This window comes from Catenuloplanes japonicus (assembly GCF_000717135.1).
Lineage (GTDB): Bacteria > Actinomycetota > Actinomycetes > Mycobacteriales > Micromonosporaceae > Catenuloplanes > Catenuloplanes japonicus.
The window spans coordinates 57,672-173,014 of record NZ_JNXY01000015.1 but is presented as its reverse complement, the minus strand read 5'-3'; the positions used below and the strand labels follow the sequence as shown (position 1 = coordinate 173,014).

Annotated in this window: 95 protein-coding genes, 3 pseudogenes and 1 riboswitch (2 of these 99 cut by a window edge); of the genes and pseudogenes, 58 read left to right on the top strand and 40 right to left on the bottom strand. The window is 71.7% G+C overall.

Annotated features, from left to right (window positions below; translation table 11 throughout):
* Nucleotides 1-1,766 carry the 3' portion of an Hsp70 family protein gene (locus tag OP04_RS49915; protein ID WP_051798534.1) on the top strand. 937 nt of this gene lie to the left of the window's left edge, so 1,766 of the gene's 2,703 nt are visible here — the last part of the coding sequence; its start codon lies off the left edge, out of view; its stop codon occupies nt 1,764-1,766.
* On the opposite strand, the gene OP04_RS21440 is transcribed toward OP04_RS49915, so the two are convergent.
* The 3 genes from OP04_RS21440 to OP04_RS21430 all read right to left on the bottom strand — a co-directional run bounded on the left by OP04_RS21440 (nt 1,767) and on the right by OP04_RS21430 (nt 5,843).
* Entirely contained in the window at nt 1,767-2,717 is a 951-nt protein-coding gene (locus OP04_RS21440; protein WP_033341538.1) for a sugar kinase, read from the bottom strand. It lies immediately after the preceding gene.
* Complete coding sequence (locus tag OP04_RS21435; protein WP_033341537.1) at nt 2,710-3,345, bottom strand: bifunctional 4-hydroxy-2-oxoglutarate aldolase/2-dehydro-3-deoxy-phosphogluconate aldolase; 636 nt, start codon at nt 3,343-3,345, stop codon at nt 2,710-2,712. The genes OP04_RS21440 and OP04_RS21435 overlap by 8 nt, the downstream gene beginning before the upstream one ends.
* 251 nt (nt 3,346-3,596) lie before the next feature.
* Entirely contained in the window at nt 3,597-5,843 is a 2,247-nt protein-coding gene (locus OP04_RS21430; RefSeq protein WP_085066649.1) for a beta-galactosidase, read from the bottom strand.
* 120 nt (nt 5,844-5,963) lie between these two features.
* Here OP04_RS21430 and OP04_RS49910 point away from each other — a divergent pair, with 120 nt between their 5' ends.
* Complete coding sequence (locus OP04_RS49910) at nt 5,964-8,126, top strand: ATP-binding protein (RefSeq protein WP_232323689.1); 2,163 nt, start codon at nt 5,964-5,966, stop codon at nt 8,124-8,126.
* Nucleotides 8,123-9,295 (top strand): HDOD domain-containing protein, encoded by a 1,173-nt coding sequence (locus OP04_RS21420; RefSeq protein ID WP_051798530.1) that lies wholly within the window; start codon nt 8,123-8,125, stop codon nt 9,293-9,295. Before OP04_RS49910 ends, OP04_RS21420 begins: the two co-directional genes overlap by 4 nt.
* Here the strand turns inward: OP04_RS21420 and OP04_RS21415 are convergent.
* On the bottom strand, nt 9,264-10,448 hold the full coding sequence (locus tag OP04_RS21415) for an HD domain-containing phosphohydrolase (RefSeq protein WP_051798527.1): 1,185 nt from the start codon (nt 10,446-10,448) through the stop codon (nt 9,264-9,266). The genes OP04_RS21420 and OP04_RS21415 overlap by 32 nt on opposite strands.
* Before the next feature lie 129 nt (nt 10,449-10,577).
* The gene (locus OP04_RS21410; RefSeq protein ID WP_051798525.1) at nt 10,578-11,780 is read right to left on the bottom strand and encodes an MFS transporter; all 1,203 of its coding nucleotides are present in this window, start codon (nt 11,778-11,780) and stop codon (nt 10,578-10,580) included.
* A 55-nt stretch (nt 11,781-11,835) separates the two neighbouring features.
* On the opposite strand from OP04_RS21410, the gene OP04_RS21405 reads away from it, so the two are divergent.
* The 3 genes from OP04_RS21405 to OP04_RS21395 all read left to right on the top strand — a co-directional run bounded on the left by OP04_RS21405 (nt 11,836) and on the right by OP04_RS21395 (nt 14,801).
* Entirely contained in the window at nt 11,836-12,798 is a 963-nt protein-coding gene (locus tag OP04_RS21405) for a helix-turn-helix domain-containing protein (RefSeq protein ID WP_033341536.1), read from the top strand.
* A gap of 69 nt (nt 12,799-12,867) precedes the next feature.
* Complete coding sequence (locus tag OP04_RS21400; RefSeq protein ID WP_033341535.1) at nt 12,868-13,722, top strand: aldo/keto reductase; 855 nt, start codon at nt 12,868-12,870, stop codon at nt 13,720-13,722.
* Nucleotides 13,723-13,889: 167 nt separating this feature from the next.
* Nucleotides 13,890-14,801 carry an AraC family transcriptional regulator gene (locus tag OP04_RS21395; RefSeq protein ID WP_033341534.1) on the top strand — a complete coding sequence of 304 codons (912 nt, stop codon included), beginning with the start codon at nt 13,890-13,892 and terminating at the stop codon, nt 14,799-14,801.
* On the opposite strand, the gene OP04_RS21390 is transcribed toward OP04_RS21395, so the two are convergent.
* Both OP04_RS21390 and OP04_RS21385 read right to left on the bottom strand, forming a co-directional pair.
* Nucleotides 14,798-15,763 carry a phosphotriesterase family protein gene (locus tag OP04_RS21390; protein WP_033341533.1) on the bottom strand — a complete coding sequence of 322 codons (966 nt, stop codon included), beginning with the start codon at nt 15,761-15,763 and terminating at the stop codon, nt 14,798-14,800. The two genes, OP04_RS21395 and OP04_RS21390, sit on opposite strands and share 4 nt — an antisense overlap.
* Nucleotides 15,764-15,835: 72 nt before the next feature.
* Nucleotides 15,836-17,218: an FAD-dependent monooxygenase gene (locus OP04_RS21385; protein ID WP_033341532.1), complete on the bottom strand. Its 1,383-nt coding sequence runs from the start codon at nt 17,216-17,218 to the stop codon at nt 15,836-15,838.
* A 57-nt stretch (nt 17,219-17,275) separates the two neighbouring features.
* Here OP04_RS21385 and OP04_RS21380 point away from each other — a divergent pair, with 57 nt between their 5' ends.
* Nucleotides 17,276-17,893: a TetR/AcrR family transcriptional regulator gene (locus OP04_RS21380; protein ID WP_033341531.1), complete on the top strand. Its 618-nt coding sequence runs from the start codon at nt 17,276-17,278 to the stop codon at nt 17,891-17,893.
* Nucleotides 17,894-18,041: 148 nt separating this feature from the next.
* On the opposite strand, the gene OP04_RS21375 is transcribed toward OP04_RS21380, so the two are convergent.
* Nucleotides 18,042-19,781: a sensor histidine kinase gene (locus OP04_RS21375; RefSeq protein ID WP_051798523.1), complete on the bottom strand. Its 1,740-nt coding sequence runs from the start codon at nt 19,779-19,781 to the stop codon at nt 18,042-18,044.
* Nucleotides 19,781-20,467 (bottom strand): response regulator transcription factor, encoded by a 687-nt coding sequence (locus tag OP04_RS21370; protein ID WP_198153922.1) that lies wholly within the window; start codon nt 20,465-20,467, stop codon nt 19,781-19,783. The genes OP04_RS21375 and OP04_RS21370 overlap by 1 nt, the downstream gene beginning before the upstream one ends.
* Nucleotides 20,468-20,935: 468 nt before the next feature.
* On the opposite strand from OP04_RS21370, the gene OP04_RS49905 reads away from it, so the two are divergent.
* From OP04_RS49905 to OP04_RS21355, 3 genes are read left to right on the top strand one after another with little or no spacing between them, the layout of a single operon-like run.
* Entirely contained in the window at nt 20,936-21,580 is a 645-nt protein-coding gene (locus OP04_RS49905; protein ID WP_051798521.1) for a TetR/AcrR family transcriptional regulator, read from the top strand.
* Complete coding sequence (locus OP04_RS49900) at nt 21,577-22,365, top strand: class I SAM-dependent methyltransferase (RefSeq protein WP_051798497.1); 789 nt, start codon at nt 21,577-21,579, stop codon at nt 22,363-22,365. Before OP04_RS49905 ends, OP04_RS49900 begins: the two co-directional genes overlap by 4 nt.
* Nucleotides 22,366-22,411: 46 nt before the next feature.
* Nucleotides 22,412-22,942 (top strand): GNAT family N-acetyltransferase, encoded by a 531-nt coding sequence (locus OP04_RS21355; protein WP_033341648.1) that lies wholly within the window; start codon nt 22,412-22,414, stop codon nt 22,940-22,942.
* A gap of 3 nt (nt 22,943-22,945) precedes the next feature.
* On the opposite strand, the gene OP04_RS21350 is transcribed toward OP04_RS21355, so the two are convergent.
* Nucleotides 22,946-24,082 (bottom strand): saccharopine dehydrogenase family protein, encoded by a 1,137-nt coding sequence (locus tag OP04_RS21350; protein ID WP_033341529.1) that lies wholly within the window; start codon nt 24,080-24,082, stop codon nt 22,946-22,948.
* A gap of 77 nt (nt 24,083-24,159) precedes the next feature.
* On the opposite strand from OP04_RS21350, the gene OP04_RS21345 reads away from it, so the two are divergent.
* Nucleotides 24,160-24,771, top strand: a complete 612-nt coding sequence (locus tag OP04_RS21345) for a TetR/AcrR family transcriptional regulator (RefSeq protein ID WP_033341528.1) — start codon at nt 24,160-24,162, stop codon at nt 24,769-24,771.
* On the opposite strand, the gene OP04_RS21340 is transcribed toward OP04_RS21345, so the two are convergent.
* Nucleotides 24,761-25,303, bottom strand: a complete 543-nt coding sequence (locus tag OP04_RS21340) for a TetR/AcrR family transcriptional regulator (protein WP_033341527.1) — start codon at nt 25,301-25,303, stop codon at nt 24,761-24,763. The genes OP04_RS21345 and OP04_RS21340 overlap by 11 nt on opposite strands.
* Before the next feature lie 88 nt (nt 25,304-25,391).
* Between OP04_RS21340 and OP04_RS21335 the strand changes: the two genes are divergently transcribed.
* The 9 genes and pseudogenes from OP04_RS21335 to OP04_RS21300 all read left to right on the top strand — a co-directional run bounded on the left by OP04_RS21335 (nt 25,392) and on the right by OP04_RS21300 (nt 30,633).
* Complete coding sequence (locus OP04_RS21335) at nt 25,392-26,225, top strand: oxidoreductase (RefSeq protein ID WP_033341526.1); 834 nt, start codon at nt 25,392-25,394, stop codon at nt 26,223-26,225.
* Nucleotides 26,226-26,236: 11 nt separating this feature from the next.
* A complete protein-coding gene (locus tag OP04_RS21330; RefSeq protein WP_033341525.1) occupies nt 26,237-26,914 on the top strand; it encodes an SDR family NAD(P)-dependent oxidoreductase in 678 nt (225 codons plus the stop codon).
* 147 nt (nt 26,915-27,061) lie between these two features.
* Nucleotides 27,062-27,364 (top strand): hypothetical protein, encoded by a 303-nt coding sequence (locus tag OP04_RS21325; RefSeq protein WP_198153921.1) that lies wholly within the window; start codon nt 27,062-27,064, stop codon nt 27,362-27,364.
* Nucleotides 27,361-27,552 (top strand): annotated as a pseudogene (locus OP04_RS56830) (TniQ family protein); the annotation flags it as partial. The gene OP04_RS21325 and the pseudogene OP04_RS56830, both read left to right, overlap by 4 nt.
* A 59-nt stretch (nt 27,553-27,611) precedes the next feature.
* Nucleotides 27,612-28,130, top strand: coding sequence for a hypothetical protein (locus tag OP04_RS55760; RefSeq protein ID WP_033341523.1), 519 nt, complete (start codon nt 27,612-27,614; stop codon nt 28,128-28,130).
* 474 nt (nt 28,131-28,604) lie between these two features.
* Nucleotides 28,605-29,072 carry a nuclear transport factor 2 family protein gene (locus OP04_RS21315; RefSeq protein WP_033341522.1) on the top strand — a complete coding sequence of 156 codons (468 nt, stop codon included), beginning with the start codon at nt 28,605-28,607 and terminating at the stop codon, nt 29,070-29,072.
* Between the two features lie 75 nt (nt 29,073-29,147).
* Nucleotides 29,148-29,723, top strand: coding sequence for a TetR/AcrR family transcriptional regulator (locus tag OP04_RS21310; RefSeq protein ID WP_033341521.1), 576 nt, complete (start codon nt 29,148-29,150; stop codon nt 29,721-29,723).
* A 121-nt stretch (nt 29,724-29,844) separates the two neighbouring features.
* Nucleotides 29,845-30,306: pseudogene (locus tag OP04_RS21305) on the top strand (5'-methylthioadenosine/S-adenosylhomocysteine nucleosidase family protein); the annotation flags it as partial.
* Nucleotides 30,307-30,390: 84 nt separating this feature from the next.
* Nucleotides 30,391-30,633, top strand: coding sequence for a nucleoside triphosphate pyrophosphohydrolase (locus OP04_RS21300; RefSeq protein WP_051798493.1), 243 nt, complete (start codon nt 30,391-30,393; stop codon nt 30,631-30,633).
* A 142-nt stretch (nt 30,634-30,775) separates the two neighbouring features.
* Here the strand turns inward: OP04_RS21300 and OP04_RS21295 are convergent, their stop codons facing one another.
* On the bottom strand, nt 30,776-31,642 hold the full coding sequence (locus OP04_RS21295) for a helix-turn-helix transcriptional regulator (protein ID WP_033341520.1): 867 nt from the start codon (nt 31,640-31,642) through the stop codon (nt 30,776-30,778).
* An 87-nt stretch (nt 31,643-31,729) separates the two neighbouring features.
* Between OP04_RS21295 and OP04_RS21290 the strand changes: the two genes are divergently transcribed.
* Both OP04_RS21290 and OP04_RS21285 read left to right on the top strand, forming a co-directional pair.
* Complete coding sequence (locus tag OP04_RS21290) at nt 31,730-32,221, top strand: SRPBCC family protein (protein ID WP_033341519.1); 492 nt, start codon at nt 31,730-31,732, stop codon at nt 32,219-32,221.
* Nucleotides 32,222-32,228: 7 nt separating this feature from the next.
* Nucleotides 32,229-32,882 carry an NAD(P)-dependent oxidoreductase gene (locus tag OP04_RS21285; protein WP_033341518.1) on the top strand — a complete coding sequence of 218 codons (654 nt, stop codon included), beginning with the start codon at nt 32,229-32,231 and terminating at the stop codon, nt 32,880-32,882.
* Nucleotides 32,883-32,912: 30 nt separating this feature from the next.
* On the opposite strand, the gene OP04_RS21280 is transcribed toward OP04_RS21285, so the two are convergent.
* Nucleotides 32,913-34,937, bottom strand: coding sequence for an NACHT domain-containing protein (locus OP04_RS21280; RefSeq protein WP_033341517.1), 2,025 nt, complete (start codon nt 34,935-34,937; stop codon nt 32,913-32,915).
* A 141-nt stretch (nt 34,938-35,078) separates the two neighbouring features.
* On the opposite strand from OP04_RS21280, the gene OP04_RS21275 reads away from it, so the two are divergent.
* Entirely contained in the window at nt 35,079-37,928 is a 2,850-nt protein-coding gene (locus OP04_RS21275) for a CHAT domain-containing tetratricopeptide repeat protein (RefSeq protein ID WP_033341516.1), read from the top strand.
* Here the strand turns inward: OP04_RS21275 and OP04_RS21270 are convergent.
* The 3 genes from OP04_RS21270 to OP04_RS21260 form a co-directional block, all read right to left on the bottom strand.
* Nucleotides 37,909-39,318 carry a hypothetical protein gene (locus OP04_RS21270; RefSeq protein ID WP_033341515.1) on the bottom strand — a complete coding sequence of 470 codons (1,410 nt, stop codon included), beginning with the start codon at nt 39,316-39,318 and terminating at the stop codon, nt 37,909-37,911. The genes OP04_RS21275 and OP04_RS21270 overlap by 20 nt on opposite strands.
* 469 nt (nt 39,319-39,787) lie before the next feature.
* Complete coding sequence (locus OP04_RS21265; RefSeq protein WP_033341514.1) at nt 39,788-40,576, bottom strand: bestrophin-like domain; 789 nt, start codon at nt 40,574-40,576, stop codon at nt 39,788-39,790.
* Between the two features lie 99 nt (nt 40,577-40,675).
* Nucleotides 40,676-41,287: a hypothetical protein gene (locus OP04_RS21260; protein WP_198153920.1), complete on the bottom strand. Its 612-nt coding sequence runs from the start codon at nt 41,285-41,287 to the stop codon at nt 40,676-40,678.
* On the opposite strand from OP04_RS21260, the gene OP04_RS21255 reads away from it, so the two are divergent.
* Complete coding sequence (locus tag OP04_RS21255; protein WP_033341513.1) at nt 41,286-42,281, top strand: hypothetical protein; 996 nt, start codon at nt 41,286-41,288, stop codon at nt 42,279-42,281. The two genes, OP04_RS21260 and OP04_RS21255, sit on opposite strands and share 2 nt — an antisense overlap.
* On the opposite strand, the gene OP04_RS21250 is transcribed toward OP04_RS21255, so the two are convergent.
* Entirely contained in the window at nt 42,256-47,088 is a 4,833-nt protein-coding gene (locus tag OP04_RS21250; protein ID WP_033341512.1) for a hypothetical protein, read from the bottom strand. The two genes, OP04_RS21255 and OP04_RS21250, sit on opposite strands and share 26 nt — an antisense overlap.
* A 659-nt stretch (nt 47,089-47,747) precedes the next feature.
* Between OP04_RS21250 and OP04_RS21245 the strand changes: the two genes are divergently transcribed.
* The 11 genes from OP04_RS21245 to OP04_RS49885 all read left to right on the top strand — a co-directional run bounded on the left by OP04_RS21245 (nt 47,748) and on the right by OP04_RS49885 (nt 65,702).
* Entirely contained in the window at nt 47,748-48,749 is a 1,002-nt protein-coding gene (locus OP04_RS21245) for an isocitrate/isopropylmalate family dehydrogenase (protein ID WP_033341511.1), read from the top strand.
* Nucleotides 48,746-49,414 carry a hypothetical protein gene (locus tag OP04_RS21240; protein ID WP_033341510.1) on the top strand — a complete coding sequence of 223 codons (669 nt, stop codon included), beginning with the start codon at nt 48,746-48,748 and terminating at the stop codon, nt 49,412-49,414. The genes OP04_RS21245 and OP04_RS21240 overlap by 4 nt, the downstream gene beginning before the upstream one ends.
* A complete protein-coding gene (locus OP04_RS21235; protein ID WP_033341509.1) occupies nt 49,414-50,409 on the top strand; it encodes a hypothetical protein in 996 nt (331 codons plus the stop codon). Before OP04_RS21240 ends, OP04_RS21235 begins: the two co-directional genes overlap by 1 nt.
* A gap of 8 nt (nt 50,410-50,417) precedes the next feature.
* Nucleotides 50,418-51,365: an isocitrate lyase/phosphoenolpyruvate mutase family protein gene (locus OP04_RS21230; RefSeq protein ID WP_085066642.1), complete on the top strand. Its 948-nt coding sequence runs from the start codon at nt 50,418-50,420 to the stop codon at nt 51,363-51,365.
* A complete protein-coding gene (locus OP04_RS21225) occupies nt 51,362-52,501 on the top strand; it encodes a homocitrate synthase/isopropylmalate synthase family protein (protein WP_033341508.1) in 1,140 nt (379 codons plus the stop codon). The genes OP04_RS21230 and OP04_RS21225 overlap by 4 nt, the downstream gene beginning before the upstream one ends.
* Nucleotides 52,498-55,122, top strand: a complete 2,625-nt coding sequence (gene acnA / locus OP04_RS21220) for an aconitate hydratase (protein WP_085066641.1) — start codon at nt 52,498-52,500, stop codon at nt 55,120-55,122. The genes OP04_RS21225 and acnA overlap by 4 nt, the downstream gene beginning before the upstream one ends.
* Nucleotides 55,119-57,539, top strand: a complete 2,421-nt coding sequence (locus OP04_RS49895; RefSeq protein WP_051798486.1) for a hypothetical protein — start codon at nt 55,119-55,121, stop codon at nt 57,537-57,539. The genes acnA and OP04_RS49895 overlap by 4 nt, the downstream gene beginning before the upstream one ends.
* 154 nt (nt 57,540-57,693) lie before the next feature.
* Nucleotides 57,694-58,578, top strand: coding sequence for a phytanoyl-CoA dioxygenase family protein (locus OP04_RS21210; protein WP_033341507.1), 885 nt, complete (start codon nt 57,694-57,696; stop codon nt 58,576-58,578).
* Nucleotides 58,575-59,684 (top strand): hypothetical protein, encoded by a 1,110-nt coding sequence (locus OP04_RS21205; RefSeq protein ID WP_157240131.1) that lies wholly within the window; start codon nt 58,575-58,577, stop codon nt 59,682-59,684. Before OP04_RS21210 ends, OP04_RS21205 begins: the two co-directional genes overlap by 4 nt.
* A 131-nt stretch (nt 59,685-59,815) precedes the next feature.
* Nucleotides 59,816-62,572, top strand: coding sequence for an inositol monophosphatase family protein (locus tag OP04_RS49890; RefSeq protein WP_051798484.1), 2,757 nt, complete (start codon nt 59,816-59,818; stop codon nt 62,570-62,572).
* Nucleotides 62,573-62,717: 145 nt separating this feature from the next.
* Nucleotides 62,718-65,702 carry a DUF4132 domain-containing protein gene (locus OP04_RS49885; RefSeq protein WP_051798482.1) on the top strand — a complete coding sequence of 995 codons (2,985 nt, stop codon included), beginning with the start codon at nt 62,718-62,720 and terminating at the stop codon, nt 65,700-65,702.
* Between the two features lie 154 nt (nt 65,703-65,856).
* Here OP04_RS49885 and OP04_RS21190 read toward each other — a convergent pair whose 3' ends face one another.
* The 6 genes from OP04_RS21190 to OP04_RS21165 all read right to left on the bottom strand — a co-directional run bounded on the left by OP04_RS21190 (nt 65,857) and on the right by OP04_RS21165 (nt 74,796).
* Nucleotides 65,857-67,275, bottom strand: a complete 1,419-nt coding sequence (locus OP04_RS21190) for an ATPase domain-containing protein (RefSeq protein WP_157240126.1) — start codon at nt 67,273-67,275, stop codon at nt 65,857-65,859.
* A gap of 10 nt (nt 67,276-67,285) precedes the next feature.
* Nucleotides 67,286-69,631, bottom strand: a complete 2,346-nt coding sequence (locus tag OP04_RS21185; RefSeq protein ID WP_198153918.1) for a SpoIIE family protein phosphatase — start codon at nt 69,629-69,631, stop codon at nt 67,286-67,288.
* A 230-nt stretch (nt 69,632-69,861) separates the two neighbouring features.
* Complete coding sequence (locus OP04_RS21180) at nt 69,862-70,911, bottom strand: FecCD family ABC transporter permease (RefSeq protein WP_033341504.1); 1,050 nt, start codon at nt 70,909-70,911, stop codon at nt 69,862-69,864.
* Nucleotides 70,908-71,939 (bottom strand): FecCD family ABC transporter permease, encoded by a 1,032-nt coding sequence (locus OP04_RS21175; protein WP_232323678.1) that lies wholly within the window; start codon nt 71,937-71,939, stop codon nt 70,908-70,910. Before OP04_RS21175 ends, OP04_RS21180 begins: the two co-directional genes overlap by 4 nt.
* Nucleotides 71,936-72,922 (bottom strand): ABC transporter substrate-binding protein, encoded by a 987-nt coding sequence (locus tag OP04_RS21170; RefSeq protein ID WP_033341503.1) that lies wholly within the window; start codon nt 72,920-72,922, stop codon nt 71,936-71,938. Before OP04_RS21170 ends, OP04_RS21175 begins: the two co-directional genes overlap by 4 nt.
* 23 nt (nt 72,923-72,945) lie before the next feature.
* A complete protein-coding gene (locus OP04_RS21165) occupies nt 72,946-74,796 on the bottom strand; it encodes a siderophore-interacting protein (protein WP_033341502.1) in 1,851 nt (616 codons plus the stop codon).
* Nucleotides 74,797-74,899: 103 nt separating this feature from the next.
* On the opposite strand from OP04_RS21165, the gene OP04_RS21160 reads away from it, so the two are divergent.
* From OP04_RS21160 to OP04_RS21145, 3 genes are all read left to right on the top strand, one after another.
* The gene (locus OP04_RS21160) at nt 74,900-76,423 is read left to right on the top strand and encodes an AraC family transcriptional regulator (RefSeq protein ID WP_198153917.1); all 1,524 of its coding nucleotides are present in this window, start codon (nt 74,900-74,902) and stop codon (nt 76,421-76,423) included.
* Between the two features lie 696 nt (nt 76,424-77,119).
* On the top strand, nt 77,120-78,076 hold the full coding sequence (locus OP04_RS21150; protein WP_157240124.1) for a hypothetical protein: 957 nt from the start codon (nt 77,120-77,122) through the stop codon (nt 78,074-78,076).
* 86 nt (nt 78,077-78,162) lie between these two features.
* Nucleotides 78,163-78,915 (top strand): hypothetical protein, encoded by a 753-nt coding sequence (locus tag OP04_RS21145; RefSeq protein WP_033341498.1) that lies wholly within the window; start codon nt 78,163-78,165, stop codon nt 78,913-78,915.
* Between the two features lie 284 nt (nt 78,916-79,199).
* On the opposite strand, the gene OP04_RS21140 is transcribed toward OP04_RS21145, so the two are convergent.
* Together OP04_RS21140 and OP04_RS21135 are read right to left on the bottom strand one after the other, a co-directional pair.
* Nucleotides 79,200-80,156 carry a GlxA family transcriptional regulator gene (locus tag OP04_RS21140; RefSeq protein ID WP_033341497.1) on the bottom strand — a complete coding sequence of 319 codons (957 nt, stop codon included), beginning with the start codon at nt 80,154-80,156 and terminating at the stop codon, nt 79,200-79,202.
* A gap of 35 nt (nt 80,157-80,191) precedes the next feature.
* Complete coding sequence (locus OP04_RS21135; protein WP_033341496.1) at nt 80,192-80,830, bottom strand: HD domain-containing protein; 639 nt, start codon at nt 80,828-80,830, stop codon at nt 80,192-80,194.
* Between the two features lie 491 nt (nt 80,831-81,321).
* On the opposite strand from OP04_RS21135, the gene OP04_RS21130 reads away from it, so the two are divergent.
* Nucleotides 81,322-81,861 carry an AAA family ATPase gene (locus OP04_RS21130; RefSeq protein ID WP_051798480.1) on the top strand — a complete coding sequence of 180 codons (540 nt, stop codon included), beginning with the start codon at nt 81,322-81,324 and terminating at the stop codon, nt 81,859-81,861.
* 629 nt (nt 81,862-82,490) lie between these two features.
* Complete coding sequence (locus tag OP04_RS21125) at nt 82,491-83,891, top strand: MFS transporter (protein WP_232323677.1); 1,401 nt, start codon at nt 82,491-82,493, stop codon at nt 83,889-83,891.
* A 78-nt stretch (nt 83,892-83,969) separates the two neighbouring features.
* Here OP04_RS21125 and OP04_RS49880 read toward each other — a convergent pair whose 3' ends face one another.
* Nucleotides 83,970-84,611: a TetR/AcrR family transcriptional regulator gene (locus OP04_RS49880; RefSeq protein WP_051798478.1), complete on the bottom strand. Its 642-nt coding sequence runs from the start codon at nt 84,609-84,611 to the stop codon at nt 83,970-83,972.
* Between the two features lie 214 nt (nt 84,612-84,825).
* Here OP04_RS49880 and OP04_RS21115 point away from each other — a divergent pair, with 214 nt between their 5' ends.
* Entirely contained in the window at nt 84,826-85,335 is a 510-nt protein-coding gene (locus OP04_RS21115; protein WP_157240122.1) for a siderophore-interacting protein, read from the top strand.
* A gap of 108 nt (nt 85,336-85,443) precedes the next feature.
* Here the strand turns inward: OP04_RS21115 and OP04_RS21110 are convergent, their stop codons facing one another.
* From OP04_RS21110 to OP04_RS21105, 3 genes and pseudogenes are all read right to left on the bottom strand, one after another.
* Nucleotides 85,444-86,067 (bottom strand): flavodoxin family protein, encoded by a 624-nt coding sequence (locus OP04_RS21110; RefSeq protein WP_033341493.1) that lies wholly within the window; start codon nt 86,065-86,067, stop codon nt 85,444-85,446.
* On the bottom strand, nt 86,064-86,237 hold the full coding sequence (locus OP04_RS53515; protein ID WP_157240120.1) for a hypothetical protein: 174 nt from the start codon (nt 86,235-86,237) through the stop codon (nt 86,064-86,066). The genes OP04_RS21110 and OP04_RS53515 overlap by 4 nt, the downstream gene beginning before the upstream one ends.
* Nucleotides 86,238-86,383: 146 nt before the next feature.
* Nucleotides 86,384-86,942 (bottom strand): annotated as a pseudogene (locus OP04_RS21105) (ATP-binding cassette domain-containing protein).
* Nucleotides 86,943-87,293: 351 nt separating this feature from the next.
* Between OP04_RS21105 and OP04_RS21095 the strand changes: the two are divergent.
* Nucleotides 87,294-87,920: a superoxide dismutase gene (locus OP04_RS21095; RefSeq protein WP_033341490.1), complete on the top strand. Its 627-nt coding sequence runs from the start codon at nt 87,294-87,296 to the stop codon at nt 87,918-87,920.
* Complete coding sequence (locus tag OP04_RS21090; protein WP_033341489.1) at nt 87,917-88,174, top strand: hypothetical protein; 258 nt, start codon at nt 87,917-87,919, stop codon at nt 88,172-88,174. Before OP04_RS21095 ends, OP04_RS21090 begins: the two co-directional genes overlap by 4 nt.
* 23 nt (nt 88,175-88,197) lie before the next feature.
* Here the strand turns inward: OP04_RS21090 and def are convergent, their stop codons facing one another.
* The 4 genes from def to alaS all read right to left on the bottom strand — a co-directional run bounded on the left by def (nt 88,198) and on the right by alaS (nt 92,163).
* Entirely contained in the window at nt 88,198-88,728 is a 531-nt protein-coding gene (gene def / locus OP04_RS21085; protein WP_269746692.1) for a peptide deformylase, read from the bottom strand.
* 66 nt (nt 88,729-88,794) lie between these two features.
* Entirely contained in the window at nt 88,795-89,211 is a 417-nt protein-coding gene (locus tag OP04_RS21080) for a Fur family transcriptional regulator (protein ID WP_051798471.1), read from the bottom strand.
* 23 nt (nt 89,212-89,234) lie between these two features.
* A complete protein-coding gene (locus OP04_RS21075; protein WP_232323676.1) occupies nt 89,235-89,516 on the bottom strand; it encodes a superoxide dismutase in 282 nt (93 codons plus the stop codon).
* Between the two features lie 4 nt (nt 89,517-89,520).
* Nucleotides 89,521-92,163: an alanine--tRNA ligase gene (alaS, locus tag OP04_RS21070; RefSeq protein ID WP_033341486.1), complete on the bottom strand. Its 2,643-nt coding sequence runs from the start codon at nt 92,161-92,163 to the stop codon at nt 89,521-89,523.
* 83 nt (nt 92,164-92,246) lie between these two features.
* Between alaS and OP04_RS21065 the strand changes: the two genes are divergently transcribed.
* Nucleotides 92,247-92,999: a class I SAM-dependent methyltransferase gene (locus tag OP04_RS21065; RefSeq protein WP_033341485.1), complete on the top strand. Its 753-nt coding sequence runs from the start codon at nt 92,247-92,249 to the stop codon at nt 92,997-92,999.
* A gap of 114 nt (nt 93,000-93,113) precedes the next feature.
* Here OP04_RS21065 and OP04_RS21060 read toward each other — a convergent pair whose 3' ends face one another.
* From OP04_RS21060 to OP04_RS21045, 4 genes are read right to left on the bottom strand one after another with little or no spacing between them, the layout of a single operon-like run.
* Nucleotides 93,114-94,616 carry an ABC transporter ATP-binding protein gene (locus OP04_RS21060; protein WP_033341484.1) on the bottom strand — a complete coding sequence of 501 codons (1,503 nt, stop codon included), beginning with the start codon at nt 94,614-94,616 and terminating at the stop codon, nt 93,114-93,116.
* Entirely contained in the window at nt 94,613-95,404 is a 792-nt protein-coding gene (locus tag OP04_RS21055) for an ABC transporter permease (protein WP_033341483.1), read from the bottom strand. Before OP04_RS21055 ends, OP04_RS21060 begins: the two co-directional genes overlap by 4 nt.
* Entirely contained in the window at nt 95,401-96,345 is a 945-nt protein-coding gene (locus OP04_RS21050) for an ABC transporter permease (RefSeq protein WP_033341482.1), read from the bottom strand. Before OP04_RS21050 ends, OP04_RS21055 begins: the two co-directional genes overlap by 4 nt.
* A 1-nt stretch (nt 96,346) precedes the next feature.
* On the bottom strand, nt 96,347-97,891 hold the full coding sequence (locus OP04_RS21045; protein WP_063746653.1) for an ABC transporter substrate-binding protein: 1,545 nt from the start codon (nt 97,889-97,891) through the stop codon (nt 96,347-96,349).
* Between the two features lie 140 nt (nt 97,892-98,031).
* On the opposite strand from OP04_RS21045, the gene OP04_RS21040 reads away from it, so the two are divergent.
* From OP04_RS21040 to OP04_RS21020, 5 genes are all read left to right on the top strand, one after another.
* Complete coding sequence (locus tag OP04_RS21040) at nt 98,032-99,297, top strand: MFS transporter (protein WP_232323675.1); 1,266 nt, start codon at nt 98,032-98,034, stop codon at nt 99,295-99,297.
* Nucleotides 99,298-99,469: 172 nt separating this feature from the next.
* Nucleotides 99,470-99,652, top strand: a riboswitch (cobalamin riboswitch).
* Nucleotides 99,653-99,698: 46 nt separating this feature from the next.
* Entirely contained in the window at nt 99,699-100,475 is a 777-nt protein-coding gene (locus OP04_RS21035) for a (2Fe-2S)-binding protein (protein ID WP_157240118.1), read from the top strand.
* Nucleotides 100,472-101,503, top strand: coding sequence for a FecCD family ABC transporter permease (locus OP04_RS21030; RefSeq protein WP_033341479.1), 1,032 nt, complete (start codon nt 100,472-100,474; stop codon nt 101,501-101,503). Before OP04_RS21035 ends, OP04_RS21030 begins: the two co-directional genes overlap by 4 nt.
* Nucleotides 101,500-102,330 carry an ABC transporter ATP-binding protein gene (locus tag OP04_RS21025; protein WP_033341478.1) on the top strand — a complete coding sequence of 277 codons (831 nt, stop codon included), beginning with the start codon at nt 101,500-101,502 and terminating at the stop codon, nt 102,328-102,330. The genes OP04_RS21030 and OP04_RS21025 overlap by 4 nt, the downstream gene beginning before the upstream one ends.
* The gene (locus tag OP04_RS21020) at nt 102,327-103,400 is read left to right on the top strand and encodes an ABC transporter substrate-binding protein (protein WP_033341477.1); all 1,074 of its coding nucleotides are present in this window, start codon (nt 102,327-102,329) and stop codon (nt 103,398-103,400) included. The genes OP04_RS21025 and OP04_RS21020 overlap by 4 nt, the downstream gene beginning before the upstream one ends.
* Nucleotides 103,401-103,430: 30 nt before the next feature.
* On the opposite strand, the gene OP04_RS21015 is transcribed toward OP04_RS21020, so the two are convergent.
* From OP04_RS21015 to OP04_RS21010, 3 genes are all read right to left on the bottom strand, one after another.
* Nucleotides 103,431-103,781 carry a hypothetical protein gene (locus OP04_RS21015; RefSeq protein WP_033341476.1) on the bottom strand — a complete coding sequence of 117 codons (351 nt, stop codon included), beginning with the start codon at nt 103,779-103,781 and terminating at the stop codon, nt 103,431-103,433.
* Between the two features lie 64 nt (nt 103,782-103,845).
* A complete protein-coding gene (locus OP04_RS56825) occupies nt 103,846-103,950 on the bottom strand; it encodes an aromatic-ring hydroxylase C-terminal domain-containing protein (RefSeq protein ID WP_408606773.1) in 105 nt (34 codons plus the stop codon).
* A gap of 331 nt (nt 103,951-104,281) precedes the next feature.
* The gene (locus OP04_RS21010; RefSeq protein ID WP_033341475.1) at nt 104,282-104,839 is read right to left on the bottom strand and encodes a GNAT family N-acetyltransferase; all 558 of its coding nucleotides are present in this window, start codon (nt 104,837-104,839) and stop codon (nt 104,282-104,284) included.
* Nucleotides 104,840-104,912: 73 nt separating this feature from the next.
* Between OP04_RS21010 and OP04_RS21005 the strand changes: the two genes are divergently transcribed.
* The 9 genes from OP04_RS21005 to OP04_RS20965 form a co-directional block, all read left to right on the top strand.
* Nucleotides 104,913-106,499: an ABC transporter substrate-binding protein gene (locus OP04_RS21005; RefSeq protein ID WP_033341474.1), complete on the top strand. Its 1,587-nt coding sequence runs from the start codon at nt 104,913-104,915 to the stop codon at nt 106,497-106,499.
* The gene (locus OP04_RS21000) at nt 106,469-107,464 is read left to right on the top strand and encodes an ABC transporter permease (RefSeq protein WP_232323674.1); all 996 of its coding nucleotides are present in this window, start codon (nt 106,469-106,471) and stop codon (nt 107,462-107,464) included. The genes OP04_RS21005 and OP04_RS21000 overlap by 31 nt, the downstream gene beginning before the upstream one ends.
* The gene (locus OP04_RS20995) at nt 107,457-108,302 is read left to right on the top strand and encodes an ABC transporter permease (protein WP_033341473.1); all 846 of its coding nucleotides are present in this window, start codon (nt 107,457-107,459) and stop codon (nt 108,300-108,302) included. Before OP04_RS21000 ends, OP04_RS20995 begins: the two co-directional genes overlap by 8 nt.
* Nucleotides 108,299-109,210: an ABC transporter ATP-binding protein gene (locus tag OP04_RS20990; protein ID WP_033341472.1), complete on the top strand. Its 912-nt coding sequence runs from the start codon at nt 108,299-108,301 to the stop codon at nt 109,208-109,210. The genes OP04_RS20995 and OP04_RS20990 overlap by 4 nt, the downstream gene beginning before the upstream one ends.
* Nucleotides 109,207-109,851 carry an ABC transporter ATP-binding protein gene (locus OP04_RS20985; RefSeq protein ID WP_033341471.1) on the top strand — a complete coding sequence of 215 codons (645 nt, stop codon included), beginning with the start codon at nt 109,207-109,209 and terminating at the stop codon, nt 109,849-109,851. The genes OP04_RS20990 and OP04_RS20985 overlap by 4 nt, the downstream gene beginning before the upstream one ends.
* Nucleotides 109,852-110,227: 376 nt before the next feature.
* The gene (locus OP04_RS20980) at nt 110,228-111,694 is read left to right on the top strand and encodes an argininosuccinate lyase (RefSeq protein ID WP_085066636.1); all 1,467 of its coding nucleotides are present in this window, start codon (nt 110,228-110,230) and stop codon (nt 111,692-111,694) included.
* 37 nt (nt 111,695-111,731) lie between these two features.
* Nucleotides 111,732-112,649, top strand: a complete 918-nt coding sequence (locus OP04_RS20975; RefSeq protein ID WP_051798462.1) for a GHMP family kinase ATP-binding protein — start codon at nt 111,732-111,734, stop codon at nt 112,647-112,649.
* Nucleotides 112,646-114,955 carry a pyridoxal-phosphate dependent enzyme gene (locus tag OP04_RS20970; protein WP_033341470.1) on the top strand — a complete coding sequence of 770 codons (2,310 nt, stop codon included), beginning with the start codon at nt 112,646-112,648 and terminating at the stop codon, nt 114,953-114,955. The genes OP04_RS20975 and OP04_RS20970 overlap by 4 nt, the downstream gene beginning before the upstream one ends.
* Nucleotides 114,952-115,343: the beginning of an AMP-binding protein gene (locus OP04_RS20965; RefSeq protein ID WP_085066635.1), read on the top strand. Its footprint extends 2,956 nt past the window's final position; 392 of the gene's 3,348 nt are visible here — the first part of the coding sequence; the start codon lies at nt 114,952-114,954; its stop codon lies beyond the right edge, outside the window. The genes OP04_RS20970 and OP04_RS20965 overlap by 4 nt, the downstream gene beginning before the upstream one ends.

Below are 115,343 nucleotides of genomic sequence, written 5' to 3'. Positions count from 1 at the left end.
TCCTGGTCGGCGGGTCCAGCCGGGTGCCGCTGGTGGCGACGCTGCTGCACCGGGCGCTCGGCGTGCCGCCGACGACGCTGGAACAGCCGGAGACGGTCGTCGCGACGGGCGCGCTGGACACCCCGGCGGGGCAGGCGCTTCCGGAGGGCCGGCCGCTCACCGATCCCGGTGCTCCGACGGCCGCGACACCGCAGGCCGCCACCCCGCCCGCCCCAGCACCGCAGGCCGCCGCCCCGGCAGCGCAGACCGCTGCCCCGCCCATCCCGGCACCGCAGACCGGCGCCTCACCCACGGCAGCGCCGCGGCCTGGCACCCCGCCCTCCGCAGCGCCGTGGACCGCTGCCCCGCTCTCCGCGGCGCCCCTGCCTGCCGAGCAGGCCTCCGACGCGGCCACCGCGAATGCAGCTGGGCCGGCCCGATCCTCCGCGGCCGGGAGCCAGACCGGACCTCTGCCGACTCCCCCACCACCAGACAGGCCGACGCTCCCGGGCCCGGAGACCGCGTCCACCGCGGTCCCTCCGCCGCCGGTGGCCGAGATCGACGTACCCCGGCAGGCACCTGGAACGACAGGCGAGGAGACGCCCGCCGACGGACGGAGACGGACGATCAGCCGCCGCGGTCTGCTCGGCATCGGCGCCGGTGTGATCGCCGCTGCCGCCGCCGGGACCGCCGGCTACATCGCGCTGGGTGACCGCAAGCAGGAGGATCCGGGAGCGGAAGGGTCGCGGGCGAGCTTCACGAAGGCCTGGTCGGCGTCCACGATCGGGCATCCCGTGGAGACCGTCCTGGTCACGGACGGGGTCGTGATCGTCGCCGGGAAGGCGTCCAGCGGCACCTGGAAACTGCACGCCCTGGACCCCTCCGACGGTACGGTCCGCTGGTCGCAGAGCTACACCGCGATGATCACGGAGCTGTGCGCCGCCCAGGGCCTGCTCGCCTTCGTCTGCTTCGACGACAAGTCCACCGACGAGCAGTACCTGCTGCACGTCGCGAGCCTGACCGACGGCGTCGACACGTGGAGCAACCCGTACCCCGGCACCCACCGGATGGTGATCGTCGAGGACACCCTGGTGATCAACAACCAGGAGGACGCGGCCGCGAACACCTGGGCGCTGAGCGGTCTCAACCTGCGCAACGGCACGAAGAACTGGACGCTGACCACGTCGGCCAGCGAGCTGGCGAGCCTGGACCGGCTGCTCATGCACGGCGTCAACGACTCGATCACCCGCCGCAACGCCCAGACCTCGGAGGAGATCTGGTCCTTCCCGGCGCCGGACGGTGAGACGCTCGGCGGCATGCTGGCCATGGACGACTTCGTGATCGTGGCCGGTGCGACCGCGGACGCCGCCTGGGGAACCCGCGGCCGCAACCTCTATGCCGTGGCCGGCACCGACGGCGCGGCACGCTGGACCTACACCGCGCCCGGCGACATGAACCTGGCCGATGCGGTCCTGGCCGGCGGCGTCATCGCGGTCGGCGTGGAGAAGGGCCCGCTGGTCGGCGTGGACGCGGCCACCGGCGCCGTGCGCTGGCAGCGCACCCCGGAGGAGTTCCCGCCGCTCCAGGACGGCGGCTGGCCGTGGATGGCCGGCTACCTCGGCCACCTCTTCGTCTTCGGCACCGACCGCGTCTACGCGCTGGACGGCGCCACCGGCGCGACGCTCACCGAGACCTCGGTGCCGGGCCGCAAGGGGTACGCCGTCGTCGACGGCACGGTCTACGTCGGCGATGAGCAGGGCCTGACGGCTTACTCGTTCAACCCGTGATCACCGGCGGACGTCACCACCGGAGAGCGCGGCCAGGTCGGCACGCGAGGCGAGCCCCTCCCAATCCCCCGTGGTCGAGACCGCGATCGCGCCGCACCCGGCCGCGCGGGCCAGGCGGTCGGGCGGCGGGAGGCCGTCCAGCAGGCCGGACAGGTAGCCGGCCACGAACGCGTCGCCCGCGCCGACCGGGTCCACCTGGGTGACGGGCACGGCTGGGGCGCGCCAGAAGCCGTCCGCGGTCACCGTGGCCGCGCCGTCCGCACCGAGCTTGATCACCGCCTCGGCCGGGCTGAGGGCACGCAGCGCGGCCCCCAGCTCCCCGGGTTCGTGCGCGCTCGGCGCGCCGAGTGCGAGGGCGGCTTCCTCCGCGCCGGCGAAGACCACGTCCGCCTGCGCCGCCAGCGCGCGCAGCACCGGGGCGGCGCGGCCGGGCGGCCAGAGCCGGGAGCGGTAGTTGACGTCGAGGCTGACCGTCACGCCGGCTGCGCGCGCCCGCCGGACCGCCTCGTGCACGGCCGAGGCCGCGCTGTCGCTCAGCGCGGGCGTGATGCCGGTGACGTGCAGGATCCGCGCGGATTCGATCAGGCCGTCCGGCAGGTGGGCGGCGTCGAGGCGACTGCCCGCCAGGCCGTCGCGGTAGTAGTCGACCACCACCCGGTCGGCCGTGCGGCGGTGCCGCAGCAGCAGGCCGGTGGGGTGGTCCGGGTCGCGGGTGGCCGCGCGGACGTCCACGCCGGCGCCGCGCAGCGCGTCCAGGATCAGGTCGCCGGCCGCGTCCGTGCCGACCCGGCCCAGCCAGGTGGCGGTGTGGCCGAGGCGGGTCACGCCGATCGCCACGGTCGACTCCGCACCGGCGAAGGACAGCTCGGCCGGGGTGCCCGGGAGCGGGCGGCCCGGCGCGGAGGCCCGGACGACGAGCATCGCCTCGCCCAGCGTGACCAGGTCAGGCATCTGCGAACTCCGTCAGCCGGTCGGTCAGTTCCCGTGCCCGCCGGGCGAGCGCGGCCAGGTCGCCACCGTCGTCGGCGGCGTCGCCGATCAGCGGGCCGCCGAGCGCGACCGCGCGTGCCCCGGCCCGCAGGTAGTCCGCGGCTGCCTCGACGGTCACACCGCCGGTCGGGACCAGCGGGATGTCCGGCAGCGGCGCCCGGACCGCGCGAATGTAGGCGGGCCCGCCGGCGGTGTCCGCGGGGAAGACCTTGACCAGCGTCGCGCCGCCGAGGTGGGCGGTGAGGATCTCGGTCGGGGTCAGCGCGCCGCAGGCGACCGGCACGCCGTGGCGCCTGGCCTCGTCCAGCACACCGGGCAGTACCGCGGGCGTGATCAGGAACGTCGCGCCGGCCTCCACCGCGCGGGCCGCCCCGGCCGCGTCGAGCACGGTCCCGGCGCCGACCGCGATCAGTCCGGGCGGCACCGCGGCGATCGCCGCCTCCGCGCCGGGCGTGGTCAGCGTGACCTCGACCGCGGTGATCCCGTTCGCCGCCAGCGTCTCGACCACCGCGGCCACCCGATCCGACGCGCGGGCCCGGATGATCGCGATCGCCGGGTTCCGCCGCAACGCCGTCTCCAGCGTGGTCATCGCCCGTCTCCCGACCGGGCCGGCGCACAGGCGCGGCCGGGCCCGGCGGCCCGGCCGCGGCGCGGTGCCGTCATCGCGGGCCTCCCCGCGCGGCCCGTGGCCGGTCCGGCGACCGAAACCGAACGTTCCGCCTGCGGCGCCACCTCGTCATCACACGCTCCTTGCGCGACTCGCGACTCGCGACCCGCGGATGAGCCTGTCCGGCGGGCGGGCATTGATCATCGCAGCGGCGGGGTCGCGGCGCCATGCGGTCACCGCGGGTCGCCCAGCACGGTCCGCGGCCGGCGGACGAACTCGATCGCGCGCACCTCCAGCGCGGTGCCGGTCCGGACCTGCGGCGAGACGTAGATCGGCGCCTCGGGATCCCGGGGCAGGATGCGTAGTTCGAGGCCGTGCGTGACCGCCTCCTTGTGGTGGCGGCGCAGCGGGATCTCCCAGACCCGGCCGTGCCAGAACTGGTCCGCGATCAGCCGGCCGTCGAGGTGGGCGCGGGCCACGTCGCCGGTCCAGTCGATGCGCAGCAGCACCTCCGTGCCCGGGTCCGCGAACAGTTCCTCCGGCACCGTGACGTGCACGATCCGGGCCGTGGAGAAGTCGGCCGGGGCGGACGCCCGCCCGGTGGCCGCGTCCAGCACGGTGTCGCGGGCCGGGCCGGCGGGCTGCAGCAGCGTCGTCTCGGCCGGGAGCGGTGTGAGGTCGCCGGTGGAGAACTCGTGCACGCTGAACACGCCTTCGGTCCGGTGGCCGTCGACCGGCGGATACACGAACACCGGCGCGGGCGGGCCGTAGACGATCGCCGTGCCCTCGTCCAGCACGACCGGGGCGGCGCTGATCACCAGGCGGTCCGCGCCCCAGAGCGTGCCGCGCGTGGCGTGCAGGGCGGCGGCGTGATCGAGCACCAGGATCGCGGCCGCGCTGCCGTCCGGGGCCGTGATCCGGCGCAGCCCGCCGAGGCCGGGCACCAGATCGTCGATGAGAACCCCATCAACCACGAGCTCCAGCGGTACGCCCGGGGTCTCGCTCAGCACGGCCGTGGGCACACCCTCGACGACCAGGTCGCACAGTGGCTGGGCGGTCGCGGTCACGATCCGCGCCGCGCCGATGGGCTGATTGAGCGGCCAGACGAAGTAGGCGCCGGACGGGATGGTGACCGGAGTTCGTGGCACGGCCAGATCGGCTGCTCCCAGCCGTACCGTGAAAAGTTTTTGATCGTGATCTGGCAGTGTCTCCACCGGCTGGTGGTTGTTGACGAAGAGGTAGCCGCTGTCACCGTCCGCCCGGACGGCCCAGCGCAGCGTGGTCCGATCCGCCGTGTCGCGAGGGGCGTCGGAAGGCAGGTGCAGGGTCATCGGGGCCAGGCGGTGGCCGTGGTCGGCGAGCCAGAGGTGCTGCTGGCGCAGCGCGAACCAGGAGGGGCGGAACTGTCCGCCGTCGCCGAGCGGTGCCTGGAAGTCGTAGTTGACCACCGGGCAGTCGTTCGGATAGCCGGTCGCGTGGGATTCCTGCAGCGTGGAGCGGGTGCCGATCTTCTGCGAGCCGCCGTGGTACATGTAGAAGCCCTGCAGCGAGGAACCGCAGCCGATCTTGACCAGCGACAGTGCGGCGAGGTCGTCCGCCTCCACGATCGGCCGGCGGTGGTAGGAGGTATACATGCCGCCGCCCAGCTCGCAGGTCGCCCAGGGGTAGCGGGTCAGATGGGACTCGTCGGTGGCCGCGACGGCGTCGGTGCGCAGGTCCGCGCCGATCGAGTCGTCGTCGCGGCCGGGGCCGAAGAAGTAGTGCGCGCGGCTCTGCTGCGGCCAGCCGTCGTGCGCGGTGTCCCAGGCCGCCTCGGAGTAACCGCCGAAGACCGGCAGCAGCTCGTCCGCGGGCAGCTGCGCGTGACCCCAGCCGGTCGCGGTCCACAGTGGCGCGTCCAGTCCGAGCTCCCGGATCAGGTGCTTGAGCGTGAGCAGGTGGCCGGGCTGGTCGTAAAGCTCGTTCTCCACCTGGATGGCGACGATCGGGTCCAGACCGCGCAGCCGGTTGACGACCTCGGTCAGGTACGGCCGGATCAGCGCGAGGTAGGCCGGGTCGTCGGTGCGGTGCCGGACCGGCGCGGCCACCACCCAGTCCGGGAAACCGCCGTGGCGGGACTCGCCGTGCACCCACGGCCCGAGCCGCGCCACCACCTCCAGCCCGGCCTCGCCGCACGCCCGCACGAACGCCCGCACGTCCCGGTCGCCGGTGAAGTCGAAGCGGCCGCGCTCCTCCTCGTGCACGTTCCAGAACAGGTAGGTGGCGACCATCGTGATGCCGCCCGCCCTGATCTTGCGCAGCTCCTCCGCCCACTCGGCCGCCGGGTAGCGGCTGAAGTGGAACTCGCCCATCACCGGGATGAACGGCCGGCCGTCCCGGGTCAGGTAACGCGAGGTGACCTCGATCGTCGACGGGTCACCGAGGCGCAGGTGCCCGGTCTGCGGTGCGCCGATGTCGGCCGGAACCTCGATGAACGGCAAGGCGCACTCCAGACGTGACGTGGTAGCTCATTTTAGTTCGGGGCTGACCGCGGAAGGCGGTGCTCTCAGTTCTCGCCGCTGCCTGCCGATGCGGGTGTCTGGGGAGTGGAGGCGGCGGTGATGATCTACCAGAGGTTGCCGGTGCAGCGCTGGGTGCGTGCGACCGACACGATGCTCGGTCAGATCCGTACCCTCTTCCTGGGCTTCCTGCTGCTGTGGCCGTTGATCGGGCTGTGGGGGGTCGTCCCGCACCGCGACGCGCGCCCGATCGTGGTGGCGGCGGTGGCGATCGTCGTCCTGCTCGCGTGGTCGTACGCCGGGTATCGCCGGCAGCGGTTCCCGGCCTGGAGCTGGGTTCCCGAGGGGCTGTGCGTGCTGCTGGTGGCGGCCGCCTCGGACTTCGGCGGCACCATCGGGCTGTGCTTCATGTGGGTGAACTTCCGCGCCCTGTACGGGCCGCTGCGGGAGAAGATCCTGGGCGCGGCGATGCTGGTGGTCATCATGACGTCCGGCATCGCGGTGGCCGGCATCAGTCCCGGGAACGCCGCCTCGCTGCTGTTCACCGCGCTGCTGGCGCTGACGGTCAATCATGTTCTCGCGCGTGGCAGCGGCGCCCGGGACCGGGCTGCCATGCGGGAGAGTGCGATGGCGTCGGCCGGGGCGGGCCTGGCCGCGGCGGCGACCCGGGAGGAGGCGCTGGACGTGGCGCTGGGTGCCGCGCTGGCGCTGGACCGCGAGGTGAACGCCGCCCTGCTCTTCACCGTGGCGGGTCCGGCGCTGCACGTGATCGCCGCGGCCGGCCGGGTCGGCGGCGAGGCGACCGGCTGGGTCACGGAGCTGGACCGGCTGCCCGGATCCGCCCGGGACCTGCTGAAATCCGGCGGCTACGCGGTGCTGACCGACGGCGAGGCGGAGGAGGCCACCGGCGCCCTGCGCCTGCCGGGGCACCGCGCGGTCGCGATGACGCCGCTGATGGCGAACGAGCGGGCGTTCGGCATGCTGGTGCTCGGCCTCGAGCGGCGCCCGGTCGACGACCTGTCCGCGCCGGTGGTCACGCTGGCCGGCGAGACGGCGCTCACGCTCGACCAGTTGCTGATCCGGTCGCGGCTCAGCGTGGTCGTCGAGCACCTCCCGGACGCGCTGGTGCTCGCCGGGGAGGCGGGCACCATCCGGTTCGTCAATCCCGCCGCCAGGGCGATGCTGCGCGCCGGCCTCGTCGGGCATTCGCTGTGGAGCCTGCTGCACCCGGACGACGTCCCCGCGTTGCTGGAGTCCGGCGCGACCGCCAGGCTGTGCCGGATCCGGGGCGCGGACGACGCCGGATGGACCGACGTGGAGGCGTTGCTCGAGTACGCGATCGAGCACGACGGGTCGCGCAGCATCGTGTTCACCGCGCGTGACGTCTCCGAGCGGCAGCGGCTCGAGCTGGAGCTGCGCCATGCGCAGAAGCTGGAGTCAGTAGGACGGCTGGCCGCCGGCATCGCACACGAGATCAACACGCCGATCCAGTTCATCGGGGACAACGTCCGTTTCATGGAGGACTCGTTCGCCGACGTGGTCCGGCTCTGGAGCGCGTACCGGGCCGTCCCCGCCGCGCCGGCGAGCCCGGAGGAGTTGCTGGAGGCCATGCGTGCGGTCGAGGCGGTCGCCGAGGAGATCGAGATGGACTATCTGATCGAGGAGGTGCCGAGAGCCATCACCCAGACGCTCAACGGCGTCCAGCGGGTCGCCGGGATCGTCCGGGCCATGAAGGCGTTCGGGCATCCGGGCACCGAGGAGAAGGCGCCGGCGAACCTGACCGAGGCGATCCAGAACACGCTCGTCGTGGCCGCCAACGAGATCAAGTACGTGGCGGACGTCGAGACGGACCTGGCCGACCTGCCGCCGGTGTACTGCCACCTCGGCGACATCAACCAGGTGATGCTGAATCTGCTGGTCAACGCCGCTCATGCGATCGCCGCGGCGGACCGGGGCCGGGGCACGATCCGGGTGAGCACCCGCGCGGAGGGCACCCAGGTGGTCATCGAGGTCGGCGATACCGGCACCGGTGTGCCGCCGGAGATCGCCGACAAGCTCTTCGAGCCGTTCTTCACCACCAAGGAGGTCGGGAAGGGCACCGGCCAGGGCCTCCCGCTGGTACGGACGCTGGTGGCCGACCGGCACGGCGGGACGATCGACTTCACCAGCGAACCGGGTACGGGCACGGTCTTCACCGTCCGGCTCCCGGCGACGCGCGGCGAGTCGCCGGGCACCTCGCCCGCACTCGCGGAGGTGACGTCGTGACCCGCAGGCCGCACATCCTCTTCGTCGACGACGAGCCGATGATCATCGAGGGTCTCGGGCGCATGCTCCGGCCGTGCCGGAAGCGCTGGGAGATGTCGTTCGCGGAGGGCGGTGCGGCGGCGCTGGACGTCCTGCGGTCCCGGCCGTGCGACGTGGTCGTCAGCGACTTCCGTATGCCGGGAATCGACGGCGCCGCGCTGCTCGAACATGTTCGCGCGGAATATCCGGGTACCTCCCGCATCATCCTCTCCGGTCAGACCGACGAGCACAATCTGCTGAAGATCATGATGCTGGCGCACGAGATGCTGACCAAGCCGGCCACGCCGGAGCAGCTGATCGCCACCATCGAGCGCCTGCTCGCGGTGCCGGCGGCGGACGACGGCGAGGAACGGGTGCCGGTGGCGTTCGGGGAGTCGCTGCCGAGCCCGCCGCACACGCTCATCGAGCTGGTGTCCGCGCTCGACGCGGACGACGCCTCGGCCGCGTCCATCGGCACGATCGTCGAGCGGGATCCGGCCATCACCGCGAAAGTGCTGCATCTGGTCAACTCCTCCGCGTACACGGCGGGCCGGAACGTCAGCGACGTCGGGCAGGCGATCGCGCTGCTCGGCCCGCCCACCCTGCGCGGCCTGGTCCTGCTGCACGATCTCATCCGGGTGTTCGACGCCGGCGGCACGCTGCCGGCCGCGTGGATCGACACGCTGACCCGGCATGCGATCGAGTCCTCCCGGCTGGCCCGGCTGCTCGGCGACGGCACGGAGTGGCAGAGCCACGCGTTCACCGCGGGCCTGCTGCACGAGGTGGGACAGCTGGTGATGGCGTCGGCCCGGCCCGCGGAGTTCCGCGATGCCCTCGCCGCCTGGAAGGAGGGCGACAGCACCCTGCAGGAGCAGGAGAAACGCATGTTCGACGTCTCGCACGTCCAGGTCGGCGCCCGGCTTCTCGGCCGGTGGGGACTGCCGGACGCCGTGGTGGAGGCGGTCGCCGGTCATGCGGCGCCGCTGCCGTCCGGCGCCGTCACCAGCGCGGCGGAGGCCGTGGCGCTGGCACACGCGGTCGTGGAGGCCGAGGACGGACCGGTCTGCGGCGCGCTCGCCGGGGCCACCATGGAGCTCGACGCGACCGTACGGGACGCGGTCAGCCGGTGGCACCGGGACCGGGCGCACTGACCTCCGGCGTGTCCAGCACCATCAGCGGTTCCGCCACCCCGTCCTCCAGCTCGGCGAAGTTGCGCAGCCGGGTCAGCAGCCCGGCGCTGACCTCCGGCCCGCCGCCGACGAGCAGGACACCGGACAGGCTGGTCACCGGCGCGGCGAGCACCATGCCGATCTGCAGCTCCGCCATCGTCACGCCGCGCACGCCACCGGCCGGGGCCGCGGCCAGGGCGAGCGCCTCCAGCAGCGCGGGGTCGTAGCGGCCGGCGAAGGAACGCAGCGTCGCGACCGCCACCAGCGGCGAGACCCCCTCGGTCAGCAGCGCGTCGTGGTCCTCCACCAGGCGCAGCAGTCGGCCGCCGAACGGGATCCGCTCGCCGGCCGTGCCGTCGGCCGGCGTCCCGGACCCGTCGAAGCCCTTGCGTGAGTACCGGATCGCCTCCGCCACCACGCCCAGTCGTGGAATCGGCGAGATCAGCTGCTCGGCGACCTCCGGCATCCGGTCGACCATGGCCTGCTCGGCGGGCGCCAGGCCGGCGCCGGCGGCGAGCCGCTCCGCCACCGCGGGCGGCAACGACACCACGCCCAGCTGGGACATCTGGACCGCGAGCTCCATCGCCCACCGGTCCTCGGCCTCGACGGTGTCCAGGATCGCCGAAGCCACCCGGCGCATCCGGGTGCCGCGGCCGAAAGCCGCCGGACTGACCAGCGACAGCACGTCGGTGAGCGCCTGCACGCTGCCCCGCAGCGTCTGCTCCAGCAGCTCACGCTCGGCGACCATCAGCCGGTGCTGGGCCACGCAGTCGCGCAGCGCGGTGCACATCGTCTCCTGGTCGACCGGCTTGAGCAGCATCCGGAAGACACCGCCCTGATTGACGGTGAGCGCCGCGTCGGCGAGATTCGTGTGGCCGGTGAGCAGCATCCGCGTCGCCGTCGGCACCGCCTTCCGCGCGGCGGTGAGGAACTGCGCGCCGTTGATGCCCGGCATCATGAAGTCGGACACGATCACCTCGAACGGCGCGCCCTTCCCGAGGGCGAACAGTCCGTTCGCCGCGCCGACCGCGGTCTCCACGTCGAACTCGCGCCGCAGGCTCCGGCGCAGGCCGTCCAACAGGTCCGGTTCGTCGTCGACGAGCAGGATTCGCGGCAGAGCGGACGAGGCGGCCATCACGGCTCCAGTCAACGGCCGGGACGGCGGTGGCGCCGGCCTGCGATCCTCCGCGCCATGACCCGGAATGCTGTCCAGTTTACGGTTCCCTCCCTGGCCGGAGCGGTGAATCGGCCGGGATCGCCTTCCTCATCCCCGCACGATGACGAACCTTGTCGCCAGCGCCGCCGCCAGGAACATCGCCCCGAGCAGTCCCCACCCCGGCGCGCCCAGGTCGATCGCGGTCGCGGTCACCACCACCGGCGCGGCCATCGCGCCGAGTGCGAACCCGGTGCCGTACACCCCCTGATACGCGCCGATCGCGTCCGCCGGCGCCAGCTCGAAGCTGATGGTCCAGCTCGCCGCGCTGGAGGTGATCTCGGCGAGCGTGTGCGCGGCCGCGGCGGCCAGCAGCACGAGCACCGCCACGAACCCGGGCAGCTCGCCCGCGACCGCCCACAGCAGACAGGCCAGCGCCATCAGCCAGCCCGCCCAGGTCATCACGCGGGCCGCCCCGCGCAGGTCGGACGTGCCGCGGCTGAGCCGCACCTGCAGCGCGATCACCAGGCCGGTGTTGAGCAGCAGCAGCGGTGAGACCAGCACGTCCGGCGCCGCAGTGTGGTGCACGACCCACAGCGGCACCGCGATCTCGAACAGACCGAACTGCATCCCGAAGATCCCGTGAAGCACAGTCAAGATCAAAAACTTTGTGTCACGGTACGGCCCGGAAGCACCCGGTCCGGCCACCGCTCTCGGCCCGGGGCGTGCGTCGACCCGCTCGCCGGGCAGGCCGAGCAGCAGCACCGCCGAGCTCAGGAAGAGCGCGCCCGCCGCGACCATCGTCACCCGGTAGGCGCCCGCGGTGCCGATCGCGAGCGGGATCGCGGCGCACGCGGTGCCGGCCGCGATCCCCGCGTTGGTGACCGTGCGCATCAGCGCCCGGACCCGCACCCGATCCTCCCCCGGGAACGCGCGCCCGATCGCGGCGGAGCGCACCGACGCGCCGCCCTGCTGCGCCAGCACCACCAGCGAGGCGACGACGATCAGCGTCGGCAGGTCCCGGACCAGCACGTAGGCGGTCAGCGCGGCGCCCTGGACCACGTGCAGCGCGACCAGCAGACGCCGGGAACTCCACCGGTCCGCGAGATGCCCGAAGCCCAGCGAGCTGAGCACGCCCACGCCGCCGGCCACGGTCAGCCCGAGCCCGACCGTCACGGCCGGGAGGCCCACGATGCCGATCAGGTAGAGCGAGGTGAGCGTGAAGAACGCGCCCCGGCCGACCGTGTCGACCGCGGTCACGGTGAGCAGACGGCGCAGCGCGGGATCGTCCCGGACGAGCATGGTGATGGTCACGGCTCAGTTCTGCCGGACCGCCGCCCTGAGGCCAATCGATGTAGCATATGGCTACATGATCAGGTATGTGCTGGAGCCGTCCGACGTGACCGCGATCCGGTTCGGCATCTCCCCGCTCGGCGAGCTGGGCATGGGCCTGCGCGCACTGCGGTTCCCGGAGGCGTACCCGCTGCAACGCCCCTGGATGGACCGGATCGCGCCGGTCCTGCCGCTGCTCGACCTCGCGCCGCTGCACGCGCTGGTCGACGACCGCCGCTGGGTGGCCGACTTCGTCAACCCGCGCCCCGCCTCACCGCTGACCGTCATCGACGACGAGCTGGCCGCGCTCGCCCTGATCACCCCGGAACGCCTGCGCGCCGACCTGGAACGCGTGCACGGCACCGTCCCGGACGTGTTCCGCGGCGACCACGCCACGGTCGTACACCGGATGATCGACGCGCTGACCGCGATGTGGCGGCTGTGCTTCGCACCGTCCTGGGCCCGCATGCGCGCGGTGATGGAGGCCGACATCCTCTACCGCGGCCGGGTCGCGGCCGGCGCCGGCCTCGGCACCGCACTCGGCGGCCTGTCCCCTCGGGTCACCTTCGACGGTCGGCACCTCGACGTGCGCCTGGCCTCGGGCATGACCGGCTCGCGACAGATCCGCGGCGAGGGCGTGACGCTGCTGCCCTCCATGTTCGTCAACCGGATCTGCATCCCGGCCGACGACACGCTCCCGCCGACGATCATCTACCCCGCGCGCGGCCAGGGCGCGATGTGGTCCGCTGCCACCACCCCCGACGCCGGCGCCGTCCGCGACCTGCTCGGCCCCGCCCGTGCCGCGCTGCTGGCCGCGCTCGGCGAGCCCGCCTCCTCCACCGAACTCGCGCTCCGCCTCCACGTCACCACGTCCGCCGTCAACCAGCACCTCCGCCTGCTGGCCCGCGCCGGCCTCCTCAACAGCGCCCGCTACGGCCGCAGCGTCCTCTACTACCGCAGCGACCTCGGCGAGTCCCTCACCAGCTCTTCATCCTCGTGAGGGAGTCCCTGCCGGAACCCCTTTCAGCAGAAACTTCCTCCGGACGCCGCGGTGGCGTTTGCTGGGGTCATGCCCGCAAATCGCCTGATCACGCTCAACAACGGTGTCCAGATGCCCGTGCTCGGCTTCGGGGTCTTCCAGGTCCCTGACGCGCAGACCGAGCAGGTCGTCACGGACGCTCTCGCGGCCGGCTACCGCGCCATCGACACCGCCGCCTCCTACGGCAACGAGGAGGCCGTCGGCCGCGCGATCGCCAAGAGCGGCATCCCACGCGACGAACTGTTCATCACCACCAAGATGCGGATCCAGCACACCGGCCAGGACACCGCCCGACGCGAATTCGACAGGTCCCTGCAGCGCCTCGGCCTCGACCACCTCGACCTGTACCTGATCCACCAGCCGCTCGGCGACTACTACAGCTCCTGGCACGCCATGGAAAAACTGCACGGCGAGGGCCTGATCAGGGCGATCGGCGTATCCAACTTCTACCCCGACCGCCTCGTGGACCTCATCCAGCACAACGACATCACCCCGGCCGTCAACCAGATCGAGACCCACCCGTTCTTCCAACGCGCCGACTATCAGCGGCTAATGAGCGAGCACGGCGTCCAGATCGAATCCTGGGGACCGTTCGCCGAAGGCAAGAACGACCTGTTCACCAACCCGATCCTGACCGGGATCGCAGCCGCGCACGACAAATCCGTCGCGCAGGTCGTGCTGCGCTGGCTGATCCAACGCAACGTCGTGGTCATCCCCAAGTCCGTACACCCGGAACGAATGGCCGAGAACCTCGACGTCTTCGACTTCGCGCTCACCGACGACGACCTGACCGCCATCACCGCCCTCGACACCGGCGCGACCCTCTTCTTCGACCACCGCGACCCCGAGAAGGTCACCTGGCTGGGCGGCCGCCGTGCCGACTGACGGCGGACCGCGACGCCGCAGCCTGCTGATCGGGCTGCCCGCCCTGGGCCTCGCCGGCTGCGACTCGTCGGCGTTCTGGGCCGGGCATGACCTCCCGGCCGCCTGAGGCCACGGATCAGCGGATCGCGGGCTCCGAGGTGAGGTGGGCGGTGTCGTTACGATGGCGCGTGACCTCCACGGCGACCACCTCGGTGAGTGATTGGCAGGATGCGTTCGCGGAGCTGCACGGTGCCATGCGGATCACCGTGCCGGACCGGGACGCGCCGTGGTCCAGCCGCCTCGAGGTGCGCCGGACCCGCGCGTACGGTCTGGCGCTCTGCGGGGGTGGCCGGCAGTTCGTGAGCCGCCAGTCCCGGCACATCCGTGCCGACCCGCGCGGCCGTTTCGAGCTGCTGGTCCCGCTCACCGGCAGCGCCGGCATGGAGCAGGACCGGGCGGCCGCCCAGCTCGGCCCGGACGCGATGGTGCTGTGCGATCTGGACCGCCCGCTGACCTTCACCCACCGGGACGACTTCCAGTCCATCGCGCTGATCGTGCCCGAGGAGGCGATCGCGGGCCGCAGCCGCGCGCTGACCAACGGCACCCGGCGGATCGAGGCCGGCACCGGCCTGGGCCGCGTCGTCCGGCAGCTGATCACCAGCATCCACCAGGAACACGACCTGCTCTCCGGCGCGGCCTTCGACCTGGCCTGCGACCGCCTCCTCGACCTGGTGTGCCTGGCCGCGGAGGGCGGCAGCGACTCCGCCCCGGCCGACCGGCGCACCCTCGTCGAGACCGAGATCCGGCAGTACGTCCGGCAGCACGCCGCCGAGCCCGGCCTCGACGTCACCGCCGTCGCCCGCGCGCTGGGCTGGTCGCCCCGCTACCTTCAGCAGGTGCTGCGGGACGCCGGCACCACGCCCCGCGACCTGATCCGCCGGGAGCGGCTGCTGCTCGCCCGCTCCCGGCTGGCCAGCGCTTCCTGGTCGCGGACCTCGATCGCCGGCATCGCCCGCGCCTGCGGTTTCGGCAGCCACGCGTCGTTCACGACCGCGTTCCGTGCCGAGTTCGGTGTCGCGCCCCGCGACGCGCGGTCCTAGCTCGCCCTGGTGAAGTACCGGCGGGGGTTGTCCACCAGCATCGTGGTGAGCTGCTCCCGGGTCACGCCGGCTGCGCGCAGCGCCGGCAGCACGACCTCGTGCAGGTGGCCGTAGTGCCAGTTGGGGAGCGCCTGCTCGCGGACGCCCGGCGGGAACCAGTCGATGTGGCAGGACGCGTCGTGCGACAGCACCATCCGGTCGGCGTAGCCCTCCCGGGCGAGTGCCGCCACGGTCTCCACCCGCTGGTCGCCGGGCAGCAGCACGTCCAGCCCGAAACGGTCCATGCCCAGGTAGGAGCCGTTGTCGGCGACCCGGCGCAGGTAGTCCAGGTCGGTGCTGTCCCCGCTGTGCCCGATCACCACCGTGCTCAGGTCCACGCCCGCGCTGCGCAGCACCTCCTGCGCGACCAGCCCGGTGCCGGCGCCCGGGTTGGTGTGCACGGTGATCGGCGCGCCCGTGCGTACGGCGGCCGCGGCCGTGGCCCGCATCACCCGCTCCACGGCCGGGGTCAGCCGGTCCTCGATCGCGCACTTCAGGAACGCGGCCCGGATGCCCGTGCCCGCGATGCCCTCGGTGAGCTCCCGGACGAACAGCTCGACCATCGGCTCCGGCCCGCCCAGCAGCGTGTTCGGGCCGTGATAGCGCAGGTGGTCCGGGATGTCGGAGAGCGTGTAGACGCCGGCGGCCACGATGATGTTCAGGTCGACCTGCGCGTTCACCCGCGCGATGCGGGCGACGTCGCGGCCGAGGCCGATCACGGTCGGGTCGGCGATCGTCGTGACGCCGGTCGCGGCGAGCGCCTTCAGCCGTTGTACGGCATCCGCGACGCGCTCGTCCTCGTCCCACGTCTCCGGCGCGGCCCGCCGGAACTCATCGCTGATCACGAAGACGTGCTCGTGCATGAGCACGGTCCCGAGTTCGCCGACCGGAACCGGCCCACGAACGGTGTCGACTGATGTCACTTTCCGGTCCTTCCACAGGGTGTTTCTGTTCCTCCTCGACCCTGGCCGGACGTGGCGGCAGGCGCTTTCGCCTCAGCGCACACCGCTTGCGCCGGAGCGAACAGCGGCCGTGGCGACCTCCGCGGGCTCCGACGTCACGCAGGCGATGTAGTTGTCGGGCCGGATGAGGTAGAGGCGCGGGCCCTCGCCGTCGTACACGTCGCGGGCCTCGTCCACGCGGTGGGCCGGAACCCCCACGTCGGGCAGGTCGCCGTCCCAGTCGACCGCGAGCAGCGTGAAGTGCGGGCCGCGGAGCAGGTCGAAGATCCGGCCTTCGGCCAGCGGGGCATCCGGCGCGCGATCGCCGGCCCGGAGCACGCCCTTCTCCACGCGGTCGTCGGCGGCGCTATAGGACAGCGCCAGCTGCTGCAGCGCGGGATCGTCGCGGCGCATCGCGTCCTGCTGCCGGTCGGCCAGGCGCTGGTAGAGCCGGGTGCTGATGCCGAGCACGGCCGCGGCGACCGGCAGCCGTTCCGCCTCGTAGCTGTCCAGGATCGCGTCGTCGCCGGTCGCGAGCTTCCAGCCGAGGTTGTACGCGTCCTGAATCCCGGTGTTCAGGCCCTGCCCGCCGGTCGGCGGGTGCACGTGGGCGGCGTCGCCGGCCAGGAAGACGTTGCCGACCCGGAAGCGCTGCGCCAGGCGCACGTTGGCGCGCCAGCGCGAGGTCCAGCCGACGTGCGTGACCGTGACGGACGGGTCGGCCGCGGCCAGCAGCTGTTCCACGGAGGAGTCCATGTCCGGCGAGGTGAGCTGGAAGTCGTCGGTGCCGGCGAGCGGGCACAGCGCGAGCCGCATCGAGGTGCCGTCCGGGCCCGGCCAGACGTGCCAGCTCTCCCGGTCCAGCCCGGTGAGCTTCACGTCGGCGAGGAACAGCTGCTCGTCCTCCTGGGTCTCGCCGTCGAAGGGCACGCCCAGCGCCTTGCGCACGGTGCTGCGGGCGCCGTCCGCGCCGACGACGTACCGTGCGGTGATCTTTTCGCCGTTGTCGAGCCGCAGGTGTACGCCGTCGTCGTCCTGGATCAGCGTGTCGAGCCCGACGCCGAACTCGACCGGCACGCCCCGCGCCAGCAGCTCCCCGGTGCGCCACTGCGGGACCATCAGCATGTTCGGGTACGGCACGCTCGCGGACGGTTCCTTGATCTCGTCCATCCGCCGTTCCATGGTGCCGCCGCCGGGCAGGTGGATCAGCATCGGCGGGTACGGCCCGCCCGCGGCCAGGAAGTCCTCGATCAGGCCGAGGTCGTCGAGCACCTCCAGCGTCCGCGGCTGCAAGCCCTTGCCGCGCGAGCCCTCGAACAGCGCCGGCGCCTTCTCGATGATCCGGAACGGCACCCCGTGGCGTTGCAGCTGGCGCGCCAGCGTCAGCCCGGTCGGCCCGGCACCCACGATTACGGTAAATCTCGATTCATTGAACATGAATTCACTGTAAGAACGATGTAGGGTCCTGTCAAGATCGGGCGGGGGGAGAACGCGGTGGGCAGCGGCATACGGAAGCAGCAGGCCGCCCAGACCGAGGCCGAGCTGCAGGCCGCGGCGATCCGGGTCTTCGCGCGCACCGGCTACCTGAACGCCAAGATCGTCGACATCACCGCCGAGGCCGGCCGCTCCGCCGGGATGTTCTACAAGCACTTCGCCAGCAAGGAGAAGCTGCTCGAAGCGCTCCTGTCCCGCCTCCTCGCCCAGAGCGACGAGGTCGTCGCCGACGCCGGCACCGGCCACCCCGACGACTTCCGCGACCGCGACGCCGTGCGCTGGCACGTCACCGCGTTCGTCCGCGCCTACCGCGAGCACCGGACCGTGATGATCGCGCTGCAACAGGCCGCGACCGTCGACGAGACCTTCGCCCGCCGCCAGCAGGAGATGCTCGCCCCGGACCTGGAACACCTGGCAGGCCACCTGAGCCGGCTGGACCTGCGCGTGGACCCGATCGTCGCCGCCTCGATGATGACGAACCTGATGTGGTCGTTCGCCTCCACCTGGTGGAGTCCCCCGGGCGGGCAGCCGCAGCTCACCGAGGACACGATGATCGACACGATGACCACGTTCATCCACGGCGGACTGATGGCGCTCAGCACTCCCCTGCCGCGATAGTGCCGGCGGCGAGCTCGTCGGCGCCCGGAAGACGAGGCGCCGATGAACGACTCGCCGCGTCTACCGGCTCCTGCACCTGTTGCCGGCCTTCACCCGGTCCGGCCGGATCGTGCGGTTCCGGTTCTGACGCGGGAACACCGTCGCGACGTCATCGCTGAGCCAGCGGCAGCGTCACCGTGACCGTCGTCCCCTCGCCGGGCGGGCCGTCGAGACTCCAGGACCCGCCCGCCGCGGCGACCCGGTCACGGATGCCGGTCAGGCCGTGTCCGGGACGGTGCGCCCCGCCCACGCCGTCGTCGCACACCCGCAGCCGCAGCCGGCCGCCCTCCTCCGCGACCGTCACGGACACGTGGGTGGCCTCGGCATGCCTGACGGCGTTGGTGATCGCCTCACAGGCCACGAAGTACGCCGTCAGCTCCACCGCCTCGGGCCAGCGGCTCTCGGGGATCGTGAGAAGGACGGGCAACGGGAAGCGCCCCGCGACGGACTCCAGGGCCGCGCCGAGCCCCATCTGGGTCAGGATCGCCGGATGCAAGCCGTGGGCGAGCTCCCGCAACTCGCGGGTCGCGTCCCGCAGCGTGGCGCGCGCGTCGTCGACCAGGCGCCCGGCCTCGGCCTCGCCCACCGCCTTCCGCAGGACGGACAGCTGCATCGACAACGCGAACAGTCGTTGCTGCGCCCCGTCGTGCAGGTTCTGTTCGAGCCGGCGCCGTTCCGCGAGCCCCGCCTCGACGATCCGGTGACGGGACGCGTCCACCTCCACCAGTTGCGCCCGGATACTTGCCTGAAGACGCGCGTTCTCCAGCGCGAGCATCGCCGCGCTCAGCGCCGCGTCGACAATGGACGCGTCATGCCGTGCGAGCGTGGCGTCCATCCGTACCAGCGCCAACGGGTCGCCGCTGCTGGACACGATGAGGCGGTCGCCCACAGCCCCGACGGCATCGTCGGGCGTGCCGTCGGCGCGACGGTAGCCGTCGTCGACCCGGTAGAGGATCCGCAGGGCCGGGTCGTGCAACGCGGTGCGCAGCGCGACCAGGACGTCCCCGCCGCCGCCGGGCCGGGTCAGCGACAGCACCATGTCCGCGACCGCCGCGCGGGCCAGCCGCCGCTGCAGCGCCGCGGCCAGGAAACCCGCCGGGACGGCGATCAACGCCAGCGGCTCGACCAGTTGCAGCAGCATCCCCAGGACACGGCCGTCGGACAGCGCGAGCGCGAACCGGCGGGCACCTATCTCGGCAACCGCGGCGATGGCCGCCACCAGCACCGGCGTGAGCGCACGGCGCTGCAGGCCCCTGGCACGGGCCAGTCGTACGCCCAGCAGACCGACCGCGGTCAGCGCGATGACGACGTAGCCCGCCCGGCTGATCGCCTCGACGAGCAGGCCCGTCCGCGGGCTGGCCGGACCGCCGAACAGCAGCGTCGGCTCCCTGCCGTGGATCGGGATGCCCTTCGTCGCCGCGACGGCCACGCTGGACGCCTCGATCCACACGAACGCGAGCACCACGAACACACGCTGGTACCGGTGCGCGAGCCGCTCCCCCGGATATCGCAACAGGACGGTCAGCGCGACGATCGTGAACGGCCCGCCGCACAACCACCCGGCCAGCTTCAGCGGCACCGAACCCCAGTGCTCCAGCCCGACCCCGGCCCACGCGAGACCCGCCAGGACGAACAGGCGCCCGTTGGCGCGCTGATCGTCCTCGGCACCGAGCAGCGCGCCGGTCAGCATGTAGAGCACGCCCACGAGACCACCGGCGACCGCCAGCACCGGCCGGTACGGCACCACCGGCCACTGCGCGGCCACGGCCAGCACGCATCCCACCGCGACGGCCGTGCGCGGACCGAGCCACCACCGTCGCCCCGGGTCCGCGGCCGGTCGGCCGGTCATCAGGGCTGCGTCTGCCGCAGGTAGGCCAGCACCGCCAGCACCCTCAGGTTGACGTCGCTGCGGCCACCGTCCTCCACCGACGGCAGCCCCAGCGTCTGCCCGATCGACGTCACCCGCTTCTCGACCGTCTTGACGCTGTAGCTCAGGTGCGTCGCGATGGCGGAGTTGGAACGACCCTCGGCGATCAGGGCCAGGATCTGCCGTTCCGAGGGGGCGAGCTGGTCCAGCGGGTTGGCCAGCCGCGGCCGGCGGAAGACCTCCTGCACCACGTGCGAGTCGATCACGGTCTCCCCGGCCGCGACCCACCTGGCCGCCTCGAGGAAACGCACGGTGTCCTGCACCCGGTCCTTGACGATGTAGCCGACGGCCCGATCGGCGATCTTGAGCAGCCTGACCGCGTACGCCGCGTCCGGATAGTGCGTGAGAATCAGCAGACCCGCCCCGGGGTGCCGGTCCCGGATCTGCGCGGCCGCCTCGATCCCCTCGTCACGGAACGTGGGCGGCATCCGGATGTCGGAGATCACCAGGTCCGGCGGATCGGCGTCCACGATCGCGAGCAACTCGGGCAGCGAACCCGCCTGTCCACAGACGACCATGCCGTTCTCGGTCAGCAGACGGGCCAGCAGTTCCCTCAGCAAGCCCGAGTCCTCGGCGATCACCACACGCAGCGCTGCCCCCAATGACACGCCCGCTTCCGGCGTGGTGCGGCAGCGTTGCTCCCGCGGGCAAACCTCGCCGTCCGCCAAGCCTCCGCTGGCGCTCCGCTTGCCTCCCGGCATCGGAGCCGGTTCCGCGCGGCGCGGGGAAGAGCACGCAACCCCCGCCGCACTCACGTTGCGCGAGGCGCGTCCCACCCTCGCGCGCGCCGCCCTTCCATGATCGGGGCGTCCCCCAATGCCGTTCCAGCAACATGAGGGACGCCCTGATCACGGGAAGGGGTGCCCGAGGCTGGCGCGCGGGCGGGGGTTTGGGTTGAGCCCAGCCACCCGCGGCAGCGGAAGGGAGGAGCGCCAGCGACGACCGGTGCCCGCGGGAGCATGCGGACCGCCACCACCGCGACGTGGGAAATCCAGAATTTGATCTTGATCTTAATTCGCCTTACGGTCAATCAAGTCAATTGACAGGGTGCCTAGTGAATTTGCTAGGGTGTCGGCATGACCGCTCGTCAATACAGTTCGCCGCGGCGGGACGCTGCAGCGGCCGCTACCCGCGAGGCCGTCCTCGACGCGGCCCTGGCGCTGTTCACCGCGCGCGGATACGCGGGAGCGTCGATCGTGGACGTCGCGAGATCCGCGGGGGTGACGACGGCGACGATCTACGCGTCCGTCGGGAGCAAGCCCGATCTGGTGCTGCGGCTGATGGAGCGCAACGTCCACCATCCCGAGGTGGAGGACGTGTTCGCCGCCGTGGAGCGGGCGACCGATCCGGCCGACGTGATCGCGCGGCTGGTCGCGGGCGTGCTCCTGGTGCAGCGCGGCACCTATCCGCTGCTGGCGCTGCTGAAGGACGCCGCGCGGGTCGAGCCCTCGGTCGCCGCGCTCGCGACCGAGGCCGAGCGGCTGTCCCGCGAGCGGTTCGGCCGGATCGTCGAGCGCCTCCGGGCGCTCGGCGCGCTGCTGCCGGAGGTGAGCCCGCGCAGCGCGGTCGACGTGTTCTGGTTCTACCTGGGCGTGCAGTCGTGGGAGCAGCGGTCGTCGATCACCTGGGAGTCCCCGGAGATCGAGCAGGCGTTCCTGACCCGGCAGCTCACGCACGCCCTCGTCCGCCCCGCGAAAATTCTGAGAGAAGGAACGTCATGACCGCGTTCGACGTGATGCTCGACGCCTACCGCACGTGGGTGGACCCGATGTCGAGGAAGGTGACCGCGGTGGCGCTGCGCCGGGCCGGCCTCGCGCCGCACAGCCGGGTGCTCGACGTGGCGGCCGGCCTCGGCGCGCTCGCGTTGCCGGCCGCCGAGGCCGGGCACCGGGTCCACGCCATCGACCTGGCGGAACAGATGCTGGCCGCGCTCGGGACCGCGCTCGCGCCGTATCCGGAGTCGACGGTCGAGGTCATGGACGCCACCGCGCTGACGTTTCCCGACGACACCTTCGACGCGGCGTTCTCCATGTTCGGCATCTTCTTCTTCGGCGACGGCGTGGCCGGTGCGCTCGCCGAGATGCGCCGGGTGACCAGGCCGGGCGGCGTCGTCGTGGCCGCGCACTGGGCGGACCCGATGGGCGGCCCGATGTTCACGCTGCTCTCGCGCGCGGCCGCGCGACTCGGCGACCTGCCCCCGATCGGTACGTGGGGGTTCGGCTTTCTGGAGGGCGCGGATCTGGAACGTGCGCTGCGCGGCGCCGGCTGCACGGAGGCGTCCAGCGAGCCGTTCGAGATCGACTACGTGCTGCCGGAGCCGGAGCGCGCCCTCGACGAGATGCACACCCTGTTCCTGAACCACCCCGACTACCCGCACGACCTGTCCCCCGCGCAGCACGAGCGACTGCGGGTGGCGCTGGCCGAGGAGGTCCGGCGCAACGACTCGTCGGCTGAGCTGCGGGTGCGCGCCCGGGTCAACATCGTGGTCGGCCACGTTCCGCGGTAGGGCGTCACTGTTGCCACCACTGTGCAATCAGCCCAGAATGACGATCATGGTCGCCCCCGCCTACCGCCTGCGTACCGCCGAGTCCGCGGACGTGCCCGGTGCGCGCCGGGTCATGCTCGACACGGTCTACCGGGACTTCGGCACCGGGTACGTGCCGCGGTGGCACGGCGACATCATCGACGTCGAGGGCTCCTACCTCGCGCCGGAGCGGCACACGCTGCTCGTCGCGGAGCATGACGGCGAGGTGGTGGCGACCGGCGGCGTCCGGTCGCACGGGCCGGCCGGGCCGCCGTGGCTGGCCGCACGCTACCCGTCGGGGACGACCGCGCAGCTCTGCCGGGTCTACGTCGATCCGGCGCACCGCCGCCAGGGGCTGGCCCGCGCGATCGTCGACCGGCTGCTCGGGTTCATCGCGGCCGACGGCGGATACACCGACGCCTACCTGCACACCGACCCGGTCTCGCCCGGCGCGGAGGCGTTCTGGACCGCGCTGGCCGAGCGGGTCCACGACGAGCGCCCGGAGCCGCACGGCTCCGGGACCGTCCACTTCGTACTGCCGATCCCGGCCCGGAGCTGAGCCTCAGGCGATGGTGAAGCCGGCCGTGCGCAGCCGCACGGCCAGTTCCTCGCCGAACGCGACGGACGGGGTGATCAGGCCGTGCGGGCCGGCGTCGCGTGTGGCCAGCAGCAGGGCGCACTCGCAGGCGCCGATCGCGGAGACGCGGCTGCCGGGGTCGCCGGGAGCGAGCAGCGACACCTCGGCGGTGCGCCCCGAGGCGTCGCTGCCCCACACGCGCAGGCGCAGGCGGCCGTTCTCCACCTGGTGCGCGGACGGGCCCGCGCCGGGCGGCGTGAGGCGGGTGAGGAGCGCGCGGGTGGGACGCCGCCGGACCGCCGCGTGCATCACGGCGAGCAGCAGGCGTGTGGTGACCGTGCGGGCGACGCCGAGCGGGCCGGGGAACGCGAGGTATTCCTGGAAGCGCAGGCCGGGGCGGCCGGACAGGGTGGCGCTGAGTCGGACCGCCCGGGTGTCGGACAGGCCGGTGGGCGAGGCCGCGACCCAGGCGCGCAGGTCGCGGTCGTAGCGCAGGCCGCGCGGATCACGCTCGACCGGGTCGGGGCTCCGGGGCGGGCCGAGCAGCATCGGGTCCCGCTCGCCCTCCTCGTCGCCGGAGTCGACCGCGTCGATCATGCTGGCGACCGTACCCCCGCTGAAGGTGCCGTTTCCCGGGTCCAGGATCGCTTTGGCCAGCGTGAGGCCGCCGTCGAGCTTGCGGTCGAGCAGATGGACGGCGAGGTCGGCGGGGAGCGAGCAGAGGCCGGCGAACGGCACGATCCGCACGTGGGCGGCGCGCGCGGCCGCGTCGTGCCGGTCGATCAGCCGGCGGATCCGTGCGAGGTCGCCGCTGATGTCGCAGTAGTGGGTGCCCGCCGCGATGCAGGCCTCTACCAGCAGGTCGCCGTAGAGCGCGAACGGGCCGGCGAAGCTGACCACCACGCGGGTACGGCCGGCGAGCGCCGCGAGTTCGCCGGGCGCGGTCGCGTCGGCCACCAGCGCGGGGACCGGCGCGCCGAGCGCGGCCAGCCGGGTGGCGTCGCGTCCGGCGACGGCCCAGCGCAGGTCGCGGGGCGCGTGCGCGGTGAGGTGGGCGACTGCCTGGCGTCCGACGAAGCCGGTCGCGCCGTACACCACCAGATCGAACTCGCGAGACGACATGGCCATCAGCCTTCCGGCGGATGCCACCCGGTGTCAAGTGCTACTCGGTGGCACTTTGCGGGTCGTACGATGCAGCCATGACCACACTCCGCGAGCGGCACAAGGACCGGACCCGGCAGGCCCTGGTCGGCGCCGCACTGCCGCTCTTCCTCGCGGAGGGGTTCGACGCGGTCACGGTCGAGCGGCTCTGCGCGGAGACGGAGGTCTCCAAGCGCACGTTCTTCCGGTACTACCGCAGCAAGGAGGAGCTGGCGCTCGCGCCGCTCAACGACCTGTGGGACGCCTTCCTGCACACCGTCACGCGGACACCGCCGTCCGGGCCGCTGGTGGCCGCGCTGACCGACGCGCTGGTCACCACGATCGAGGCGATGCCGGACGGCTGGGAGGCACAGGCCCGGGACAGCATCCGGATCGCGGCGGAGTCCCCGGCCGTGGACGCGGCCGCGATCTCCTCGTGCGAGCAGCACAGTTTCCAGGCGCTGGACGTCGTCGCCGCGACGCTGCCCGCGGACCCGGCGACACGCCGGCACGCGCGGCTGGCCCGCGGCATCCTCGTGGTCGCCTACCGCGAGGCGATGGACGAGTGGCACCTCACCGGCGCCACCGACCGCGCGCGGCTGTGCACGGCCGTCCGGGAGAACACCGCCGCGCTACCGCAGGCGCTCGATCTGCACACCGTCACCGGGTGAGTTCGGAGGCGATCTCCAGTGCGGCGTCCGCGCGCGCCCCGCTGTCGCCGCCGACCGCGGCCAGGAACAGCGCGGACAGGGCGAGCTGCCCGCGGAGGAGGCCCGCGGCGTCAGGGGTGGGCGCCAGGAGTGCGCCGATCGCGTCCATCCGCTTGTTGTAGTCCTCGGTGGCGGACAGGTCGCGGATCGCGGCCTCGCTGGCCTGCGCGAATCGCGTGAACGTCCCCCACGGTCCGCGGAGCAGGTCGTGGAGGCGCCGGAGCGTCTCGTGGCGGTTCGCCCGGCCGGACGGCTGCGACCGTGACCAGTCGATGATGTCGTCGACGGACTGCGCCAGGTCGGCGTGCAGCGCGGCGAGGATCTCCCCCTTGTTGCGGTAGTGGTAGTACAGCGCGGGCCGCGTGATGCCGAGCCGCTCCGCGATCTGCAGCAGCGTGCCGCGCTCGTAGCCGACCTCGGAGAACACCTCCAGCGCGACCGCGTGGATGCGCTGCCGCGTGTCGGTGCGACGTCGGTCTGTTCCGGTGTTCACCCTTGACCCCCTTCGCCGAGGAGCCTAGCGTGTCGATCACCAAGTAGCTTACTTTCGTGTAAGTAATCTGAATCGGGGACGTTTCCGCATGATCATTTTCATCACCGGGGTACGCGGCGGGCTCGGCCGTGCCTTCGCCGAAGCGGCGCTGGCCGACGGGCACACCGTGGTCGGCACGGTGCGCACCGGCGACGCCGTGGCCGAGTTCGAGCGGCTGGCACCCGGCCGGGCGATCGGCCGGGTGCTCGACGTCGGCGCCGGCACGGACCACCTGGCCCAGGCGCTGGTCGCCGACGTCGAGGCGACGGCCGGGGCGATCGACGTGCTGATCGCCAACGCGGGCTACGGGCACGAGGGCAGCTTCGAGGAGTCGTCGATGGACGAGCTCCGGGCACAGTTCGCGGTCAACGTGTTCGGGCCGGTCGCGCTCATGAAGGCGGTCCTGCCCGGCATGCGGGTGCGGCGGCGCGGTCACATCATCACCATCACGTCGGTCGGTGGCCTGGTGCCGGGGCCGACGCTGTCGTTCTACAACGGGAGCAAGTTCGCGCTGGAGGGGATCACGCGGGCGCTCGCGGCCGAGGTCGCCGCCTTCGGGGTGCGGGTGACCGCGGTCGCGCCGGGCGCCTTCCGTACCGAATGGTCGGGTCGGTCGATGGTTCGTGCCACGCGCGGCATCGCCGACTACGACGGGCTCGTCGACCGGATCAGCGCGGCGCGGGCCGCGTTCAACGGCAGCCAACCGGGCGATCCGGCCAGGGCCGCCGCCGCGGTGATGCGCCTGATCTCGCTCGCCGAGCCACCGGTGCAACTGCTGCTGGGCAGCGACGCGCTCGCCGGCGTCACGACCGCGCTGCAGGCGTCCGGCGAACAGATCGCACGGAATCGAGACCTGACCCTGAGCACCGACCACCCCGCCTGAGGAGAACAGACATGCCCACACTTGCCATCGTCGGCGCAGGACCCGGCCTCGGCGCGTCCCTCGCCCGCCGATTCGGGCGTGACGGATACCGCGTCGCGCTGATCTCCCGGAACCCCGCATCGCTGACGGAGCGGCTCCGCGGCGACGGCGTCGACGCCTACGGCTATCCGGCGGACGTGCTGGTGCCGCGGACGCTGCACGACGCGCTCACCTCGGCTGCGGAGGATCTCGGCGGCGTCGACTTCCTCGAATACTCGCCCGCGCCCGGCCAGGCCGGTCCGCTCGCACCCGTCGCCGCCACTGATCTGACCGTCGAGAGCGTCTCCCGGCAGATCGAGTACTACCTGTACGGCGGCATCACCGCGGTCCAGGCCGTGCTGCCCGCCATGATCTCGCGCGGATCCGGGACCATCGTGGTCAGCACCGGCGCCTCCTCCGGCCCGGTCATCCACCCGCCGTTCGGCAACATCGCCGCCGCCACCGCCGCCCTGCGCAACTGGACCCTGCACCTGCACGCCGCGCTGGCCCCACAGGGCATCTACGCCGCCCACGTCGCCATCGCCGCCTGGATCGGCCGAGGCGGCCCGAAGTCCGATCCGGACGTCATCGCCGAGTCCTACGCCGAACTCGTACGAGACCGCACCGAGCCAGAACTCTTCTACCTCGACGAGTCACTCAGCGGCCTATAGACAGACGGGCTTGCAGGTCCGCCAAACCAGCTCGTACGTAAGAAATGCATTGAGTACGCATGACCGCGCCCGCGAAGCGGCTGGGACAACATTCCGTCCATTGGGCACAGTTATCCTGAGGTCGTTAGTTCACAGGACGGCGTGCAGGTGGCGGTACTGACCGCGCTGTCGCTCGAGCACGCGCTGCGGCTGCACCAGCACCGCCCCGGCGCCCTGGTCCGGCTGGCCGGATACCTGCACGAACGCACTGGTGGGATGATCGGCAGCCTGTCGCACCTGATCCGCGACGCCGCCATCGAGGCCATCTTCGACAGCACCGAACGCATCACCAAGGCCGGCCTGGACACCGTCGTGCTTGACCACGCTGCCGAGCACCCACGAGCCCTCACCGCCCCACCGACGCCCCGGCCACGCCGCGACGCCCGCACACGCCGCGCTGCCTCGGCATGAGCACCAGACCCGACTACTCGCAGACCGAGCTGCGGACGCTGCCGCTCCGGATCGCGCCGCTGCCTGGCGAACTGATGATCTCGTTCCTGCGCCGCCTCGCGCACGCCAACCACGTCGACACCGGCCTGCTGGTGCGCCACCTCAGCGACTCCTACCACCACGGCATGCAGCCGCTGCCCACCCAAGACCTGATCCTCAACCGCGCCGCACGGCAGCGCCTGGCGGTGCTGGCCGGCTATCGGAGCCGGTGCTACGCACCACGCTGTCCACCCGCACCGCCTTCTCCGACGAAGACGCCGAAAGGCCGTCGCGGTTCTGGGACGCGTTCGTGCTCAAGGACCCGGCGGTGGTCCGGCCCTGCTCGCTCTGCGCGGCCCGCCGCGGCGCCCGGATACCCGCGCTGGTCCGGATCCGGCGCGATGCGCTGCCCGTCTGCGTCCAGCACCGCCGCACCCTGGTCAGCTTCCGCGACGAGTTGCTGCGCGCCCGGCGCAGCACCACGGTCCTGCCACCCGCCGTCGAGCTGTCCTTGGATGCCACCCCCGAGATCCTGGAGGCGATACACCGCTACCGCATCCTGCGGCGCCGGCGCCGCAGCACCGTCGAGGCCGCGTTCGCCGCCGCCACGCACCTCACCACCAGCCGGTCCAGCTGGCCACGCCGCCGGCACGAGCAAGACCCGATCGTCGAGCGCTGGCGTGAACGCGGGCGGCTCCTGCCCGGCATCGGCGGCCAGGTCACCCGCTTCCAGAGACCATCGCGCTGACCGCGCTGTTCTCCAGCGTCCCCGCCCTGCTGAACACCCCGCGCGGTGCCGCCGGCGATCCCAGCGGCATGGTGTTCCTGCTGCACGCCGCCCGCCACCTCGACCGTCCCGCACCACACCAGCTGCTGCGCCGGCAGCACCCGATCAGCGGATGGGCCCGAGCGCCCGAGCTAGCCGCCTGGCAGTGGCGTAACACCCGCGAACCCGACCGCAGCATCCACGCCGTCCTGCTCGCCAACGACATATCGACGTCGACGGCGTCGACACGCTGCAGGCGCTGTGCGCGAGTTCCCCCGGCGGATCGTTGTGCAGCGGCCTCTCGGACGGGTCGCGCACCGGGCTACGACCTTGGGTCTGAATCGCCCTTCGGAGTGCCGACATCTGTCTTGGCTCGGCCGTGACTGCCCTCACCTTACTACTCAGCAACATCGCGGTTAGGTTTGTTATTGTTCAACCACTAACTAAGGAGCAGTCATGAGCACCAACCCGGCCCACGAGCTCACCCCCGCACAGCACGCCCTTTCAGAGCACCTGCGGCTGGTGTCGTCCGGCCAGATCGACGAGTGGATCGGGCTGTACGCCACGGACGGCATCGTCGAGTTCCCCTTCGCCCCCGCCGGTGTGCCCACCCGGGTGCAGGGACGCGAGGCGCTGATCGCCCACATGCGCGGCTTCCCGCAGACCTTCGACGTGAAGTTCGTCGACGTGAAGTTCATCGAGACGACCGACCCCCGGACCGCAGTCGCCGAATACCGGTCGGAGGGCAGTGCTGTCAGCACCGGCAAGCCGTACGAGCAGACGGTCATCACGGTGATCCGCCTCGACGAGGCGGGCCTGGTCGAGCGGTTCGTCGACTACTGGAATCCTCTCGTAGTCATCGAGTCCATGACCCCCGACGAGGCGGCCAGTGGCCAAGACGTGTCGTGGCCCTCGAAGCGTTGATCCGGTTCGGCGGGGTGAGACGGGTCATCCACCCGTCTCACCCCGTCCCCACTTCGCAGTGAAAGACTGGGAGACATGCCCGCCCCCGGCTCCAGCGTGAAGAGCGATCAACGCCGTCGAGTCGTGCTCGACGCTGCTGTGGCCTGTTTCGCACGCAAGGGTTACTACGGCACGACGACTGGTGAGATCGCCGAACGAGCCGGAATCTCTCAGCCCTACGTCTACCGCCTGTTCGCCAGCAAGGAGGCGTTGTTCGCCGGTGCCGTCCTGCACGTATCCGAGCTGATCTCGGATGCTCTGACCGGAGCCGGCGCCGATGAGGCCGGGCCGCCCCGGCAGCCGGAGGCGGCGATGCGTGCGATCCGATCCGCCTATAGCACCCTGATCCAGGACCGGGACGTCATGCGGTTCCTCATGCAGGCCAGTTGCGCAGCCGACGAGCCGCTCGTCGCCGAGGCGGTGCGCAAATGCTACGCCCGGCAGGTCGAAATCGTCGGTGAGCTCCTGAACCACGACGACGCTGCGGTCCGGCACTGGTTCGGCGCAGGCATGCTCGAAAATGTCACGCTCACCCTCGGCCTGGCCGACGTCGACGAGCCCTGGGCGCGGACCCTCAGCGGACAAGCTGAGCCGAGCCAGGCGATGAAATAGAGCATCTCTACTGAGAGATCCGCCGTTCTTTCCTTCTCACTGAATCTGATCCGCACAGCTCAGCGAAGCCCGGCTGGATCAGGTTCGATGAGAACCTACACTCGCCCGGCCGCAGTCCTATGACGCTGACTGGGCCCTCATCCAGACCGCACGGGTCGCGGCCCGCACATGGCGCGCCCGCCCGGACTCGACTCCCGTCCGCTTCAAGGCGATCGCCGCGGGTGAGGTCGTGCTCAACTCACGCGATCAGCCCTTGGCCGAACAGCTCCGGCGCAACTACAACGATGCCGGGGCGATCGAGATGGAAAGCGCCGGAATGGCTCGGGCCGGCCAGATCTCCCGGACACCGACACTCACCGTACGCGGTATCAGCGACCGAGCCGACGGCCGCAAACAGGTCGTCGACGCCGCCGGGTCACAGCCGAGGGCTGCCGCGCACGCCGCCGAGTTCGCGATGGACATCATCACCGACTTCCTCGACGAGGCGAGTGCCCCGCCCCACCCGGTCCGGCCGCAGACCGTCAGAACATCAACGCTCTCGGTACGCCCGGATCCTCGACCTCGCCCGAGTGGCGCACGGTGAGTCACTCACCCGAGGCCGCCTGGCGATCGGACATCATCGGGCAGATGTGGAGTTATGAGCATTCGAGATCGTGGGCAGACTCCGGTGACCTGGGTCGCCTCGGAGAGCGAACATCGGCAGCTGTTTGAGGACAAGCTCTGTGAGGAGGGCGACGAGTTCCTCGGGTCGGGTGAGCCTGAGGAGCTTGCTGACATCGTTGAGGTGGTGTTTGCCCTGGCGAGCAGCTGCGGCGTGGACAGGCACCGGCTGGAGAAGCTCCGCGAGACGAAGCGAGCGGCGTGTGGGGCTTTCGTGGACCGTATCGTGTGGTCCGGCGACCGGCCGTAGCATGACGCCGGGCGTCGTTACAGCTCCGGCTTGAGTAAGAGAACCCTGCTGATCCCCGACGACGCGGCAGGCCCGTCGATGGAGTCGTCAGGTGCGAGACCGGCACGGCGCCCCTGGCTTCGCTGGATCGACATCGCGCCGATCAGCTGTGGTGGGAATGCTGAGCAGGGCGGATTCCCGCCAGCACCCGCAGCAGGTCCAGGTTGGCGGCGCCGGGTGAGCCGGTGGCGGCGGTGTAGGTCACGATGCGCAGGTCGGCGCCGGGGACCGTGAGGACGTCGCAGTCGAGGGTCACGGGGCCGATCTCCGGGTGGGTGATGGTCTTCTCGTCGCTGGTCAGCACCGCGGCGTCGACCGTCGTCCACAGCCGTGCGAACTCCGGGGACGTCCGCCGGAAGCCGGCCACCAGCGCCGCCAGCCGCGGGTCCGCCGGATAGCGGTCCGCCGTCTCGCGCAGGTCGGCGACGATGGTGGCCGCGAACGTGTCCGGCCCGGTCACGGACCGCAGCGGCCGGAGGTAGGCGGCGGCCGCCCCGGTGCCGAACAGCATGTGGACGATGGACCGTTCCCGCTCGGGGATGACGGCCGGGTCACCGTGCAGGGCGGTCCACATCGCGTTCCACCAGAGCAGGCTCCAGTCCGCGGCGAAGATGCCGATCGGCACGTCGCCGAGCCGGGCCGCGAGGCGTGCGACGCCCGGCGGCACGTGGTCGTCGACCATGCCGTCCTGTGGCGGCAGCAGCCCGGCGGCGCGGAAGAGCTGGTCCCGTTCCGGGCGTCGCAGTTGGAGGGCGCGGGTGATCGCGGCGACCGCCTGGGCGGACGGGTTCGTGGCGCGGCCCTGCTCCAGACGCAGCACGTATTCGACCGAGAGGCCGGCGAGACCGGCCAGCTCCTCGCGCCGCAGCCCGGGAGCGCGACTCTTGGCCGTCCGGGTGAAACCGGCGTCGGCCGGGTCCAGTCGATCACGCCACCGCCGCACCAGGGCTCCGAAGGCTACCGCGCTCATCGGTGCATGATCGCATCCTGGGTACTGCCGGTACCACGACCGGGCAGGAGGCTGGTTGCCGCGCGGTCCCGGCCGGAGGCTGGTCGCATGCTCATCGACAGCACCGACCGGACCGTACCGATCACCGTTTTTGCCCGGACCCCCGCGACGCCCGCGGTCGCCTTCCGGATCATCGCCCCGATCGACCTGCGCCGGGTGTTCCTCGCCGATCGGTTCTTCCCGGGCATCGCCGAGGTGTCGGACCAGACCGACACCTGGGATCACGCCGGCGTCGCCCGGCGACCGCGCTTCACCGACGGCTCACAAGCCACAGAAGCCCTCACCGAGTACGTCGAGGGCCACGGATTCGCCTACGAGCTGACCGGGTTCACCAACGCGCTGGCCACGCTGGCTCTCGGCGTCCGCGGCGAGTTCTCGTTCCTGCCCGACGGCGGCGGCACGATGATCCGCTGGACGTACGAGTTCAAGCCCCGGCCGGGACGGGCCTGGATCGTCGCCGGGCCGTTCCGGCCGCTGTGGCAGCGTTACATGCAGGCCGCGCTCGACCGGATGGTCGCGGTCGTCGCCGAGGGAGAGTGACGCACACATGGCAGGACTGGCGATCTTCGGAGCCTCAGGGATGATCGGCTCGGCCGTACTCGCGGAGGCTCTTGATCGTGGGCACGAGGTGCTGGCCGTCGCGCGTGACCACACGAAGCTGACGCGACGGCATCCCGCGCTGCGGGTGCTGGCCGGCGACGTGCGCGACCAGGCGACGGCCGCCGCCGGCGTCGCGGGCCAGGACGTCGTGATCAACGCGGTCGGCGGCGGCCACGGGGACGCCGCCGGTCATCGCGCGACCGCCGAACCGGCGGTGCGGTCACTGGTGGCGGCGCTTCGTGCGGCCGGTCCCGGCCGACGCCTGATCACGGTCGGCGGCGCCGGATCCCTGCGGACCGCCGACGGCAGCCTGCTCCGGGACTACGCCGGCCTGTCCGACACCATGCGCCAGATCATTCGGGCGGGCGGCGACGCGCTGGACTACCTCCGCACGGTCACCGACGTCCGCTGGACCACGATCAGCCCACCGGCGCGGATCGGGCCCGGCCCACGGACGGGCTCGTACCGCAGCGCACTCGACACCCTGATCCTCGCCGAGGACGGCACGAGCGCGATCTCGACCGACGACTTCGCGATCGCCGTGCTCGACGAGGCGGAACGCCCGGAACACGTCGGCAGGCGCTTCACCGTAGGTTACTGACAGCGCCGCGGCATGGCCGCTGGCGTCAAATCAGCCGGTGAGGAGGCGATCACGCATGAGCCGGTGACGGAACTCGTAGGTGGCACCGGACTGGCGGAGGATTCCGTAGCTGCAGGCCGCTTCGAGGAATGGCAGGAATCGCCAGGGAACCCGGCCGGTCAGGCCCGCGAAGATCCTGAACTTGATCCAATCGCCCCAGACTGAAAGCACGAACACGGCGCAAAGCACCGAGGCGAAGAACATCCCGACACCTCCGATGAGGCCCTGCGCGAGTCCGGCCTCGATACCGGAGACGGGTATACCGCCGAAGAAGCCATATCTCAGTCCCACGAAGCTGCCGGAGACAACGCCGATAGCGGTTCCCTGGAAGAGCGCAAGGTCCCGCTCGAATCTGAGTCCATGGCGTGGGGACGAGACGTAGTCGATGTCCACGTCCCGGCTGACCAGCGGCACCACCGTCGTGCTGATCGCGATCGAGGCGCCGATCAGGGAAGCAGGCCATAGCCCGGCGGCGTCGGCCAGAATAAACGCCATCGACAGGCCGCCGAGGATGCCGACCGCCAGGGACACGGCGGCCGTTCGGTAGCGTCCCCTGAGCCGCAGATGCAGCCGACGCGGTCCCGGTGCGGTCCTCGGCCGAAACCTGGACAGTAGGGTCACGAGAAAGCCGAACTGAAGGACGGTGGGGACGAATGCCGGGCCTGCCGGGATGTGCGACAGGTAGGCCACGGCGACCAGTGTCGCCCCGGCGAGAGCGCCGACGACGAGAAAGTTCACCAACCAGTGAAACCACCGTGGCACCTCCTTCCGCAACGCCCACCAGGCGAGGCTGCCGCCGTTGTCCACGGTCAGGCCAGCGGTCCGCTTCAGCCATTCCCTGGCCCTGACCGGGTCTCGCCGACTCGCGACAAACGTGTCGAATGCCGTTTCGGCGAGGCGGCCCTGAATGTCTGCAACGCTGCGTTCCGTCAGCTCGGTCAACCGCGCAGGGTCACTCGCCGGATCGGCGTGGGTCAGGGCGGCAAGATAGGCGAATAACGGCACCCGAAGCGTTCTGATGAGCGGGCCGAACCGCTTTCGCCCGGAAGCCGAGGTGAGAATCGCGATCGTGGGTTCCCAGATGCTTCGGCCGCGGTCATCGGTCGGACCGGCCAGCCGGAGGTAGGTGAAGACGCTGCGGGGCTCGGGCTGACCGACCTTCATCACCACGGCGCCGGGTAGTGTCCGCCACCTCCGGGTGACCTTCAGGTAGAAGCCGTCCTGACTGCCGAGGACGAGCGGATCGCCTGGCAGCCGGGACAGCGCAGCGGCCGCGGCGCCCGGTGACATCTGGTCGAGGTTGTCGAGCAGAGGAAGCACCCTTCCCTCGTCCAGCAGAAGCACCGACCGTCGGACACCGGTGCCGGGGTCCTCGGTGGCGAGAATCGGATAGGCTCGGACGCTCTCGTCAAGAAACCAGTCCCTGAACGAGGTCGCTTCCGGATCCCATGTCCGAAGGTCGAGGAGAACAGGCAGGCGGGGAGCGATGCTGCCAGGCGGCGTGTCGCGGATCCGCCTCAGTAGATCTTCCGCGAGCGTCCTCAACAGTGTCGACTTGCCGGACCCCGGTTCGCCGAGAATCACCAGCCGTCCGGTGGGAGCCCTCGCGAACGTCTCGGATATGTCGAGGTTGCCCCGGAGCAGGATGTCGAGCCGCTCGGAAGCCGGACCAGTGACGTTGCTCCAATGATCCGACGCCGGAGGACTGACGACGGACAGGCGAAGCGGGATCCGCAGGCGCTCGTCGACCCGCCGGGTCCCGGCCTCGCTGCCGATCGATCGCGCGATGTGGGCTGCTACGCGCCGATGGGTGGTGTCGACCTTGGACTCGTCGGGAAGCAGATCCTGCTTGTCGCGGCGCAGCAACGGTGCAGTCGCCATCACGAGTGCGACCAGGCCACCGACGATGCCGAAGATCCAGCTGGCGCCCTCAAGGCCCTGTGTCCGCCATCCGAACGCCACTGCGGCCAGCAGCGCCAGAAAAGTCACAGCGACCGCGATCCACCGCAGCGTCATCGCGCGATCGTATTAGCTGGACGGCACCGGCCAGGGCGCGCCGGATGCTTCTTGGACCGATCGGCCGGATCTCTCGGCATGATCGGACCCCTGCTTCCGGGTGTACGCCAACGGCCCCGAATCGCAGTAGCCTCGGACAGCATGGCATCGGACGGGTTCACGGCGGTCGTGCGCGCGCACCGCGACGGCGATGCGGCGGCACTCGTGCGCGCTGTCCAGGAGCTGGCGCTGTCGACCGATCTCGGCTCGGTGCCGGCTGACCGGGCCGCGGAGGTCGGGAACGCGTTCTACCTGCTGGCCGAGCAGACCGACGACCCGGAGCCGTTGCGCGGGGCCGAGCGGGCGTATCGGGCGGCGCTGGCGGGCGGTGACCACGGGGAGGCAGCGCGCTGGCGTACCCATCTGGGCATGTGTCTGGTTCGTCAGAGTGAGCGGATCGGGCGGGCTGCCGCGCTGGACGAGGCGGTGCCGCTGCTGCGGGCCGCGGCCGCGGAGCTGCCGGGGGATCTCGCCGCCCATGCCAACCTCGGGCTCGGGCTGATGCGGCTCATGGAGCGCACCGGGGAGGCCGCGCTGCTGCCCGAGATCCTCGGTGCCCTGTCGGCCGCGGGGGACGCCGCCGTGCGCAGACCGTCGGCGCGGGCGAAGATCCTCAGTAACACCAGCAGCGCGCTGATGGCGGCGTGGGAGCTGACCGGGCTGCGGGAGCACCTCGACGGTGCCGTTGACGCGGGCAGGGCCGCGTGCGCGCTCGTTCCGGCGGGTGACCCGGCCGTGCCCGGTTGTGCGGCGGCGCTGGCCCGCGCGCTGCTCGACCGATCCACCGTCACCGGTGACCGGTCGGCGGCGGCGGAGGCGTCCCGTCGGCTGCGTCGCAGCCTGCGCGCGGTGCCGGCGGGTGATCCCGATCGGCCGATCTACCTGAACCAGCTCGGGATCGCCGGGCGGCTCACGTTCGCGGGCACGGGTGACCTGGCCGCGCTGGACGAGGCGATCCGCGACTGGGGCGAGGCGGTCCGGCTGCTGCCGGACGGGCATCCCGACCGCCTCGCGTTCCGGGCGAACCGGGCCGGCGCGCTGCGGAACCGGTTCGAGACGGTCGCGGACGTCGGCGCGCTCGACGAGGCGGTGCGGGAGCTGGAGGAGGTGGTCGCGGCGACCGAGGCCGGCGATCCGGAGCGGGCGGCCCGGCTGGCCGGGCTCGCCAACGCACTGCACCGCAGGGGCGACCCGGTCTCGCTGCACCGCGCCGCAGAGCTGCTGCGGGCAGCGGCCGGCCTGGTCCCGCCGGATCGGCCGGAACACCGGGCACATCGGACGAACCTCGGATCGGTCCTACTGACCGGGGCGCGCCTCGCCACCGCGGCGAACGGCATCGACGAGGCGATCGAGGTGCTGTCCGATGCGACGGCCGGCGTCGGGCCGGACGATCCGGAACTGGCCGATACGCTGCTCAACCTCGGTGACGCGAGAGCGCTGCGGGACGGTCCCGGCGACCGGGAGCAGGCCGCCGAGGCATACACGCGGCTGGCCGGGACCACGGTGGCGCCGGCGCTCACGCGGGCGATGGCGGCCCAGGGGCTCGGTCGTCTGCGGGCACGTGCCGGGGACTGGGCGTCCGCGCGGGATGCGCTGGGGCAGGCGGTGGGGCTGCTCGACCTCGTTGCCTGGGCCGGGCTCGGCCGGGACGATCAGGAACGCCTGCTGTCGCAGTTCCCCGCGCTGGCCACGACCGCGGCGGCGTGCGCGCTCGAACTCGGCGATGCCGACGACGCCGTCGAGATCCTGGAGCAGGGGCGGGGCGTGCTCTATGCGCAGGCGCTGACCAGGTGGGCCGACACGGGCACGGTGCGCGCGGACCTGGCGGAACGTCTCGGCGCGGCCCACGATCTCATCGAGGCGCGACCCGCCGTCTGGGAACGGCACCGTGCCGTGCGGGAACGTGACGCCGTGCTCGACGAGATTCGCCGTACCCCCGGCCTGGAGCACTTTCTTCGCCCGCCGCGCATCGGCGACCTGCGAGCCGGGCTCGGCGACAGCGACAGCACGGTTGTGATCATCAACGTGGCCGCGCACCGATGCGACGCGTTGCTGATGACCGGCGACACGACCGGTCACGTCCCGCTACCGGATCTCCACAGCACAGACATCACACGGTACGCCGCGGCGGCGATCCGCCCCACCGACGCCGGACTGACCGAGGCGCTGGGGTGGCTCTGGGACACGGTCGCCGGGCCCGTCCTGGAGCGGGTGGCGCCCACCGGCCACGTCCGGTGGATGCCGACCGGCGCGCTCTCCTTCCTGCCGATCCACGCGGCCGGTGACGCGCTGGACCGGGTGGTGAGCTCCTACGCCCCCACCCTGCGCAGCGTGGCGTCCGTCGGCACGCCGTCGGCGACCCGGCTCGCCGCGGTCGTGGCGCCCGGGGACACCTCGCGCCTGCCGGCCTCGCTTCAGGAGGCGGCCGAGGTGATCGGTCGTCTCGGCGCGGGCGCCTCGCTCCTGGCCGGGGCGGACGCGACCACCTCCCGGGTACGGGACCTGCTCGCCGACGTCGACTGGCTGCACTTCGCCGGGCATGCCGAGGCGTTCCCGGCCCGGCCGTCGGACAGCCACCTCGCGTTGCACGACGGTCTGCTGCAGGTCCGGGACATCCTCCGGCACCGGGCGACGGCCCGCACGCTGGCCTACCTGTCCGCGTGCGCGACCGTCCAGGGTGGTGCACGTCTGCCGGACGAGAACATCCATGTCGCGTCGGCGCTGCAGCTGGCCGGTTTCGCGCACGTCATCGCCACGTACTGGCCGGTGCCCGACGCGGTGGCGAAACGTGCCGCGCGGCTGATCTACGACGGTCTGCGTGGCGGCCGGCCCGCGCACGCGGTCAACGCGGCGAGCCGGGCGCTGCGGGACCGGTATCCGGGGCAGCCGACGCAGTGGGCGGCGTACGTGCACGTGGGCCCGGACGCCGAGGTCACGCTGCCCATCGGGTAATCGCCGCCCGGAGCGCCACCGTGTCCTCGGCGTCCGGGCCGAGGATGCTCTCGAAGTCCGGGAGGAGTCCGGCGAACATGGCGTGTGCGGTCGCCGGGTCACCGGCGGTGCCGGTCCAGTGCGCGAGTTCCCCGCGCAGGTAGAGCAGTTCCGCCCCCGCGCCCGATGACACCAGCTCAGCGAACGCGTCGCGGGCGGCGACGGCGTCCCCGGCCAGACCGGTCCAGCGCGCCAGCTCCGCCCGTTGGGTCAGGACGTCCGGATCGTCGGGACCGGCGAGCCGTATCCACTCCGGTATCAGCTCCGTCAGCAGGTCACGGGCGCCGGCGAAGTCTCCGGCCGCGCCGGTCCACCGTGCGAGTTCCGTGCGATCGAGCAGGAGATCCTGCTCGTCGGTGCGCAGCGGTACCAGCGCCGCGTACGCGTCCCGGGCGGCGACCGTGTCACCGGCCTGCGCCGCCCAGTAGGCCCGGTTGGAGAAGGCGACGAGCGTGTCCTCCGGATCGGGCGCGGCCGGATCGGGCGCGGCTGGATCGGGCGCGGCTGGATCGGGCGCGGCTGTGAGATCCCTCAGGAGGGCGTAGGCAGCGGCCGGGTCGCCGGAATGTCCGGTCCAGCCGGCAAGGAAGACGGTGCCGAGGAAGGTGCGCTCATGGGCCGGTCCGAGCAGACGGCGCGCACCGTCCACCACGACGCTGCCCAGCGCCCTCGCCTCCGCAAAGCGCCCGGCCGCGGCCAGGCCGTCACCGGCGTGCAGGCAGGCGTTGGCCAGCTTGTCGACCTGGTCCAGGTCGCCGCTCTCGTCGGCCACGAGCCGGAAGACGTGGACGGCGGCGTCCGCGACCTCGGCGCGCGGCACCTCGATGATCAGTGTCGCCAGCAGTGCGATGTGGGCAGGGCGTTGCCCCGATCCGGTCCCGTCGCTCTCGGCGAACGCCCTGACCTGTGGATCCATGCTCAGCACGTCCGGTGCTGTCCGCGTGATGAGCGCCAGCGCGGCCAGGCCGTCGACCAGCGCCTCCAGGTGCGGGCCGGTCAGCCGGGGAAACAGCTCCGAGCCGGCCAGCAACGACGGATCCAGCAGCAGCCGGTACGGCACCGGCGCGTCCGGCAGCACGCCGAGCAGCCGCAGGAGCGTGCACGCCTGGCCCAGCCCTTCGTCGTCCAGCCGGTCGAGGGCGATGCCGGCGGCTGCATCGAGCGGCGGCCCGGCCCGCATCAGCAGCTCGGTCCGATAGCCGGTGAAGGTCCCCTCCCCCACCCGCGTGAGGTAGCCGGCGGCGAGCCGGCAGAGCAGCGGGTCCCCGCCGAGCCGTTCGACCAGCGCGGCGGCCTGCGCCGGAGAGCCGGCCCTCGGGCACAGCGCGAGCAGTTCAGACGGTGTCTCCACGGCGCCTCCACGCGAAACAGAACTCGACGGGACTGACCCGGTCACGCAGGCCGGCATTCGGCAGCAACGCGACCTGACCAGCGGCGATGACCGCGACAACAACACACGAAGCACACACCACGAAGTCGGAGAGTCCACGAAGGCCCGGACTGGCGTTGGTGGTCTTGAGCCGCCTCCTGGCCCACCACACCGTGGAGGCGACGGTCACCTACTCCGGTGCGGGCGCCACACTGTCCGTTCCGCCAAGTCTGCTGTGGGCTCTCCGTCCGCCGCGTACCCGAGGATGGACCATCACATAGGCGATCGGCTACGTCTTCATCGCGTCCGCGATTGCAGCACAACTATTTCTCCGCTACCGGCCGCAACGGATCGAGGTTCCTTGTGGCGGTCGTCCGGATGGCACAGACCGCGCGACCGCGCACACCTCGCTACGCACCACGCCGCCGGCAACCGACTCGCGTTCCGCCGGTCAGCGTCCTTTCCGCAGGTCCTCGATGACGTGCTGGTAGGCGTCGGGCTGGACGGCGAAGGAGCCGTAGTACGGGTAGCTCATCTCGATGATGAGGAAGAGGTTGGTGGCGATCACGGTGCTCGCGAGGACCAGCAGGGCCCGGCGGACGGCGGTGTCGGACAGGCCGAAGAACAGCAGCATGGCGACCATGGCGGCGGTGGAGGTCAGCACGCCGAACCACATCACCCCGGACACCCGCTCGTCGCCGGCCTCGGCGTCGTTGTCGTGGTGGAACTGTTCGGCGCGGCCGATCCGCTGGAGCGCGTCCAGTGTGAAGGCGCGTTGTGCGTCGGTGGTGGGCCGCAGGTTTCCGACGAAGGAGGCCAGGCGGTCCAGGTCGGCGGTGCGCTCGCGGCCGCTGCCCTCCTCCAGCCGGGTCTGCCAGTCGTCGACCAGGTCCGACTCGTACTGAATGATCTCGGCGATGACGGTCTGCTGCACCAGTGTGTCGAAGACGATGCTGTTCGGGACGAGCGCGGTGAGGCTGGCCGCCTCGTCGCGCACGGTGTCCTTGGCGCTGGTGTAGCCCTCCCAGAGGGACACCACACAGAGGCCGATGACGATGGCGTAGGCGACGCCGACCACCGAGACGATGATGCCGGTGACGTCGTTGTGCTGATGCAGGCGTGTGTGCGGGATCCTCCGGTGGAAGATCACGTCCAGGCAGAGTACGAGGAACGGGAGGCCGAGGATCAGCACCGCTCCCACCAGCCAGGGCGAGACGTCTCGTACGAGCCACAGATCCACACCGCCTCCGTTCCGGGGTCGATCAACGATAGGCCAGAAACCCCGCATATCGGGCGAAAACCGGCGGACGTCCCGATTCCAGGTAAGCGCAGCGGCCCGTCACCACAGATCGCCCCGCTCGTCGACGTACGTGCTCGGCGTTCCGGTGAACACGCGACGCTCCGGCAGGCCGTAGGCGAGGTTCAACGTGTCCAGCCGATAGGCCCACTCGCCGCCGCCACGGCCCCCGAAGGCGAAGCGATAGTTGACCTGCCACCGCAACCACTGGCCACGGTCCAGCCACACCGCGGGCGGGCGCCACACCCGCGGCACCGCGGACGACTGAAGGTTCACGGTCACCCGGAGGCGATCGCCGACCTCGTCGAACCCGACCTGCGTATGACGGCCGGTCGAGTCCGGCCGGTGCCGGCTCGCCGGATCGCTCGGTGCCGGCACCCGGGGCACGAAGTCCTCGGTCTCATCGATGAGCACCTCGTGCACCGCGGGATACGGCGCGGGCGGCAGCGGCAGGCCGACCGGGGCCGCGTTACGCCGGGCCGCCCAGGGCCCGCCCCGGGACTTCTTGCTCCACGAGGTCTCCACCCACTGCACCACGACGTCCATGCCGACCATGGTGTCGGTCCGGATCGACACACACCAGCGACTTTCGGCGGCCTGCGCGCCCACGGCGTACCCCCGGAATGATTTTGATCTTGTAGTCTGCGCGGCCATGGGAAGTCACTGCAATTACGCGGTCATCCGGGGCGGCGTCGCCCAGCGGTACTCGCAGAAGTCCGGGGAGGGCCTGGACCACTACTTCGCGCTCGGGCCCGAGCTGGTGCTGCGCTGGATGGACCGGCTCGGGACCGACTACCAGCGGGGGTGGTGGGCGGAGGACCCGATCTGCGAGGGCGCGGTCGTGGTCGACGCGGACCGGCGCAGGCTGTTGCTCTACACCAGCCTGCCGGCGTTCGGGCTCGCCGCGCGGTTCGCCTACCGGGCCGCGCTCCTCGACGCGTACGCGCGCACCTGGGCCGGCTGGGAGGTGGTGTGGAACTACGAGGGCGCGGCCGCGTTCGCGACCGCCATCGGTGAGGACCCGGCCGTCGTCCGGAGCCCGCCCGGGTTCTACGGCACCCTGCACCCGTACCCGGACGACGCGAAGCTCTTCCCGGACGAGATCCGCAGCATCGTCACGGTCGGCGACCACGGGTACGCGCTGAACCACGACACCATGGACCCGTGGCTGCTCGGACCGGCCTTGATCGGCCTGCTCGACGCGGAACCACGAGTCACCGCCGCCACCTCCATGCCGGTCAGCGGCCTGCACCTCGACCCGGAGCGACGGCGTGCCGGCATCTGGAGCATCGAGGCATACAAGGGACTGACCGAATGGTGGCCGGAGCGGTGGCCGGGCTGGGAGCTGGAGCTCTGGGGCGACGACCACACACGACAGCTCGCGGCCGCACCATCACTGACCCTGCCGCCGATCGACCTGGACGCGGCACTGCACGAGCTGGCCGACCGCGTCCGGAACCTCACCCCGGTCGAGGAGACGATGCGCGCCCAGGAGATCGACGTGGACTCGTTGCGCCGGCACAACTTCGCCGGCATGCGGCCGTGGCTGGAAGCGGCGATCACACCCACCGAGGTCGAGGCCGTAGCCGCACTGATCCTCGACGCCGGCCTGATCCGCGACCTCAGCAGTTGGACAGGACGTAGGTGATGGTCTCGATCAGCGCGGCCGCGGCCGGGCGGTCATCGGCGCGGAGCGTGTCGCGCAGTGCGTCCAGGCGGCCGACGAACGCGGCGCGGTCGATCGGGTCCACACAGTCCGGCGGCGCGCTCGCCGGGTCCGGGCGGGCGGTGCCGGTGACCCGCTCGACCTTCGCGAGGATCGCCTTCAGCGTCCCGTCGGTGCCCGGGTCCGCGGCGGCCTCGCGCTCGGAGAGGGCCAGCACGTCGAACGCCGCCTCGAAGACGCCGGTCACCGCGCGGTCGACCGCGGTCTGCGCGCCGGCGCGCAACAGCTCCAGCGCCGCCGGCGGGCCCATCCGTCCGGCCAGCACGATCTGGAACAGCAGCCCGTCCAGGGCGAACCGTTCCTCGCGGCCGCCGGGCCGGGCCAGGAAGTCGTAGGCGAACGACGCCGGGACCGGCCCGCCGGTGTAGGCGGGCTCGACCTCGAGGACGCCGGTCGCCACCGGGACGAGCCGTTCCGCCGGCCCGCTGTCCAGGCCGAGCGCGACCCGGAAGCCGGCCAGTCGCTCCCCGTCGGGCCCGGTGCCGATCAGCGTGTCGAGCGCGGCCCGTACCCCCGGGTCGGTGAGCTGGTCCGCGTGCCGCCGGTGGTACCGGGCGGCGTCGTCGCCGGCGGTGAGCAGCCCGGCGAGCACCGGCGGCAGCGCCGTGCCGTGCGGTGCCGCCGGCAGCGCGGCCGCGGTCCGGAGCAGGTCGGCGGTGAGTGCCGGCGCCTCCGCCGCCACGGTTCCGTCCTGGTCGATCAGGCGCTGCACCACGTCGAGGTCGGCGGTCACCGCTGGTTGGATCGTGATCGGCCGGTACCGCTCGCGGAGCACGGCGAACGCGTCGTTGGTGGCCCGGGTGCCGAGCGTGGCGACCACGATCGGCGCCTCTCCCCACCACTCGTGCTCCCGCAGCGCGTGCTCCAGGCCGTCGACCGCGTGCGGCGTCCGGCCGCTCAGGTCGACGGTCAGCAGCGGGCGGCCGAGTCCGGTGGCCATCGCGGTGAGGTCGCCGGTGGTCCAGGGCCCGATCGCGCGTGGTGCCGGGACCGGGCGGGCCGGCATGCCCCGGCCGGACCACAGCGGTGCGAGCACGTCCACGACAGTCGGATCGAGCTGGATGAGGGTGGCCGCGGCCTGCTCGAAGAGGTGACCGAGGCCCTCGGCAGCGTTCTCCAGGCCCGCTACGGCGGTGCGCCAGAGCACAGCGGCGTCCGAGTTCGGGAACCGCTCCAGCACCGTGCCGATCCGGTCCGCCGCCTCGCCGACATGACCGCGCAGCGCGTCGCGCTTCGCCTCGGCGTCGAGGCCGCGCAGGGCCGGGGGCAGTGAGGGCGGGTCGTCGTACCGGACGGCGGCGCGGAAGACTGTGGTGCTCTGCCCCTGCGGGCGACGCCGCACCCAGACGAGCACGGCCCGCTGGTCCTCCTTCGACGTCAGGGACGCACCGGAGGCGCTGGCCTCCGCGTTGCCGCGATTGTGCTCGTAATACCGCACCGCATGTGCCGGAAGATGCTGGGCCGCCAGTGCCGGTTCCAGGCGTCCGCGCACCGCCTCGACACGGCGGTCGGCCGTCCTCGCCGCTCCCACGCCGAGCCAGCCACCGCGTCCGCCGCCTTCCACATGCAGATCCAGCGGTACGCCGGTGGCGCGCGACAGATCGGCGACCCGGCCGGCGATCCGGTCCACCGCCACGGCCGCGTCCCGGCTGAGGTCGTGCCGTTCGGTGTCGAACGGGATGCGCTGCGGGACCAGGCGCTCCAGCGCGTCGATCGCGGGCAGGGTCACGGCCGGTAGCGTCTGGCGTTCTCGCGCGAAAGTGCTGCGGGCGACATCGGTCAGCGTCCGGTGGTGGGCGATGCCGTCGACCACCGACTGCAGGCGCTCCCCGTACGAGCGCACCTCCATGACGACCAGCGGCAGTTCCCCGTTGCCCCGGTCGGGGGCCGGCACCGCACCCACGTTCAGGCTGCGGAACTGGTCGACCACCACCTCCGCGAACGGGTCGTCGGGAGAGCCTCGAAGTCCCCGCTGGAAGTAGGTGTGCGCGGTGCCCCCGAACAGCCGTTCCATGCTCGCCGGGTCCTCGCCGTGGTGGGTGCGCACCGGGTACGGCACGTCCGCGAAGCGGGTGGCGCCCATCCTGCGCAGCAGGGGTGCGGCCCGCTCGTCGAGCTCCTCGACGGTCCGCTGGACCCGCTCCCGGAACGCGTCGGCGAGGTGGACCGCGTCGTGCCCGAGATGGTCGCGTACCGGCTGGGGCAGTTCGTCCACGACGAAGGCCATCGTGTTGCGCCCGGCGACGGCCAGGTTGTCCTTCCCGAGGCCGGCGTAGACCACCCCGTGGGCGATGCCCGCGGCGTTCGAGTACAGCAGCGCGAGATATCCGGCGAGCTGCCGGGCGTGCGGATCGAGCGCGACCGGCCGGGTGAGGCCACCGGCCGGGAACGGCACCGAATCCTCCCAGCCCGCACCCAGGTCCCGCCGGGCCAGGAAGCGGGCGGCCGCGTAGTCGCCGAAGGCCAGGGCCGCCTCGAGGTGGCGTGCACTGCCCGGCCGCCAGGTGTGCTCCAGCACGTGCTGAAGAAACTCACGCAGGCCACCCGGCGGTACGCCGACGGTGTGCTGGAACCGCGCCCCGGACTCGCTTCCGACCGGGCGGCCGGCCACCACCGCCCCTTGACCGGCCTCGGTGACCCGGAAGCCGTCCGCTCTCGGGAACATGTCGGCCAGTCGCAGGCCCCTCCCACGTGCGTCGGCCCGGCGTACCTCCGCGGCGCGCAGCAGCGGTTCCACGTCTGCCAGCCCGACATAGTCGTCCTCGCCCGGCACCGTACGCATCACGCCGGTCACCAGCTCGGGAATGATCCGGTACACCCGGGTCGGGTTGCGCTGGCCGTTCGCGCGGGCCACCTCCGGCGTCCGGTAGAGCACTCCGTCCCCGCCGAGGTAGAGATCCTCCTTCTCGGCGACGATCCGGAAGAGGCCGCTCCGGTGGATCACCAGTTCGCTGGCGTGCCCGAGCGTGTCCTCCACACCGTCCGGGAAGATCAGCAGGTCGGGGAACTCCACCTCGAGGCCGGACCCGGCGTAGTCGACATGGCCGGGCGGGTCGAGCAGAGCCGCCGCGGTCGTGATCGCCCCGGACGCGGCGATCGGGATTCTCCGGCCGGACTCGTCGGCGACCAGCGCACGCATCGACACACCGCCCGCGGCCGGTCCGCCGCCGGTCAGCCGCTCCCGCGCCGTGCGGTGCCGGGTGATCCGGGCGCCCTCCTCGGCGGTCAGGTCCACCCAGCGCAGGCCGTCGGCCACCCGGTAGGCCGCGAGCGCGTGCCCCAGGCCGCCCGGCCTGCTCACCAGCACGAACGCCACGCTGCCCGGCGCGCGGTCGCGGAGCGCGGCCTCGATCGCGTCGACGGAGCCGACGAGCGGCCAGCCGTCCGCCGAGCCGAACTCGTTGGCTCCGCGCCTTGTCCCCAGCCGGATGTCGTCCCGGACCTCACCGGCCCGGATGCCGTCCGGGAACAGGCGGTCACGGAACCGGTGCAGCAGGACGGTGCAGGCCAGCACGTCGGCCGTGGTGCGGGTCTCCGCCACCTCGGCGACCAGCGTCTCCAGCCGGGCGAGCGCGGCATCGGACACCGGACCGGCCTCGGCCGCAACGCTCCCCGCCGAAGCGTTCTCGAACGTCACGAGCCCGGCCGAGGCGTCCACAGGCGCCGCGAGCCCGGCCGAGGCGTCCACGGGCGCCGCGTTCACGGGCGTCACGTCCCTGGTCGGGCCGGATGGGGCGGCGGTGCTGATCGGGCGGCCCCGCGCGTCGACGCGCAACGCGGCCGGGCCCTGGCCGGGCAGGGCCCGCAGCAGCGAGATCGCGTCGTCCGGCGGCATCACCCGGATGGCGGTGTCGCCGTCCAGTTCCGGATCGATCCAGGCCAGGCCGTCCGGGCGGGAGACCAGCCAGCCGAGCCGGGGCCGGCCCGCACCGTCCGGATCGGCCCGGACCAGCGCGCCCGAGCCGGGCGCGGCGACCAGTCCGGACACCAGCTCGGCGGCGTTCACGGCCCGCTGGTCCCCGCCCCAGACACCGGTCACCTCGTCCGCGCCGAGCGGGCGGGTGAGCCGCAGCAGCGCGGCCGGGTCGGCGTCGGCCGGCACGCCGAACAGCGCGATCCCGGCCGCGAGCGCGTAGGCGGCGCCGGCCCGTTCGCGCTGCTCGTCGCCGGGCATCCGCAGCGTGACGCGGAGCTCGTCGCGGATCGCGGCGGCCCTGGCGACCAGGCCGGTGAGCCGGTCCCAGGACGGGGAGGCGTCGTCCAGGGCCGCCCGCAGCGTCTCGCGGGCGGCGGCCTGGGCGCGCGGCAGCACGCGTACCGCCACGGGGTCGTTCTCGGTCTGCAGACCGGCACGGTCGAGCGGCACCACGCGCGGGGACGACGTCAGATCCGGCCGGTACGACGCGTGCTTGCTCAGCCCGAACGTGTCGGTGACGCCCTGCCAGGCGTCCAGGTCGGCGTGCTCGCCGGGGAGCGTGCCGAGAACGTACCGGTCGCGGACCGGCGCGGCGATCTCGGAGAGCCGGCGGCGGACCCGTTCGACCGCGTCCGCCCTGGTCCGGGTCGCCTCGGTGACGAACACCGCGGTCGCTCCGGGTACCCGGCCGGCCTGTAGCGCACCGGTCAGCGCCACCGCGTCGACCGGCTCGGTCATCGGACCGTCGACATAGAACACACCGCCCGGAACGGTGACGAATCGTCCGTCGGCACAGATCAGCCGCAGGTCCACGTCGCGTTCTCCTCCCCCGGCGCCGCCACCCGCGTGCACCGTCGGTCGGCTTCTACTCGGCGGGCACCCCACGGTTCACCTCCGCAGCGCAAGAAGGACATTCGTCACTCCGCGGCCAGATCCGCCGCAGGGCCCGCCCACGGTGCTCCGACGCCTCGATCTCTGACGAGAATCCGGCAACGACCCGGAGCTACCAGGACCACAACTCCGTGCAACGTCCGCAAACGGGGTGCAGCGATGGTGATGGGACGCAAATGAACGGCCGTGAGATTGCCATCGCAGCGTCTTCCTACCTATACGACACGAAAGAATTCACCACCGGAAGGCATATGCAGTAATCGTTGATCAGTTCTATCAACCATTTCACCGATGGCATTCCGGATCTACCGCTCACGGCACGGCACCAGGGACTTGGATACGAAAGAGCAGGCAGAAAGCCGGAGATTCGATCGATCACAGAAACACGGAGCCGACAGCCGAGCACCGATTACGGATTTTCCCGCACCCGCCCTTCCCCTCGTCGCCCCAGGGCCGATACTTTTGTTCCATCGAGGGGAATGAAACTCGCTGCCGACGCGTGACTCACGTGTATCACCAGTTTCGGTAACCGCTCGCCGCCTGTTGTTCGATATGCAAACCGGCCGGAGGTATAACCATTCATGCGTACACGACTGACCGTCGTGCGTATCGCGGGGGACGGTGTCGGGCCTGAGCTCGTCATGGCCGGCAGCCGCTTGGTCGAGGCGGTCTGCGGCCTTGTCGACTGGGTCGACAGGCCTGCCGGCTTGTCGGCCTTCACCAGGTCGGGCACGACCATGCCTCAGGAGACGCTCGACGCGGTACGGCATCACCGGCTTGCGATCAAGGGACCGTTCTCGACGCCGAGCGGTGGCACCGTCCGGAGCGGGAACTTCTATCTGCGCCGGGAGTTGGACCTGTTCGCATGCCTGCGCCCGCTGCCGATCGACGCCGCCCGGCCGGTGCTTCTCGTGCGGGAGAACGTCGAGGACCTGTATCCGGCAGCCGAGAGCATCGTGGGTACGGATACCGCGTTCGCGGTCAAGGTCGCCACCCGGGCCGGGTGCGAGCGCATCGCCAGATACGCCTTCGATCTCGCCGTACGGGAGGGACGCTCACTGGTCAGCGTCGTGCACAAGGCGAACAATCTGAAGCTGACGGAGGGCATGTTTCTCCAGGTGGCGGAACAGGTCGGCCGGGACTATCCGCAGGTGCGGGTGGAATCGGTGCTCGCCGACACCGCTTGCGGGCGGATGGTGCTGTCCCCGGACTCCTTCGACGTGATCCTCACGAGCAACACCTTCGGTGATCTGCTGAGCAGCATCGGCGCCGCGGTGGCGGGAAGCCCGGGGGCGGTCGGCAGCCTCAACAGCGGTCACGGGGCTCACGTCGCGGAGGCAGCACACGGTGATGCCGCCGAGTTGGTCGGCCGTGACCAGGTCAACCCGCTGGGGTTCTTCGAGTCCATCCGTCTGATGCTGGCGGCCGCCGGGCTGCCCGAGGCCGCCCGCGCCGTCGGGCAGGCGCTCGCCACGGTCCGCGATCAGCGTTTACGCACCCTCGATCTGGGAGGTTCGGCACGCTCCAGCGAGGTGACCGAGTTCGTCTGCGCGCAGGCGGTACGCGCGGCGGCCGCCACATGATCGAGGACGCGACCGTGTCCGCCGGATGGATGCTGGCCGCGGCGTTTCAGGCACGCGCGGCGACCCGCGGGGTGACGGTAGGCCGGATCGAGGAGGCGGGCCCGCCGGTCCTCCGCTGGTCGCAGGACGGGCGTCCGCACCGGTACGCACTGCCCGGTGAGGCGGCGATCCGGCGGGCGACGGTCCGCGCGGTGATCACCGCGGTGATCGGCAGCATCCGGCCGGCCGGTGCCCGGGTCACCGGAACAGTGCTTGTCCCGGCCGCCGGTTGCTGCGAACCGGCCGGTGCCGGACCGGTCAACGCGGTGCGTCTGCTCTCCCCCGAGGTGCTCACCGATCCGGTGGAGGCCTGGCTCGCGGCGCTGGCCGTCCAGCACACCCGGTGCTGGACGTTCTCGCTCACAGTGTCCGGACCGGGGCTGCACGGGGCTCTGCTGCGTTCTGACGGTGACGTACGGGCGCTGCCCACGCAGGCGGCCACCGATACCGCCCGTGCCGTGGACCTGCTGGCCGCGACGTCAGCGGGCAGTGCCTGGCCCGGTGTGCACCTGCTGCGGTTGTCGTCCGCGCTGCCGGACTCGTGTCACGTGGAGCTGGTCTGCGGTGATACGCCGGTGCTGGACCTGGTCCTGGAGCGGCTGTCCCGCGCGCCGGGGGCACGCTGATGCGGGTCGGCGTGGTCGGTCTCGGGGTGATCGGGCGCCGTACGGTCGCGGCGGTGCTGGGTGATCCGCGGCTGCGGTTGCGTGGTGTGGCGGTGCGCAGTGTCCCTGCCGCGGTGTCCGTCTTCCCCGGCGTGCGCTACTTCGCCGACGATCCTCAGGTGCGGGAACTGCTGCGGCAGTCCGGTGCGGTGGTGGCCGGCGCCTTGGCGGATCTGCTCGCCGACACCGATGCGATCGTCGACGCGGGACCGGCCCGCAGCGGCGCATCCCGCGCTTCGGCGTACCGCGTGGCCGGTGTGCGGGTGGTCTTCTGCGGTGGCGAGCGAAGTGCCGATCTCGGCCCGCTGGTGCACCCTGATCTCAACGCCGATGCGATCCGGGACGCTGCTGTGGTGCGTCTGGTCAGCTGCAACACCACCGCGCTGTCGCGGATGATCGCCGCTTTCGGTCCGGCAGAGGTGTCCGGCGTCGAGGCCACGGTTCTGCGCTGCGCCACGGATACCGACAAGGCCGGCAAGGGCCGCGCCGACGGTCTGCTGATCGGTGCGGGCTCCTCTCATCATGGGGCCGACCTCGCGGCGCTCCGTCCGGGTCTGCGCGCGGTCTCGGCCGCGGTCACCGTGCCGATGGTCTGCGGGCATGTCATTGATCTGCGGGTGCGTTGCGGGCCACCGTTGCACGAGCTCCGTCAACGGCTGGCGAGCAGGCCCCGCATCTGCCTGCGCGAGCCGGGCGAGTCGATCGACACCGCCGTGCTGCGGGCCGAGGCGGGGCGTAACGGCCGGCGCTGGGGGCAACGCTTCGAGCTGGTCGTCCGGCCGCCGGCCGATCTCGACCCGGACGGGCGCAGCCGGTGGTGGCTGGCCCTGGACAACGAGTCCATCACCGTCCCCGAGTTGATGGACGTCCTCGGTATCTGGTCCTCCCCCGACAGTACGGATTGGCAGCCGGCCACCGACGCCCGGCTGGGCATCGGCCCGCCATACGCACAGTAAGGATCACGATGACGCCCGATCGACAGTCATCCTCGCGCCGGTTGTTCGACGGCGCAGGTTTCGTCCGGCTTGTGGGCGTGCACGACGGTCTCTCCGCCCTGCTCGCCGAGGGAGCGGGGTTCGAAGGTCTGTGGCTGGGCGGTTTCGCGCTCTCCGCGGCGGCGGGACTGCCGGACGCGGGCCTGCTCACGATGACCGAGGTACTGGCCGAGGCCCGGCGCGTCCGGCAGGCGTCGTCCTTGCCGCTGGTCGTCGACGTCGACGCGGGCTTCGGTGACCTGAACGTGGTGCAGCGGATGGTGCGGATGTACGCGCGCGCCGACATCGACGCCGTCTGTCTCGAGGACAAGAAGTATCCGAAGCGCAACAGCTTCCGCGACGGACACGTTCTGGAGCATCCGCACCGGTTCGCCGAACGTATCGCGGTCGCGTCGGCGGCGCGGGCAGGGACGTCTCTTCAGGTGATCGCCCGGATCGAGTCGTTCATCGCCGGCGCCGACCTGTCCGATGCCGTCGAGCGTGCCGTGCTGTACCGGGCCGCCGGCGCCGACGCGCTCGTCATTCACAGCCGTGCGCGGACCTCGCACGAGGTCGCCGCGTTCTGCGCCGCGCTACGGCTGACCGGGGACACCGGCCCGATCCTGGGCATCCCCACCACCTACTTCCAGTCGGGCCAGGACGAACTGCGGCGCATCGGCCTCAGCGGAGCGATCTACGCCAACCAGGTGCTGCGCGCGTCGGTCCAGGCGATCGCCGCCCTGCTGCGGGTGCTCGATGCCAGCGGTTCCACCGCACCCGCCGAGGCGAGCCTGGCCAGCATCTCCGACGTCTTCGCACTCGTCGGCACGGATGACCTGATCGGTGACAGCCCTTGGCGCGATCTGCACCAGATCTGGGCCGGCACCGGCACGGCGCCGTCCTCGCAGCGGACGGCAGTACAGGAGGAGGAACAGTGAGAGACGACGTGATCGTCGAGGACACGACGTTGCGTGACGGCGAGCAGGCGCCGGGTCTGGCGTTCGACGTCACCACGAAGCGCCGGATCGCCGACGCGCTGATCGCCGCCGGTGTCCGTTGGATCGAGCTCGGCATTCCCGCGATGGGTGGTCAGGAGCGCGAATTCGTGGCCTCCATGGCCGAGCGACAGGACGAGGCCCGTCTGGTGGCGTGGAACCGGGGTGTGCGCGCCGATGTGGAGCTCAGCCTCGATCTCGGTATCCGCACCGTGCACATCGGGCTGCCGACCTCCGAGGTGCATCTGGCGGCGTCGGTGGGCAGGGATCGCGACTGGCTGTTACGGACCGCGCGTGACCTGGTGGCGCTGGCGAAGGACCGCGGCGCATTCGTGTCGATCAGCGCCGAGGATCTGGCGCGCACGGACATGTCGTTCCTGCAGGACTACGCCGGCACGGTTGCCGAAGCGGGCGCGGATCGGCTGCGGTTGTCGGACACGATCGGGGTACTCACGCCGGAGCAGTACGGCGCGCGGGTCGCCGGTGTGGCCGCCGCTGCCGCCATCGACCTGCAGTGCCACGCGCACAACGACTTCGGGCTCGGTCTGGCCAACACGATCGCGGGTCTCCAGGCGGGCGCCCGCTACTTCCACGCCACGGTCAACGGTATCGGTGAGCGCGCCGGCATGGCCGACCTCGCCCAGGCGTGCGTGACGCTGCAACTGCTGTACCACCGGGATCTCGGCGTCGACCTGGCCCGGCTGTCCCGGCTCAGCGCACTGGTGGCCGCGGTGTGCAGGCATCCTCCGGCGCCGTGGCAGCCGATCGTCGGCGGCAACGTGTTCGCGCACGAGTCCGGGATCCATGTGCGTGGCATGCTCCGGGACACCTCGACGTTCGAGCCCTTCCCTCCGGAACTGGTGGGCGGGACCCGCCGGTACGTGCTCGGCAAGCACTCCGGCCGGGCGCTGGTCGACCACCTGCTGCGCGCCCGTGGGATCTCCGCGTCCGCGGACGAGGTGGCGGATTGCCTGGCCGAGGTCCGTGACGCCGCCATCGCGCGCGGCGGCGCCGTGTCCGGCGACGATCTGGCGGACATCTACCACCGGCTGCGGCTCGTACCGGAGGCCCGGTCATGAAGTCGTGGCTCGCCGACCTGACGGGTAGTGCCGCGAGACGGCAGTTCGTCGCTCTGGCCGGCATCGCCCGCGCGGTGCCCGGTCTGTGGTCGGCGCCGCCGGTCGTGCGGCTGCTGGCGGAGAACCTCGCCCGGCAGGCGGTGCACCGCGGCGACGAGGACGCTCGGGCGGTCCTGTCCGTCGTGGCCCGGATGGCCGCGGGCGAGCGTGGGATGCCGCTGGCGCTGATGCCGACCCGGGTGCTGTTGCAGGACCATTCGGGTATCCCGGTGCTGGCCGACATCGCCGCGCTGCGCACCCGTCGGGCGGCTGCGGGGTTACCGCCGGAGGATCTGGCACCGAGTCTGCCGGTGGACCTGGTCGTCGACCATTCGGTGGAGGCGTTCGCGGCCCGCACCGGTAACGCGCTGATGGTCAACACCGCGCGGGAGTTCCAGGTCAACGCCGAGCGGTACCGGTTCCTGCGCTGGGCAGCGCGGGAACTACCCGGTTTGAGGGTCGTGCCGCCCGGCACCGGGATCGTGCATCAGGTCAACCTCGAGCATCTCGCCACGGTCGTCTGCACGGACGATGCCGGTCTGCTGGCCCCGGAGTTCGTCGTCGGCACGGATTCGCACACCACGATGACCAACGCCCTCGGCGTCCTGGGATGGGGTATCGGCGGGCTGGAGGCGACCGGCACGCTGCTCGGTGAGCCGCTCACCGTCGCCTGCCCGGACGTGGTGGCAGTCGTGCTGAACGGCCGGATGCCCGCCGGGGTGCTCGCCACCGACCTGGCGTTGACGTTGACGCGCCTGCTGCGCGCAGAAGGTGTGCACGGTGCGGTGGTGGAGTTTCACGGACCCGGCGTGAGAGCCCTGCCGGTACCGGACCGGGCCACCGTGGCCAACATGGCCCCCGAATACGGTTGCACGGCGGCGTTGTTCCCGGTGGACACCCAGACGCTGCGATATCTGCGCACGACGGGACGGCCGGCGGACCACATCGCCCTGGTGGAGGCCTACACCCGGGGACAGCGGATGTTCGCCGCTCCGCCCGGCGATCCCGCCGGGTACCGGCAGGTGATCACCGTCGACCTGTCCGACCTGCGACCGTGTGTCGCGGGCCCGCGCGGCCCGGCCGACCGGATCGCGCTGCCCGACCTGGCCGATGCCGTGCGCGCGGGCCGGCCGGCTGGACCGGTCCCTGATCGGCCGATGCTACGCGACGGTGACATCGCCATCGCCGCCATCACCAGCTGCACCAACACCGCGAATCCGGCGGCGATGGTCGCGGCCGGACTGCTCGCCCGCCGCGCGGCCGACCTCGGCCTCACGGTCCCTGGCTGGGTCAAGAGCAGCCTGGCGCCGGGCTCACGCAGCCTGACCGGTTTCCTGGATCGCCGCGGCCTGCTGGCTCCGCTGGCCGCGATCGGATTCGAGGTGGTCGCGCACGGGTGCACGACCTGTATCGGCAACTCCGGGCCGTTGCTGCCGGAGTCCGCGCGGGCGGTGGCGCAGGGCCGCGAGCTCGTCGCGGTGCTGTCCGGCAACCGCAACTTCGGCGGCCGGATCCATCGGTCGATCCGCGCCGCGTATCTGATGTCCCCACCGCTGGTCGTGGCGTACGCGCTCGCCGGCACCGTCGCCGAGGATCTGGCCCGCGGGCCGGTGGCGTTCGGGCCGGACGGCGTGCCGGTCATGCTGGACCAGCTGTGGCCGGACGCGGACGAGATCTCCGCGACGGTCGCCTCGATCCGGTCCGAGGACTTCGCCGCCGATCACCGGCACCTGTTCGACGGCGACGAGGCCTGGCGCGCGCTGCCGGCCACCGGCGGTGCCCTGTACGGCTGGCAGCAGGACTCCACCTACCTGCGCCCGTCACCGTTCATCATGGATCCGACCGGCGTGCCACCCGATCGGTGGGACGAGGCGAGGGTCCTTGTGTATGCCCCGGACGGGACGACGACCGACCATATCTCGCCCGCGGGTCAGATTCCCGCGGACTCCGCCGCCGGTGGTTTCCTGACCCGGCACGACGTGCCGGTCGCAGAGTTCAACACCTATGGATGCCGGCGCGGCAACGCCGAGGTGTTGCTGCGCGGCACCTTCACCAATCCGACCTTCGTCAACCGCCTGGTCCCGGACCGGCCTGGTGGATGGACCCGGCATCTCGGCTCCGGTGACATCACGGACCTGGTGTCCGCATCCCGTCGCTATGCGGCCGAGGGCGTTCCGCTGCTCATCCTCGCGGGACGTGATTACGGCATGGGTAGTTCGCGCGACTGGGCCGCGCGCGGTCCGGCTCTGCTGGGCGTCCGCGCCGTGCTGGCCGGCGGATTCGAGCGCATCCATCGCCGGAACCTCGTTGACGCCGGCATTCTGCCGTTGCAGTTCCCCATCGGCGGCGGGCCGGAGGTGCTCGGCCTGACCGGTGAGGAGAGCTTCATGATCGAGGGCCTCGGCGACGTGACGCCTGGCGGGCAGGTCGCCGTGTCCTGCACCGGTGGCGCTGGCACGCGACGCTGGATGATGCGGGTCTGCCTGGACTCGCCGGCCGAGCACGAGATCTGGCGTGCGGGCGGCCAGCTGGCCCGGTTCGCACACCAGGTGACGTCACCAGTGGCCGAGGGCCGCCGATGACCTCCTCACGTTCGCCCGCGGCGCGCGGACGGTCACCGCGGCACCGCGGCCACGCGCTGCTGCGGATGGCCGGCCGCAACCGGACCGTCCTCGTCGCGGTGGCCGGCGTGCTGCTGACGATCGTCGCGGTCCGGTGGCTCGTGCCGGACCAGGACCTGCGGCGCGCCGCGGAATGGATACGTCAGAACTGGCTCAGCGCGACCGGCGTGACGATCCTCATCTCGGTCCTCACGGTGATAGCCCCGATCTACAACGACCGCCGCCGGATGGTGGCGGACCGGCGCCAGGCCGTGCTCGCCGAGGACCGGCAGCGGGTGGTGCTGCTGCGCCGGCACTGCCGGGTCGACGACGCCGGCCGGCTGCCGACGCTGGCCGCGCTGTCCGATCCGATCATGCTCGGGGTCCATCCGGCGGCGACGATCTCCTCCCCCGCTCCTGCGCCGCTGGACCTTCCGGCCGCTGTTCCCGTCTACATCCCTCGCGATCTGGATGCGCGCCTGGACGCGGCGCTGGCCGGTGGCGGGCTGGTCCTGCTCGTGGGTGATTCGACCGCGGGCAAGTCCCGGGCCGGGTACGAGGCGATGCGGAGGCTGCCCGGCGACCGGCATCTGCTCGTTCCTTACGAACGGGATTCGCTGCGCCAGTTGCTCGACGAGGGCCTGGAGTTCCGGGACACGATCGTGTGGCTTGACGACCTCGAACGTTTCCTCGGGCCCGGCGGGCTCGACACCGCACTGTTGCATCGAATCGTCGGGGACGGCACGCGCCGGGTCGTGCTGCTGGCCACGATGCGTGCCAGCGAGAGCACCGCGCGCTTCGCCGGCCACGACGGCAAGGGCCATCCCGGCGACCGGAACCTGTTGCGCGCGGAGCGGGATCTACTCGATCAGGCGACCCGGCTGGATCTGCCACGGCGGTTCAGCCGTGCCGAGTGTGATCGGGCGCAGGAGCGCGACTGGGACCCGCGCATCGCCGAGGCGCTGGCGCACAGCGGCCAGTACGGGCTCGCCGAGTACATAGCCGCGGCCCCGGTGCTCTGGCGGCGCTGGCAGGACGCCCAGGCCGTCGACAATCCGGACAGGTTGCGGGTGGGCGCGGCGATCGTCGCGGCCGCGCTGGACTGCCGTCGTGCCGGCCTGCGCCGACCGGTGCCACGGACGCTGGTGCGGATGGTCGCGGACATCTATCTCGACCGGAGGATCGTCGCCCGGGTCGACGAGCAGCTGTTCGACGAAGGGCTCGCCTGGGCGGCGGAAACGGTGCAGGCCACCAGTGCGCTGCTCACACTGCAGGCAGATGAGATCGAGGTCTTTGACTACCTGCTGGACACGCTTCAGGCGGAGAGCGCCGACCGGCCGGTGCCGGAACCGTTGTGGGCGCACCTGGTCGGCAGCCTGAACCCGGCCGATGCCTGGAGCGTCGGTATCGCCTGTTACTGGGCCGGTCGGCTGGAGTACGCCGAGCAGGCGTTCCAGTGCGGTCTGCGTGCTGAGGAGCGCGGGATAGTGGCGCAGGCCGCGGTGGGTCTGGGTGAGCTGGCGTTCCTGCTGGACCAGTTCGAGGAGGCGCGGCGCTGGTTCGGTCGCGCGGCCAACGTGGAGGCGACGCTCGGGGACGCGGGCGTGCGGCGCACCGCGTTGCAGCAACGTCAGGAGCTGGTGGAGTCGGAACGCTGGTACCGGCACGTGGCGGGGGTCTCCCCGATGGTGCCGCAGACCGGGCACTGGCCCGGCGCCGACGAGCCTGCGGGCCATCTCGTCATCGGGCACGAGCAGGTCACCCTGCACTACGACGGTCACCGGTACCGCCAGGTGACGCGCCGTGAGCTGCTCAACAACTCCCCGGAGGCGATTCATCGCTATCCCATCCGGGTTGCGGTGGATCGCTTCCCGGACGATCCCGACCGTTCCCGTCGGCACTACGGCGCGCACCCGCTGGACGTGGCGCACCTACGCCTGCGGGCCTGGTCGGACGGGCGTGAGATGGACTGGGAGGTCAAGCATGATCTGCCCGCCTTCAAGGAGATCTGGCTGTTGTTCTCCCGTGGCGGCGAGTCCTTCGCGCTGCCGCCGGGCGGGACGGGCGAGATCCTGTACGAGTACGAGGTGAGCGCGGATCAGTGGGGTCCGTGGTCGCAGCGCCCCATCCGCATCCCGACGATGCGGCTCAGTCTCGAGTTCAGATTCCCGGAAGCGTTACGTCCGTCGCTGACCGGGGCCGAGACGTCGCTGGTGGCGGTGTCGGCACCGTTGCGGGTGCGCCGTCGCACCGAGGACGATCAAACGATATTCAGCTGGCATGTGGAAGATCCGCCGCTCAACGCACGCTATCGATTCGAATGGACATTCAACCCGAACGACTCTTCCATTCCGGGTAGTGATCCTATATCAGGCGGGAGATCGCCGGGACCGGCATAGCACCCGTTCGAGCAATTTCCGTCCCCCTATACTCGTACGCGCATCAGGAGACATTCCGAACAGATGTCGCAAATGATTCTTGCATTCGGGCCTTCAAGGTGCTCCCCGTTCGCCTGAGTTCACGACTCATGACAAACAGAGGATCACTCATCACATGCTGACCGAGAAAAGACAGCTCAGGCCCGCCCCCGCGGGCTTCACCCCCGCACAGTGGGCGACGTTCCAGCGCGACGGCATTCTGATCATCCCCGACGCGCTCGGCGCCCACGAGGTCGAAACCCACCGTGACGCCGCGCTGCACTGTCTGCAGTCCCGGCCCCACACAAACGCCGGCCACACCCACAAGGTCGAGAACGTGGTCGCCGAAGACCCCGCCTTCACCCCGCTCATCGACCACCCGCGGCACATCGGATTCGCCTTCGACATCTACGGCGACCAGCTTCGCCTGGTACAGGCGGATCTTTTCCGCCGGCCACGGCAGGGTGCGATCAGCAAGTGGCACGTCGACGGGCCACGGGCGCTGCCATATCGGGCGTTCTCGCCGGTCCTGCCGCTCAAGCTACGCATCGGGTACTGGCTGACCGACCTGCCGGAGCCCGGTATGGGCAATCTGGTATATCTGCCCGGCAGCCACAATCCGGACTACGAAGGTGAGCATACCGGGCACGATCAATTGCCCGGTGAGCGATCTCTATGCGTCAGCGCCGGGACGATGACCATCTCGCACGCCAGCCTGTGGCACCGCGTGGAGGCCAATACCACTGATCACACGCGCCTCAACATCTTCTTGTCGTACACGCCGAGTTGGATTACTGGGTACTATCGAATGAACACGGACTGGTTGTCCGGCCTCACCCGCGAGCAGCAAATCATCCTGCGCGGATATGACCTCGACAAGGAATTGTTCAGCAGACCGCCCGCCGAGGACCTGCCACTCTTCGAGGACGGCGACGTGACGACGCACGCCGAGGCGGAACCACACAAGATCCGTCGGCGCACCCGGTACGAACGGCACCTGCGGGAGGTGGCGCAACCGTGACAGCGGCAGCCCTGCTCGGCAGGATGATCCCGTGGCCTTTCACCGGTGGACGCACCTTGCGCAAGCTCGCCTCGGCAACCGCTGCCGGCGATTCCGTGCACCACGTCTCCAGCCTCGTCCACAAGGCCATTCACGACAGGCTTCTGAAGCAGGCACCCGACGGTTCGTTCCTGCCCGCGACACCGATGCCGCTCCGGGTCGGAGACACGCCGGCGATCTGGTCCGAGCACGGCTTCGTCCCCTTCCGCGTCAAGCGGTGCGCGCTTCCCACGCCGCAGATCGCCGCGCTCAGCGTGATCTTCGAAGAGTTGCACCGCTCCCCGCGGTTACGGGCCGTCCCGCAATGGATCAGCGACGGCTGGGCACTCTCGCTGTACCTCGACGACGCGATCGACCTGCGCGCCACCGACACGCAGGACCACGACGACGCCGCGGCCGTGCACGAGATCTGTCTCGCGTCACTGCGGGCCTTCGCCGACCACGATGACGCCTTCCGTCACGCGCTCTCCCGCGCCGGATGTGCCGAGCCGCCGCGCTTCCCGGTGGCGCCGCGATATGCCCAGGCGCTACAGGAGGCCACCCGGGTCCTGACGCCGGAACATGCCCTTGACCTGCCCGACACGCTGCCGCCGGGCTGGGCCGACGGCCGGTGGACCCTCTTCTGCGACCCCAAACCGGCGAACTTCCTCGTTCCCGCCGCACGTCGCACGCCGCTGAGAGCCGATACCGAGGCGTTCCGCATCGATCTCGACCTGCTCTACTACGCGTGTCCCCTGGCGCTGCAGATCGTGCTGTCGCTGTTCGCCCACCCGGTCGTCTTCCCCCGGCCGGGCGAGGTACGAGGCCAGGTCGAATCGCTGCGCGCACGCGCCCACCTCGCCGGCAAGGACATGGGCGCGGAGGCGGACCACATCGACACGATGCTGCTCTACCACCTGCTGCGGAACTTCGCGACCGCCGCGAAGGACAGCGCCGCCGGAAAGGCCTCGGCCGCCCGTAAAGCCACCGGCATGGCCCCGGTGCTCGCGGCAGCGCTCCAGATCCTCCCGGCAGTGGATGCGCCGCACACCGTGGCCGCCCTGCAACGCTGGATCGCCAGCCGCTAGGCCGCATGGCGTACCGACGCGGTCCTGACGCTCGGCAGGACCGCGCCGATCGGCATGCTTTCCACACCACCAGAGATCGACGATCATTTGTATGTTCGTGGTACGGGCATACCCGAGCTAGGAGGCATCCGATGCGCAGTCTGTGCTGGATCGACGAGAACACGGGCTGGCTGCCCGACATCGGCGACATCGCCGACCCCGTAGCCCTCGGCGTGCACGCCGCCGTCAGCGGCGGTGAGCGCAGCACCCCGCACTACGTCGCTCGCGACATCGACGACGACCTCGACGACGCGCTGCGCCAGCACGGATTCGCACTCATCGTCGGCCACTCCACGTCCGGGAAGTCCCGCGCCGCCTACGAGGCCATGCGCCGGCTGCCCGCGCACTGGACCGTGCTGGTCCCCCGCGACGGCGCCGCCCTGCACACGCTTCTCGACGACGGCCTCGACCTCAAGGACACCGTCGTCTGGCTCGACGACATCGAACGCTACCTCGGCCCAGGTGGCCTCGATCCGCACCTGCTGCGACGACTGCGCGGTGACGACCCCACACGTGTCGTGGCTCTGGCCACCATGCGCGCCAACGAATACACCGCACGACTGTCCGACGGCGACAGCCCGGAACTGATGCGCGCCGACCAACAGGTCCTGCGCGCGGCACGCACCATCCACCTCGAAAGATCCCTCACTCCCGCGGAGCGCCGGCGTGCGCAGGAACTCGCCGCGGACCCCCGCATCCTCGACGCCGTCCGCCACGCCCAGCAGTTCGGGCTCGGTGAGTTCCTCGCCGCCGGCCCGCGCCTCTGGCGCCGATGGAAGCAGGCCATCACCGACACCGACCCCGCGGTACGGGCCGGTGCCGCCCTCGTCAGCGCGGCCGTCGACAGCCGGCGCGCGGGCCTGCTGCGCCCGCTGACCACCGACGAGCTGTTCGCGCTCCTGCCCTACTACCTCCCGGCGCCTCCGACGGACGGCAACGCACGTCACGCCGCGCTGGGCTGGGCCACCGACACCACGGGCACCCCCACCGGCCTGCTGCTCGACACGCCGGTCGGCATCGGTTCCTTCGACTACCTCCTGGACGAGGCCCAACGCGACCACGACCATCCGCCCGTTCCCACGGACGTCTGGAAACATCTCGTGCTGCGGGCCCGTCCCGCCGACGCCGTGCACATCGGCATGGCCGCCTACTGGGCCGGAAGACTCGACGACGCCGAACTCGCCTTCCGGGCCGGGCTGGACGCCACCGCCCCCGAGATCGTCACCCGCGCCGCCCTCGGCCTGTCCGAGGTCGCCCACCTGCTCGACCAGTTCGACGAGGCCCGGCGCTGGGCGCAGGTCGCCGCCCGGCGCGCCAGCACCGCGCAGACCGCCGCGGACCCCGTCATCCAGCATCGGGACCTGCTGGCCCGCTCCGAACAGTGGTACCGCACGGCCGCCGGAATCGACGCCGTCGACGGCGGCCGGTCCGGACCGGGCCGGCTGCGCGTCGAACACGAGCATGCCGCCATGCACCACACCGGCCACGGATACACCCAGCGCACCTATCGGCGCCTGACGAACGCCAGCGGGCAGACGTTGGACCGCTACCCGATCCGGATCGCCGTCGAGCGCTACCCCGACGACCCCGAGCTGTCCCGCAGCCACCATCGCCGGCACCCGCTCGTCACCGCCGACCTCGGAATCTGGGCCCGCTGCGACGGCCGCCGGATGACCTGGAGCGTCAGTCAGGACCGCGACGACTACAAGGAGATCTGGCTGCACTTCGCCGACGAGGACGGCACGTTCGCCGTCCCACCCGGAGGCCACGCCGACCTCGAGTACGGCTACACCGTCAGCGACCTGCAGTGGGGACCGTGGTCCCAGCGGCCCATCCGGGTACCCACGCACCGGTTCAGCGCGGAGTTCACCTTCGCCGAAGACCTGCGGGCGGTCGTGCACGGCACCGAGACCACGCTCACCGGCCGTACCACCGCCCTGCCCATCGCGGAGAATCGCGTCGACGGCCGCAGCATCTTCACCTGGGAGACCGCCGACCCGCCACTGAACTCCCGCTACCGGTTCAGCTGGCAACTGCGGCCCGGTACACGATCCGTCGCACCGTCACGCACCATCACCGCACTGACCGACGCCCTCGCCGAGCAGGTGCGCACGCTCGCCGGTGGCCTGCCCGCCCGCCAGCACGACACGCGCAGCGACCCGGCCGGGCTCGCCGCGCTCGAATGGAGCCTCGAACAGCAACTACTCGCCGCCGTACGGGATCTTCTCGGTCCCGTGCCCGTGCTCGCCGAGGAGTACCACCACCGGTACGGCGAAGCCGTCGACCGGAACGCGACCAGCAGATATCGGCTGGTGCTCGACCCGCTCGACGGCTCCACCAGCTATCAGCACGGCAGCGACACCTACGCCACGACCCTCGCGCTCTGGCAAGACGGCCGTCTCGTCTCCGGGATCGTCTACCAGCCCAGCACCGATAGTCTCTACCAGGCGCTCCGCGGCCAGCCACCGACGATCAACGGCGCACCGATCACCGCGCTCGCACCCACGACACGCACCGCGGCCGTCAAATCCACCGTCGCCACACACCCGTTCGTCATCGCCGCCCGGCAACGCCTCACCGCTCTCGGCTACACCACCGAGAAGGTCGAGTCCTCCGCGCTCAAACTCTGCTGGATCGCGGAAGGCAGACGGGCCGGCCTGATCAAACGCATCGCCGCCGACGACGAGCTGCTCCTGGAATGGGGCGTCGCCGCCGGAATGCTCATCTGCCATCAGGCGGGCCGCCACCTCACCGACTGGACCGGCGCCCCATGGCAGCCACGCGCCGGCGGACTTCTCGCCGGCGACGACACCTTCCTCACCGACCTGGACCTGTCTGCGCTTCAGTAGCGGGCGGGGACAGCACCGAGATCACGCGGCCGCACAAGGCCTCCGAGCCGGCCTGAAGGGATACCGCCCGTGCGAGTCCCGTCCGCGGGTCTTGTCGCACCCCTTCCGTAGACTTCGCCACCGTTCGATGCCAACGGAGGTATGGATGCGATTCGACCACGACTGGGACATGCCGGCGCAGTGGCGGGAAAAGCTGCTCCCGCGACGCGGCGGGATGCCGGTGCCGGCGCCCGTGATCGACCCGGCGGCGCCGGAGCGGCTGCGGCAGCTGCTCGCGACGCCCGCGCCGGACGGCGACTACGATCCCGGCCTGCTGGCCGAGGCGGAGGCGTTCGCGGCGGCGCTGGGGCGGCCGGGGGCGGAGCTGCCGGTGCGTGGCGCGGCCGCGGCGGCGCTGGTCCGGGCCGAGGCGATCGCGGAGTACCACAGCTGGCGCGACGAGCCGGAGCCGTCGGTCGCCGAGACGTGGATCGTCCGTGGCGGTGTGGTGTTCGCGGCCCGCGCGGTGACCGAGATGGCCGGGATGCTGTTCCATCCGCTGCGGTCCGAGGGCGCGCTCTGCCTGCGGCCGGTGTCATCGGCGGAGCGCCTGCGCTATCGGGACGACGCGTCACCGGAGTCGCTGCGTGAGGAGGACGAGCACGACGCGCTGTTCAAGCTGGCCCGGACGGTCCGCGTGCACCTGGCGGCCGCGGACGACGCCGTCTATGCGGAGGCGAGGTCGGCGCTGGCCGGCTACCGCGACCGCGAGCTGCCCCAGCGGATGATCGCGTCGTTCGTGCTCCCGGATCAGGACGGCTGGGTCGAGGAGGACGTCGCCGGGATCCCGGGCTGGTTCACCCGGTTCCCCCGGCATCGGCGGAACCCGCTGGTCGCGCTGCCGCTGTTCTCGGCGTCGTCGCCGGATCAGATCCGGCGGCACGTCGAGGCGGTCGCGGAGCTGGATCCGCGCGACGGCGGGCGGTACACCTGGGATTCGGTGGACAACCAGGTCGGCGGGGCGGCGCTGATCGCCACGCTGCTCGACGCGCTCGGCACCGAGGCGGTGTGGTTCCTGACCGAGGATCCGATCATTCGCCACCAGACCGGCCTGCACTACTGGTTCCACGGCGAGATGCGGTTCGACAACCTGGCCGCGCTGCTGCGGATCCCCGGGGACGAGTCGGTGCGGTACGTCATCCACCACACGCTGGCGGACCGGCAGAACGACTTCCACAAGCTCGGCCTGCTGACCCGCGATCCGGCCAGGGTGCTGCGCCTGCTCGCCGAGCCGGGCGCGCCACCACTGGCCGCGGACCTGCTCGGCATGCGGCTGCTCGCCGAGCCCGCGCTGCGTGACCTGCTGACCGAGGACGAGCTGGCCCGGGTCCCGCCGGTGGTCGGGGAGGAGATGGCGCGGCAGATCGGCGACACCCGCTGGCGCTACAACTGGGACGCCGACCGCGACCGGCTGATCGCCTGGCTGTCGTCGATCTCCACCGACGACGCGTTCCGGCTGCTGGCCACGCTGGCCCACCAGCGGCACATCCGCCCGGTCGTGGTCCGGCTCGCCGCCCGCCACCCGGACCGGGCGCTGCGGGTGCTGGCCGCCCTCGCCCCGGAGGACCCGGACGCGGCCGTGGTCGTCGACGACCTGCTGCGCAATCATGTGCTCACCCACCGCGGCCTGCTATCCGGTCTGGACGCGCAGGCGCAGGCGCGGGTCGAGGCGGTCCTCGCCGCGTACGACCCGGGCGGCCCGGACGCGGCGGAGCAGGCGCTCCCGGCCGTGTTGCGCGCCGACAGCAAGGCCAAGGCGCTCCCGCACTGGCTCGTCGTGCCGACGCTGCCCCGCATCCGGCTGCGCGACCGGGACCGCGGGGCACTGCCCGAGGCGGCGGTCCGGCGGCTGCTGGCGATGCTGACCCGGTCGACGTTCGCCACGCCGGATCCGGGGCTGGCCGAGGTGCGTGACGCCTGTGATCGGGCGGATCTGACCGCGTTCGGGTGGGCGCTGTGCGCGCAGTGGGAGCGGGTCGAGCATCCGTCCGGCGACAAGCAGGCGCTGTTCGCGCTCGGTTTCCTCGGCGACGACGCGATGCTGCCCCGGCTGACCGACGTGGTGCTGGGCTGGACCGAGGACGCGCTCGCCCGTGCGAAGATCGCTCTCGAGGTGTTCGTCGCGCTCGGCACCGACACCGCGCTGACCCACCTGCAGCGAATGGCCCGCACCGCGAAGATGAAACCGTTCCGGAAGTACGCCGCGTCGAAGCTGATCGCGATCGCGGACGCGCGTGGGCTGACGACGGCGGAGCTGGGTGACCGGATCGCCGCCGACCTGGGCCTGGACGCGAACGGCCGGGTCCCGCTCGACTACGGCCCGCGCCGGTTCTCGGTCGGGTTCGACGTGCGGCTGCACCCGTTGGTCCACGACGCGGACGGGCGCCGGCTCAAGGGCCTGCCCCGGGTCGCCGGCACCGACGATCCGGAGCTGGCCGAGGAGGCGAAACGCGCGTTCGCCGCGCTGAAGAAGGAGGCGCGGGCGCTGGCCGTCGAACGCGGCCGGGCGCTGGAGGACGCGATGGTCGCCGGCCGGTCCTGGCCTGCGCCGGACGCACGCCGGTTCCTGTTCGACCATCCGGCCGTGCGCTACCTGGCCCGCGCTTTGCTGTGGCAGGTGGCGGGCGGTCCGGCGTTCCGGGTCGCCGAGGACGGCACGCTCGCCGACGTCGACGACAAGACGCTGACGCTCGCCGACGACCAGCACGTCACGCTCTACCACCCGGCACTCGCCGGGCCCGACCACGCGACCTGGGCCGAGACGTTCGCCGACTACGAGATCTTCCAGCCGTTCCCGCAGCTCGACCGCGAGGTCTACCGCCCGGACGCGGCCCAGGCCACCGCGCGCCGCCTGCCGATGCACACCGGCCGGGACGCCGACCTCGACATCCTGCACCCGCTGGTCGCCCGCGGCTGGAGCTTCAACCCGCACGGCGGCGTCCAGCACGAATGGCCGGGCGGCTTCATCACCCAGATCACGCCGCACGACATCTCGGTCACCGCCCCGGACGCCGCCACGTTCGGCGACCTGCCACCGATCGCCGCCTCCGAGACGTTCCGCGACGCCTACCGGATCGCCCCCCGCCCCTGACCAGACCCTGCGCGGCCGGGCCGGTCAGTCCCCCGGCCCGGCCGCGCAGAAGCAGGGAACCGGCCAGGATGACCACGCCGCAGAGGGCACACACTCGGGCGCCACGCCGACCTGGCGGCCGCACGCCGAGACCGCGGTCCGGCGCCTGCGTCCCCTATCGGTCGCCCTGTCCCGCGGCGGAGGGCTCGCCGATGGTGAAGCCCGCGTCGGTGATGGTGTACTCGCGGACCGCGGAGTCATGTCGGCTGGCGCGGGCCTTCAGGATGGTCATGGCCTTCTTGATCTGTGAGTTCCCGCGCAGGTACTGCAGCAGCAGCACGTTGTCGGACAGGTGGGAGACGCCGTTGTCGGACAGCCGGGCGGTGTCGAACAGGTCCGCGACCTCAAGGGTCATGACGACGGTGACGTTCAGGCGCGAGCAGCGCTGGATGAAGGAGTAGAACATCTCCTGGAAGCGACGCGGATCGGGTGCGGCGTTCTGCAGGTCGCCGAGGCTGTCGATGACCAGCCGATTGATCTTGCCGTGGGTGATCCGGCCGAGGATCTCGTAGATCCACTCGTCGATGTAGAGGTCGACCGGCACGTGGTGCACGACGTCGATGTCCGGGTGGTCGAGGTTCCAGCCGAACCCCGCGGCGGTACGGGCGAGCTGGGTGGGGTTCTCCTGCATCGCGGCGAACAGTCCGTGCTCGCCCTGTGCCAGGCCCGCGCGCAGGAAGTGCAGCGCGGCGATCGTCTTGCCGACCCCTGGCGGGCCCGCGATCAGCGCCGACCCGCCGGGGTGGAACCCGCCGCCGATGAGCGGGTCGAGTGCGGCGATCCCGGTCGAGACGCGCGATGCGTCGAGCCGGTAGGCGGTGCCCTCACCGGCGTCGGCGAGCCGGGGGAACAGGTCGAGCCCGCGGTTGGACAACCGGTAGGCGTGCTGGCCGGACAGGAATCCGCTGCCGCGCAGCTTCAGCACGGTCAGGACGCGCATGCGGCGCTCGGCCATCACGTTGGTGCCGAGCCGGATGATGGCGTCGGCGACCGCGAACTCGGCGCTCTCCCCGATCTCGGCGTCGGTGTACTCCCCCAGCCACAGGCTGGTCAACGGCTGTGCGGCCAGGCGTCCGCTGAGGTCGTTGAGGAACCGGCGGAACTCGCCCTCGTCCGCGGCGTAACTGCGCAGCGCCTTGAAGCTGTCGACGACCAGCATGGCGGGCGCCCGGTCGGCGATCAGGTCGGTGACGGTGGTCAGGAAGCCGGGCAGGCCTTCGCTGCCGAGGACGGCGCCGGCATCGGCGTAGAACACGGCGGTCTCGACCGCGCCGACGTCGAAGAAGTCGAGCTCCTGGCCGTACCGGATGACCTTGTCGAGCGGTTCGGAGACGGTGGTGAGGTAGACGGCCGGAGCCTCCGGCGTCGCGTTCGCGAACACGTACTGCTGGGCGAGCAGGGTCTTGCCGCTGCCCGGAAGCCCGGCGAGGACGGTGACCGAGTTGGCCGGCAGGCCACCGCCGAACACCTCGTCGATCCGGGCGTGGCCGCTGGTGATGCGCGGATTGTGCTCGACGGCGTCGTAGCTGGTCATCGGGTACTCCTCATCGCGTGCTGGATGCGGCGGCCGGGGCGGGCGTGAGGATGTCCCGGACGGTACTGATCAGGCGGGCCGCGTTGAGCGGCTTGGACAGGAATCCGTCGGCGCCGGCGGCGAACGCCTGGTCCACGGCACGCAAGCTGGAGTAGGTCAGCACCGGGACGCCGTCCGCGACCAGGTGCTTGCACAGGTCGGCGGCCGACCGGCCGGGCAGCAGCATCTCGATGACCGCGCACACGACCGGTGCTGCAGCGGCGGCGGCCCGCGCCTCGGCCGGCGTCCGGGCGGTCGTCACCTGGTAGCCGGCCGCGCGCAGGTTGCGCTCCATGACCGTGAGCAGGTAGCCGTCCCAGTCGACGACGAGCACGGTCCCGCGCGGCCGGTACGGCGCGCTGACCGGCGGCACCGGCTCGGCCGGGTCGACGAGGTGCCCGGCGAGGTCCGCATGTGCGGCGGTCTCGTCGCTGCCACCGCGCATCCGTGCCGCGACCAGGCGCAGCGCGTCGAGCTGACCGGCCGAGTAGACCGGCGTACCGGCCTTCGTGCGGATGGGCATCACCAGCCCGTACCGGTCGGACCAGGCGGCCAGGTCTTCGGCGCGGATGCCGGTGAGCCTGCCGACCGCCCGGGTGCTGAAGATCGGCAAGGCACGATCAGGCACCTGGGTACGTGCCGGGCGCGCCACCGACGGCACCTGCCGCTCCGGAGCCGTGCCGGCGTCAGGGTCCCGGACCGGCCGGTGCAGGATCAGCAGGGCGATGTCGTCCTCGGCGTTGCCGGTCGCGAACTCGTGCACGGCGGCGAGAATGCGGTCCGCGATCTCCTCGGCGGAGCTGCCCGCCAGCCCGGCCAGCAGTTCCTGCAGACCGTCCTCGCCGAAGAACTCGCTGTTCCGGCGGGCCTCGATCACGCCGTCGGTGTAGAGCACCAGCGTGTCTCCGGCTCCCATGGTGACCTCGGCCTCGTCGGCCCACAGGTCGGGGAAGGCGCCCACCAGCCGTCCGGCGGGCTGCACGCGTTCCACGGTGCCGTCGTGGCGCAGCAGCATCGGCGGGCAGTGACCGCCGCGGGCGATCACGACCCGGTCCTGCGCCAGATCGAGCCGGGCCATCGCCATCGTCAGGAACCGGCCCTGCTCCGAGGCGTCGAAGACGAGACGGTTCAGCTGCCGCACCGCCTCGGCCGGCGCGAGCTGCGGGCCGATCGCGCGCAGCGTGTGCCGGGCCAGGCCGGTCACGCCCGCCGCCTCCACACCGCGGCCCATCACGTCGCCGATCACCGCCAGCCACTGCCCGCCGGGCGCCGGGAACAGGTCGTAGAAGTCGCCGCCGACCTCCAGCGCGGCGTCCGCCGCCACGTACCGGCCGGCGACCTGGAGACCGTCGACGACCGGCAGCCGCGCCGGGAGCAGGCTCTGCTGCAACTCGCCGGCGACCCGGCCGCGCTCGGCGAACAACCGCGCCCGTTCCCAGGCCAGGGCCGCTCGCCGGGCGAACTCCGTGGCCAGCAGCAGATCGGCCTCGCCGTAGGCGACGTCCGGTTCGGCGACCCAGGTGATCAGGCCGCTGACCACACCCGCGGTCCGGATCGGCACCATGACCCGCCACGGTCCGGCCTGCCCGTCCACCCGCACCAGGCCGGTCGCCAGCGGATCGTCCGGGGTGAGACGGTCACAGACCGGCTCGCCGGTCGTGACGACGTGCGCCGTGGCCGATCCCGGCGCGACCTCGATCGGGCCGCCGCCGAGCGCCGCTTCCAGCCGGGCCTGCTGAATCGGGTCACGGTGGGCGATGCCGACGCTGGTCAGTGTGCCGTCGTACTGCTGCATGATCGCCAGCGCGGCCACACCCGGCACGCAGAAGCGCGCGAGTCTCGCCGGTAACCCGGCCGCATCGGGCAGCGACGACACCAGCCCGGACACGTCGGCCAGGAACTCGGACCGGCGCAGCCGCTCACCGGCCAGGCCGGCGGCCTCCGACAGCTCGCCCACCGCCGCGGCGGTCTCCCGCAGGATCTCCAGCTCTGCCGGTGTCCAGTCGCGTGGACTCGCGCTGCCGGCACCCAGCACGCCCACGACGGCGCCCGCTGCCGAACGCACCCGCACCCCGGCCCAGGCCCGCACCGGCCCGTCCACCGCGTCGGCCTGCACGAGAAGGGCGTCCGTGCCCGCCAGTGAGCTGAACAGGACGTCCGCGGCCGGGCTCACCGGGCCGCCGTCCGCGGCACCCGACCACCGCACCATGCCGTCCACGGCGACGAACGCGAACGGCGCCTCCAGCATCCGGGCTGCCAGGCGGGCCAGGCGGGGCACGGGTCCGGCCGGTGGATCTCCGTCGGCGGCGCCGTCCATCACCACATGACCGCCCCTTCGTCCCGTAACCGGATTCGCCGCCACGCCGCAGCCGGAAGACCTCGCGCCCATCCTGCCCGAAGCCACATGACCGGGCGGCGACCACCCACCACCGGAAACGTAACTCACAGTTACCCTCGGTCCGCGCGCACAAAACCTGCAGCGCGGTGGCGTCGAGGGCCGGCCGGCAGCCACCGCGTGTAACGCCGCCGTCCGGTCGGTGGTCATGGTCAGAGGCGTTTCCTGGCCTCGGTGAACAGCAGCCAGCCGAGGTAGCCGCCGCCGAGGATGACGGTGATGATGCCTACCGGCAGCGGGGTCGGGGCGATGTGCTGGGCGACGTAGTCCGCTGCCAGGCACAGCAGCGCGCCGACGACGGCGGCGGGGGTGAGCGTGATTCCCGCGGTGCGGGCGAGCCGGCGGGCGATCTGCGGTGCGACCAGGGAGACGAACACGATCGGTCCGGTCGCCGCCGTGACCGTCGCCGTCAGTGCCACGCCCACCACGACCAGTCCGAGGCGTGCCGCGGGGACGCGTACCCCATGGGCGGCTGCGGTGTCGTCACCCAGCTCCATCTGGCGCATCGGCCGGCTCAGCATCCCGGCCGGCAGCAGGAGCGCGAGGACGCAGGTGCCGCCGATGACCACCTGATCCCACGACACGCCGTTGAGCGACCCGGCGCCCCATGCCGCCGCGGCCATCGCCTGGTCCAGCTCGGCCTTGAGCATCAGCCAGGTGTTCAGCGACCCCAGCATCGCCGACACGCCGATGCCGACGACGATCAGACGAAAACCCTGCACCCCTTGCCGGTACGCGAGCGCGTACACGCCGACGGCCGTGGCCATCCCACCGAGCAGTGCGCCGCCGGCCACGCTCGCGTAGCTGCCGTTGACGAGCAGGATCACGATCAGTGCGCCGGTGTAGGAGCCCTGGGAGAAGCCGATGATGCCGGGGTCCGCGAGCGGGTTGCGCAGCATCGACTGGAAGATCGCCCCGCTGGTCCCCAGCGCGGCGCCGAACACCAGCGCGGCGGCCACCCGCGGCAGCCGCCACTCGACCACGATGTCGTGCACCAGCCCGGTCTCCCCGCCGGTCAGCGCGGAGATCACCTGCCCGGGGCCGAGCGGGTAGGTGCCGGTCATCAGCGCGAGCACGGCCAGGCAGGCGGCCGCGAGCACGAGCACCGTGCAGACGATGACCGCACGCCACTCGAGCCGTACCGCGATCTGCCCGCGCCGTACCGTCAGCATGCGCCGCCCGAAGTCCACCCGGGTGCTCACAGTCCGCTCGCCTTCTTCCGCCGTACCAGCGCGATGAGGACCGGGGCGCCGACGAAGGCGGTGACGACGCCGACGGGGATCTCGCCGGGCCGCATCACGATTCGCCCGAGGATGTCGGAGGCCAGCACCAGGCTCGGGGCGAGCAGGATGCTGTAGGCGAAGATCCAGCGCTGGTGCGGGCCGGTGATCCAGCGGGCCACGTGCGGGACCATGAGACCGACGAACACGATCGGTCCGCCGATGGCCGTCGCACCGCCGGCGAGCAGGGTGAGCGCGATGATCGCGAGGGCGCGGGTGCGCGCCAGGCGCACGCCCTGGGCCACCGCCAGTTCGTCGCCCAGCGCCATCGCGTTGAGCGGGCCGGCCACCACGAAGGCCAGCACGACCGCGGCCGTGAGGAACGGCAGGACCGGCCACACCACCTCCAGCGGGCGGCCCGCGATCGATCCGGCGTTCCACGACCGCATCGCGTCGAAGGCGTCCGGGTCGGTCAGTTGGAGTGCTTCCCTGGCGCCGCCGAGCACCGCGGCGACGCTGACGCCGGCGAGGACCATGACCACCGGTGAGGAGCCCTGCCGCGTCGACCCGAGTGCGAGCACCATCAGCGTGACGATCAGTGCCCCCGCGTACGCGAACCACAGGTAGCCCCGGATGTCGCGGACGCCGAGCAGCCCCACGGCGACCGTCACCGCGAAGGACGCGCCGGCGTGGACGCCGAGAATGCCCGGGTCGGCCAGGGGGTTGCGGGTGAGCGCCTGGATCAACGCGCCGGACAGGCCGAGCGCGACGCCGACGACCAGGCCCACGATCGTGCGTGGCATCCGGTAGTCGCGGATCGCGAACTGGTCGATGCCGGCCGACGAGTGGAACAGCGCGTCCCACACCACGGACGGCGGGATCCGCGTCGACCCGATCAAGACGCTGAGCAGCAGCAGGACGGCCAGCACGAGCAGCGCGACGATCAGGCCGAGCGGACGACGGCGCGGTCCGGGCACCGTCGCGGTGCCCGGACCCTCCTTCAGGGTCACTTATCGGCCGGCAGGCTCGCCAGTGCGCTGTCGAGCGAGTCCAGGTATCGGACGACGGATCCGTAGGAGTTGTTGCCGGGGCAGAAGACGCCGAGCGCGCGACCGGCGTTCACGGCGGGCAGCGCCTTCCAGGTGTTGGTCTCGACCACCGGCGCGAACGGCGCTGTGGGCCGGCCCTGGGCGTCGACCGGGTAGGTGATCACGTCGTACGTGGACAGGCTGCCGATCTGCTCGAACGGCAGCGCCGTCCAGGCGAGGGGGTCGGCGCCGGCGGCCGCCTTGGGGAAGTCCAGGCCGATGTCGTCCCTGGCGATCTCGGAGCAGCCGATGTCCGCGATGGCGAACGTGCCGGGATCGGACGAGGACCAGCGGGTGACGTCGACGAACGAGGTCTTGCCGGCGATCCCGCCGTACGTCTGCTGGATCTTCGTGACCTTGCCTTCGAACTCCGCCTTCTGCTGGCTGAACCGTTCCGTCAGGTTGCCGGCCTCCGCGAGTCCGCCGGCGAGCGCCTTCCACTCGGTGTCGAGCCCGAAGAACACGGTCGGGGCGATCGCCGCCAGCTGCTTCTCGATCAGCGCGAACTCGGCGTCGGGAATCTGCGTCAGGATGAGGTCCGGCTTCAGGCCGGCGAGCTTCTCCATGTCGACCTCGTCGGCGCTGGCCGCGAGAATCGTGGCCGCCGCATACGTCGCCTGCTGGTCGGCGGGCAGCAGCCCGACGTCGGACTCCGACTCGGCCGTGACGCCGACCGGCTTCCCGCCGATGTCGATGAACGGCAGCGTCGTGTTGCCGATCGTGGCTACCCGCTGCGGCGCGGCGGGGATCTCGATCGTGCCGTTGCCGGCCGTGACGCTGCGGGTGGTGGCGGCGGCCTCGGCGGGTTCGTCGGCGTCGCCGCCGCACGCGGTGAGGACGAGCGCCGTGCTCAGGAGTGCGGCGGTCAGGGCCGCGCGGCGCCGTCTCGGGGGTGTCATCACCATGGGTTCGTTCTCTTTTCTCTTCATCACTGGGGGTGGGGCACCAGTTCGTGGACCGTGGTGCCCCAGCCGACGGTGTGTGCCGTGGTGCGGACCAGCCCGGCACGGGAGATGACGTCGTCGAGCTCGGCGGCGGTACGGACGCCGGAGCCGTGCACGGCGAGGGCGAGCAGGTCGGCCTCGCCGTCGTGCTCGTCGAGGTCGTCGGTGTCGAGGAGGTCTTCGACCAGCAGCACCCGGCCGCCGGGCAGGAGGTTCTCGGCCGCCCGCCGCAGCGCGTGGGCGGCGTCGGCGTCGGGCAGGGTCTTGAAGGCGCGGATGACGACCACGGTGTCGGCCGGCGGGCTGGGCTCGAAGACGGACTGCGCGGCCACGCCGACCCGGGCGCGCTGCTCCGCGTCGGGGATGGTGTCGGGCAGGTCGCGGCGCAGCCAGTCCGCCTGTGCGGGCAGCGCGCAGATCGTCACGCGGAGGTGCTCGTGGGCGGCGACGAACTCGCGGGCCTGGGCGCCCGCGCCGCCGGAGTGCAGCACCAGGTGCCGGACCCCGTCGAGGAGGCCGGACGTGGCGATCGGTGCGGCCAGCGCCGTCTGGAACTTCGCCAGTCGTTCCAGGTAGCGGTCCTCGTAGTCCTGTTCGGCCCGGACCTCGGAATAGGTCTGCCCGGTGACCGAGGCGTACGACGACCGGCCGGTGCGGATCGACTCGGTGAGCCCGTGGATGCCGCGCATCTCGCGTCCCGCCACGCCGGCGGGGTGCAGGAAGTCGGCCATGAACTCGACGGTCAGCACCTCACCCACCGTCGTCAGCGCGTAGTGGCCCGGCGCGGTCTCGGTCAGCAGGTCCAGGGCGTGCAGGTAGCGCAGCAGCTTGCCCAGCGCCCGCTCGTCGGCGTCGGCCTTGACGGCCAGGTCTTTCACCGCGGTCACGCCGCGGGAGATGAGCTCGGGAATGCCCAGCTCGACGGCGGTACGGATCGCCACCGGAGCGATCAGCTCGGTCAGATCGTGGAGCTTCTCGAACGGCGTTCTCGTCCTCGCGGGATCGGGGACCGCCCCGTCGTTCTCCAGCGCGACGACCTCGCCGCGACGCCAGTACCCGATGAACTCGACGTCTCCCTTGGGCACCGCTCGGTCCTCGACCAGATGACGCCGCAGGTCACGCACGGTCGCCTGTTCCCCGGCGAGCCACGCGAACGGTTGCCCGTCCCACCAGGCGCAGTTCCGGACCGCGTCCACCAGACGGGTCTCGCCACCGTCGCGCACCAGCCAGGTCACCTCGACGCCGGGTAGTCCACGCAGGCTCTGCCGGTGGCCTTCCTCGGCGACCTCGATGAACACCTGCGCGCGCGTACCCTCGGGAAGCTCTTCGAGAAGGCGGGCGACGGCGGGGAGCGCCGTGTCGTCGCCGGCGATCAGCAGCCAGTCCGCGTCCTGCGGTAGCGCCCGTGACGAGCTCGGGCCGAAGAAGTGGATACGATCACCGACCCTGGCGCGGTACGCCCAGGTGGTGCCGATCCCGATGCCGTGCTTGACGACGTCGACGTCCAGCTCGCCGGTCTCGGGGTCCCAGCGGCGCACGGTGTAGAACCTCGACAGCGGCCGCGGGTCTTTCGGCAGGTCCAGGCCCTTCTCCTGCTGCACGGGTAGCACCGGCCGGTCCTGGCCGGGGTAGGTGAACACCAGCCGGATGTCGTCGTCGAAGCCCGTCGAGCCGAACGCGGGCTGGGTGAAGCCGTTCGCGGAGGTGAACGCGCGCAGCTGCGCACCGGCCAGCGTGATCCGCCGCATTCCCGGTGTCAGGTCCCGCACGCGTACGACCTCGACCTCTCGCAAGGTCAACGGGTGCACGGTGATCCGGCGTGAGGTCTTCGGCATGCTGGGGTCAGTCCTTCCGACGGGGCCACACGCCACCATCAGCAGGTAATGTTAGGCAATCCTAACCTCACATGGTGTGCGTAGATCGCCATATAGTTAGGACGTGAATCAAGATCCACCGGTGCCCCCGCGGGTGCGGTCGAGCGGCCTGTGGGATCAGCCCGAGCACCTCCTGCTCTGGGTCCGCACCGGCGCGGCCCGCGTCCGGATGGAGGGCCACCCGGATTTCCACCTCACCGCCGGCGAGGGCGTCTGGATCCCGGCGAACGGCGGCAGCCACTGGGCGGTCGACACCGAGCCGGGCACGGTCGCCTTCCCGCTGCTGACCCATCCGGCCATCACGGCCGGGGCCCTGCCGGAGCCGAGACGATTCGTGGTGCCCGACGGCTGGCAGGACTGGCTGATCCAGAGCTTCAACCTCATGGTCACGCCGCTGTCCGGCAACGGATACTCCCAGGACGCGCTCGTCGAACTGCTCCGCGGCCCCGGCAAGCGACCGGTCCGCTTCGCGCGGCCCGATCCGCCGGTCATGCCGAGAGCCGGCGGGGCACGGGACGTGGCCGACGAACTGCTGCGGAATCCCGCGCTCGACCTCACCGTCGCCGCCTGGGCCGCACGGGTGCTGTCCAGCCCGCGCACCCTGCTCCGCGACTTCCGCGGCGACACCGGGCTGACCTTCGCACAGTGGCGGCTGCGCTGCCGGCTGAGCGCGGCCGTCGCGCACATCGCCGCCGGCCACGGCGTCGATCAGGTCGCGGCCCGGGTCGGTTTCGCCACCCACAACGGTTTCACCCGCGCGTTCAAGCAGCAGTTCGGGCTGACGCCGCACGAGTTCAGCCGGAACCTCGCCGCCCGGCCGGTCGCGAGCGGGCTGACCCGGCACGCCGACGACCTGATGCGGATGATGCGCGCGCAGGACACCCCCGCCGCACCCGACATGCTGCCCGGGGCGCGCACGCCGTCGCACACGAACAACGTCCACGTGCTCATCTGGACGTACCGCGGCAGCGGATACCTGGACATCGGCGACCACCGCTACGAACAGGAACGCGGCGTCGCGACCTGGATCCCCGCGGGCGCCGAACACACCACGGGCGTCCGCGAGAACTCGATCTCGCTGCCGCTCGGGAACGCCGGCACCGACGACCTTCAACTGACCGAGCCGCTGCAGGTCCAGTTCCCGCCCGCGTGGGACGACTACCTGATGTTCTGCTCGATCAGCGCCCGCACTCCCCTGCGCCCGGACGACTACGACCCCGGTCACATCGCCGGCCTGTTCGCCGATCAGGTCGCCGCGCAGCGCGCACTGTCACTGCCGATGCCGACCGGCGCGCCGGCGCGGGCGGCCGCCATGGACTACCTGCGCCACCTCGGTACATCCGGCGGGTCAGGGCCCGACGTGCCGGCCGATCTCCATCGGGCCTTCCGCGAACAGACCGGCATGAGCTTCGCCCGGTGGTGCTACGCCGCCCGCATGCGCATCGCCCGGGACATGCTCGCCGGCGGTGCCACACCCAGCGCCGTCTCCCGCCGCGTCGGCTACGCCCACCTGCCGACCTTCAGCGCCGCCTTCACCCGCTTCCACGGCCTGCCACCTCGCGACTACCAGCAGCGCGAGAAAGCCTGACCCACATTTCGTACGCCAGCAGCCCATCGTGGTCGTGGTGCAGGCGATTCTCGATGCCAGTACTGACGGCTCCAGGTTTGAAGGTCTCGGGCGGCGGCCTAGCCGGCGGGCAGCGAGATGGTCAGGTGGGGGTGCGTGTCGGGAGTGGACAGCACGTGGACCTGGCGTGTGGTCGTGGCGGGCACCGTGCAGCGTTTGCCGTCGATGGCGATCACCGTCCGATACCTGCAAGCCGTACCGCCCGGCGCCGCGGTACGGGAGTGGAGCCAGCCCGCGAGGATGCCGCCGAGCAGAGCGTCGTCTGCATCGATCCCGATGGCGAACGATGAATCACGCGATTCATGCCCTCCAAGGGTGGAAACATCGTCACGATCGTGGGGCTGCACATCGGGAACGCCAGATTGAACTTGATTGTCGATATGATTCGGATATTGCAGCCACCAGCCGACAATCCCCCGTAGCGGCAGCGCAAGAGGCCCGATGGGCCGACACTCGAACGTGGGTCACGCCTTCATCGAGCAGCATTTACGACATATGCATCTGGCCGGGCCAGTTCATAGAATTCATACTGATGCTCCGATTCGACATTCATTCACTTCACGATCATCGAACGCTCCAGCGGTGGCCATATCTGGTCAGAGATCCCGGAGGAGCCAGTGATGGCACCCACACCCCGAATACGCCCGGATACACCCCATGACGCCGCCCCACAATGGATCCCGCCCGTCATCGACGGCCGCCGCCCGGTGGAAAACGGCCCGAAAGTACGGGCCGTATGCGGCAGCGATCAGCGGGTCCCTGGCCAATGCCATCCAGATCCTCACAGTCGAAACGCCGACGACCGCCGGACTGGTCATCTCAGGGATCGTCATCGCAACCTGCCTCCCGCTCGCCACGTTCCTCACAGGCCGATCACATGGGCGGAGGAAAGCCGTGGCTCTCACCAAGGAGATCCAGGGACTGCAGGGCGTCCTGGAGGCGACCTTCGGAAGCCATCAGCCGTACAACGACACACGCGGCATCACGTTCGACATCGGCAGACACCCAGACGAGGATCTGGTGGAAGAGTGGCACCTAACCACGCCGGACCAGGGGCCGGTGGTCTATTGGGGCAAATTCGACGCGTTCAGCCGGGGCCGGGAGCACACGCTGGACTGGGACGACATCGATCTGCACATCACCCGCATCCGACGCGCGGGCGACGAGGGCAGCCCGCAGTTCGCAAAGTTCATCCGGCTGCAGAACGACAAGGCACCGAGCGCGCTCATAGCGTTCGCGCCACCGAGGGACAGCGTCGAGTGGGTCGCCGCGTACAAATCACCAGGGTACTGGAACGTACTCCGGGAGGGCGTCCAACCGTTCGTGTGGAACCTGCCGCGCGTCAGCGCGGACGACCCTTCGAACCGGCGCAGCCCGCTCCAGCGCGTGACAATTACCTTCCGGGTGCCCATCGCGATGGGAGAGCTGATCGTCAGCGGACCATCCGAGCACTTCCGGCGTCCGGTTACGGAGAACGGCGGGCCGCACGGACCAGCCCGGAACTACTCCTTCTGCATCGACGACGTCTCCACACTGCTCGGACAGGCGGACTCGTCGACCAGTCCGATTCACTGGCACCTGGAACTCAAGCCCGAGGGCAGGCCAAGACCATGACTCACCGGAAACTGCGCGCATTGACATCCAGACTGGCCGGCGCAGCGTCCGCCGGTGCGTGGCCGGCTGCGACGGCGGCGGCGTTCGTGAACGTCGCGGTCGCGTTCGCCCTCGGCTTCCGGGAGATGGCGATCCTCCTGCTCATCCTTACGATCCTTCTCGTGGCGCCGGCCCACCTCACTCGCCCACGACACACCGGGCTCCGATCAGGTGATGCGACTCCGGCCACCGCCGACAGGCGCACCGAGGGTGACGTGCCCGCGGACATGCGCGACTACACCGAGGATCTGGAGCTGACCGTGGTGATCGGCGCCACCGCGGACGACGACCAGGTGTACGAGCGCCGATCGACGCAGCCGCACAACGAGGTACGCCAACGCCAGCTCACGTTGATCACGCCGTACGCCGAGCCCGGCGCCGGCCGGGTCACCGTCCTGCCCAGGCTACGGGTCGACGACGAGGAGGTATCGGCGGACTGGCGCCCCCTACGCGAGGTAGCAGGCCGGGGTGCCGTCGTCTTCACACCCCCGGCCACCGACGAGACCGTGACCTGGGAGCTGTCCTACGACATGCCTGGCGGAATCTGGAATTCCCTGCGCTCCACAGGAATCGACGTATTCCGATACGATGTGCGGGAGTTCCCGATCGGCCGCTTCACCGTACGATTCATTCTGCACCCGGGAGCCGAATCAGCATTCGTTCAAGAGCGAGCCCGGCGCGGCCATGCCACCAATTTCGCTGCGGACCAGGACGGGCGACTGGTTGCGGTGTGGACCGCCGACACCCCCGCACAGCGTGCCAAATATGAGTGGGATCTTCGTGTTGCCTGGCGCTCCTGACCGAGAAACTCCAGCCGGATTAGCGCGCTTCGCACGGGACCACCCGATCCATGTTTAAGATAAGCCGGTAAGGGTCACCACACAGGGACGGACGACGTCGACGACCATCGGCGTAATTTCCCGAAGATAACGGTAAGGGCCAGTCATGTCTTCGATCATGCAGTACGGCACGGGACGCGGCGCGGAAGGTTCGGCCGGATAGTCCACATCGACCGTACACATAGCTTATCGGCGCCGGAGTCTTCTCCGGCGCCTTCGCATGTCAACGGGTGTCCGGCGGGTCCCTAACGGTGGCCGGCCGTGGCGAAGCGGTCCCGGTACGCCCGCGGTGACACGCCGAGGCGGGCCACGAAGATCCGGCGCAGGGTTTCCGGGCTGCCGATGCCGACCAGCCTGGCCGTGTCGGTGACGGAACTTCCGGCGCACAGCAGGCGCATGGCGGCGTCCACCCGGACGTCCTCGACGTAGCGGCCCGGGGTGCAGTCCAGTTCCTGCCGGAACAGGCGGGTCAGGTGGCGCGGGCTCAGATGTGCGCGGGCGGCCAGCGCGGGCAGTGAATGGTCGCCGGCCGGGTCGGCCGCGATCGCATCGGTCAGCGGGCGCAGCACCTCGTGGACCGGCCGGGGCAGCGACAGCGACGGGGAGAACTGCGACTGGCCGCCGGGCCGCTGCAGGAACACCACCAGCGACCGGGCGACCGCGCGGGCCATTTCCCCGCCGTGGTCGTGCTCGACCAGGGCCAGCGCCAGGTCGATGCCCGCCGAGACCCCGGCCGAGGTGAACACGTCCCCGTCCCGCACGAAGATCGCGTCGGGCTCGACCCGGACCTTCGGGTAGGCGGCCGCGAGCAGCCGTGCGTGCTGCCAGTGGGTGGTGGCCCGCCGCCCGTCGAGCAGGCCGGCAGCGGCCAGGACGAAGGCGCCGGTGCAGATCGAGGCCGTACGGCCGGAGATCCCCGCCAGCACCGCGGCCGCCTCGGTGAGCGCGGGCTCGATCGGCTGCGTGGCCAGGCGATCCCCGCCGATCACGAGCGCGGTGCCGACGTCGGACGCCGACGCGACGTCCCCGGCGACCTCCACCGGCAGTCCCGTGGAGGTGCGGACGGTCCCCCCGTCGGCCGAGCGGACCTCGAGCCGGTAGTGCGCTCCGAACTTGGCGGCCTCGGCGAACACCTCGAACGGCCCGGCCAGATCGAGCAGCTTCATGCCGTCGAAGACGAGCGCGGTGACCCTGCCCCCCATCGGATGATCCTATGCCGCGGCCGCGAGGAAGAGTGTCAGCTCGGCCAGGCGTTGGCGCGGATGATCTCGACGAAGTCCTGGCGGGCGAAGTCCGGGTCGAAGTGGGCGAGAACGTCGTCGTTCATGGTGCCGAAGGTGGTGCCGGGGCGTTCCCGCATGCCGTCGGCGAAAGCGGCCAGAATGCCGTCCTTGAATTGCGTGCGATCGTGTACGGCGACCACCGCCGCCCGGTCGTCGTCGCCGATCTCGTCCAGCCCGAATCCGAGCACGTCGGTCTCGACGCCCGCGGTCACCAGCGCTGCCTCCGGTTCCAGGTGTTCGGCGATGCCGGGCGTGGTGTGCAGGGCGATCCCGAGCCACACGGCGCGGGCTTCGGCGGGCGTACGCCCGTGGCCGAGCAGGAAGTCGCGGGCCAGATCCGCACCGTCGACCTCGAACCGCTGGTCCGTGCGCCGATACCGCGGCGTCAGCCCGAGGTCGTGGAACATGGCGCCGACGTACAGCAGCTCGGGGTCGGCGGTGAGCCCGCGGTGGCGCCCTTTCAGGCTGCCGAAGAGGAACACCCGGCGGGAGTGATGGAAGAGCAGCGGGCTGGCCGCCGCCCGCACGAGTTCGGTGGCCTCGCGGACGAGCGCGGTGTCCGGGATGCTGATCCCGGCAATGGTCTCGGACATGCACCAAGAATCGTCCGCCCGGCCTTTCCCGGCCCCGCTCCGGCGGACCGCGATCCCACAGATCCGGACATCCGCGTCGGCGCGCGTCACCAGCCGCAACGACGGTGTGTGGCCCGGTAATCTCGGTTACCGCCCTCCGAGAGTTTCGTCAGGGGCCCGGAGACGACCGCGTTTCCGCGGGCCGGCTGTCCCGCACTGGGTTTGATGGAGACCCCGGCGTTCGTCGTCCCTTACCCGCAGGGCCGGCGAGACTCCAGGGGCTCGACGGTCGGAGTTTTTCTGCGACCCGCGGGCTCCGGTCACCCGGCGTGCGGCCAGGCGGCCTTCGCGTGGCGCAGGGCAGGTCTGGCAGTGAGGCCGAAGGTGCAGCGGATCCCCGCCGACAGCGCGGTCTTCCTCCAGGACGCGGTCCTCGCGAAGCTGGGCGGCGGCCGGACGGCGGTCCCGATACTGCCTTGATAAGGCCGTGCGATGCGGATACACAGGGCCGCATGTCCACTCTGCTCGTCATCGCCGGGCCACCCGGAGCCGGGAAGTCGACCGTCAGCGCCATCGTGTCCTCGCGTCTCTCACCAAGCGTCCTGATCCGCGGAGACACGTTCTTCCGATTCCTGGACCAGGGCGCGCAGGAACCGTGGCGGCCGGAGGCGAAGGATCAGAACCATACGGTCATCCGCGCCTCGGGCGCGGCGGCCGGACAGTTCGCCCGGGGAGGATACGAGGCCGTCTTCGACGGAGTCATGGGGCCATGGTTCCTGCCGGCCTTCCTCGAAGCCACAGGACTGCACGACCTGCACTACGCCGCCCTGCTGCCCTCGGTGGAGCGCTGCGTGCAAAGGGTCACCACCCGGGAGGGCAACCGTGACGACGAGCCCGGCACGCGCTACATGCACGAACAGTTCGAGCAAGCCCGTATCGACGCCCGGCACCTGATCATCGAGCCGCAGGGGACTCCGGAGGACATGGCTGCAAGGATCTTGTCTCGCTACCGTCAGGGCGACTTTGCCTACGGCGATCGAGACATTACCTAGCATCGGCACACTGATGCGCCCGCACCACACTCGAATCGATCTGGCCACGCCGGTCCAGGCACCGTGATCGTCCGCACCGACGACCACATAGGACGACGGGCCGCAGACCACCGTCTCAGTGCGGTTCGGACCACTCGCGCATGCGGGACAAGCACGATCAAGATCACAACCAGCGTGGGTACGGCGTAGGCCGGCGATTCCCCGGCGGCACAGCCGAGCGAGCCGGACAGCCAGAGCTGGATCTGCCGCGTCGCGCGCGGATTCGCCGCCCAGACGATCACGGACGAGGTGACCGCGTACCCGGGAGGATCTGATCGTCGAGGTGGGCGGTGCCGGCCAGTCGGATGCGCCATTTGACTTCGGGCGTCCGGGAACTGCTAGCCTCCCTGTCGCCGATGCGGTCCGAATCCGGGCCGGTGCGGTGAGGATTTCAGCGGCCTGGCCTTTACCGGGGTCTCCCGGCTTGTCGCTGCTCTCCTCGGTCGTGGCGCCAGGGCAAGGGCGAAGACCACCCCAATCGATGGGGTGGGCTCTGCCTGCCCCACGTCCGACGCTAGGAGACCTGTTCAGTGAGTGCCCTCGGGACTCGGGAATCACAGCATGCGACCCGCTGGCTGGTGTTGGCCGCGGTGGGTGTCGCGCAGCTGATGGTGGTGCTCGATGCCACCATCGTCAACATCGCACTACCGTCGGCCCAGGCCGGCCTGCGGTTCAGCGACGACAATCGGCAGTGGATCGTCACCGCGTACGCGCTGGCGTTCGGCTCGCTGCTCCTGGTCGGCGGCCGGCTCGGCGACCTGTTCGGCCGCCGCCGGATGTTCGTGACCGGCCTGCTCGGTTTCGCCGCCGCCTCCGCGGTCGGCGGCGCCGCCGGCGGCTTCACGCTGCTGGTGGCCGCCCGCGCCGGCCAGGGCCTGTTCGCCGCCCTGCTCGCACCGGCCGCGCTGGCGATCCTGTCCACCACGTTCACCGACCCGGCGGAACGCGGCAAGGCGTTCGGGATCTTCGGCGCCCTCGCCGGGTCGGGCGCCGGCATCGGGCTGCTGCTGGGCGGCGCGCTGACCGAATGGCTGTCGTGGCGCTGGTGCATGTACGTCAACCTGCTGTTCGCGCTGCCGGCCGCCGTGCTGGCGATCGTCGCCGTCCGCGCACGGGCCGGACGCGACACCGGCGGCTCACCTCGGCCCACGCTCGACCTGCCGGGCGTGGTGACCGGCACGCTCGGCCTGTTCGCCGTCGTCTTCGGCTTCTCCTCGGCGGAGACCCGCGGCTGGGACTCGGCGGTGACCGTCGGCGTGCTGGCCGCCGGGCCGATCCTGCTGGCCGTTTTCGTCCTCATCGAGAAGCGGGTGAAGGACCCGCTGCTGCCGCTGCACATCGTCTGGCACGCCACCCGCGGCGGCGCCTACTTCTCCAGCGCCGCGCTGGGCATCGCGATGTTCGGCGTCATGCTGTTCCTCACCTTCTTCTTCCAGCAGAACCTCGACTATTCACCGCTGCGCGCCGGCGTGGCCTTCATGCCGCTCAACATCACGATCCTCGTCGTGTCCGCCGTCGCCGGACGCACGCTCCTGCCGGCGTTCGGCCCCCGCAACCTCATCGTCGGCGGCCTGGCCCTCGGTGCCGCCGGCATGGCGTCGCTCGCGCTGATCGACGCCGAGTCCGGCTATCTCAGCGTGCTGCCGGGCCTGGTCCTGGTCGGTGTCTGTGCCGGACTGCTCTACACGACGACGTTCGCCACCGGCACGCTCGGCGTCTCGTGGGGTGACCTGGGCGTCGCGTCCGCCATGCTCAACACCGCGTCGCAGGTCGGCGGCTCGATCGGCATCGCAGTGCTGTCGACCGTCTTCGCCGACGCCGTAGCCGGCCACCTCGGTGCGCCGGCGGAGGCGGGGATGCACGGCTACCGCGTCGTCTTTGCCTGGGCGGCGGCGCTCACCGCGATCAGCGTCGTCATCGCCTTCGTCGTCATGCGCTCCACCGAGGAACAGACGGCCCGGCAGGCGCCGGTCGGCGCGGGCGTCCACTAGCGATCCGGTTGCCGGGCCGATGAGGGCGGCCCGGCAATCCGCACCGGAGGTGCCTACCGGAGCGGCCCTCGATGGCCATCAACCGCGCTCGAGGCGGTACGCGATGCCGTCGAGCACGAGGTCGAGCTTGTCGCGCCACCACGTGCCCGGCGCGCCCGGCTCGCCCATCGCGTCCCGCAGCACCTCGGCGTAGGGGCCGCTGCCGGCGTGCCGCAGAGCCTGTTCCCGGCCGGTCGGGGCGCCCGGGACACCGGGTACGGGGGCGTCGAGCGCCTCGACCGTCAGATGCGAGTCGATGGTCATGTCGCCGATGGTGTCGATGATCAGCACGGCGAACCGTACGTCGCAGTGCAGTTCGGCCAGCAGGTGCGTGGTGACCTCGGCCGACAGCCTCGCGAGCGAGGGCGGCACGCTGACCATGGTCCGCAGCCGGTGGGCGAGGCCCGGGGTGGCCTCGAACATCGCCCACATCGCCTCGGCGCAGGCGATCAGGTAGTCGCGCCACGGGCCGGTGGGGGCCGGCCACGGTGCGCCGGCCACGGCCGCTTCGGCGGCGGCGTCGAGCATGTCCGCCGTGTTCTTCACGTGCCCGTACAGCGTGGAGGTGTCGACCCGTAGCCGGCGGGCCACGGCCGACGCCGTCGCGGCGTCGAATCCCAGCTCCAGGACCGCGTCCACGATGTCGGCGCGTGAGATCCGGGCCGGCCGTCCGACCGCCATGCGACCTCCAAGTTAGGTAAGGCTTCCCTAATCCGTGATTCGTGGTTACGCTGTCGCCGAGTTTCCCACACCCTTTGAGAAAGGTGGGAACACGGGCACGGAGACAGCGCACGTGCTGCGGCCCGTCCGCGGCGGGCGCTACGCCGCGTTCCGGCACGAACACTCCCGCGCCGCCGGCCGGCCTGCACCTCACTTCTCAGGAGAGCTGAACACCATGGCAGTGAACTGGCAACGCACCGTCCTGCGCGCGATGGGCGCCCGGGACGTGCACGAGCCCACCGGACCGGCCGCGCGCTGGGCGCGGCAGGCCGCCGCCGGTGACACGGTCGACTTCTCGTTCACCCCGGCCCGGCTCGCCCCCGATCCCGGCATCGGCACCTACGTGCTCGCCGGCGACGCCTCGGCGCTGCCCGCGATCAACTCGCTGCTCGGCGCGCTGCCCGACGGGGCGCGCACGCACGTCATCCTGACCGGCGACCACGACGACGCAGCGAGCGTGCTGCGGCCGCGCGCCGGCACGACGGTGACCGTGACCGGCACCGGGGCCGAGCAGGTCGCCTGCCTCGGGGCCCTCGACCTGGACCACGCCGACTGCTACGTCTGGGCCGCCGGCGAACGCCAGGACGTCGCCGCGGTCCGCGACCTGGTCCGCAAGCAGTGGCGCCTGCCGAAGGACCGCCAGCACACCCAGTACTACTGGATCCGCGGCAAGGCGGTGGGCTGATGCCGGTCGACGCCGGCGTTCCCCTGGGCTGGATCCTGCGGTCCTTCCGGTGCCGGATGGTGCCGATCGCAGCGCCGCCGGGGCGTGCCCGGTGGCGCTGCCGAGGTGTCAGCCTGCGGGCGGGTAGGGGTGGTCGTTGAGCAGTCGCGCGAGGTGCGCCACGTTGGCCGCGAGCGTGGCGGTCGCCTTCCCGGTCGTGTCCGGCTTGGGGCCGGCGTCGGTGTAGTCGGTCTTCGCCATCGCCTCGCCGACCCAGTACGTCCCGCCGGCCGCCGGGATGGTGAAGCCGACGTCGTTGAGCGCCTGGAACACCTCCGCGCACACGTGATGGGCACCGTCCTCGTTGCCGACGACCGCGACCGCCGCGACCTTGCCGAACGTCAGCAGCCGCCCCTGATCGTCGGTCTCGGCCAGTTCGGCGTCCAGGCGCTCCAGCACGACCTTGGCGATGCTCGCGGGCTGGCCCATCCAGATCGGGGTCGCGATGACCAGGATCTGCGCCGCGAGGATCTTCTCCCGGATCGCCGGCCACCCGTCACCGTCGCCCTCGTCGAGGCTGACGCCGAACTTCACGTTCCGGTCCGCGACCCTGATCACTTCCGCGGAGACCCCGTACCCGGACAGGGCCGTCACGACCTCCCGGCCGAGCTTCTCGCTGCTGGACTCCGTACCGCCGGATTTCAGCGTGCAGACCAGGACCACCGCCGACAGCGGTGCGGGCGCCGCGGTCATGACGCGGCCGGCATCAGCGCGAGCGGGTCGGTGGGCGCCTGGGCCTTCGCATCGAACGTCTCGTCAGCGGGATCGAGCTCCGACAGCTCCGACAGCAGCCACGCCCCCACGTGGTGCTCCTCGACGGACTCCAGCACGTGGTCTTCCCTCAGCAGAACAATTCCGTCCACGGTTTTCCCCCATCGCTAAGCGGCCCACCGCCAGGTCCCACCCGAGGCGATGCATCGACCTACCGGCCACATTCCCGCGATATATCACCATCAAACCGATCATTTACGGTCGTCGGCGGCGTACACGAAACGGCCGTCGGTCGGGCTCAGCCGTATGGCAGAACAGCGATGCGGCATCTCCCAGCCAGCGCTGATACGCTCCGCAACCGTTTCCGGCCGAAGAGCCGGCCTGCTTGCACGCGGCGGAGCTGATATCTGGTGATCGCGGCGGTGTTCGCCCGTGTCGCGGTGATGATCCCGGTCATCGCCTCGGCCAGGACGCGTTCGGTCTCGGCGTCGAGGTTGGACACCGGCTCGTCGAGAACGAGGACCGGCACGGTGGTGAGCAGCGCACGGGCCAGTGCGATCCGCTGGCGTTGCGCGCCGGACAGCCGCGCGCCGCGCTCCCCCACCGTGGTGTCGTAGCCGTCGGGCAGCGCGGTGATGAACTCGTGCGCGCCGGCCGCGCGGGCGGCACGGACAAGGTCGTCGGTGGTGGTGTGTGGGTCGGCGAGGCCGCAGGTTGTCGGCGACGCTGCCATGGAACAGATAAGCCTCCTGGGGTACGAACGCGACGAGTTCCCGCAGCCGGTCGAGCGGCAGGTCGTGCAGGCCGGTGCCCCCGATCGTGATCCGGCCGTGCTGCGGGTCCTGGAAGCACAGCAACGGGTGGGCGCTGGTGGACTTCCCCGCGCCGGAGTGCCCGACGAGCGCCAGGCTGGTGGGCCGGGATCAGCGCGACCAGCAGCCAGAACCACGGCCACAGCGCACCGGCCCCGTCGTCGCGACCGTGGGGGCACAGCCCACCCTCGTCGCCGCCGCCGTGCTGACCGCGGCCGCCGGCGCGGCGGCGCTACCGGTACCGGGCGTCAGCACGTTCGGCCGCCCGTCCACACCGGATCCACAGGAGAGCCGACTCACGGGGCGTGCTTCTTAGAGATCATGGGTTGTTGCCATAGATTGGCAATAGCGGCGCGACCGCCTGATCGCGACGAACAGAAACGAAAGGGGTAGACGATGGCCGTCTACACGCTTCCCGACATGCCCTACGACTACGGCGCACTCGAGCCGGCCATGTCCGGGCAGATCCTGGAGCTGCACCACAGCAAGCACCACGCGGCGTATGTCAAGGGCAGCAACGACACGCTCGACCAGCTCGCCGAGGCCCGCGACAAGGGCGACTACTCCACGCTGGTCGGCCTGGAGAAGACGCTGGCGTTCAACCTGTCCGGGCACGTGCTCCACTCCATCTTCTGGAACAACCTGTCCCCGGAGGGCGGGGACCGGCCCGAGGGTGAGCTGGAGGCCGCGATCGTCGAGCACTTCGGCAGCTTCGAGGCGTTCGCCGGGCAGCTGTCCACCGCGACCAAGGGTGTGCAGGGCTCCGGTTGGGGCGTGCTGGCCTGGGAGCCGCTGTCGCAGCGCCTGATCGTGGAGCAGATCTACGACCACCACGGCAACGTCGGCCAGGGCTCCACGCCGATCCTGGTCTTCGACGCCTGGGAGCACGCCTACTACCTGCAGTACAAGAACGTCCGTCCGGACTACGTCGACCGCCTGTGGAACCTGGTCAACTGGACCGACGTCACCAAGCGCTTCGACGCGGCCCGTGCGGCCGGGAACCCGATCATCATCGCGCCGTGACGGACGCGTTCCAGGCGGCGCAACGTGCGGCCGGGGTCATCGCGGCCAAGCACCGCGGTGACTTCGCCGGCGCGGAGGCCCTGCTGGCGTCGTTCCCGGACGAGGCCGGCAAGACCCGCGGGTTCTGTCTGCTCGCGGAGCTGGCCCTGAGCCTGGTCCGGACACACACCGGGCAGAGCATGGACGAGCTGGTCCAGGAACTGACGCTGCTCATGGAGTCGGTCGAGTTGCCGCCCGGCGCGGAAGCGGCCTGACCCATCAGCCCCGTGCGTCCGTCTCACCGGCCGGGCCGGTGAGACGGACGTGCCGGGCGGCCGTGCTGCTCAAGGCCGGCCTCGCGCAGCAGTGCGTCACGTTGCGTGGCGGGCAGCCGGTCCACGTAGAGGGTGCCGTCGAGGTGGTCGGTCTCGTGTTGCAGGCAGCGGGCGAAGTAGCCGGTCCCGGAGATCGTTATCGGGTTTCCGTGCAGGTCGACGCCGCGCACGGTCGCGATCACGGACCGGGAGACGGCCGCGCGCGGGCCCGGGACGGACAGGCAGCCCTCGGTGTCCTCGCTGGTGCCGGCCAGCGCGAAGCCGGTCTCCAGGACCGGGTTGATGACGTGGCCGACCACGTTCACGCCGTCGCCGTCCGGGCAGTCGTAGACGAAGATCCGGGCGTCGACGCCGATCTGGTTCGCGGCCAGGCCGACGCCCTGGGCGGCGTACATCGAGGCGAACATGTCGTCGATCAGATCGGACAGGGCCTGGTCGAAGACGGTGACGTCGGCGCAGCGCCGGTGCAGGACCGGATTGCCGTAGTAGGTGATCTCGCGTGCGGTGCCCTGGGGTGATCGGCATCGACGCCTCCTCTCGCAGTCGTGGGTAGCGGATATTCAGGTGCAGTCGTGGCACCGGCCGAACAGGGCCATCCCTGCCGGCTGCAGGCCGAGGTCGCCGCAGCGACGGGCCTCGGCGAGCACTCCGTCGAGTCGTGCGGCCGGTATCTCGGAGTGGGCGCCGCACCGGTCGCAGACCGCGTGCACGTGCGGGTGGTCGTTCAGGCCGTACATCGCCTCGCCCGGCCACTCCAGCAGATGCGCGATGCCCTGCCCGACCAGGAACGACGTGGTGCGGTAGACGGTCGTCAGGTTCACCTCCGGCCGTACCGATGCGATCCTCCGGTGAATGTCGGCGGCCGACAGGTGGCCCGGTGCCGCGGCGAGCACCTCGATCACCAGGGCGCGGGCCTGCGTCCGGCGGGCTCCGATCTCGGTGAGGCGCTGCCAGGCATGGCCGGCGCGGTCGCTCATCGATTCCCTCCTCCACCCGCCGGTCAGTCGACGGCGGCGGCCAGCGCGGCGATGCGCAGCGAGACCTCGCGTACGACGGTCTGCAGGTCCTGGCCGGTCTCCTCGGCGACTATGGTCAGCGCCAGCTCGGTGAGCAGCAGGAACGCGTGCGCGCAGTCCGCGTCGTCGGTGAACGCGCGCAGCAGCGCGGTCGCGCCGTCGAGGTCACCGCGGCGGCGGGCCGCGATCACCCCGGCGGCGTGCTGCATCCCGGCCAGCAGCACCGCGTCGCGGCTCATGCCGGGCCGCCCCGGCGCCTCGGACACCGGTTCATGCCGCGGTGAGGTCCCGGAGCCGGACCAGCAGCGCGGCCGGGTCGCCGATCGCCTTGCCCTGGGCGAATCCGGCGCTGCCGCCGCCTCGACCGGCCAGCAGCAGCTTGACCAGGTCCGCGGCGGACAGGCCACGCTCCACCCCGGACGGTGTGACCGCGACGGCCACGCCGGTGCCCGCGACCACGCCGACCACGCCCGGCCGGTTGCCGAGCCGGTCGCGGACCTTCTCCGCGAGCCGCTTGCCGTCGCCGGTCGTGGTCACGCCGACGTAGGCGATGCTATTGATGTCGGCGGCGTTCGCCGCGTACCCCTCGGCATCCAGGTCGACGAGCCGGTCGCGCAGGTCCGCGGCCTCCCGCTCGACCTGCTTCATCCGCGCCATCATCGCGGCCACCCGGTCCGGCAGCTCCTCGGGGCGGGCCTTGAGCTGGGCGGCGATCCGGCCGACCAGGTCACGTTCGCGGGCGAGGTAGCGGAACGCCTCGATGCCGGTGACCGCCTCGATGCGGCGCTGGCCGGCGCCGACCGACGACTCGCCGGTGAGCGCGAGCGAGCCGATCTGCGCGGACCGGTCGACGTGCGTGCCGCCGCACAGTTCCCGGGACCAGTCGCCGCCGATCTCCACGACCCGGACCTGCTCGTCGTAGGTCTCGCCGAACAACGCGATCGCACCCTCGGCACGGGCCTGCGCAAGCGGCACGTAGCGGACGCCGACCGGCAGGTCACGGCGGATGGCGAGGTTCGCGACCTCCTCGACCTCGGAGCGCGTCGCGTCGGACAGGCCGCCGCGCCAGGCGAAGTCCAGACGCAGATAGCCGGGCCGGTTGTACGAGCCGGACTGCAACGCGGTCGGGCCGAGCACGTGCCGCAGCGCCGCGTGCACGACGTGGGTGCCGGAGTGCGCCTGCCGCGCGCCGGTCCGCCACTCCGGGTCGACCGCGGCGTGCACCGCGTCGCCGGCCGCGAGCTCGCCGTCGAGGATCCGGACGGTGTGCGCGATCAGGCCCTTGACCGGCCGCTGCACATCGATCACCTCGGCGCGCAGATTCGGGCCGGTGAGCAGGCCGGCGTCGGAGTCCTGCCCGCCGCTCTCCGCGTAGAACGGGGTCCGGTCCAGCGCGACCGTGACGATCTCGCCGGCGCCGGCCCGGTGCGCCGTCGTCCCGCCGGACCAGATCGCCAGCACCCGCGAGTCGGTGTCGAGGGTGTCGTAGGCACGCCACTCGGTCGGCCCGGTCGCGTCCAGGACTTGCCGATACGCCGACAGGTCCGCGTGCCCGGTCTTGCGGGCCTTCGCGTCGGCCTTGGCGCGGGCGCGCTGTTCGGCCATCAGCGCCCGGAACCCGTCCGCGTCCACGTCGAGGCCCTGCTCGGCGGCGATCTCCAGGGTCAGGTCGATCGGGAAGCCGTACGTGTCGTGCAGCTGGAACGCCATCTCCCCGGAGAGGCGCTTGCCGCCCGCGGCCCGGGTATCGGTGATCGCGGTGTCCAGGATGGTGGTCCCGGCGCGCAGCGTGCTCAGGAACGTGTCCTCCTCCGCGTACGCCGCGGCGGAGATCCGGTCGAAGTCCGCGGAGAGCTCCGGGTAGGACGGTGCCATGCAGTCCCGGGCGACCGGCAGCAGGTGCGGCAGCGCCTTGTCCTGCCAGCCGAGCAGTCGCATCGAGCGGATCGCCCGGCGCATGATCCGGCGCAGCACGTACCCCCGGCCTTCGTTCGAGGGTGTCACCCCGTCGCCGATCAGCATCAGCGCGGTCCGCACGTGGTCGGCGATCACCCGCAGCCGCACGTCGTCCGGGTGCGATTCGGACGCGGCCTGACCGGAGTGGGCGCCGTAGACCTTGCCGGTCAGCTCCGCGGCCTTGGCCAGGATCGGCCGGACCTCGTCGATCTCGTAGAGGTTGTCGACGCCCTGCAGGATGGACGCCATCCGCTCCAGGCCCATGCCGGTGTCGATGTTCTTGTGCGGCAGCTCGCCGACGATGTCGAACTCGGTCTTGCTGCGCACGTTCGCGATCTCGTACTGCATGAAGACGAGGTTCCAGAACTCCAGGTAACGGTCCTCGTCGACCTCAGGCCCACCGGAAGCGCCGTAGGCGGGGCCGCGGTCGTAGTACAGCTCCGAACACGGGCCGGCCGGGCCGGGGATGCCCATCGACCAGAAGTTGTCGGCCTTCCCGCGCCGCACGATCCGCTCGGCCGGCACCCCGGTCTCGCGCCACAGCTCGTAGGCCTCGTCGTCGTCCAGGTAGACCGTCGCCCAGATCCGCGACGGGTCCAGGCCGAAGCCACCCTCGGAGACCGGCTTCGTCGACAGCTCCCAGGCCAGCCGGATCGCGCCGGCCTTGAAGTAGTCGCCGAACGAGAAGTTGCCGTTCATCTGGAAGAACGTGCCGTGCCGGGAGGTCTTGCCGACCTCGTCGATGTCCGGCGTGCGGATGCACTTCTGCACGGACGTGGCCGTGGCGTAGGGCGGGGTGCGCTGGCCGAGGAAGAACGGCACGAACTGGACCATGCCCGCGTTGATGAACAACAGGTTCGGGTCCGCGATCGCCGGCAGCGGCGCCGACGGCACCACCGTGTGCCCGTTGCCCTCGAAGTGCGCCAGGAAGCGCCGCTTGATCTCCGCCGTCTGCACCAGAGCACCCCTTATTGCCATAAGTTTGCAACTGCATCATATGGGCAATGACAGTAGATCGTCTGCCCGGGTACGCTCGCCGCGTGCATACCGCAGAGATCAACGCCGCCTCGTGGGTCGAGCGCTGGGACCGGCAGCAGGAGCTGTACGTGCCGGACCGCGACCACGTGTTCGCGCTCATGCTGGACATCGTCGAGCGCGTCGCCGGCGTACCCACGCGGGTTCTTGATCTGGCTTGTGGTCCCGGCGGCCTCGCCTGGAGGGCCCGCACCCGCTGGCCGGATGCGGACGTGTTCGGTGTGGACCTGGATCCAGCGCTGATGGAGCTCGGCCGTCGCACGCTCGGCGACACGATCGAGTGGATCGAGGCGGACCTGCGCGACCCGCGGTGGGCCGACCGGCTCGGTGACGAGCCGCTCGACGCGGTGCTGTCCGCGACCGCGCTGCACTGGCTCGACCCGGACGACACCGCCCGGTTGATGGCCACGCTCGGCAAGCGGATCCGGCCGGGCGGCGTGTTCGCCAACTACGACACGATCCCGCCGGACGCGAACACGCCACGGCTGCAGGAGCTGGCGGTGGAGTTCCGGGAGCCGACGCTGGATCCGCCGGCCGCCGACGGCGTGGAGGACTGGGCCGCATGGTGGGCGGCGCTGGCGCAGGAGCCGGCGATGACCGCGCTGCTGGCCGAGCGGGAGCGCCGGTTCGCCGACCGCAGCCGCCGGGCCGCGACCACCGTCGCCGAGTTCACGACCGCGCTCCGCGAAGCAGGGTTCACCGAGGTCGGCACGCTTCGGCAGGTCGCGGACCGGACCCTGCTGGTCGCGATCCGCTGACGCGGCGGCGACCGGGGCCGAGACACGTGCCGCCCCGGCAGCACGGTCCTACGGACGCCGTTCCTGAGCGTGCGTGTCGGGTGCCGGCGGTCTGCGGCGTGATCCGGTCGCGCGCTAACCGGCCGGTGCCGCCGCGCGCAGCAGCAGCGCGGTCGTCTCGCTGCCCGGCGCGGCCACCAGCCGGGACGGCGGGCCGGAGTCGACGATGCGGCCGTCGTCGATCACCCGGAGGTGGTCGGCGTCGGCGCAGGCGGTCGCGAGATCGTGGGTGATCAGCAGCATCGCGACGCCGCGGTCCCGCCGGGCCTCGGCGAGTACGTCCCGCACGGCGCGCGCGGCGGTCTCGTCGAGCGCGGTGGTGACCTCGTCGCAGATCAGCACGTCCGGCTCGGCGAGCAGCGCCCGGGCCACGGCCGCGCGCTGCAGTTCGCCGCCGGACAGCCCGGCCGGGTCACGGCGCGCGGTCCCCTCGCCGACGCCGAGGCGATCCAGCAGGACGAGCGCCTCGTGCTCGGCCGCGGTCGCGGTCAGTCCGCGCAGCCGGACCGCGGTGCGGGCCACCTCGGCCAGGACCGGGCGGTGCGGTTCGAACGAGCCGCGGACCTCCTGCCAGACATACTGCACGCGGCGGCGCAGCTCCCGGTCGCGGCGGCGCAGCGGCGGCAGCGGGCGGCCGTCGAGCAGGACCCGCCCGGTCATCCGGTCGTGCAGGCCGGCGACGCACCGGGCGAGCGTGGTCTTGCCGCTGCCGGACGCGCCGACCAGGCCCTCGCACCGGCCGGGCGCCAGCGTGAGCGAGACGCCGTGCAGCACGCGCGCCCGCCGGTGCCACGCCTCAAGATCAAAAACTTCCAGCGAGGGTACGGCGTCCGCGCCGCCCGGCGCCGCGAACGCCCACGGCTTCGCGGCCGGCAGCGTCTCCCCCACCGTCCCGGCCGCCTCCACCCGGCCGGCCCGCAGCGACACCACCTGATCGGCGAGCGCGCGGACCACCGGCAGGTCGTGGCTGAGCAGCAGGATCGCCATCCCGGCGCGGGCGAGTTCGGTCAGTTCGGTCAGCACGTAGGCCTTGGTGACCGCGTCCAGGCCGGTGGTCGGCTCGTCCAGCACCAGCACGCGCGGCCCGCAGGCGAGGGCCTCGGCCAGCACGACGCGCTGCCGCTGCCCGCCGGAGAACTGGTGCGGGAACCGACGTCGCAGCGCGCGTCCGTCGTCCAGCCGGGCCTGCCGCAGCGCGTCCGTCACCGCGGTGTCGTCGCCGCCGCGGTGGGCGCGGGCGATCTCGCGGAGCACGCCGCCGACCCGCCGGGCCGGGTTCAGCGCGGCGCCGGGATGCTGGGTCAGGTGCGCGACGATCCGGCCGCGGACCGCCGCCGCGCCGGCGAGCACGCCGTCCGCGCCGATGATCTCTCGGCCGTCGACGGTGACGCGCCCGCTGAGGCGTACCCCGGGATGGTGTTCGCCGTGCAGGGCGAGCGCGGTCGTGGTCTTGCCGCTGCCGGACGGGCCGACCAGCGCCGTGATCCGGCCCGCGACCAGGTCGAACGACACATCGTCGACCAGCGTCCGGTCCCCGGCGCGGGCGGTCAGCCCGCGCACCGTGACGAGCGCGGTCATCGGGCGGCCGTCGAGTCGGTCATGGTGTCCCAGAGGAGGTTGAGGCCGACGGTGAACAGCACGATCATCGCGGCCGGGGCCAGCACGGACCAGGGTTGCAGCAGCAGTGCGCCGCGGTTGTGGGCGATCGCGACCGCCCAGTCCGCCGAGGTCGGGTCCAGGCCGAGGCCGAGGAAGTTGACCGAGGCGATCAGGTAGACCGCGGCGGTGACCCGGGTGCCGACGTCCGCGGCGACCGGGCGGAGCACGGCCCGGCGCACGTAGCCGAGCTGGATGCGCCACCACGGCTCGCCCTGCAACGCCAGCGCCTCCGCGACCGGGCCGCTCGCGGCGTCGAGGGCGGCGGCGCGGACCAGCCGGGCGGTGGCGGGCGCGTGCAGCACGGCGACGATCAGGCCGATCGCCCACGCCTCGGCCCGCCACCAGACCGCGACCACGCTGATCAGCAGCAGTGACGGGACGGCCAGCAGGATGTCCAGCGGCCGCAGCAGGGCCTCGTCCACGGCCCGGCGGCGGGCCGAGGCGGCGATCAGCCCGGCGGCGCCGCCGAGCAGGTACGCGACCGCGACCGCGCCGATCGCGACGACGAGCGTGGACCCGCCGCCGCGCAGCAGCACGCCGAGCACGTCCCGGCCGAGGCCGTCGGTGCCGAGCGGGTACGAGCCGCCGGCGGGCGCGTACGGCGGGCCGTCGGCGGCGGTGACCGCGCCGGCCAGCAGCGGGCCGAGCACCGCGGCCAGCAGCGGCACGGCCAGCATGATCGCCGGGGCCACGGCTCGTGCCCTCATCGCCGTGTCTCCGTCCGGGGCACCAGCCGGTGGGCGGCCAGGTCGGCGGCCAGGTTGATCAGCAGGGCGGCGGCGCCGAGCAGCAGCACCAGCGACTGCACCACCGGCACATCCCGGGCCTGGACCGCGTCGACGACCTCGGTGGCCACGCCCGGGATCGCGAACACCGCCTCGACCACGAGCACGCCGCCGAGCAGCCCGTCGCCGACCCGGGCCAGCTCCTGCACGGCCGGGACGACCGCGTTCGGCAGCACGTGCCGCAGCAGGATCACGTGCCGGGGCAGGCCGAGGCGGCGGGCGTGCGCGACGTACTCCGAGTGGAGCGCGCCGATCACGCCGGCCCGGACCTGGCGGCCGAGCAGGCAGGTGGTGCGGGCCAGCAGCACCAGCACCGGCAGCACCAGCAGCGCGGGCGCGGTCAGCAGCGTGGTGGCGTCCGCGCCGATCGCGGTGGCCGGCAGCCAGCGCAGCTGCAGCGCGAACACCGTGATCAGCGCGATCGCCAGCACGAAGTCCGGAATGGACTGCAGCGACAGGGTGAGCGTGGACAGTGCCCGGTCCAGGCGGCTGCCCTCGCGCAGGCCGGCGACGGTGCCGATCACGCCGGCCAGCGGCACCACGATCAGCAGCGTGACCACGGTCAGCACCAGCGTGACCGGAAGCGCCCGGGTCAGCGTCTCGGCCACCGGCGCGCCACTGACCAGCGACGCGCCGAGGTCACCGGTGAACAGGCCACCGGCCCAGGACAGGAACCGCTCGTACGCGGGCGCGTCCAGGCCGAGCCGCGTACGCAGCGCGCCGATGTCGTCCAGCGTGGCCTGCTCGCCGAACCGGACGTAGGCGGCGTCGCCGGGCAGCGCCTCGCTCAGCGCGAACACCAGCACCAGCAGCACGCCGAGCTGGAGCACGCCGATGCCGGCACGCTGAGCGGCGTACCTCACGTCAGGCCAGCCAGACCTGGTCGAACCGGGCCCAGTCCACCGTGTTCGGCCGGGCCGCCTCGACGCCGTGCAGCCGCTGCGCGGTCGCGATCAGCCAGTCGCTGTGCCCCCAGACCAGCAGGCCGCCGCGGTCGTGCAGGATGGCCTGCACGTCGTGGTAGAGGCCGGTACGGGCGGTGTCGTCCGTGGTGCTCTGTGCGGTGGTGCAGGCGGCGTCGAACGCGGGATCGTTCCAGGCGGTGATGTTCTGCTTCGCGGAGGAGACCATGCGCAGCGCCAGGTCCTGGGTGACCGGCATGCTGCCGGCCCGGTAACTCCACAGGCCGGGCCCGCCGTTGAGGATGTCGGCGAAGTACGTCTCCTTGGCCCGGGGCCGCACCTCGAGGGTGAGGCCGGCCTCCTTCGCCTGCTCGGCCAGCAGCGTCGCGGCGGTGACCATGCCGGCCGCAGCCTCGGAGGTGTGCAGCGGGATCGTGGCGCCGGTGAGGCCCGCACGCGCCAGCAGTGACTTCGCCTGATCGACGTCGCGGGTACGCTGTGGCAGGTCGTCGGCGAAGTAGCGGAAGCCCTTGCCGAACAGATCGTTGCCGAGCACCGCGCGGCCGGAGAACGCGACGTCGATCAGCCGCTGCCGGTCGGCGAGCAGGCGCAGGGCGAGCCGGGCGTCCGGGTTGTCGAACGGCGCCGCGTTCGTGCGCATCGCGAAGCTCTGCGCGACCGCGCCCTCGGCCGCGACGATGCGTACCGCCGGGTTGTTCTCGTTCGTGCGCGCGTAGACCGCGCTCATGTCGTGCGCGTACTCGGCCTCACCGGCCGCCAGCGCGTTGCCGCGTGCGGTCTCGTCCCCGGCGGAGATCAGATGCAGCTCGTCGAGGTGGGCGGGCCCGCCCCAGAAACCGTCGAATCGGCGGGCGACCATCGACCGGCCGCGCTCGAACGAGACCAGGCTGAACGGCCCGGTGCCGACGGCCTTCGCCGGGTCGCCGTAGCCGGCCGGCACGATCGCGTTGCCGGTGCCGGCCAGCAGCACCGGCAGCTCGGCCGTCGGGACCTTGACAGCCAGTTCCACCACGTTCGCCCCGGCCGCGCGGCTGTTCGCCAGGTCCAGGTTGGCCAGCAGTGACTTCGCCGGCCTGGTGGTGTCGGCCGGGTCCATGATCCGGGCGAGGCTGAACAGCACGTCGTCGGGCGTGAGTTTGCGGCCGTCGTGGAAGCTCGCGTCGCGCAGCGTGAACCGCCAGACCGTGGCGTCCGCGTTCGGCTCCCACGACTCGGCCAGGCGTGGCACCGGCTGCATGTCGTGGCCGAGCTCGGTCAGCTTGTCGAAGATCGCCTTGTGCCGGGCCTGGTCGAGGAAGAGCGGGGGGACGTGCGGGTCGAGCGTCTCCTTCTCACCGCCACCGGGGAACAGCGCCCGCAGCCGGCCGCCGCGGACCGGGCTCGCCGACGCCTCCGGCTGCTCACCGGCCCCGCAGCCGACCAGCGCGGTGACGCCCGTGGCGGCGGACAGGGTAAGGAAGCCGCGACGGCTCCACGCGTTGCTCACCAGGGGCTCCCGCCGGTCACCGGCGGGCAGATCCCCACCGCGTCGCGCCTATTGTCGGTGATCTGCTGTTGCCAGTTCCTTGCAGTGAGAATCATGACAGGTCGATGCGTACCCCCCGATCGTTGATCTATGGTCCGCCGGTGCGAGGACATGTCGGCGAGGCCGGGCGGACGATGCGGGCGCTGACCCCGGCCGGGCGCATGCTGATCATCAATCAGTTCGGCATCTGCCTCGGCTTCTACATGGTGCTGCCGTTCCTGGCCGGCTATCTGCGCGACGACCTCGGGCTCGCCACCGCGCTGGTCGGCACGATCATCGGCGTCCGCACGCTCAGCCAGCAGGGCCTCTACCTGGTCGGCGGCACCGTCGCCGACCACATCGGCCCCCGCGTGATCATCATCGCCGGATGCGGGCTCCGCGTCGTCGCGTTCGGGCTGTTCGCGGTGACGACGTCGCTGCCCGGCATCGTCACCGCGACCGTGCTGATCGGGGTCGCGGGCGCGCTGTTCAGCCCGGCCGTGGCGACCTACCTCACGCACGAGGCCGCCGAACGCCGGGCCGAGGCGTTCGCGCTGTCCAACGTCGTTGGCAACGCCGGCACGCTGCTCGGGCCGGTCGTCGGCGCGCTGCTGCTCGGCGTCGACTTCCGGCTGGTCAGCGCGGTCGCCGCGGTCATCTTCGCGATCATGACGGTCATCCAGCTGACGATGCTGCCGCCCCGGGCGCCGCAGGCGGGCAAGACCGGTGTGCTGCGCAGCTGGGGTGAGGTCGTGACAAACCGTCGCTTCGGAGCGTTCACGCTCGCCGGGTCGGCGTACTTCGCGCTCTACAACCAGCTCTACCTGGCGCTGCCGCTGGAGGCCGAGCGGGTCACCGGGCATCCGGCCGCGGTCAGCGCCGTCTTCGTCGTCTCCACCGTCGCCGGGATCGTGCTCGGCGTGCCGCTGGTCGCGGCGTGCCGCAGACGGTGGAGCGCGGGCCGGTCGGCCGCGACCGGGCTGCTGCTGATGGGCGGCGGCTTCCTGCCGGTGGCGCTCACCGCGCCGTGGCCGGCCGGCGGGTCCACGGTCGTGGCCGGGCTGCCGGTGCTGGTGAGCACGCTGGTGTTCAGCGTGGGCGTCGCGATCACCCACCCGTTCCTGATCGCGCTGATCCCGGTCGTCGGCAGCGAACGGCTGGTCGGCACGTACTACGGCTACTTCTACCTGATCTCGGCGCTGGCCGCGTTCGGGATCAGCGCGGGCGTGGGCGCGCTGCTCGATCTCGGCCACGCGGGGCTGAGGTGGGCGCCGTTCACGCTGTTGCTCCTCGCCGGGCTCGCCGGTGGCGGGACGATCGCGCTCATGCAGCACCGAGGCCGGCTCGACGCCCGCCCCTCTCCCGATCGCGCGCCCGCGTCGGCGTGACTCCCCCGGAACGTTCCGCCGTCCGGGCACGACCACGGAGCTGAGGTCCGTGCGTGCCGTGCCGCACATCCGTCCCCGCGCGGCCGAGTAACGGTGCGGGTCGTTCACGGCACGCACGGGACGTAGGTCACGCCGAGCCCGGCAGTCCGGTGTCTCCCGCCCGGCGGCGTGCTACGTTCTGCCCCGAGTCGACCGCATCCCGTGGGATGCCAGGGAACTCCGGTGTGATTCCGGGACTGGCGCGCAGCGGTAAGGGCGACGGCGGCACGAATCGCCACTGGGGAGTGTCTCCCTGGGAAGGCCGTGCCGCCGGCTGACCCCGAGTCCGAAGACCTGTCGGCTCACGTGCTCGTCCGGGCCCTCGCGATCGGGGTCTGCCGAACCGAGGGGTCCCGCTCGCCGTGGACGTGTTGCCAGCCGATGTGCGCGCTCACCTGCACGCGACGACGCCGTTCTACGCACCGCCCGGGGACGAGGCCTTCATCCCGGCCGTGACGCTGACGGATCCGCGCTGGTGGCAGCGCGCGGTCCCGGCCTACAGCGCCTGGCTCGGCACACCGCACGCCGCACCCGGCGCCGCCTGCGCTCTGCAGCACTACACCGGGCGGGTGCTGCCGGTCGTCCTCATCGTGTGGGCGATGACCGGCCGACTCATGTCGCTGCGGCACGGGCTCTGGCAGGTGCGCGTCGACCGGCACGGGGCCACCGTCGGTGTCCGGCACGCCGACCACATCCTCGGGCACGACGCCGGCGCACGCCGGGTCGGGCAGGCGGTGGTGACGCACGTCGCGCCGCTGGCCGAGGCTGTGCTGCCGAACACGAACCTCACCGCGACCGCAGCGCTGGGCGGGCCGGCGGCCTCGATGGCCGGCGCGGTGGCCCGGATCCACGCCGGCGCCGGTGCGAAAGACCGCGCCGCGGTGGCCGCCGCCGGTGCCGAGGTGATCGCGGCCGTGGAACGGCTGGCTGGCCGGAACCTGGTCACGCTTGCGGCCGACGACGTGGAACCCGGCCTGCTCCTGCAGCATCGCCGGACCTGCTGCCTCATCCGGCTGGGTCCCGGGCACGCGCCCTGCGACTCCTGCCCGCACCTGCATCGCGACGAACGAATACACAGGCAGCGTGCACGTCATCGCCGCACCGCACCCGTCGCCGTAGCCTGGAGCGTCACCTCATGACACGACGACTGGCCTTCTGGCCGCTGATGCTGGTGCTGGTCGTGCTGACGGTCCTCAGCGTGGTCGCGTCGCTGGCCTTCGGGTCGGAGAGCATCCCGCTGGCCGACGTCGTCGCCGCCGTCACCGACCGGCTCGAAGGGGCGCCCGCCGGACGCTGGGACGTCATCGTCTGGGAACTCCGCCTGCCCCGCGCACTGATGGCGGTGGTCGTCGGTGCCGGGCTGGCGGTCGCCGGGGCCGGGATGCAGACGCTGGTCCGCAATCCGCTCGCCGACCCGTACCTGCTCGGGATCAGCTCCGGCGCGTCGGTCGGCGCCACGGCCGCGATCACCACCGGCGCGCTGGCCGGCTTCGGCGTCTACGCGGTCTCCGGCGGGGCGCTGCTCGGCGCGGTCGGGTCCGCGCTGCTGATCTTCATGATCGCGACCGCGCAGGGCGGCCTGACCCCGCTACGGCTGGTGCTGTCCGGCGTGGTGCTCTCGTCCGGGCTGTCCGCGATCGCGTCGCTGCTGGTGTTCCTCAGCGACGACACCCGCGCGGCGAACTCGGTCATGTTCTGGATGCTCGGCAGCGTCGGCGGCGCCACCTGGGAGAAGCTCTGGATCCCGGCCGCGCTCGTCGTCGTGCTCGCGGCCGGGATGCTGGCCGTGCACCGCTGGCTGGACGCGCTGGCCGCCGGCCCGGAGACCGCCGCCGCGCTCGGCGTCAACGTGGCCGGCATCCGCACCGGCCTGTTCATCGGCCTGTCCGTGCTCGTCGGCGTGCTGGTCGCGGTCAGCGGCGGCGTCGGGTTCGTCGGGCTGATCATCCCGCACGCGGCGCGGCTCGTCGTCGGCGCCCGGCACCGGGTCGTCCTCCCGGTCGCCGCGGCCGCCGGTGGGCTGTTCCTGATCTGGGTCGACGTGCTCGCCCGGATGGCGGTCCGGCCACAGGAGATCCCGCTCGGCGTCGTCACCGGTGTCCTCGGCGCCCCGCTGTTCCTGCTGCTCATGGGCAGGGTCCAGTACCGTTTCGGAGGAGACCGGTGACCGCTCTGCGCCTGGACGGCGTCGCCGCGAAGCTGGGCGGCCGCACCGTCCTGGCCGGTGTCGACCTCGACGTCCCCGACGGCACCCGGCTGGGCATCGTCGGCGTCAACGGCGCCGGCAAGTCCACGCTGCTGCGGGTCCTCGCCGGCGTGCTGCACCCCAGCACCGGCACCGCGCTGATCACCGACGGGCACGACGGGCTCGCCGACCTGCGCCGGGTCCCCGCCCGCGAACGCGCCCGCCGGGTGGCGTACGTCCCGCAGGAGGACCTCACGGCCGCCGAGCTGCGGGTCGGCGAGATGGTCGCGCTCGGCCGGGTGCCGCAGACCCGCCCCTGGTCCCGGGGCGGCAGCACCGAACTCGGCCTGGTCCGCGACGCGCTCGACGCGGTCGGGCTGGCCGACCGGATCGACACCGCCTGCGACCAGCTGTCCGGCGGCGAGAAACGCCGGGCCGTCCTGGCCCGCGGCCTGGCGCAGGCGTGCCCGGTGATGCTGCTCGACGAGCCGACCAACCACCTCGACGTGGCCTGGCAGCTCAACCTGCTCGACGTCTTCGCCGCCCGCGCCCGGACGCTGGTCGCGACCGTGCACGACCTCGACCTGGCGCTGCGCTTCTTCGACCGGCTCGCCGTCGTCGGCTGGCCGCCCGGCGCCGACCCGGCGACGGCGCCGGCCGGGATCGTCGCGTTCGGACCGCCCGCCGAGGTGCTCAGCACCGCGCACGTGGCGGCGCACTTCGGCGTCGGCTCGGTCCAGGTGCCGCATCCGCAACGAGATCAGCTTCACCTGCTCATCCATCACCGAGAGGACGCGTCACCGAGATGACCGGACATACCCGTACCGTGGTCGGCTCTGCTCTTGTCCTGTGTCTGTCCGCCCTGTCCGCGTGCGGCGGCACCGGCGGCGACGGCGCCACGTCCGCCGGCGCGATCACCGTGCAGAACTGCGGGCAGGCCGTCAGCGTCGACAAGCCGATAACCCGGCTCTACGCCTACGACGGCGGCATCATCTCGATCGCGCTCGCGGCCGGCGCGCGCGATCAGCTCGTCGCGGTCACCGGGATGAGCCGTGATCAGGCGGTGCTGCGGCTCGCCTACCCGGACGCGCGGGTCGACGCACTGACCGTGGTCGGCGACGAGTACCCGACGCTGGAGAACGTGCTGGCGGTGAACCCGGAGATGATGTTCGCCGGGTACGGCTACGGGTTCAGCGAGTCCCGCAACCTCATGCCCGAGGACCTGACCACGCACGGCATCAAGACGTACCTGCTCAGCGAGACCTGCAAGCAGGACGACGGCGCGCGCGGCACGATGGACGCCTGGACCGCGCTCACCACCGACCTGCACAACATCGGCGACCTGACCGGCCACCGGCCGACCGCGGACGCCGTCGTCGCCGACATCGAGACCCGGCGGGCGGCGCTGGCCGCGGCCCCGAAGGGCGCGGAGACACCGACCGCGTTCCTGTTCGACTCCGGCACCGACGCGATCTTCACCTCCGGCTCGTTCGGCGGTCCGCAGGCGATCTTCGACGCGGCCGGTGTCACGAACGCCACCGCCGACGTCGAGGACACCTGGACCGAGGTCGGCTGGGAGCGCCTGGCCGCGTCCGACCCGGACGTCATCTTCTTCGTCGACTACCCCGGTCAGAGCTTCCAGCAGAAGGTGGACACGCTGAAGGCCAATCCGGCGTCGCGGAACCTGGCCGCGGTCAAGGAGGAGCGGTTCGTCAACCTGCCCTACGCCATGTGGGTCTCCGGCCCGCTCAACATCGACTCCGCGGAGTGGGTACGCAAGGCGATCGAGCACTACGGCCTCGCGCCGGCGACCCAGATCACGCCGGAACTCGACGTCACCAAGCTGAGCGACCTGCCCGGCAACGCCTGGCTGCGCTGACGACGTGGCGCGTGCCGGTGGGACCGCGGGTCAGCTGACCGTCTGCGGGCTGAGCCAGCGTCCGCGCGCGTCCCGCACGGCGAAGCCGGTCACGGCCTCGCCGTCGCGGACCACGCGGACGTCCGGGCAGCCCTGCGTCGCGGGCTGCCATCCCCGGCGCGGATCGCGGACCGCCGAGTAACGGCAGTGCTCCTCGCCGACGTAACCCCAGGCGAGCAGCAGTCTCCGGCCGTTGTAGGAGTAGCGGCCGACGCTGGCGATCCGGTCGCCGACCGGCCTGCGGTAGAACTCCGCGTGCAGGCCGGGCACGGGCACACCCTCGAAGTCCGCCTCGGGCAGGGTGCGGTGCAGGCGGTAGGTGCGAAGGTCCGGCAGGTTCACGATGTGCTCCGGAAGACGGTCCGTCAGGGTCGTCCTGGATTACGGAACGCGACCCACGCGCGGTTCACACAGTTCTGCGACGACGGACGCTGCCGTACGCCCCCGGGTCCCCGGCAGTGCGCCACGCCACGTGACCGTCCGGCCGGACCAGCACGCCACCGGTCCCCACCACGATGGCTTGTCTCCTGTCGATGATCACTCCCACCGGCCGCCCGCCAGCGCCTCCGAACACCTCCAGGACCTTCTCGCCAGCTCCGCCGCATTGACCGTCCCGGCTGCACGAGCCGGCGAGTTCACCAACCCTCCACCTGAGCGAAGACGCCAAGGCCCGAATCAGCCAACGCCAACTCCTCCCCGCGTTGCTCTCAGCGCCGGCGGCGGCTCACGAGTACGACGAGAGTGACCACGCTCGTCAGCACGGTTCGCGCCGGGCCTTCGGCTTCCTGCCTAGGTACGGCACCGCTTCTGCGGGATGGCGTGCGGAGGCCGGGATCGTCACCTCACACCGCTCGGACACCGTGGGTTCCGGCCGGCTCTGATCGGACGAAGACGACCAGGTCGCCGTACGCGGCGCGATCGCCGGGCAGCGGCGGCACCTGCCGCCAGCCGACACGGCGGTAGAACTCCATGGTGTCCGGTGCGTCCCGGGAGGTCACCAGCCAGGCGCGTTCCGCACGGGCGGTAGCCGCCTCGATCAGGCGTCGGCCGAGCCCTTGCCTTCGGGCTGACGCGCGGACGGCGAGTTCGTCGACTTCGCACGCGCCGCCCAGCAGCTCATGTACCTGGTCCGGGCCGAGGTATGCCTCGATCCGCTGGTAGGCGCGGATGGGTGGGAGCGGCAGAGTGGTGGTCCACGAGGTGGCGAAGCCGTCTTCGCCGGCGATGACGGCGCGGAAGCCCGGTCGGTCCGCATCGGTGTGCAGGCGGCGCCGGAAGTCCTCGACGTCATCGCCGGTCTCGTTCCACGGTGGTGCGGTGAACACCGCCGCGTAGAGGGCGACCAGCTCGTCGATGTGACCGAGGGTCGCCGGCCCGTGCACGATCCGCAAGAATTCCATCCTCACTTATTGCCACCTTTTGGTAACTGCGTCAAGATGGCGATCAAGAAGCGTCGATCGGAAGTGAGCCCGCATGCGCCCGCTCGCCCACCGCCTCACCGCCCTCCTGACGACCAGTGCCCTGGTCCTGGCCGCCTGCTCCCACCCGGATGCCGCCGGGAGCAGCGCACACGCCCGCACGTTCGTCGTGGCGACGGCGGGGGAGCCGGACACGCTCAATCCCATCCTCGGGTTCGGCACCGACGGCGCCTCCCTCATCTTCGACGGCCTGGTCGCCCGCGATGCCACGAACACGCTGGTGCCGGCACTCGCTGCGCAGTTGCCCACGGTGTCCCCGGACGGGAAGACGATCACCGTGCCCCTCCGGCCCGGAGTCGCGTTCCATGACGGTTCGCCGCTGACCTCCGCCGATGTCGTGTTCACCTACAGGTCGGTCCTGGATCCGTCGGTCGACTCCACGCTGCGCTCCGACCTGGACATGATCGACCGGGTCGAGGCCCCGGACGCCACCACCGTCACGTTCACGCTGAAGTACGCCTACGCGCCGTTCCTGCAACGGCTGGTGCTCGGCATCGTGCCCGCGGCGGCGCTGCAGGGGCAGGACGTCAACACGGCCGCGTTCAACCGGCAGCCGATCGGCACCGGGCCGTACCGTCTGACGTCCTGGACGCCCGGCGACCGGCTCGTGCTCGCCGCGAACACCGCCTACTACGGTGGCGCTCCGGCCAACGACACGGTGGTGGTCGCGTTCGTCGGGGACGACAACGTGCGTGCGCAGCGGGCAAGGGCCGGGGAGTTCGACGCGGTCGAGCTGGCGCCGAAGCTCGCTTCCGGATTCGGTGATGTCGCCGGATACGCGGTGCACCGGGTGCCGACCGCCGACTACCGGGGTGTGATGCTGCCGATGGGCGCGCCGGTCACCGGTGATCTCGCCGTCCGCCGCGCGCTCAACACCGCCGTCGACCGGGCCGCGATGGTCACAGGCGTGCTGGGCGGGGCCGGTGAGCCCGCGTTCGGCCCGGTGCCGCCCGGCTCCGCCTATGCCGAACCGTCCGTTGTGGGCACGGCCGGCGGCGACGTCGCGGCCGCGGCCCGGGAGCTCGACGCCGCCGGGTGGACCGCCGGTGCGGACGGTGTCCGGGCGAAAGGCGGGCAGCGTGCCGCGTTTATCCTCATGTATCCGGCTGCGGACAGCCTCCGCAAGGAGCTCGCGCTCGCCGTCGTCGCCGATGCTGAGAAGGTCGGCGTCGAGGTCACGCCCGAGGGCCTGACCTGGGACGCGATCCGGCCGCGAATGAAGGACGATGCCCTGATCATGGGGTACGGCACGCCGTACGACCCGGATTTCGTCTCCTACAAGCTGTTCGGCGGGCAGTTCGCCGGGCAGGGCTACTTCAATCCCGGCTCGTACCGTAACGCGGCGGTCGACCGGGCGTTGCAGGACGGCCGTGACCACGCCGATCCGGCTGCCCGCAAAGCCGCCTACGCCGTGTTCCAGCAGCAGCTGGCCGCGGATCCGCCATGGGTGTTCCTGACCTACCTGCAGCACACCTACGTCGTACGGGACACGGTCAACGGCGTCACCCCGCGCGTCGAGGCGCATGAGCACGACGTGGCCAACAGTCTGTGGTGGAACATCGCGTCCTGGACGCGACGGTGATCTGGCGGGTGGTGCGCCGCCGGCTGGCCGTGGCCGTCCCGGTCCTGGCCGCTACCAGCGCGGGCATGTTCGCGCTCGGTGCCGCGTCCCCGGTCGACCCGGCCGAGCAGTACGCGGGCGCGGCCGCGTTCACGACCTCGCCGGAGGTGCTCGCGCAAATCCGCGCGAACTGGGGTGTCGACGACCCGCTGCCCGTGCAGTACGCCCGCTGGGCCGGGAATCTGCTGCGCGGTGACCTGGGCTGGTCGACCAGCCGGCACGAGCCGGTCGCGGATGTGATCGCCGCGCGGGCCGGGTGGACGCTGCTGCTGATCGGCGTGACCCTCGCCGTGGTGCTCGCGGTCAGTCTGCTGGCCGGCACGCTGGCGGCGTACCGGCGTGGTGGCCTGCTCGACCGGGGTCTGCGGGCGGGCGCGTACGCGGTGGAGTCGATGCCGGTCTTCTGGCTGGCGCTGGCCGCGATCGCGGTTTTCGCGCTCGGCCTCGGCTGGTTCCCGGCCGGCGGGCTCACCACCGTCACCGCGACCGGCGTCAGCGCGGGCGACGTCGCCCATCATCTGGTGCTGCCGGTGACCGTGCTGGCAATATCGCAGGCGCCGTGGTTCCTGCTGTTCGTACGGGACTCGGTCGCGCAGAGCCTGCGCGACGACCATGTGCTGGCGGCACGGGCACGCGGGCTGCCGGGCCGGGTGGTGCTGTTCGGGCACGCGCTGCGGACCGCACTGCTGCCGTTCCTGACCTTGATCGGCACGCACCTGCCGGAGCTGGTCGGCGGGTCGGTGCTGGTCGAGACCGTGTTCTCGCTGCCCGGACTCGGCGCGGTGAGCGTGCAGGCCGCGCTCGGCAGCGACTTCCCGCTGCTGGCCGCGATCACGCTGATCACCACCGCGGTCGTGCTCGCCGCGAACCTGGCCACCGACCTCGCCTACACCGCCGCCGACCCCCGGGTGCGCATCGATGGCTGACCTCACCGTGCTGCGCCGGCCGCGTCCGGCGGCGACGACCGCGGCGATCCTGCTCACCGCCACGATTTTGGTCGTGCTGACCGCGCCGTGGCTGTGTCCGCTCGATCAGAGCGCTGTCGCGCTCGACCGTGTTGCCGTGCCACCGTCGCTGCCTCATCCTGGCGGCACCGACGACCTCGGCCGCGATGTACTGCACCGGGCGGTCTACGGGCTGCGGGTGTCGTTGCTGGTCGGGGTGGTCGCGGCGCTGGCCGCCACCGTGCTCGGCGGTCTGGTAGGCGGGATCGCCGGGCTGCTCGGCGGTGTCACCGACCGGATCCTGATGCGCCTGGTCGACACGCTCGCCGCCCTGCCGCACCTGCTGCTGGGCATCTTCATCGTGGCGATGCTGCGACCCGGCCTCGGCGCGGTCATCGTCTCGATCGGGCTCACCCACTGGCTGTCCACCGCCCGGATCGTCCGCTCCGAGCTGCTCACGCTGCGCACCCGCCCGTTCATCGACGCCGCGATCTGCGGCGGCGCGACCCGTACCCGGGTCCTCACCCGGCACCTGCTGCCGCACGTGCTGCCGAAGATCGCGCTCGCCACCACGCTGATGATCCCGCACGCGGTGTGGCACGAGACCTCGCTGTCGTTCCTCGGCCTCGGCCTGCCGCCGCACCTCGCCTCGATCGGCAACATGATCAACGACGGGCAGCGGTCGCTGCTCACCGGCGCCTGGTGGGCCAGCCTCGTACCCGGCCTGCTGATCGTGGCCGTCACGCTCGCGATCGCCGTGCTCGCCGCGCGCTGGCGCGACCATCTCGACCCCCGGGTCAGAGCGGAGCTGGACCTGTGACGGCGCTGAGGATCGAGGGTCTCGGCGTCCGCTTCCGGCTCCACGGCGCCGCCGTCCAAGCCCTGAGCGACATCAACCTGCAGGTACGCCGGGGAGAGCTGCTCGCCGTCGTCGGCGAGTCCGGGTGCGGCAAGTCGGTGCTCGCTCATGCCCTGCTCGGCCTGCTCCCCCGCAACGCGCAGGTCACCGGGCACGCGTACCTCGGCGAAGATCTTGATCTGTTGCACTGCGGTGAGCAACGGCTGGCGCGCGAGGTGCGCGGGCGGCGGCTCGGGCTGATCCCGCAGAGCCCGGCCACTGCGCTCAACCCGGTCCGCACCGGCCGCCGCCTGCTCGCCGAGACGCTGCGCGCCCACGGCCGCGATCCGGGCCTGGCCGCCGAGGTGGCCGCGGACGCCGGGCTCGACGACGCCGACCTCGACCGGTACCCGTTCCAGCTGTCCGGGGGCATGGCCCAGCGGCTGACGACCGCGCTCGCGCTCGCCACCGACCCTCCGCTGCTGATCGCGGACGAGCCCACCACGGGCCTCGACCGGCCGCTCGTCGATCACACCCTCGATCTGCTGCGGCGGCGATGTGACGCGGGCGGCACGGTCCTGCTGATCACTCACGATCTGGCCGCCGCGCAACGGGTCGCGGACACGGTCGCGGTCATGTACGCCAGCCGTATCGCCGAGCACCGCCCCGCCCGGGACGTGTTCGGCGCGCCCGCACACCCCTACACAGCCGCACTGCTCGACGCGTTGCCGAACTGGGCGTTCACCCCGATCCCCGGCCACCCGCCGATGCTCACCGCGCTGCCGCCCGGCTGCGCGTTCGCACCCCGCTGCCCGCGCCGCACCGATGCCTGCGGCGTGCAGCCCGGCGGGCCGGTGGCCTGCCATCACCCGCTGGTGGCCGCGGCATGAGCCTTGTCGCGCACGGCGTCACCGCCGGGTACCGGGGCCTGACGGTGCTGCGTGACGCCTCGTTCGGCGTGGCCGCCGGGGAGACCGTGGGGCTGCGAGGTCCGTCCGGCTGCGGGAAGTCCACGCTGGTCCGGGTGCTGGCGCTGCTGCACGCGCCGGACGCCGGGCACGTCAGTCTCGGTGGCGTCGTCGTGTCCGGCGTCCGCCACCGGGTGAGCGCTGCGCTGCGTACCCGCGTGGGGGTGCTCTTCCAGAGCCCGCGCGCGGCTAGCGACCCGCGGCTGCGGCTCGCCGACCTGATCGCCGAGCCGCTGCACGCCACCGGCCATGCACGCGCGCACACCCGGGCCCGTGTCGCCGAGCTCGCGGACCGGGTCGGGCTCACCGCGGACCTGCTCACCCGCCGCCCGCACGAGGTCAGCGACGGCCAGCTGCAGCGGGCATGCCTGGCCCGTGCGCTCGTGCACCGGCCCGCCTACCTGCTGTGTGACGAGGCGACGACCATGCTCGACGCGTCCACTCAGGCCCATGTCGCCGCCGTGATCGCCCAGGAGCAGCGCCGGCACGGCACCGGCGTGCTGGTGGTCAGCCATGATGCCGTCCTGCTGGACCGCTGGGCCGACCGGGTCGAGACATGGTGACCACGTGATGGGAAGCGACCGGATACCCGCAGCTCGGGGACCACCATGCCATTTTCCTTGGGAATAGCTGGGAGATCAACTTTCACCAATTGAACGAGCGCCACCGGGCAATCCTTGGCAATGACCACTCTGGACGGTAGGGTCGTTTTCACAGCGCGCGACCATAACGGGGGTTACGCCGCAGACGCTGCCTGGAGCCATCTGAGCTGACTTTCTTCATTCCGCAGACGCGTCATGCCTTCAGCGTGTCACACCGGACCTCAAATCATCCGGCTCGTTCAGCCTGCCCGCATTCGCACGCCCGGCACAATTCCACCGGGCGTAGCTTTCTGTGCGTACGACGCCTTTTGTCGGCTACGAGGAGCACATCGCTACAATGACCAGCACCGAAATGGCAGGGCCGGGCCTTTCCGGCAGGATCTCGCACGGCCCGGCGGCCACCGTGCACCGACTGGTGCTACAACCACAGTTCGACTTCGAGGTTAACGCGCTTTTGCCATTTTATGTGGCCGTCGAAAAGGCGCTGCTGTCAGAATACGGGCGGCTCAGCATCCTGACGGCCGACGACTGCGCACTGATAGCCGGGCATCTGTCGGACCTGAACGCCGCCTCGCTGACCGCGGACCCGGACGGCAACTATTCCGACATCTCCCTCGCACTCGAGCGGTACATCGAGTCCCGGCTCCCGCACCCGGTCCCCGCCTGGCACGTCGACCGCAGCCGCAACGACTCGCAGGCCACCGCGCAGCTCATGTCCGCCCGCGCCCGATGGTGCCGGCTCGCCGGCGCACTGCTGCGTTGCGCGCAGACCGTGCGCGACCGGGCAGCGCACCTCACCCGTGACCCGATGCCGGGGCACACCCACCTGCAGGCGGCGCAGGTGATGACACCCGGCTTCTGGCTCGCGGCCCTGGCCGAACACCTCGTCCACGCCGCGCGCCGATGGCTCACCTCCTACGACGCCATGGACCGCTGCCCGCTCGGCGCCGGCGCCATGACCGGCCAGGAACTCGACTGGGACCGGCATCGGCTGGCGGCCGCGCTCGGTTTCGCCGCACCGTCCCGCAGCGCTCTCAGCGCGGTGGCATCGCGGCGATGGGCGGCCGAACTGACCGCGGAACTGGCGCTGCTCGGCACGGAACTGAGCCGCTTCATCACCGACCTGATGGCCTGGGGAAGCAGCGAGTACCAATTCATCGACCTTCCGGACGCCCTGTCCGGAATCTCGGCCTCGATGCCGCAGAAACGAAACTTTCCCGTTCTTGAAAGGCTCCGCGGAAAGACCGGCCACCTTGCCGCATCTCACCTCGACGTGGCCGTCGTGCAGCGCGCGACGCCGTTCTCCAACATGGTCGAGGTCTCCAAGGAGTCGACCGCGAACGTGCATCACGCGCTCGACACCGCCGACGCCGTCATCGAATTGTTCGACCTGGTCGCCGGGAACCTCGTGTTCCGGGCGGAGCACATGGCGGATCGATGCCGGCGAGACTTTCTCGGCGGTTTCAGTCTCGCCAATGCGCTCACCATAGAACAAGGGATTCCGTGGCGTCGGGCACAGGTGATCGCGGGCGCCTACATCACCGCAGCCATGGCCGATGGCCTGTCGCCGTATCCGGGGGACGAAGAGCTTCTTCATAACATCTCCGTGCGGCACGGACACCACCTCAAGAACGGCGGCGAACTGCTGTCGCGGTCGTTCGACCCCAATTCCGTGCTCTCCGTCAAACGCTCATACGGATCCACCCACCCGGACTCCGTCGCATTGCTGCTGAACGAGCTCGGCGATGAGCTGCAGCAGCTGACCGAGGAATGGCACGCACGCCAGGTCCGCGCCACTCCCTGATCCGGGACTCCACAACGGCCATCACGGGGGAACTTCCATGACCAACCAGCACCTCCAGCTGGCGCTGACCGACCGGCCCGCCACACGCGTGGGCAACGGATTCGCGCCCGGCAGCTTCGGCGAACTCCTACAAGGCGTCTCGCCCGACGACGGCCGGGACTTTCTCGTCACCCTGCCGCTCTCGATCGGCGCCCACGCCACGTTCACACCCGACGCCACGCTGCCGGATGTCCAGGTGGCACCCGCGCGGAAGAGGAAGTCACTGGCGGTGGCACGCCGCGCGCTGGCGCTGCTCGGCGCTCCACCAGGCGGGGCACTGACGATCGACAGTTCCCTGCCGGAGGGCAAAGGGCTCGCCAGCTCGTCGGCGGACCTGGTAGCGACCGTACGGGCCGTCGCGGACGCCTACGACGAGGCGTTCGACGAGACCACCGTCGAAGGGCTGCTGCGCGATGTCGAGCCGACGGACGGGGTCATGTACGCCGAGACTGTCGCCTTCTACCACCGTGAGGTACGGCTCCGTGAGCGGCTCGGCCTGCTGCCCCCGCTCACGCTGGTCGCCTACGACGCCGGCGGCGCCGTGGACACCGTCACGTTCAACCGGCTCCCCCATCCCTACTCGGCCGAGGACACCCAGGAGTTCGGCCGGCTGTACCGGCGGCTCGCGACCGCGGTCCGCGAGCACGACCTGCGCACGGTCGGCCGCGTCTGCACGCGCAGCGCCGAGCTGAGCACACGGCTCATGCCACGCGCAGAACTGACCATGATGATCCGGCTGTGCCACGAGGTCGACGGCCTCGGCGTCGTGGTGACGCACAGCGGCACCAACATCGGCGTCCTGCTCGCTCCCGGAAGCGCCGCGGACGCGGTGGCACACGTCCGCGGCGCCTGCCGGCCACTGCCGGGATCGGCATCCGTATACACCACGCTCGGCACGCCGGAGGACGGTCAATGATCCACGCGAATGTCGTCGACATGATCGGCCACACCCCCTTGCTGCGGCTGCGTACCGACGATGCCCCTGGCACCGAGACCTACGCCAAGCTGGAGCTGCAGAACCCGTTCGCCATGAAGGACCGCGTCGCGCGGCAGATGGTGCTGGAGGCGCGCCGGATCGGCACGCTCGCGCCGGGCGCCCCGATCATCGAGAGCTCGTCGGGAACCATGGCGCTGGGCCTCGCACTGGTCGGCGCCGCGCTGGGACACCCGGTGCACATCGTCACCGACCCCCGCATCGACCCGATCACCCTGGAAAAGCTGCGCGCCCTCGACTGCACGGTGCACGTCGTGGAGAAGATGTCCGCGCAGGGCTGGCAGAGCGCACGACTGGAGATGCTCGCCGACCTGCGGCGCGACCTGCCGCACGCGTTCTGGCCGCAGCAGTACCGCAACCCCGACAACCCCCGGGCGTACGAGACACTCGCGGCCGAACTGCTCGACGACCTCGGCGAGTTCGACGTCCTGGTCGGCTCCACCGGCAGCGGAGGATCGCTGTGCGGCACCGCCCGTGCGCTGCGCCGCCGGCTGCCCCAGCTGCGCGTCGTCGGTGTCGACTGCGTCGGCAGCGTGCTGTTCGACCAGCCGGACGAGCCCGGACGGCTGCAGAGCGGCCTCGGCAACAGCCTGCACCCGTACAACCTCGATCGGCGGCTCCTCGACGAGATCCACTGGCTCAACGACCGCGAAGCCTTCGACTCGACCCGGGACCTCGCCCGTGAGCAGCAGATCTTCGCGGGCAACACCTCCGGCTCGGTGTACCGGGTCCTACGGCGCCTGGCGCGAACGTCGCCGGAGGGCAGCCGGATCGTCGGCATCCTTCCCGACCGCGGCGACCGGTACACCGGCACGGTCTACGACGACCGTTGGGCCGCTGACCGGCTGGCAGCCCTGCCGGCCCGCCAGGTACCGCACACCCTCGGCGCCGGCGAGGTCGCGATCGCCTGGTCGTCCTCGACCCGCACCGTCCCGGAAGGACTCCCGCAACACCTGCTGTTCGTGGAGTCGAACACCACCGGCACCGGCATGCTGGCCATCCGCCAGGCGCAGGCTATCGGCCTGGTCCCGGTGCTGCTCACCGACCGGCCGAGCCGCTACCGCGGCCTCGACGAGACCGGATGTGAGGTGCTGGAGGTCGCCACCGGCACGCAGGCGGCGCTGCGCGCGGCGATCCAGGAACGGTTCCCGCGGGAGCAGATCGCCGGGGTCACCACGACCAGCGACTTCTACACGCACGCCGTCGCCGAGCTGGCCGCATGGCTGGGCGCACCCGGCGCCGACCCGGACGCCGTGGCCGCATGCCGGAACAAACGACTGCTGTCCGACGTGCTCGGCGCCGCAGGTGTGCCGCAGCCGGCAACGGTGGCGGTCACCAGCCCGGACGCGGTCGCGGACGCGGTGGCCGTGACGGGGCTGCCGTGCGTGATCAAACCGGCCGACGGATCCGGCTCCCAGGGCGTGCGGCTGTGCGCGACGGCCGAGGAGGCCGTGGCCGGCACCGAGGCGCTGCTGCGGACCGTCGTCAACGTCCGTGGCCTGCCCACCGCCGGTGAGGTGCTGGTCCAGCAGTACGTCACCGGCCCGGAGTACAGCGTCGAGATCGTCGGCGACGGCACACGCCTGCACTGCGTGGGCATCACCGAGAAGTCGGTGACCGGCGCACCGTACTTCGTCGAGACCGGCCACGTCTTCCCCGCCGCCCTGGACAGCCAGACGGCCGCGCAGATCACCCGCGCCGTCGAAGGCGCGCTGACCGCGGTCGGCCTGACCTGGGGCGCGAGCCACACCGAGGTCAAATGGACACCGGCCGGACCGGTGATCATCGAGATCAACCCGCGCCCCGCCGGAGGGATGATCCCCGAGCTGGTCCGGCTGGTCACCGGCATCGACCTCGTCGGCGAGCAGCTGAACGCGGCAGCCGGACGCGACCTGCGCCTGCACGGTGCCACAGACGGCTGTGCGGGCATCCGGTTCCTGCTCGCCGCACATCCCGGCGTGCTGACCACGATCACCGGCGCCAACGACGCCCTGCGGGTGCCGGGAGTCCGCGCCGTCACCATCACCGCCACGGCCGGCGACGAGGTGCGGCCACCACGCGATGCCTACGACCGCCTCGGCTACGTGATCGCCACCGGCTCCCGGCAACACGTCCACGATGCGCTCGACAGCGCACACACCCGGCTGTCCATCACCGTCGACCCGACGCCCGTTCCCGATGAGAGCCCTGCCGACGAGGCCGTCAGTGTGGGAGGAGACAGACGATGACCCGACCACCTCTCGCCGCGGACACCGTCGTGACCGCGGTCGCCCGCCGCGCACAACAGACCCCTGACCGGATCGCGCTGACCTTCGTCCCGGCCTCCGACGCACCGCCGCGGGAGGTCACCTACGGGCAGCTCGACGCGGCGGCCCGCACCATCGCCGGCGGTCTGCGCGCGCGGGCACGCGCAGGAGACCGGGCGCTGCTGCTGTTCCCGCCGGGCGCCGACTACCTCACCACGTTCCTCGGCTGCCTCTACGCCGGCGTCGTGGCGGTGCCGCTGTACCCGCCGGCGCCCGGCAGCCGGACCGACCGTATCGACGCGGTGATCCGCGACTGCGACGCCGCGCACATCCTGACCACGCAGCACATCGCCGCCGCTCTCGGCGGCCT

Coding starts and splice junctions, on each gene's coding strand:
- OP04_RS21440 (WP_033341538.1), bottom strand. CDS start 2,717: ATGCCTGACCTGGTCACGCTGGGCGAGGCGATGCTCGTCGTCCGGGCC.
- OP04_RS21435 (WP_033341537.1), bottom strand. CDS start 3,345: ATGACCACGCTGGAGACGGCGTTGCGGCGGAACCCGGCGATCGCGATC.
- OP04_RS49910 (WP_232323689.1), top strand. CDS start 5,964: ATGATCTACCAGAGGTTGCCGGTGCAGCGCTGGGTGCGTGCGACCGAC.
- OP04_RS21415 (WP_051798527.1), bottom strand. CDS start 10,448: ATGGCCGCCTCGTCCGCTCTGCCGCGAATCCTGCTCGTCGACGACGAA.
- OP04_RS21405 (WP_033341536.1), top strand. CDS start 11,836: ATGATCAGGTATGTGCTGGAGCCGTCCGACGTGACCGCGATCCGGTTC.
- OP04_RS21400 (WP_033341535.1), top strand. CDS start 12,868: ATGCCCGCAAATCGCCTGATCACGCTCAACAACGGTGTCCAGATGCCC.
- OP04_RS21385 (WP_033341532.1), bottom strand. CDS start 17,218: ATGTTCAATGAATCGAGATTTACCGTAATCGTGGGTGCCGGGCCGACC.
- OP04_RS21375 (WP_051798523.1), bottom strand. CDS start 19,781: ATGACCGGCCGACCGGCCGCGGACCCGGGGCGACGGTGGTGGCTCGGT.
- OP04_RS49905 (WP_051798521.1), top strand. CDS start 20,936: ATGACCGCTCGTCAATACAGTTCGCCGCGGCGGGACGCTGCAGCGGCC.
- OP04_RS49900 (WP_051798497.1), top strand. CDS start 21,577: ATGACCGCGTTCGACGTGATGCTCGACGCCTACCGCACGTGGGTGGAC.
- OP04_RS21355 (WP_033341648.1), top strand. CDS start 22,412: ATGGTCGCCCCCGCCTACCGCCTGCGTACCGCCGAGTCCGCGGACGTG.
- OP04_RS21350 (WP_033341529.1), bottom strand. CDS start 24,082: ATGTCGTCTCGCGAGTTCGATCTGGTGGTGTACGGCGCGACCGGCTTC.
- OP04_RS21345 (WP_033341528.1), top strand. CDS start 24,160: ATGACCACACTCCGCGAGCGGCACAAGGACCGGACCCGGCAGGCCCTG.
- OP04_RS21335 (WP_033341526.1), top strand. CDS start 25,392: ATGATCATTTTCATCACCGGGGTACGCGGCGGGCTCGGCCGTGCCTTC.
- OP04_RS21330 (WP_033341525.1), top strand. CDS start 26,237: ATGCCCACACTTGCCATCGTCGGCGCAGGACCCGGCCTCGGCGCGTCC.
- OP04_RS21315 (WP_033341522.1), top strand. CDS start 28,605: ATGAGCACCAACCCGGCCCACGAGCTCACCCCCGCACAGCACGCCCTT.
- OP04_RS21310 (WP_033341521.1), top strand. CDS start 29,148: ATGCCCGCCCCCGGCTCCAGCGTGAAGAGCGATCAACGCCGTCGAGTC.
- OP04_RS21295 (WP_033341520.1), bottom strand. CDS start 31,642: ATGAGCGCGGTAGCCTTCGGAGCCCTGGTGCGGCGGTGGCGTGATCGA.
- OP04_RS21290 (WP_033341519.1), top strand. CDS start 31,730: ATGCTCATCGACAGCACCGACCGGACCGTACCGATCACCGTTTTTGCC.
- OP04_RS21285 (WP_033341518.1), top strand. CDS start 32,229: ATGGCAGGACTGGCGATCTTCGGAGCCTCAGGGATGATCGGCTCGGCC.
- OP04_RS21280 (WP_033341517.1), bottom strand. CDS start 34,937: ATGACGCTGCGGTGGATCGCGGTCGCTGTGACTTTTCTGGCGCTGCTG.
- OP04_RS21275 (WP_033341516.1), top strand. CDS start 35,079: ATGGCATCGGACGGGTTCACGGCGGTCGTGCGCGCGCACCGCGACGGC.
- OP04_RS21255 (WP_033341513.1), top strand. CDS start 41,286: ATGGGAAGTCACTGCAATTACGCGGTCATCCGGGGCGGCGTCGCCCAG.
- OP04_RS21260 (WP_198153920.1), bottom strand. CDS start 41,287: ATGGCCGCGCAGACTACAAGATCAAAATCATTCCGGGGGTACGCCGTG.
- OP04_RS21245 (WP_033341511.1), top strand. CDS start 47,748: ATGCGTACACGACTGACCGTCGTGCGTATCGCGGGGGACGGTGTCGGG.
- OP04_RS21240 (WP_033341510.1), top strand. CDS start 48,746: ATGATCGAGGACGCGACCGTGTCCGCCGGATGGATGCTGGCCGCGGCG.
- OP04_RS21235 (WP_033341509.1), top strand. CDS start 49,414: ATGCGGGTCGGCGTGGTCGGTCTCGGGGTGATCGGGCGCCGTACGGTC.
- OP04_RS21230 (WP_085066642.1), top strand. CDS start 50,418: ATGACGCCCGATCGACAGTCATCCTCGCGCCGGTTGTTCGACGGCGCA.
- acnA (WP_085066641.1), top strand. CDS start 52,498: ATGAAGTCGTGGCTCGCCGACCTGACGGGTAGTGCCGCGAGACGGCAG.
- OP04_RS49895 (WP_051798486.1), top strand. CDS start 55,119: ATGACCTCCTCACGTTCGCCCGCGGCGCGCGGACGGTCACCGCGGCAC.
- OP04_RS21210 (WP_033341507.1), top strand. CDS start 57,694: ATGCTGACCGAGAAAAGACAGCTCAGGCCCGCCCCCGCGGGCTTCACC.
- OP04_RS49890 (WP_051798484.1), top strand. CDS start 59,816: ATGCGCAGTCTGTGCTGGATCGACGAGAACACGGGCTGGCTGCCCGAC.
- OP04_RS49885 (WP_051798482.1), top strand. CDS start 62,718: ATGCGATTCGACCACGACTGGGACATGCCGGCGCAGTGGCGGGAAAAG.
- OP04_RS21190 (WP_157240126.1), bottom strand. CDS start 67,275: ATGACCAGCTACGACGCCGTCGAGCACAATCCGCGCATCACCAGCGGC.
- OP04_RS21185 (WP_198153918.1), bottom strand. CDS start 69,631: ATGGACGGCGCCGCCGACGGAGATCCACCGGCCGGACCCGTGCCCCGC.
- OP04_RS21170 (WP_033341503.1), bottom strand. CDS start 72,922: ATGGTGATGACACCCCCGAGACGGCGCCGCGCGGCCCTGACCGCCGCA.
- OP04_RS21165 (WP_033341502.1), bottom strand. CDS start 74,796: ATGCCGAAGACCTCACGCCGGATCACCGTGCACCCGTTGACCTTGCGA.
- OP04_RS21150 (WP_157240124.1), top strand. CDS start 77,120: ATGACGCCGCCCCACAATGGATCCCGCCCGTCATCGACGGCCGCCGCC.
- OP04_RS21140 (WP_033341497.1), bottom strand. CDS start 80,156: ATGGGGGGCAGGGTCACCGCGCTCGTCTTCGACGGCATGAAGCTGCTC.
- OP04_RS21135 (WP_033341496.1), bottom strand. CDS start 80,830: ATGTCCGAGACCATTGCCGGGATCAGCATCCCGGACACCGCGCTCGTC.
- OP04_RS21130 (WP_051798480.1), top strand. CDS start 81,322: ATGTCCACTCTGCTCGTCATCGCCGGGCCACCCGGAGCCGGGAAGTCG.
- OP04_RS49880 (WP_051798478.1), bottom strand. CDS start 84,611: ATGGCGGTCGGACGGCCGGCCCGGATCTCACGCGCCGACATCGTGGAC.
- OP04_RS21115 (WP_157240122.1), top strand. CDS start 84,826: ATGGCAGTGAACTGGCAACGCACCGTCCTGCGCGCGATGGGCGCCCGG.
- OP04_RS21110 (WP_033341493.1), bottom strand. CDS start 86,067: ATGACCGCGGCGCCCGCACCGCTGTCGGCGGTGGTCCTGGTCTGCACG.
- OP04_RS21095 (WP_033341490.1), top strand. CDS start 87,294: ATGGCCGTCTACACGCTTCCCGACATGCCCTACGACTACGGCGCACTC.
- OP04_RS21080 (WP_051798471.1), bottom strand. CDS start 89,211: ATGAGCGACCGCGCCGGCCATGCCTGGCAGCGCCTCACCGAGATCGGA.
- OP04_RS21060 (WP_033341484.1), bottom strand. CDS start 94,616: ATGACCGCGCTCGTCACGGTGCGCGGGCTGACCGCCCGCGCCGGGGAC.
- OP04_RS21055 (WP_033341483.1), bottom strand. CDS start 95,404: ATGAGGGCACGAGCCGTGGCCCCGGCGATCATGCTGGCCGTGCCGCTG.
- OP04_RS21030 (WP_033341479.1), top strand. CDS start 100,472: ATGACACGACGACTGGCCTTCTGGCCGCTGATGCTGGTGCTGGTCGTG.
- OP04_RS21020 (WP_033341477.1), top strand. CDS start 102,327: ATGACCGGACATACCCGTACCGTGGTCGGCTCTGCTCTTGTCCTGTGT.
- OP04_RS21010 (WP_033341475.1), bottom strand. CDS start 104,839: ATGGAATTCTTGCGGATCGTGCACGGGCCGGCGACCCTCGGTCACATC.
- OP04_RS21005 (WP_033341474.1), top strand. CDS start 104,913: ATGCGCCCGCTCGCCCACCGCCTCACCGCCCTCCTGACGACCAGTGCC.
- OP04_RS20995 (WP_033341473.1), top strand. CDS start 107,457: ATGGCTGACCTCACCGTGCTGCGCCGGCCGCGTCCGGCGGCGACGACC.
- OP04_RS20985 (WP_033341471.1), top strand. CDS start 109,207: ATGAGCCTTGTCGCGCACGGCGTCACCGCCGGGTACCGGGGCCTGACG.
- OP04_RS20980 (WP_085066636.1), top strand. CDS start 110,228: ATGACCAGCACCGAAATGGCAGGGCCGGGCCTTTCCGGCAGGATCTCG.
- OP04_RS20975 (WP_051798462.1), top strand. CDS start 111,732: ATGACCAACCAGCACCTCCAGCTGGCGCTGACCGACCGGCCCGCCACA.
- OP04_RS20970 (WP_033341470.1), top strand. CDS start 112,646: ATGATCCACGCGAATGTCGTCGACATGATCGGCCACACCCCCTTGCTG.